The following is a 92978-nucleotide window of genomic DNA, read 5'->3' as shown; positions in this document are numbered from 1 at the left end:
GTGAAGTCGATACGCGCAACCGATATGCCAGTTTTGAAGCCATTTTTGCGCATCAAAACTGGCATAACAGGTATATTAATCGGTTAAGCAGAATGCGTGAGAGTAAGAACTCTTCGAATTTAACGCAGTGTGAAGGTTAATTGTGTCCAGTTACGCACCCGCAAACCTCGAAAACCCCCACTAAGTCAGATGAACCTCTATGGCATTTGTTTGAGCTTGTTTATGTAGATTGTTAGACTAAGTGGCTACAACGCAGGAGATTGTAATGCAGCTGCCATGTGCTTAACGGTTTCACTGGGCAACTAGCACAGGCAACCAGCACAGTCGAGTTCGAAGGCGAAGGAATATATTAAGGAATATTATGGGCGAGAAGAATCAGCATTATGCGCCAGAAATCCATTCAGCATCTACCTCAGCGTCTCCATCAACGCGTGCAGCTACGGATGCACGCAGTGCTGATCAGCCTGCCCAACAGCGCGGTCTCTCTGTTGCTGGTATTAAAACCATCGCTTTGGTATTCACTTTCTTCTCGGTTCTCGCCACCGCGATTTTCCCTACCTTGTTTGGCATAGAAAATATGGTGGGGTTAACCTTGGCTGTCGTCTCAGAAGTGCTGTCTTGGCTGGCTGTGCCTCTTATAGCATGGCTAACCGTTCAAGGCATCAAACACACACGCCATATGAACGGCTATCTTGCCCGCGTTTTTGTGCTTGCTCTGCTCAGCGAAGTGCCATACGATATGGTAACCACCGGTAAAGCATGGGATTTCAGCTCACAAAATCCGGTATGGGCAGTATTTATTATTATTTTCACCTTCGGTATGCGCGGCGAGATTATGAAAAATGTTTCCGCGAAAACAGGCAAAGTATTTTCGAAGCATTCGCGCAATACCCTCGTATTAGATACTGTTATTTTTGTGCTCGCTGCTATGTGGATGCTGATGCTTCGCGTGGGCATTCGTCAGCAGTTAGTTCCGTTGGGACTGATTATGCTCGTTTTCGCTTATATTTATTACTTCCTCGGTCTTAAAGAGAATACGATGATGCTCTTATCGGGAATTTTCGGCGCGATGTGCGTGATTACTCCAGGTATTGGCGCTGTTGTTTTGCATTACCGCAATGACTACAAAATGGGATATAGCCGCGATAATCGCGTAGTGCAATTGGGGTGGTATGGAGCATATTTGCTTATTCTTGTTTTCGGAACGCTGTTCGTCGTTTTCTAAAGTCGTTGCGTTCTTCCTTCGCTCTGTCTGCTGTATGCCGATGTTCGAAAGATGTCGGCATACAGTATTTTGTCCATTTTATGAGATAATAAATAATGTCAAAGGTACTTCTGTAATATTTCTTGAGAACGTTCCCAAATGGCTTAAAATAATATATTTTCTTACGTTCAAAAAGCAAATCCAAAAGCTAAAGTCTTTCTATATAGTACTTTTTCTCATCATTTACTTGTTTTCGGCAAATAAAACTTGCAAACGTATGCAAAACGGATATACTCAGTTCTAGTAACAAAGAAGAAATGGGCGCGGTGCTCGCACTTGTGAACGCAGTTGTTCATTGCTTGAAGTTTGTTACCTCGATAGAGATCCGTTTTTTTGGGGGAGGTCAATGATGACGAAGTTTGCAAAGGTATTAGCTGCTGGTGCAGCTGCTGCCATGCTCTTAGGCGCAGGCGCATGTGGTGCCTCGAATTCAGGTTCTGGTTCGGATTCTAAAACAGCAACCATTACCGTATGGTCTGCTGCGGAAGATCAGGCCAAGAAGGATTCCTGGCTGCAAACTATGGAAGCTGCATTCGAAAAAGAACATCCTGAATACAAGATTACTTGGAAGAACTCGGTGGTCACGTCTGCAGATGCAGCAACCACTGTTAAGCAAGATCCAGCGGCAGCAGCAGACGTATATCAGTTTGCAAGCGATCAGCTGGGTGCTTTGGTAGATGCTCAAGCTATTGGTGAGCTGTCTGACGATGCAACCAAGCAGGTAAAAGAGCAGAACGACGAAACCTTGGTCAATTCGGTTACTGGTACCGATGGCAAGCTTTATGGTGTTCCACTCTCGGGTAACACCTGGTTTATGTACTACAACAAGTCCAAGTTCAGTGCGGACGATATTAAGTCCTTCAATACAATGCTCGAAAAGGGTAAGGTAACCTTTAATATTGCTAACTCATGGTATTTGCCATCCTTCTATGTGGGCGACGGTATGACCATCTTTGGTAAGAAGGGTACAGATGCTAAGGCTGGCATTCAACCTGGTCCACACGCTGCAGAAGTTACTGAATTCCTTACAAGCCTTATGAAGAACCCTAACTTCGTTCTCGATAATAATGCAGACAATGCTGGCTTAGCTGCAATGAAGAACGGCACTGCAGATGTCTACTTCTCTGGAACCTGGAGTGCACAGGACATGAAGGAAGCTTTGGGAGATAACTATGCAGCAGCACAGCTGCCAAGCTTCACTCTTGATTCTGGCACATACCAGATGAAGTCCTTCGCAGGCTCTACTTCTATAGCCTATAATCCTAACGCCAAGAACGCAAAGATTGCGGCTCAGTTTGCAGCATTCCTTGGTTCAACTCAGGCTCAAAAGAAGCACTATGAGATGCGTCAGATTATTCCAGCAGACAAGTCTTTGGAGAGCATGGTTGCCGATGATCCAGCTGCTAAGGCTCAGATTGACACTTTGGCTAATACTTCGATTATTCAGCCAACTCTGACAGAGATGAGCAACTTCTGGGATCCATGCGAAAACTTCGGTACTGCAATTACCACTGGTGATGTTACCGCAGCAAATGCGGCTGAAAAGACGCAGGCATGGTTCGACGCATATAAGAAGTAAATATGCTTAAAACCCCTTACAGTCATTGATGCGTTTCTCCTTCACTTTCTCACGCATCAATGACTGTGGGTGAGTTTTTATAGGCAAGATAATTTTTCTGTTATCTGATTTTCTATTATCTTGCTGGCTGTTTTTCGGAGGATGGATATTACTATGAAAAGCTCGGTTTTTGGGCGCACGTGGGTCAGTGGTGATATTTTTACCAAACTCTCCTACATTATTTTTGGCGTGGGCAATCTGGCGCGCAAGCAGATTGTTAAAGGCTTATTATTTTTAGCTTCTGAGATCGCTATTATCTCGTACTTTGTAACTACTGGCTCTACGTATCTGTCAAAAATTGGTACTTTGGGCACGGTTAAGCAGGGACGAGTAAAGGTTGATGGTTTCTGGGAATATACTGCAGGCGATAATTCTGTCGTTATTTTGCTGTACGGCGTTATGGCTATTTTCGCTGCTATTTTGTTCGTATGGCTTTCCGCTCTGTCTGCACGCAGCTCGCTCAAAGCTGAGCATGACGTTGCTGAGCGCGGACGAGCAACAACAATTCGTGAAGATTGGCATGATATTTTCGACACTCGTGCACAGATTGGTTTAATGTCTTTGCCGGTGTTGGGCGTGGTTGTTTTTACTATTTTGCCATTGGTATTTATGATTTCCATGGCTTTTACCAATTACGATAAAGACCATGCAGTGCTCTTTGATTGGGTAGGATTAAAGAACTTCGGTCTCTTCTTTGGACAGGGCAGCAAAGATGTAACGGCAAGTATGTTCTTTGATGTTTTAGTATGGACCTTGATTTGGGCGTTCTTTGCTACCTTCTTGAACTTCTTCCTCGGCATGTTTATGGCGATGATTATTAACCGCAAAACCACGAAGCTCAAGGGTTTCTGGCGTGCATGCTTCTCCATGTCGATTGCTGTGCCTCAGTTCGTATCTTTGCTGGTTATGCAGACCATGTTGCGTCAGGATGGTGCAATTAACCGCTTACTGCTTGACTCTGGCTTGATTCATCACGCCTTGCCATTCCTCACCGATACTTTGTGGGCGCGCGTTACCGTTATTGTTATTAACCTGTGGGTGGGTATTCCATATACCATTATGCAAATTACTGGTATTCTGCAAAATGTTCCAGCAGAACTTTACGAAGCTGCAGAACTGGATGGTGCAAACTGGTGGCAGCGCTACGTCAACGTGACTTTGCCATATATCTTCTTCGTTATGACGCCTTACCTTATTACCACCTTTACGGGTAATGTGAATAACTTTAATGTGATTTATCTGCTCACCGGCGGTGCTCCAACCCCTGTGGGGGCATCTGCAGGTAAAACAGATTTGCTCATTACCTGGCTGTACAAGCTCACCGTGGATAAGAATAACTACAATCTCGGCGCTGTTATTGGCATTATGACCTTTATTGTGCTTGCAGTGGTATCTCTGATTACCTACCGCAGTTCCGGTTCCTACAAGAATGAGGAGCGTTTCCTGTAATGAATACTCAAACAACGAAGCACGCAAACGATAAGATTCCATTTTGGAAGAACCAAAAGTATCGTCGCATTCTTACGGATACTATTACGCATATTTTCTTGGCGCTGATGGCGGCAATCTGGATTCTGCCTGTGGTGTGGGTGTTCCTTGAAAGCTTTAACAAGAATACGGCGGCATATCAGCCAACCTTCTTCCCAACTGAGTACACCTTCAACAACTATATTCAGTTGTTCACCGAAACAAGCGTGATGAACTTCCCTCGCATGTTTATGAACACGTTGATTATTGCAATCTTCACCTGCTTAATCTCGATGTTCTTTGTGCTGGCTGTGTCTTTCTGCATGTCACGCTTACGTTTCCGCGGGCGTAAAACCTTTATGAATATTGCCTTGATTTTAGGCATGTTCCCATCGATTATGTCGGTTATTGCCATCTACTTCATTTTGAAGGCATTTGGATTGACCAGCGGATCGTTGGTTATTATTTCCCTCATTTTGGTATACTCTGCTGGATCGGGTATGGGATTCTATGTGATGAAGGGGTATATGGATACTATTCCTATGTCGCTCGATGAAGCTGCGTACCTTGATGGCTGCACGCGCTGGCAGGTTTTCGTGAAGATCATTATTCCTATCTGCAAGCCTATGATTGTGTATCAGGCTATTGTAGGCTTCTTGGGGCCGTGGCTTGACTTCGTGCTGGCAAAGGCTATTGCCCGTACGCAAGACAACTATACGGTGGCTTTGGGGCTGTGGCAGATGCTGCAAAAGGAGTACGTGAATGAGTGGTATGCACGCTTTGCAGCTGGAGCTGTGTGCGTATCTATTCCGATTGCGATTTTGTTCATTCTGATGCAGCGCTACTACCAGCAGTCCATGTCTGGCTCTGTTAAGGGATAACCATAAGATTTCTCCTCCAGAGAAAACAGTACGGCGAGATTCTTCTTGGAATCTCGCCGTTTTACTTACAGGTTGGTTATTCTTCACGCGTCTGTGTTGTATTGAGAGTTCTGACTGTTCCGAGAGGTAACGCGTTGCACGGCATCATAACCTACGGCATGCGGATTGATAGAACCACCTTTGTAAGGAGTCTTCGGATTTTGGCGAGTGTTTCGGTTGTAGGGATGTCAGCATTGTTAGCGCTGAGTTCGTGAATCATGGAACGCTAGAGCAAGTCACGCTTCATGAACCATTCCGTCAAGCTATGAGCAAGCATGAAAGCAAACCAAAACCCCACTAAAAATCCAAAGAGGCGGTTTTCTTCGCGCAGTTGGCTATCGCTTATATCAAAAGCGCCCAGTATTTACTCCTTAGAACTGTTCTTCTTACAACGTTCCGGAGCAGGAAATTCAACTGGTTTTTGAACTACAGTCGTCACTCCTGTATCAACAACCTTCTTCTTAGCAGCAGAAGCGCCCTCCATAGCGTTATCTACTAACGGTGTGCGCAAAATCTGAGTAGACACTAAATCAGGCAATTGAATATTATCGAGCGGAACTGTAGAAGCTGTTGGCTCACCGCTATCTGGTAAAGCAGAAGCAAGATATGGCTTACCTGCCAAAGCGCGTGCAGCACTGTCATGAATAACTGAGTAAGCAGTGCGTTCTTTTGCATATAAAACAACGTTTGCTTCAATGCCGTACGCAGTAAAACTGACTAAACGCACAGTAGGAGTTGTGCCCTTGAGCGAGTAATTAAGCGTTGCGGTCTGAACTGTGCGCACAATATCGGCAACGGTGGAACGCACATCAATAGAAGGCTTTAATAAAATACGTAAAGTGGTATACGCCTCGTTTGAGCGCAAAATCTTTTCCAAGCTCGCAGTGTTGAGCACAGAGTTAGGAATCCACATTTCGTTACCGTTGCGCTCAATAACAACTGTGTGTCGCCAGGTAACATCCTTAACTGTGCCGTGAATATTGTTAATAACTACGCGGTCGCCCGGCTTAATGACGCGACCCGCCATAAGGCCGAAACCGCTGATAATGTTGGAGATAGTGTCCTGCATACCCAAGGAAATCGCCACACCACCAACTCCCAGAGCGGTAATTAAGGAATTTGCCTCAATGCCGAAAACGGGTTTAAGCACAATAATAAAAGCAATCACCCACAGGGCAGAACGGGTAACGTTAATAAATAAGCTGGCGCTAGGCAGAGGAGAACGATCAAGCAGAGCGTGCATAGCCTTTGCTACAAAATGCGAAATTAAGACAGTAACTACTATCGTGATGGCAAGAAAGATAAAACGGTCTGTTTGGTTATTTACCCAGTTTGTGAGAAATTTAATGATGCTATTCATGGTCGTCCTTGCAGTAGTGTGCGCTCTAGGGTTTAGGCTCTAGGCACGACTGTATAGCAAAGAGCGAGCAGCACAAGTTGCAGGCTAAGATTTTCACAGTGATTTCAAGACAGACACAGCGGCTGTTAGCTCACAGCGCAGTATGCTTGTCAAGCATGTCCGAGGTTTGCAAAGGTCTGCATCCTTGTGTATTATAGAGAAGTTGTTTGCTCTAGGCGCATTGTGCCTATTGGTTGTGTCTATTGGCATAGTGGTCGCAGAGCACGGAAGATGTGAGTTTTAGACTTATACAAACAGAGGAGTCCAAGATGGCAGCTCGTTGCGCAGTATGCGGTAAGGGTCCACAGACCGGTTATAGCGTATCGCATTCGCATATTCGTAATAAGCGTCGCTTCCTGCCAAACCTCCAGGCTGTGCGTACTACTGTTGATGGCGAGAATGTTCGCCTCCGCGTGTGCACCTCTTGCCTTAAGGCTGGCAAGGTTCAGCGTCGCGTGGCATAGTTAAGCCACGAACTAACCCCGGGAGGAATCCTGGGGTTTTTATTGCCTGCGCGCTTAGCTGGCAATAGGCAATAAGTTTGTGCGAATTGGGTTCTTACAAGCTGTACTCGCTGAATTTTTTGCAACTCATCCCGTTTCATTATCTTTTGTAGCTCGTATTCGTTCGACAAAATGGGACGACCTGCAAAAAATAAATTGGAATTGATCAAAAGTAGTAGATTGAAAATCGACTGTAAGACTGGTATACATATAGCATTGCGATTACAGTAAGATTAAACCAAGTTATGAAATGAAACGTGAACCAGTCCAAAAGATAGCACGAGTACAGGGAGCTACAATGGTTGATATTCATTCAGCAGTATCTTCGGTGCTGACCAATAAGCGCCGCATTGGAGCTCTTAAAAAGCTGGGCGTCGTTACCATTGCTGATGCGATTGGGTATTACCCTTTTCGCGCGACTAAGCGTGTGTCTGTACGCAAGATTGATGATATTAAAATAGGCGAAAATGTAGCTTTCAGTGCGACAGTATTGGACACGCGTGTGACTCCAATGTCTGCTCGAAATGGGCACCGAGTGGAAGTACGTGTGGGTGATGGTTCTCGTCTAGAAGCACGTCTTGTCTATTTTACGTATAAGAAATATTACGTCTCTTATATTACGAATCGTCTTAATGAAGGTGCGCAAATTGCGGTGCAAGGAATGCCGAGTGAGTATGGTGGTTTTATTCAATTTACGCATCCGCAAACGTGCATTGTCCGAGATAATTCGTTAGATGTCCCAGGACCGGGTGAAGTGGACACAATAGAGGAAGCAATCGATCGATTGAGCCGTCCACGGCCTGTTTATCATGCGAATTCAACGATTTCATCCGAACATATTCACGAATCAATTGTGAGTATGCTTAAAGCCCTCGCAGGTGAAATACCAACGATTCAACGAGAAGAGGAAGCGGAGCCTCAATCGCCTGACGAACCAATTATCGATATCGATAAGCTTCGTCATGCTATTCCTGATGTTATACCTGAAGCTGTCCGAATTCAGCGGAATTTGTTGCATAAAGCGGAAGCGATTATCGCTATTCATCTGCCATCTGATGAGCAGAATTTTAATCATGGTATAGAAACATTACGTTATGAGGAAGTACTCATATCGCAAACTGCCATGGTCAAAATGCGTGAGGATAATTCTTCGGCTCGTGCATACAGTTGTGCCGACGAGCGGGGGTTTGTGGAGCGGCTTATTTCCTCTCTCCCATTTACGCTTACGGGCGGGCAGCAGGATGTTATTAAAGAAATCACGCGCGATATGTCGTCCGGAAAGCCTATGAGTCGACTTCTCCAAGGTGAGGTCGGCTCGGGGAAAACCATCGTCGCACTTGCAGCACTACTCCAAGCAGTAGGAGCTGGTAAACAAGCCGTCATCGTCGCACCGACACAAGTTCTTGCGCAGCAACACATCGCAAGTATCTCCAGCATGCTTACGGCAGCCGGGTTAAGCGAGATTCCTATCGTGCTTTTGCACAGTGGTATGAAACTCGCTGAACGTAGGCGCGCATTGGCAATCCCAGCGTCAGGTGTGCCATGCATAGTGGTAGCAACGCATGCCGCTTTTGGAAAAACTTTCCAGGCACCTCATTTGGCAACCGCTGTTATTGATGAGCAACATCGTTTTGGTGTCGAACAACGTGAAGTGTTGCGCTCCGAAATTAACCAAGATGGTGTGGTTCCTCATATGCTTGTGTTGACAGCAACTCCTATACCTCGCTCTGCAGCTATGACATGGTTTGGCAATCTTGATATTTCATGGCTTACCGAACTTCCGGGAGGAAGAAAACCTATCCGCACTGTGCTTGTTCATGAAAATGATGGGGCAACTATGCGCAAGGTCTTTATTCACGCTCGTCAAAGGATTGATGCGGGAGAACGCATTTACGTAGTATGCGCCAGAATTGATGAAGATGAAATCGACGAAACGATGGATTCTTTTGCCGACGAACTTTTTGATCCACAAACTGGTGAACCGATAGAACGTTCTGCAAAGAAGGTACTTCATTCCGTAAGCGAAATTTCGCAACGTTTGAGCTCTCTTCCGCAATTTTCTGGAATTGAAATTCAAACGCTTACAGGGCGTGACGATGATGAGACGAAAAATTCTGTAATGGAGAAATTTGCCCGTGGAGATGCTCCTGTACTTGTAGCTACATCCGTGATTGAAGTGGGAGTGGACGTCCCACAAGCAAGCTGCATTATTATTTTTGATGCGGATAATTTTGGGCTCTCGCAGCTCCATCAGTTGCGTGGTCGAGTAGGTCGCGGTGGCACACAATCGTGGGCATTCTTAGTTCATAATGCACAACCTGAAAGCACTGCTGAGGAGCGCTTAGACGTTATTAAGAATTCTTTGGATGGGGCGGTGATTTCGCAAGCGGATCTTGAACTTCGTGGTGCGGGAGACGTGCTGGGGGATTCTCAATCGGGTCTATCTACATCGTTCAAATTGCTTAGGGTCGTTCAAGATGCGGATATTATTGCGCAAGCACGTGAAGACGCTGAAGAACTTATTCATCACGATAAAAAGCTGAGTGAGGATCCAGAATTATTGGGAGCTGTGCTTGATTTTGAACGTGATACGGCGGAGTATTTGAAGAGTTCATGAGTGCTGTTAGAGTAGCGCTAATATTCAAATAAACCCCCAGTGCTAAGTTATCAGTATGCGCATTATTGCAGGCCGATTTAAAGGGCAAGAGATTAAAACTCCGAAGAATGCTTCAACGACTCGTCCAACGACAGATCGTGCGAAAGAAGCTATTTTTTCACATCTGGAATCACAGGGCGTGCTCGATAATACGCGCGTAGCGGATATTTATGCAGGCACGGGTGCGTTAGGATTCGAAGCGCTAAGTCGGGGAGCAGTTTCGGTTACTTTTGTAGAATCCAATGCTCAGATTGCACGTTTAATTGCTCAAACTGCGCAGGGTTTTAAAGGCTATCATGCATGTGAATTATCTATTAAAATTATTCGTGCGCAGGCGGAAAAATATACGCAAAAAGTAGCAGGAAGCGCGGAACTTTTCGATCTCGTTTTTATGGATCCTCCGTACGCTGTGGAAACAAATGTTCTCAACCATCAGATTGAGTGGATGAGCACGGTACTTTCTGCAGATGGCGTCATTATGGTTGAACGTTCGATTCGTTCAGACGATATCTATGCGCCACAAGGTTTCGAAATTTATCTGCGTAAAGATTATGGAGAAACGACAGTGTTCTATTTACGCCGTTTAGTATAAATGTGAAGAGCTAAGACAATTCCGAAAAGAATAGTAATACCGTTAAATACAATTCCTAGTACCGTGATATTGCTATAGAAATTCGGGATGAGAAGGAAAGCGATACCAAATATCGCATAGAGAGACCTGATAATGGTATCAACACTGCCTAGACGTTGGTGATCATATGAGCTAAAAAGCATTTTGCTGAAATAATTACCAGAGATGCCGATAACAAAGTAACCGATAGCAAAAGTGATAATTTTTGCAGGAATCCATGGCACAACAAAGACAAGTAACAACGCAGTTCCAGAAATAATATAATCCCAGCAGAAGAAATGCGTAGGTCTGATGCGGATAAACGGCGCGCATACCGAGCCGAGTAGATCAGCACCTTGCTGGATAGCGATGACAAGACCTAGCCATGCGATATCGACATGAATAGAGACAAGATAGAGCGGCGCCAATGCAAAAAGAACATCGAGCGCGCCGCTCAGGAAAGCTTCACATACGATAATTGCCGATGGTACACGTTGCTGAGAAAAATAACGAATGGAATCTTGAAAACTGTATTGTGTTATATCGGTGGAATTCTCAGATGGTGAAGTAGTTTCGCGAACAGAAATTTTCATTCTCCAAAAGAAATAAATGCCAGCAATGAAGAATGGAATGCTGAGATTTAAAACAATGAAATAAGTGATAACGCCCAGGAGAACGGATGCAGCGAAATTAGAGGCAATATTTAAAATATTTCCTGTTAGATACTGAATATCGACAGAGCGTTCGATGAGTTTTTCATCGTCATTAAGCGCTTGAGGAACGATACTGGTGTCAAGTGCACCCATGACAGATGTTAAACAATAAAAAAGAAAATTAACAGTACACAGTATCGCTATGGGAACGCGCGTATACATGCATATAATCATCACGATGACAAGAAGGACATACATGCTTTGACATGCGATAAGCCAATTTTTCTTCGCTTTTATTGCATCTATCCGTGCGCCGAACAGAAATCCAAACATTGCTGGAATCATGGCGATAAGCGTGAAAGTAGATAACTGCCCAGCTTCAATATGGTAGACGGATACCAACCCGACGGAAAGTGCTACGGCATAGAAGCTATCAGCGATATTAAGTAGGCTTTTGCCATAGACGAGTTGGCGGAAATTGAAGGGGAAACTTCGCCAACCTGTATGTAATATTTGCATGTTACTCATTTTCTTTAGATTTGGAGCTCAAGCTGATATCGTATTGATGAATATCCCAAGTTAGAACATCAATTTGAATACAGTTGCACATATTGTTTAATCCTGTCAACATCGCGAAAACTTTATAACTGATAAGACCAGCAGCCATAAAAGTAATGGGTGCTATAACGCTGGTTGACACTTTATCAGGAATTAGGTGATCGTCGGTAATTTTATTTTCCGCGTAGAAAGTATGTAAATCAACCGTGATATTAGGAATTATGCATGCGTAATTTATAACGGTTGAAGCGTATGAACCTGCTATAAAAGGAATATTATATTTAGCAGATAAATCGTCAAACCAGAAATCTATATCTTGCGGTGTATCAGCACTACATATTGCAAGATCAAAGATGTTGTCAGTGTAGATTTTTTCTAGATCCGGTTTAGTGCTAATCTTTTGCGTTATGACTTCAATGTGAGTTTCACCTATACTGTGAAGATAATTTCGAGCTGCTTCGATTTTTGAATGTTGAATATTCTCGATATTATAGATACTCTGACGTGTGAGATTAGATTCATCAACAACATCAAAATCGACAAGTATAAGTTTTCCGACTCCCAAGCGAGTTAAAGACTCAGCAATAGTTCCACCTATACCCCCAATACCGACTATAAGCACAGAACTGTTAAGGAGTTTTTCTTGATATGATGCGGGAGAAATATTACTACTTTCATCAATCCATTCAAAGAAGTTGATATTTCTAGAATATCGAGAGTCGTTGTATGGATTATCTGTTACTAAACCCAAATTTTTAAATCTGTCGAGTTCAGATGTAGTTGCCACTTTTTCAAGGTCTGTTGAAAGTAAAAGCGAACGATTACGCGGTGTATCAGGGATTTCGCGGATAAGAGTAGAATTACCAAAGCCAAATTGAATTTTTCCGTTATAAGCATAGGGTTGAAGTGTTCTTTTTATTTTTAGCATGATTATTTTCTTGGATATTTGAAATATATGTGTGAGCTGATAATAATTCATTAGTAGGGAGATTCCTTCACGGATCCTTTGAAGAAATCCCTACCCCCTCATTATTCACGCGCTAGCGTTGTCCTACTCGGTAAGTTGGGAACATCGTAGTCACCTTCTTTCGTATGCAATAGGTAATTACAGGATGCTCTGTAAATTCCTATGTCAATCAATTCTTACGGTGTTGTAAGAATTGATTGACAGCCTAATAATGTACGTAAGTGAATGCTATTTCTGTCCAAATAGTGGATAAATTTTCTTATTCTGTATTATATGAATTGATTTTTATTACAAAATATGCATATCGCTAATAATGTAACTTATGATATATATTATTGAGGGTATAGTTTCTGCAAGAATATTTTCGACAACTTGTTCATACTACTGATAGTAACTACAGAAAGTATAAGAGATGGTGTCAAATTTGAGTAGCTTAAGCTCGCTTTGTGCTTTTCGGGTATATTGCATGCAGATAGTTGCTAAAAAATCATGTTGGTTACTGGTTTAATCTCTTAACAACTACTAGGAGTCGTGATTAACTTAAGTATCGTGGGAAATCACCAGAAACATTCCAACCAAGTTCCATGAGTAGCTTCCGGTCTTTTTTATCAAGATTACGGCAATTGAGTTTTTCAATAATATCTGGACGAAGTTCTGAGGTGCGGCGCAATTCTTCATCACGGCGGAAACGATTAATGTGTGCATGGTGACCAGATAATAAAATTTCAGGGACATCCATACCGCGCCACGATGCTGGCTTAGTGTATTGACGATGCTCCAAAAGTCCTTCTGAACCGGTGTATGATTCGTCTTCGATGGATGCGTGGTTTCCCATAAAACCATCAATGAGACGAGTAGTAGCTTCTACCATCACTGATACTGCTACTTCTCCGCCGTTGAGTACGTAGTCGCCGATAGAGTACTCACGAACGTCAAATCCTTGGGCTTTGTAATATTCTGGCAAACGACCATCATAACCTTCATATCGACCGCATCCAAAGATGAGATGATCTGCGTGAGAAAGTTCTGTAGCATCTTTTTGAGTAAAGGTAGGTGCTGAAGGATTTGGAAAGACAAGGATAGCATTGGAATTTTTCCCGCGCTCAGAATCTGCATCACGTATATCGGTAAGCGGAGGGATGCTCAGTAAATCGTCTAAACAGTTTGCCCAAATTTCTGGCTTCATCACCATGCCGGCTCCACCTCCGACAGGAGTATCATCGACGCTATGATGAACATCGTGTGTCCAATCGCGTAGAATATGTACCTTGAATTCCAATAATCCCTTGTCTTGAGCTTTGCCAAGCAAACTCAAGTTGAGTACATTGAAATATTCTGGGAAAACCGACACGATATCAATGAGCACGAGACACCTTACGAAATTTTAGAAGGGGAAACTTTATGTATGAGAAGTATGAGCAGATAATTACAAATCTAGCAAGCCCGCTGGTGGGTCGATAAGAATATATCCTTCATCAATATCCACGATAGGCACGATTGGCTCTACGAATGGAATCAGAGGTTTTCGACCATCATCTAACCGAAGCTCAAGTAAATCTTGCGCAGCATTATTAATAACAGCAGAAACTCTACCGATAGGATGTGCGTCAACACCATCATAGTCAGCAGAACGTGCAGCTTGCGAGTCATCCACCTGCAAAACTTCTAGACCTACGAGATCGTCTAAATACCATTCATCTGATTCAGAGCTATCAGCCAACTTAGCAACAGGAGCTTCATGAAGTACATCTGGGGTATCGGCATATAACGCATCATCAGAATGTTTGGATTCAGGTGCAGGTGAGGATGCAGATGTACGGTCTTTTTCAACGAATAAATCAGTGCCATTTAATACTTCTGAAACATTACGATCTGTTACACCTTCAAAGAGAACAATCCAACGGCTCTTATAATTACGTGATTTAAGTACAACGAATTCGCGACCATCACGTGTAAGAAGGATAGAACCTGAGGCAAAGCGATGCTCAGGATCATCAGTAAAAAGATGAACATTGACTTCGCCCTTTAGACCCTGAGCTCGCCCAATACGACAAACCCTCAACAACGTGCGCTGTTGAGGGTTTGTGTGCGTAGAATCAGCGGCGCGCATCGATAATATCAATTCGAACGTTGTGGTCCGCAATAGCTTGAACGACGGTTCGGATGGCGGATGCCGTGCGACCTTGACGTCCAATAACGCGACCAATATCTTCGGGATTAACGCGAACGCGAATGTGCTCGCCTCGAGCGCTGTCATGAGACTTTACCGATACATCGTCTGGAAAATCAACGATGTTCTTAATCAAATGCTCTACCGCTTCAGTCAACATTTTACTCAGCCTCTGCTTCTGGCTGTGTTTCTTCAGCTTCAGCAGCAGCTTCTGCCTTAGCCTTTGCAGCAGCTTCAGACTTTGCAGCCTTAAGCTTCTGAGCTTCATTGTCTGCAGCTTCAATACGTGCAGCAGCATCTGGACCAGCTTCAGCGGTGCGCAAAGTACCTTCTGCACCTGGCAGGCCCTTGAACTTCTGCCAGTCACCGGTAATCTTGAGCAGGTTCAAAACAGGTTCGGATGGCTGTGCGCCAACGCCGAGCCAGTACTGTGCGCGCTCAGAGTTAATCTGAATGAGGGAAGGTTGCTTGTTTGGATCGTATACACCGATCTCCTCAATAACCTTACCGTCGCGCTTTACGCGAGAATCTGCTACAACTACGCGATAGAATGCGTAGAACTTCTTACCGAAACGCTTCAAACGAATCTTAGTTGCCAAGATGGCTCTCCTTGTATCATGAGGGTGTTGTTCAGGTCATCCGTGTGGGGCACGCAATCACTGAGCAACGTGTAACCCCGCGCATATTGGAATTGAGGGCGCCAACATACGCAGATAACGCGTTCTAGTTTATCGGAACGGCTCGATTTTTGCTACTTGTGAGCACGCTGAGCTGCCGCAATATCGTCGGCAATAATGCGGTCCACGATGGAGTGCGGAATATACTTGCTATCCGTTTGAATTTCGTACTCGCCGTTGGCTAGCTCTAAACCGTTTGCGCGGCTAAAAGTTACGCGAAAAGTTGCGGTTCCCGACAGCCTGGCCACATGAGCGCGTACTCCCGAAACGTGCGTAAAATCCCACTCGTCGCTAAAAGTTACTGCTTTTTTCTTTGCCATTTCTTCTCCTTTGTCCTGTTAGCGCCAGCTGAGCGTGCAGATAAGCGCTTGATGATCAGTTCGCGGTATAACAGCTGTACGCACGCTGACCGCTTGCATTTCGCGCGTATGGAGCACATGATCGATTTCGATAACGCTCGGTAAGAAAGTCCATGATGATGGGAAAGTAGGGTGCGCTCCGCGATGCACTTCCAAAGACGAGTCTAGCAAGCCTGTATTGATGGTTGCGCGCAAGCTTGGATGGAAAGTGCTTGAATTCATATCGCCCATCACAATCGTCGGCATATCTGCACCACTGGTGAGCTGGGTCAGAGCTGCAATATCGTGCTGCCATTGCTTCGTACTGCGCTGCGGTGAATACGGGTGCGTGGAGACCACGCGCACCGCATTATTATTCACTTGAAGAGTGATCCATGGGGTATTCGAGCCCATATTCTCCAGCAAAGTCGCGCCGGAACTGGTGGCAGGGTAGCGCGACCATACAGCGTTAAAACCGCCGTTATCACTGTCTTTTTTCTCGCCCAACTGTTCATACGCCATAACCGAGCTTATGCCGGCGTCGTGCAAGCGCTGAACAAAATCAGCGCTCACTTCCTGAACAGCTAAAACATCAACATTCATCTGCTCAATGGTGTGCAGAATAACGCTTGTATCTGCGCGGCCATAGCGAGCGTTTACGGTCATGACTGTTAATTGCTGCGTGCTGTTTGCGTGCGCGGAACTGCTCATCGTTTGACGTGGCGAGCCCAAAACAGGCATCATGCCCGCCGGAATAGGAACGAAAAAAGTGAGCGACCAGACCAGGTGCACAACAAGCAGAGCAATACTCGCCCATACTTGCGCGCGGTTATGCGTAAGCGCTGCCAAGCCCAGCGTGCCGACGAGCGGAACGGCCAGCAGAGGAATCAGCGCAATCGCAAAGGGGAACGGACCGAAAGAATCCCATCCGGCAGGCAGATAGCGCAAAGCCATCCACAAGGCAATAACGCCCAGCAAAATCCAAACGAGCATATGACCTCTTTTCGATGTGCGCGAAACAGACGAAGCGCGCCTCCGAGAAGAAGACACGCTTTTCTTTTGTGCTGTGCGGCGAGACTTTTTAGTTGCCACCGAGCAAACTACCTAATCCGCCGAAACCATCGGGAAGCTGAGGGATATCTGGAATCTCCTGCTGCTTCATAAAGGATGCGCCCTGCGGTGCTGCCGGCTTCTTACCAGCTAAACGGTCGCGTAACGCCTGCTCTTCTTGAGCGCGCTTCATAGGGTTACCGCTCTTAGACTTGTTCTTCTTTTTCTGAGCAGCCTTAAGCTTCTTGCCCTTACGCGAGTTCGCGGAAGGAGCGCCCATGCCCATAGCGCCACCCATACCTGGAATGCCTACGGAATTGCCCATACGCTTCATCATCTTGGCAGCCTGCTCGAAGCGCTGCAAGAGACCGTTCACCTGCGTAACGGTTACGCCAGAACCGTAAGCAATGCGGGCGCGGCGAGAACCATTAATAATCGAAGGGTTGCGACGCTCTTCAGGAGTCATCGAACGAATAATAGCCTCGGTGCGGTCGATTTCCTTCTCGTCGAGCTGCTCAAGCTCCTTACGGTGAGCGGCCATGCCAGGAATCATGCCGAGCAAAGACTTCATCGAACCGAGCTTACGCACCTGCTGAAGCTGAGCCAAGAAGTCGTCCAAACCAAAAGTGCCCTCGGACATTTTGGCTGCAGCTTTCTTAGCTTCTTCCTCGTCAAACTGCTTTTGCGCCTGTTCAATCAGAGTGAGAATATCACCCATATCGAGAATGCGCGAAGACATGCGGTCTGGGTGGAAGACCTCAAAATCCTTCAAACCTTCACCGGTAGAAGAGAACAAAATTGGCTTACCAGTGACGCTCGCCACAGACAGGGCAGCACCACCGCGCGCATCGCCATCCACCTTGGAGAGGACTACACCAGTGAAATCAACGCCTTCGTCGAATGCCTTCGCCGTAGCCACAGCATCCTGACCAATCATGGCGTCAATCACAAACAAAATCTCATGAGGATTAACAGCATCGCGAATATTGCGCGCCTGCTGCATGAGTTCTTCATCAACACCCAAACGACCTGCGGTATCAATAATCACCGTATCGTACATTTTCTGCTGAGCGTAGCTAATCGAATCGCGAGCCACCTGCACAGGATCGCCAGCGTCCTGACCTGGAGTGGCAGTTCCTGCAGCTACAGCTTCCGAGGAAACACCGCGCTCAGGCGCGAAAACTTCTACGCCGGCGCGCTCGCCCACAACCTCCAACTGGGTAACAGCATTTGGACGCTGCAAATCAGCAGCCACCAGCAAAGGCGTGTGACCAGTATCTTTAAGCCAATAACCAAGTTTTCCCGCCAAGGTAGTCTTACCAGCACCCTGCAAACCGGTCAGCATAATAATTGTTGGCGGATTCTTAGCGAAGTTGAGTGGACGATCAACGCCTGCACCCAAAACAGCAGTAAGCTCTTCGTGCACAATAGACACCACCTGCTGAGCAGGATTAAGAGCATCGCTTACCTCTGCGCCCAGCGCGCGCTCGCGAATGCGTCCGGTGAAGGAACGCACAACGTCCACGGCTACGTCGGCATCGAGAAGAGCACGACGGATTTCGCGAATAGTGCCGTCAATATCCGCTTCAGACAATTTACCCTTCGAACGCAGGTTCTTAAAAGCGTTCGACAGGCGATCGGTGAGGGAACTGAATGTAGCCATAAGTCCTTAATCTTTCACTTTCCAGGTGGAGCCTTGCGGGCCATCTACAATAGTAATACCTGCTGCGTTCAGAGCGTCGCGAATAGCATCGGCCTGTGCAAAATCTTTGGAAGCGCGAGCTTGTGCGCGGGCTTCGAGCTGAGTTTTGATGAGAACATCGAGAGCTTCGTGTTCTGCGCTGTTCGTGGAGTTCGCGTTGGAAGAGGTCGATGTCGCCCATGTCTGATTCTCGGGGTCGAGACCGAGAACATCTAACATAGCGCGCACAGCGGTTACGGTTTGTGCTACTTCTTGTGCATTGTTGTTCGCTACAGCAGTGTTTCCTTGGCGAACCGTGCTAAAGATAGCGGCCAAAGCGCCAGGAATATTAAAGTCATCTGTCATGGCCGTAACGAAAGCTTTTGGCAGTTCGTCGGCAGTTGTGTGCGTGATGTCTTCCGTGGTTGCTGGCTCAATATTGTTGTTTTCTAATAGCTCGTGAGCACGGTCGAGGAAGCTGGTAATGCGTTCGTATGCAGCGCGTGCTTCTTCCAAAGTTTGGTCGCTCCACTCCAACATGGAACGATACTGCACACCGCCCAAAGCGTAGCGCACAATCCATGGGGTATAACCTTCGAGAACATTGGCCAAGCTTAGGCCGTTGCCCAGCGACTTGCTCATCTTTTCGCCCTTTTGGGTGACCCATGCCGAGTGCATCCACACGTGAGCAAAACCCCAGCCGGCAGCGTGAGACTGTGCTACTTCATTCTCGTGATGAGGGAAGCGCAGGTCCAAACCGCCACCATGAATATCGAAATCATCGCCCAAGTACTTGTGACTCATCGCTGAGCATTCAATATGCCAGCCCGGGCGGCCGGTGCCAAATGGCGTCTCCCAGCGAGCAGTGAGCGGATCGGAGTCCTTAGGGGCCTTCCACAAGGCGAAATCGCGAGGGGAGTGCTTGTCTTCCGATAAGTCTGCGGCGTCTACAGGATTGTACTTATCGTCGCCGGCTTTATCGATGGACGGAGCGGCGGCTTCGACGTCTGAGTTTGCTGCGTTTGCAGCGTTTGTGCTCGCGCTCTGCGTGCCGGCTTCCTGATGCGTCAGCTCGCCGTACTTGCTCCAACTTGGCACGTCAAAATATACGTTGCCCGAAGGAGTGCCGTCCTCGTTCGGCACAACGTACGCGTGACCGCGCTCAATCAAACGCGAAATCAAATCAATCATTTCTGGCACATGACCAGTCGCGCGAGGTTCGTACGTCGGCGGCAGAACGCCAAGTAGATCGTAGGATTGCGTAAACTCGCGCTCGTAAATGTACGCGCGCTGCCACCACTGCTGACCAGCGGCCGCGGACTTGTCGAGAATCTTATCGTCGATATCGGTAACGTTGCGCACGAAAGTAACGTCGTAGCCCAGCTTTGTGAACCAGCGACGGATAATATCGAACGCAACGGCTGCGCGCAAATGCCCGACGTGCGGCGAGCTCTGCACGGTCGCGCCACACACATACATGCCTACGTGTCCAGGACGCAGCGGTTCGAACGGAATGATGCTGTGCGTCGCCGTATTATAGACCTTTTGTGAGGCAGCTACCTTCGATATTTGTGTACTCATATATTAGAGATTATTAGTCTTGCCCGACAGATGGGCGTAATTTCGCCGATTGTGTAGTGGGTGTTTCTGTTTTCCGCGCGGTTTTTTGCTGTAGCTTTCGTAGATGATGGTTAGCGCTACTTGGTAAAGCTTTTACCACCGCTGGTTTAGAGGGGCAGAGAGCTTTAGCGTTCATCGAGGTCATTAACTGATGAAAGTTAAAGCAGCGCGTAAAAGATGGGAAATCAGGTTCTCACAGCGGTACGTTTTACACGAAACGAGATGTGCAAAGGCTGCCACAAAGTGAACGTTCACAAACGGTTGTTTTCCGTGGTAAGTTTTACGCACGCGCTCACGTGTAAAAGATAAAACGCAATCAGCTGAGGTGGCCTTTGCACATGCAATCAAGCGTAAAGGCTACAACAGCAAACCGAGCGTAAAGCAGCCCCGAGCACACACTCAGCAATCAAAACACCTCGTACTACACAAACAAGCCAAAACTTTTGGCTCAAGCTCGTAGTATCAGGTGAATTGTTCTCGTTCACGCACCCCACTCGCGCCCCACTGCCAACCCCGCGTGGCACAATAGCACTATGACTGAAACCTCAAAGCCGTATGTTCTTATCGTGCAGCACGCGCAGTGGGAACGCCCTGGTCATATCCAGGACAGTTTGGAAGAAGCCGGCATTCCTACACGCGTTATCTCGATTCTCAACGAGAAGAAACCCAATCTGCCAGCGTCCGAGGAATACTGCGGCGTGGTGCTTATGGGCGGTCCGATGGGAGCACTCGATTTCGACGAGTATCCAGGGCTCAAGACTGAGCACAAGATTGTGAAGGCTGCCGTGCAAGAGCATAAGCCGGTGCTGGGCGTGTGCTTGGGGCATCAGATTATTGCCGCGGCTTTGGGCGGCAAAGTGAAGAAGGGCAAAGAGCCGGAGATTGGCTTTGGTCATATCGACCGCGTGAACCGTCACGATTTCGCGCCGATGGATTCGGCTGGGCTCGCGGTTTTGCATTGGCATAACGACGTAGTTTCTGCTCCGGAAGGCGCAACAGTTATTGCGAAAAGCGATGTTACGAAGGTTCAGGCCTTTGCTTACGGTTCAGCGCTCGGTTTGCAGTACCATTTAGAGGTTTCGCCAACTATTTTGGAGCAATGGTTGGAGCAGCCAGAAATGATTAAAGGGCTGAAGAAGTCTCAGATAAAGAAGATTCGCGAGGACTTCCGCGAAAATGAAGCCACGCTGCATCGCGTGGCCGATACCGTTTTTTCCTCGTTCGCGGCTCGCTGCGCAAGTTTTTCGCGCGTTCTGCAGGAGAACGCTTAATAATTTTTTAGACTGGAGATTTTGTTCGTGCCTGTTCATGACATTGGCTTAGAAAACGTATCCCTCGATTTTGCGACAAAAACCATTTTCCGCGATGTAACGCTGGGCGTTGTTGAAGGCGACCGCATTGGTATCGTGGGTAAAAATGGTGACGGTAAGTCAACGCTTTTGCGTATTTTAGCGGGACTTCAGCCAGTTGACTCTGGGCGCGTAACTAAGCGCGGCGGTTTAAGTTTAGGCATGCTCGATCAACGCGACAGTTTAGACGATAACGCAACCGTTGCGCAGGCTGCTTTAGAGGGTCGCGAAGAGTATGAGTGGGCAGCGGATGCCTCATCGCGAGCAATAGTAGAAACGCTTTTGCTCGATATTCCTTTAGACACGCTTGTTGGAACTCTTTCGGGTGGTCAGCGTCGTCGCGTTGATTTAGCGCGCTTACTGCTGCATGATTGGGATATTTTAGTGCTCGACGAGCCAACCAATCATCTGGATATGCCGACGATTCACTGGCTTGCAGCACACTTAAAAAGTCGATGGTCTGCCAATGCGGGCGCTCTGCTCGTCGTAACGCACGACCGCTGGTTCCTCGACGAAGTGTGCACGCGCATGTGGGAAGTGCATGACGGAATCATTGATCCTTTCGAAGGCGGATACTCTGCCTACATGATGCAGCGCGTAGAGCGCGAACGTCAGGCAGATGTAGCCGAAACGAAGCGCAGAAACTTAGCGCGTAAAGAGTTAGCATGGCTTACTCGCGGTGCTCGTGCTCGCTCAACAAAGCAGAAGTTCCATGTAAAAACTGCGCAAGAGCTGATTGCCGACGTTCCTGAACCTCGTAATGTTGTGGAGCTGAAAGCTATGGCTACTTCCCGTTTGGGTAAGCAGGTAGTCGATTTAATTGACGTAACGCAAGTCTATGAGCAGAGCGAAGCGGAACAGACACCTCAATCTGTCAGTGTTGACATTACGCAAGACAGCGAAAGCGGAGCGGCAGTAACGCGCACGGTTACCGGAAAGCGCATCCTCGATAACGTTACGTGGCTGATTGGCCCTGGCGATCGTTTCGGCATTGTGGGTGCTAATGGTGTTGGAAAATCAACGCTTCTCAAGATTATTGACGGCAGTTTAGCGCCTACTGCAGGGCACGTAAATATTGGTAAAACCGTTAAGTTTGCTGTGCTATCTCAGCGACTAGACGAGTTAGAAAAGCTCGGAAAGTATCGCGTAAAAGAAGTTTTGAGCCGTTATAAGCCAAGCTATATTGTTGATGGAAAAGAAACAACTCCTGGTCAGCTTATGGAGCGTTTAGGTTTTTCTGCAGCGCAACTGATGACTCCTATAGCAGATTTATCGGGCGGTCAGAAACGTCGAATGCAGTTGCTGTTAATTCTGCTCGATGAACCGAACGTGCTGATTATGGATGAGCCGGGCAACGATTTAGATACCGACATGCTCACAGTTATGGAAGATTTACTCGATACCTGGCCAGGTACTTTGATTGTTGTTTCTCATGATGCGTATCTGCTAGAGCGCGTTACGGATCACCAGTTTGCTATTTTTGACGGTAAAATCCGTCATTTGCCAGGCGGCGTAGACGATTACTTCGCTTTATTAGAGGGCAAAGAGATTGTTGATAATCCTATTTCTGGCGGCATAGTGAGCACAGGTAATGAGTCCGTGCTTACTTCTGCAGGCGTTCAGACGCAATCATCACATACTGCTGACGATAAAGCGGCGCGTATTGCTAAACGTGAAGCTTCCAAGCGTATGAGTGCTATCGAACGGAAAATCGCTAAACTGCAGGACGAGCAAAAGCAGCTTGAAGAGCAAATGGCTGCGCACAATCCAAGCGATTTTGTGGGGCTGAACGAGATAAACATGCAGGTTGAAGCTGTGCGCTCACACATTGACGAGCTGGAAATGGAATGGCTCGAAAAGAGCGAGATTGTAGAGGGATAGGGCAGGCGTTCTGGTTAATAACGAGTTCCGTAGAAGAAATATTTCTCAGCAACTGAATCATAAAAAATAACCAGAAGGCTCTCATCTTTAATCGTTATTTTCTGATAAAGGATATGAGAACTTTCGGGCTGTGCATCAGAGATGTGAAAGGCTGTATTAACGTCTTTAACCAACTGAGAGACACGTGTATCTGAGGTATTTTTCAGCGGAGTAAAATTCACAGTATTTACCAAGCCTGTGGAGCTACCTTTGTGTGCATTCAAGGTGCCATATGATAAACGACCGTCCCAATCTGGTTGTGTGCGAAAAGAATTAATCTTGACGGTCGAAGGTATTTTTACTCCAAAAGTATCGGTGACGTAGTGCAGCGGTGAATTCAATCGCACGATTGCTAGCGTAATAATGCCTGCCAAAGCGATGAGGATTCCAACGAGTGCTAGGGCGAGCCACGATTTTTTCATTGCTGAACCTTAAATTAAAAGCTGAATGGAGTGATTTTTCGAGAGGAAGCAGGAAAGCGCTGTATTCAATTATTTTCTATTAATATTTTAGTCAATTGCGTGCGGAGGACTTGTGAACAGCGTGCACGGCGAGGTGTTAGCATTGGCCTAGCTGAGGCTTGATTGTGTGGAGGCAGAGGAGACACGGTTTTCAGCAAGCTATATGGGCAGACTTGAGCTTATAAACATGCTGTGTATGTCAATCTGTTTTGTAGCGTATGACGTGTTGAATGTGTCTTGTCTCATAACCCGTCTCATAACCCTCCTCGCAACCGTGCCCGTTAAACCGCCCGCCCCGCGCCAACTTGCCCGATATACCTAGCGCACGATACACTAAAACCATTGGGCACGGTGCCCGAAATGTTGCGATTATTAACTTACATGGTAGAAAGACCATAATGGCAACCCTCGCAAAGAATCTCAGGCGTTGCAGTTTAAGCGCGCTCGCCGTGATAATTTCATTTTCTGTCTTGATGGGTTATTCCTCACATACTGCTCATGCAAGCTCTATGGAATACAAAGATCAAGATCTCTCCATTGAACGTGGACATGTTGATGTTTTCTATCCGTTTATTCAAGGTGGAAAACTACTGCAGGGATTAGAATATGGCAATACGCTGTACAATCCCAACCGCTCAACGATTACAGTTCCAGTAACGGCATATAGCGAAAAAGATTTAGGTCATCCTGAACTAAAATACGATACGAGTTATGGCTACTGGTTCTTGGATCAATCTCAAAGCGATATGAATGTTGCTCCTTATCCTGGTTGGGATACAGGAGAAGGTCGCGACGCTGTAGGCGCTCGCACCAGTCATGACGCAACAGCTGACATTGTTGTCACCCGCGTAAGCGCTCCTGAAGATGGAAAAGTTTTAATTTTCGATTCAGGTGAGATGGGTGGAGCTGTTAAATCTTTTGAAAAAGATGACAAAGATGATACGGAAGAAGAAGGCAGTCGCTTTGCTATGCCGGGAATCCTACATCAGGATTCACTGTCTCATCAACACGCTAACTGGATGTTTACTGCTGCCGGTACGTATCATTTAGATGTTAAAACGATTATTACCTCTAAAACAACGGGTAAATCCGTAAGTACTGGAGTGGTGCGCTACACTTTCATCGTCAAAGATAATACGGGCAAAGTGTATTCAGATGAAGACAATATCGTTACTGAACTGAGTAAGGTTCCGTCCTCTCAGCCAGATAATCCGTCCGAGCCGACCCAGCCTACCGATAATCCTTCAAATCCAAGCTCTGAGTTTAAAATCCTCGGTAATCGCGATAAAGGCGCTCACGCTCATTTTCACTCGTATGAATACAGCGGTTTGAGCTTGTACGTTCCGCAAGACAGTATTCCTAAGGGAACACAGAACTTGGAATGGCGTTATGTGCGTGCAGATGAAAAGCCTGACGAAGGAACGACCCTATACGCGCGCAGTTTGGAGCTTCCTGCTGAGCCAGCGATGAACAATATGATGGTATATGTGCGCGCTTTAGACGGTCACGTGAATGAATTGGCATCGGCGAAAGCTCATATTGCTGTTGACGATCATGGTTCAGATATGCGTCCTGTTGTGCGTGCGATTGCTGATGAGCGCGTGTATAAGCCGGGCGAAACCGTTCATTTTACCTCGAAAATTTATAACCCTCGCGTGCCGACTGATGCTGAAGGATTGGGCTTGAGCAATCCTGTTGGTACGATAACGTCAATTGTTCAAAAGCGCGTATGGCTTATTAAGAAGAAGGGCGAAAAGACCTTCACAAAGATTGATATTCCTCGCGATACCGACGCTGGGGATGGGACACTTACCCGTCAGATTGACACGAATTACGATCTTGTTGTTGATGAGTCTATGGACGGCGCAACGGTGAGAGCTTCACTTGAGTTTGAGGATGGCACGCTATATCGCAACGAGAAATTTGATGATTTTGGCGATGTTATTTTGAGCGTAAAGTCTCAGACTCCTTCTAAGCCTGAGACTAAGCCTGAGACTAAGCCAGACAAAAAATCTGACTCCGCAGTTACGGTTCCACCAGCACCAGTTCCTACAGTCGTTCCTGGAGATGCTCCAAAGAACTCTGGCGTGTACGACACATCACACAGCGGTGCGGGTTTGTCGTCCAAAACCAATGCATTTACTGGTAATTCTGCCGCGGTAACACCTGCAACATTGAGTCCTCAGGTCTCAAACTTTGCTGCTCCAGCAAGCATTGGTGCAGGTGCTGGCTCCATTTTGTCAACAGGTGCGAGCGTTGCTGCTCCATCAGCTCAAGACGAGGGTAATAAAGCGGAAGAAGCTGCCGGTCAGTCCACGCTGTTAGACGCGCAGGAGACATCCTACAAACCTCTTAAGGATAAGAAGAAGCAGAAAAATCATACTGTGGCAGCACAGAAGACGAATACTGCATCAATTCCGTGGGTTCTTATGGTGTCTGCAGGCGTATTAACTGTTGCTTTGTGCGCAATGGCAGTGGTTGCCACCATTCTCGTGGTCAAGCGTCGCATAGGGTAGTAAGGCATTATCTTTCACATTTTTCCAAGAATATAGCTCCTTGCGCGTGCAAGGAGCTTGGGGCTGTGTAAGCCCTCATATGCGAACAAATTTCAATTTTCTTAGTGTGAGCAAGGTATGCCTTCTTTTGCTATACCTTGTTTGCGGTAGTGAAGGACTTATTATGACTACTCGTAAGCGCATTGTGCTCTATGTAGCTGTGCTGTGTGCTGTCATCACATGCTTGTGTGCAGGTATAAATCTCAATATTGCTCATGCCGATACGCAGAAAATACTTCTGCAAAAGGGTCATGCTGATTTTGGTCCAACGTTAAGCGAAGGCTCATGGAAGCTCAAAATCCGTGACGATACCGGCGATACTCCTGTATGGCGAAATCCTGATGATGTGGTGGTTGAAGTATCAGATAAAGCTATTATCGCCATGCCGAGCGATGCCGCATACAGCTTTATTGGCGCTCAAACAGGCGAAAAACTGTACGTTATTCCTCAAACTCAAAATCCTGAAGTCATGTGGCTGGGATGGAATACTCAAGAAAGTCAGGTAGTCAACGAACTGGCTGGTGGCGCTAACCTGAGCTTAGATAAGGTAGAAGGGCCAGGAAAGGTTCACGTTTACCTCGAAAATGGTAATCTTCAAGCTCCTCAGCAGCTGTGGAGCTCTGATGCTGCTATGCCTCAGAAAACGTGGATCGAAGCCAATACGCATACTCATGCGAACTGGGTTTTCTCTCAAAAGGGCATTTATCATCTTACTTTTACCATCTCTGGTCAGCTCAAAAACGGTCAGAGCGTTTCTCACACAGCAACGCTGAACTTTGCTGTTGGTTCGGGCGTAAAAGCTCAAGATGCTTTGCCTCAGAGTAACGCTGCGCAAGACGTGGAGCAGTCGGATGCTCAGGAAAGCGCTCAAACTGCTAATAACAGTGCTGCTGAGGTAACTACTCCTGAGAATAATTCCGAACGACTGTTAACAGTTATTGTTGCGTGTGCGGCTGTGATTGCTGTTGTGGCTCTTATCCTCATGATTATTGTGATGCGTTTTTCTGCGTCTGCAAAGAAAAAAGCGCTTGATGATTTCTCCAGTAAGAGCGAGGTAGAGGGAGAAAAGAACTGATGAGGCGAACAACAGTACGAGCATATGCGGGTGTGTGTGCCTGCTTATGTGCAGTGATGATGAGCATGACAGGTTTTGCGCATCCTCAGACAGCTGTTGCCAGTGAGAATGCGCAGGCTAATCTTGCGTTGTGCGATAACGCTCGCCGAGCAAATACGGACTCTGCAACATCGGCACAAGAATCTGCACAGATTCCTGCTTCTGTCAAATGCCGTGTGGGAGCTGTTCATGCAGATGCTTTCGCAGCTTATGTTGATGCTTCGGGCAAGATGGTTTTAGCCTCGCGTGCTGATGAGATTGATTCGCGCGCAGAGAACGGTGTGCGTTATGATCCGAGCCGTCTGATTTTTGTTGTGGACGATACTGCGAAAACAACTGTTGCGGCTACTTTAGATTCGCAATATGATTTTTTGCGCAAAGCTACGGTGAATAATGAGTTTTGGCAGATTCCGTTTTCTCGTCAGCCAGGAATGTTGTGGGCAGGATTCAGCAGTGAAGCGCTAACTGGTCAGGCTCAGGGGTCTTTGTTGCTGAATATGGAATCCATGTCTGGTCCGCAAGATGGTGCTGTGTATATGTGGACATGGGATGGAAGAAATGTTGTTCATCCTAAGATGGCATCTCCTAATGTTGCTGTTGCGGGCGCTCCAGCAGACCAAGGGCAGTGGTCTACTCAGCATCAGTTGGAGATTAGTCAGCATGAACATGTGCAGTGGGCGTTTACTCGTCCAGGAACATATGTGTTGACGATGAAAGCAACTGCGCAGATTAACGGACAGGTGCAAACTGCTGTTCAGGCGTACACTTTTCAGGTAGGTTCAGCTTCGTCGGCAGGGCAGGGCGAACACGGTGGGCAGGGCGAGCAGCCTTCTACTCCTTCTACGCCTTCGACGCCGGAGCAGCCAAGCACACCAAGCGCTCCAACTAACCCAGCTCCATCACAAAATTCTTCTGCCCAACAGAACTCTCCTACCCAACAGAACGCATGCCTCACGCTGGCAGATCTGAGAAATAGGGGACGCCAAGCCATGGTCATAGAGCATGGTCATGTGGATATTGCCGCATACACGCCTGTGGGTGGCGGTTTAGCTATGGCAGTTCAGGAAGATTCTACGGGTTCGCATGTGTTGCGCGATACATCTGGAGTAGTTTTCTGGGTGCACGGTTCGCAAGCGCGTAACGGTTCGGGATATTCTATTCCGCAGTCTGCGGTTGCGGGAGTTCCATGGTTGGGATGGAATAATCAGTCGATGAAACCACATTTGCCAGTATCTATGACCTTATTGCGTGTGCAAGGTCCTGGTTCAGTGCACGTATGGCTTCAAGGAAACTTGGGACAAGCAAATACCACCGTGGTTTCTACATCTGGCCCATACAGCTACACGATGATGCGCAATACGCATACTCATGCGAATTGGGATTTTAGTGCTCCTGGCTATTACACAGTAACTTTGGCTTATGCAGCATTGTCTGGCACAGTAACGCGCAATATTCATTTTGCTGTGGGAGATGTTGACCCGTGGAAGATGCCGATTGCCTGCACAGCTCAAGCTCAGTCTTCTGCTGGGCGAGGGGTGGCTCAGGCTGCAGCTACTAGCTCTGCCCACGGTTCTCGTGGAGGTCTGCCAGCTTTGAATTCAAACCTTGATGGTGATGCAATCGCCAACAATTCCGCCAAATTAGATGAGGAGAAGAAAGACGCTGAAAATGCTGACGGCAAGAACGCTTCAGATGAAAACTCTGCTTCAGCTCAGGCAATCCGCGCAGTCAAAGGAAAACAGAAGATGCCTTTACTCGCCGGAGTCTCTGAAAGCTCGCTGCCTCTTCTTGAGTGGATGATTATTACCTGCGCAGGCGTTATTTTAAGCGTGCTGTGCACATGTGCTGTTCTGCTCGTAAAAAGGAATGCTCATGCGTAAAGTTCTTCGTGCTCGCATTATGGTAGGTATGGCAGTCATTGTATCTCTTGCAATGAGCGCCGGTTTGTGCGCGGGATGCTCGCGCACAGCCGCTGTCTCGTCATCTGTTGCATGTTCAGCCCGTCGTAGCGACAAGATCTGCGTAGTAACGACAACGGGAGTTCTGCGCGACATGATTGCTCATGTTGCTGGAGATGCTGCAACCGTGGCATCAATCATCCCCGATAATGCAGACCCGCACTCCTACGAGCCGAGCCTTGCGTCAATTCGCAATATTGTGTATGCCGATATTGCTTTTAGTAACTATATGCTACTTGAAGAGCACAGCATTATTACTGCTTTGGATTCCAACGTTCGCAAAGGCGTGCCGAACGTTCAGTTAGCTGAGGAAAGCGTTAAAAACGCGGCGGATATTATTCCGATGATTGAAGACGTTTCACTTGACACGATTTGGTTGGGATTAGCCACGGAGCGTGTGGAACGTTCTGTAACAGAAGGAACGCAAACGCAGGGCAGTGGAAATGCTGTGCATGCAGATATTTCGCGTTCTGACCAGATCCGCTTAACTGCTACGAAAGTGCAAGGTCCAGGAGATTTATTTGCCTATTTGACTGGAACTTTTGGCAATGTAGACGTTTACTTTAACTCTGCTGACGGTATTGATGCGCATGATTATGTTGATTTGCCAGCTGACGCTCATACGCATTTAAGTTGGGCGTTCTCCAAGCCGGGCGTATACAGTCTCGATATTCGCGCTGACCATTACAACGCACAAGGCGAAAAACTGCAGTCTTTAGGAAGCACACGCATCACTTTTGCCGTTGGCGTGAACGCTCTGCAGGTCGCGAAAAAACGTGGCGCATCAGTCGTGCTGAATCAAGGACATGCTGACCTTGCTTATAATATCGTGTCCCAAGATTTCTCTGTGCGAGCAGATGACGCGCAATCCTCGCGTAGCGCTACAAGACAGCGTACCTATTACGCGCCAAAAGAGGTTATCGTAGAAGTTCCGGCCCAAGCTATCAAAGAAATACCTGCAGGCGGCGGATACTCTTTCTTAGGGTCAAAAAAATCAAAAATCTATCAGCTCCCGCAAGCCGTACTCGGAAAGCACGTGCATGGCGATATTGACCCGCATTTGTGGCAGTCGGTGAGCAACGGTATTGCATACGTAAAAACTATTGCCGATCGTCTCACTCAAGTAGATCCAAAAAACGAGGCAACATACCGTCGCAACGCGGCGCAATATATTGAGGAGCTGATGGATGTGGACGATTACGTGCGTTCAACAATCGCTTCCATACCTGAGGAACGACGAAATCTCGTAACTACGCACGATGCTTTCGCGTATTTCGGCAAAGCGTATAACGTGAAAATTGCCGGCTTCGTAACGATTAACCCATCGAGTGAGCCGTCGATTCAAGATAGAAAACGTTTAGCGCAAACTTTGAGAGACCTTAAGATACCGGCTGTATTTTTGGAACCGAACCTTATTTCGCGTTCCTCTGTGCTGCAACAGATTGCGCACGATAACAATATACAGATTTGCCCGATTTATGGTGATGCTTTTGACGCGCACGTGCATTCGTATGTACAGATGATGCGTGAAAATGCGCGGTCGCTTAAGAAGTGTTTGGGGTGAGTGGCGGTGTTTTTGGTGATTGATGGTAGCGCGGGAGTTTCGGAAAACGGAAGCTTGGAAGCGTGTAAGTGTTTGCGAGTGAGAAAGCTGAAAGCTTAGGCGTTGAAAGTGTGAGGAGGGTTTTATGAAAAAAGTTGAGAAGGAGCAGATGCTGGAGGAATGTGCTGTGCAGAACGTGGAAGAGCGGAGTATTAGCGCTGTGCAGGTACCAAGCGCGCAGAGCGCGCAGTCGTCAAATGCGCAGAACTCGCAAGAGCGGTCTGTGCACGCACAAGAGCAGCCTGCGCACGTGCCCGGCGTAGAAGTCAAAAATCTGCACGTATCTTTCGGACAAAATCACGTGGTTAATAACGTATCTTTCCGCGTGATGTCCGGCGATTTCGTGGGTCTGCTCGGCCCGAACGGAGCGGGAAAAACGACGCTTTTCCGCACAATTATGGGGCTGCAGAAGTCATGCGCTGGCGAGGTTCTGTTCCATACCGAGCACGACAAGCACTATCGCACGCGCTATGTGGGGTATGTGCCGCAACGTCATGATGTTGCGTGGGATTTTCCGATTTCCGTGCTCGACGTGGTGCTGATGGGTCGCATCCGTCACATCGGTTACGGCAGGCGCGCTCGCATAGAGGACTATCGTGCCGCGCTCACCGCGCTGGAGCGCACGGGAATGCTTGGTTTTAAAGACCGCGTGATTGGTGAACTTTCGGGCGGTCAGCGTCAGCGCGTGCTCGTAGCGCGAGCGTTGGCAGGTCAGCCACATATTTTACTGCTCGATGAGCCGTTCACAGGCTTAGATATGCCGAGCCAAGAGCTGCTGACTGACCTCTTCCACAAGCTAACCGACGAAGGCGAGTCGATTATTATGAGCTCGCACGACATCGTGGGGTCGATTCAGTCCTGCTCACGCATTTTACTGTTTAACGGCTCGATAGTGGGAGACGATGTTCCGAGCGCTTTGACCGCAGCTCAATGGGCGCAAACCTTTAACATTCGCGAAGATTCCTCTCTTATCCGCTTGATTACGAAAGATATGAACCATGCTTAGTCCTCTTGATTTTCTTTTAGACTTAACCAATCCAGACCTGTGGTTTCTTCTTAAAGCGCTTATTGTTGCTTGCATGTCGAGCGTGATTTGCGGCGTAGTAGGATGCTACGTTGTGCTGCGCGGCATGGCTTTTATTGGAGATGCCGTGGCGCATTCCGTTTTCCCCGGTCTTGCCATCGCCTTTATTTTGCAAGGAAACCTTCTGATCGGTGGAGCGCTCGCAGGCATTATTACTGCGATTATTGTGGCGCTTTTTAGCCAAAACAGACGGTTGCGCGAAGACTCCTTTATTGGCATTTTCTTCGTTTCAGCTTTTGCCTTGGGTATCGTTATTATTTCTAAAGCCCAAGGGTACGCTGGATCGTTGGAATCATTCTTATTTGGGTCGATTACTGGTATACCTAATTCGGATATAGCAGTGATTGCTGTGACTGGGGTGCTTATTTTGAGTCTGCTCTTCGTGTTTCACAAAGAGCTTGTGTGCGTGTCGATGGATAGAGAAACGGCGGCGGCAAGCGGATTGCCTGTGCTATGGCTGGACGTAATGCTGTATGTGACGGTTGCTGTGGCTGTGGTGGCGTCGGTGCAGATTATTGGAAATGTGCTTGTGTTGGCGCTGTTGGTGGGGCCGGCGGCGACCGCGCGATTGTTGACCGACAAATTGACTGTGATGATGCTCTTGTCGCCGATTCTGGGATGTGTTGCCTCGGTGCTGGGAATGTACTTCTCGTGGAGTCTGGATTTGGCGACCGGTGGAACAATCGTGCTGGTGATTACAGGATTGTTCGTGATAGCTTGGATGTTTTCGCCGAAGCATGGGGCAGTGAAGAACCTTGTGCAGCGTGTGAGGCAAGGGTAGTGGGCGGTTGGCTAATTGACGTGACGTGATTGCGCGGAGTTGGGCAGTTGTTTGTGAGGGCGTTGTTTTGCTTGACTTTTCGAGCAGGCAACGCCCTTTTGCGTTGTATGGCGGCTCTTGGGACTTAGAACAACATTTGGAAGGGTGTCAGAAATTTTGTGTAAATGGTTGGTTGCACTACGCTGATTTTTATTGTTTGTTTTAGTGCTGGTTGGCTGACTATGCTTGCTGTGAGGGTTCTGCCTGGTGTGAGACAGGATGCGTTCGACGTGTCTTGTCTCACCACATGCCGATTGGCAGAACTGAGATGTGTACACCCGCACTAAGTGCGTACAAGCCTTGTCACCCGTCAACAGCCACCTATCAAGCCCTCGTGTCGCTAAGGCAAATTCGCCAATAAAACCACATACACAAAAAATCTGACACACTCAGGGATATTCATAATATCGGACACAAACGCATTGAGCTGCTCTTGATTTTTAGTCGAGGCAGCTCGTTTTATGCATCTTCAAGAATCCGAAAAGTATTTCTATACTTGTTGTACATAACTTCTATACCTTGCGCCATCGTTCTTTCACGAGTTGGGTAATTATGTACGTCATCAGAGGCAAGAATATTCGCGATGCTAATCACCTTATTACGTGTACCATCATACGTGTTCTTCCAAGCACTCTTCTTTTCCCTATGTGAATACGCTACAAGATCAGAAGCTGTTAAAAAACCCATATTTATCAGCGACCGCATCGACTATCTGGTTCATGTAAGAATCATTTTTTACCTGCATCGCAGGGCTGGTAATTATCAAATTTCTCCACTCATGGAAAGCGTAATACACTTCTGGCACAACAGGTCCGTATTGCTGTGCTTGGATTTCAGAATCGTACAAGGGCTTACCAGTCTGCCGCAAGCTTTCCACCTGTGCAAAATATACGAGCTTATTCAAGGAAAGATTCGAAAGAAACAAGCTTGGGTGACGCGCGATAAAAGTATTCGCAACATCTAACGCTGTTATTGACATTTATCTTCCCTCCTGAGCATAGAACTTTTTTAGAATAAGAACAGAATTACACATGGTTTCTAAAGATGCCCAGGCTTAGCATTGTCAGAAAGACTTTTATAAAGACTGAGTCGTTCAGCTCCGGCTTTTCTTGCAATTTCCGTCATACCTTGTGCTCTCGCTACTGTATTCAAAGTGTGGATAAGGGTAGTGGATCATCCATCTTGATGGCTTCGTTTAGGAAGATGGCAATGTCTTCTGATGTTTCTAAATGCGAACGTGCGTCAAATTTTCTTATGCTCAACATTGTTCGTTCTCTTTCATACCTTGTGGAAGATTTCCTTTCTCAAGTTATTGTTTCTTCAGATTTTAGTAGGGCTGTGTGTTCCGCTTGTAAGGCTGACAGTTGCACTTCGCTATCAGTTATATAGCAGGATTTAATGCTTTCATGATTGGTTTTTGTGATGTTGTATCTTTTACGCACAAGCTCAAGGGCAAAACTTATCACACGATTAACCGAGTAGAACGAGCTATGTCAAACCAAAACCTCGCTCAAATCCGGTGAATCAATAAAAGTCCCCTGAAGCTCCGTGAAAAATCGCCTCGTCCCGAACAGATTTACTCCCCAAATTTACTCCCGCGTCATTGTGCGCTATACTTAATATACTATGAGTGGTACACAGGTGTACCACTCATAAAATCAAGGGATGTGTCGCGACGTTTCCTTAATCAACTATTCAATGGAGCAAGGAGAATAAGGGATGACTAAACAAACGGCCCATACATACGGCCGCCGACTCGTGGGTCTCGCTCTTGCGTGCGCTCTCAGTTTCGCTGGTTTATCTGCGGCAGTTACAGCACATGCTGCGCCAAACGAATCAACAGCAGTTCAAGCAGATATTAATGTTGAAAAAATCGGGGGTCTATCAAATGACTTCATTAAAGGCGCAGATGTTTCGACCGCAGTAGCTTTGGAAGATGCAGGTATTCAGTTCCGCAATGCACAAGGCAAGGTAGACGACATTTTTAACATTCTCAAAGAGGGCGGAACAAATTATGTGCGCGTCCGCGTATGGAATAACCCAGTCGATAAGCAGGGAAATACGTACGGAGCGGGCAAAACAGATGTAGACATGGCTGTGCGCGTGGGTAAACGAGCTACTGCGGTTGGCATGAAAGTTCTAGTTGATTTCCATTACTCTGATTTTTGGGCAGATCCCGGTAAATACAAGGCACCAAAAGCGTGGGACGGCATGAGCTTAGAAGAGAAGTCCGCTGCTTTAAGCGATTTTACGCAGAGTAGTTTACGCAAGTTTGTTGATGCTGGCGTAAATGTGGGCATGGTTCAGGTTGGCAATGAAATTAACGGTGGTACGGCTGGTGAAAAATCTGGTTCAGCTGCATATTTCGCTCTTTTGAAGGCAGGAAGTGCTGCTGTGCGCAAAGTCCTTCCGAATGCTTTGGTAGCAATTCACTACGCAAATCCTGAAAAGGGTTTAGTGAGATGGGCAAAAAACTTAGATGCCAACAAAGTCGATTATGACGTATTTGGTAGCTCATATTACCCAGCATGGCATGGAACAACGCAGAACCTTACTAAAGAGTTGAACGCAATTATTAACACTTATGGCAAGAAAGTTATGGTAGCTGAAACCTCGTGGAGTTATACCTTCGATGACCCTGATGGTGGCAATATGATTAAGAACACTCAAGGTATTGCTACGCCATACGATATTTCCGTGCAAGGTCAGGCGGATGAGATTCGCGATGTTGCTCAGACCGTACACAACCTCGATAAGAATGCGGGTTTGGGATTGTTCTGGTGGGAGCCTGCTTGGTTGCCGGTAACTCCTGACGCTCAGCATACCGAAGGCAATAACTATGTTTGGAACACCACAGGCGGCGGTTGGGCAACTCAATATGCTGCTGAGTATGATCCGGGAGCGCAGAACGAACAGTATGGCGGATCAGGTGTAGATAATCAGGCATGGTTTGACGATAACGGATACGTTCTTCCATCGCTCTATACGTACGCTTATTTGAGCACCGGAGCTGTATCATCGACTGTAACTCCTGAAAAACCTATTGAAGACGAGGCTGTGGAAACTGAGAAGCCATCAGAAGATACCCGAAACCTCGTTAAGAATCCAGACTTTGCGCAGGGTGAGGAGAGCTGGACGGTTAATAGGGAAGTTCCTACGCCAGGAGATGGGCAAACGGGAGTATGGATTGGTAAGACCAATAATGCTCTGCCTGCAGACGGTAATTCAATTAATTTTTGGAACGATACTGCGTTCTCTGGATACGTGACGCAACGCATTGAAGGGCTTCAGCCAGGTTCATACGTACTGTCGGCAGCTCTGTATGGTGGCGATAGTAACGACGGAACTGTCGCTCAGCTGATTGCAAGTACTTCAGTAAAGCCTGATTATGCTCAAAACTTCTCTTTTGAGGGCTGGCAGAAAGCCTCGCAACGTCAACTTACGATTGACGTTGGGCAGGATGGTACCGCAACTGTAGGTTTCCGTATTGATTCGAAGAACGGTAAAGAATGGGGTTCAGTAAATGCTTTCCGTTTAGTTTCGACCGCTGACGCTACACAACCTGAAGAGCCTGCTGAGACTGAGGCGAAGCCAGAACCTGTAGGACCGTGGGCGCATGCAATTGATAAAACTGCGTTGACTGCCGCTCTTGAAAAAGCAAAAACTGTAGATACAAGCCTTTACGAAAAGGCTGGGGTTGATATTCTCAGTCTTGTTCGTGCTCATGCTCAGCGTGTGCTGGATTATAAGGATTCTGCAGGTCGAGACGCTACTCAAGCATCAGTGGACGTTGCAACTCGTCTGCTTATGAACGCTGTGAATGCATTAGTAGCACTACCGAGCGAGGAAGAGCCTAAGCAGGAGACGTCTACTGATAAAGAGAATGCACAGATAGTGAGTTTTGCGACTCCACAGAGCTCTCAAGCAACGAAGGCAAGGTTTGCTGCAACTGGTTCGTCTGTTGTTGCAACCTGGGTTCTTGCGTTTGGTCTTGTTCTTACTTCTGCAGGTGCTTTCTCTTTCCGAAAGATAACTCTTAAGTAAGAATAGTTAAAACTGTGGCAGAGTTTTTCTTCTCAGCCACGGTTTTTCTATACTCCATTAAACAGAAGCAATTTTGACCTAGAGTCCAGAAATTGAGATTTATTTTGCAGAAGAATCAAGCGGTATTCATGGTGAGGATGGGAATCCCATGCAATGTGGGACTCTGGTTTCAGACAGTCCTATAATATGAAATTCGCTGGCTATAGTATCTCGATAAAATCAGATGGAAAGACTACAGAGGTATTCTTCGGCACTCTCGTTGACAACTCAGTAAATGAATCACAAATGAAGTTTGTTCTCGATTCCTTAGATACTCAGGGCATCAAGGTCGATAATGATTACTTCTAAATTATCCTCTCAAAACAGTGGGGGCAGTTCAAAATGAACTGCCCCCACTGTTATATGCAGTCAGTTTTTACCGCTCGTTAATCTCCGAACCTGCTACTTTATCGCTCAAAGCGCGCGGCCCGCGGTTGACGGCTACCGATCCTGAGCGCACTAATTCAAGCACGCCGTAAGGGTAGAGTAAGCCGAGCAGAGCGTCGATTTTACCGGCAGCTCCGGTAGCTTCAATGGTGAGGCTTTGGGGGTGAACATCCACCACGCGCACGCGGAAGAGGTTCACAATCTCTAAGATGTCTGAACGGTTCTGTTCAGTGGCTGCCACTTTAATCAGCACGAGTTCGCGCTCAACTGTGTTGTCTGGGTCGAGTTCCACAATCTTGAGAACGTGCAGCAGCTTATTGAGTTGCTTAATAATTTGCTCAAGAGGAGCTGGCTCCACCATGGCGGTGACGGTAATGCGTGAAATATCTTCGCGTTCGGTAGGAGACACCGATAGTGAGTCGATGTTAAACGAACGGCGTGCGAACAGCGAAGACACGCGAGCGAGCACGCCCGGACGGTTTTCCACCAAAACAGACAAGGTGTGACGGGTAGCTCCTGGCTGTAAAGAAAGATTATTAACCATTACAGATTGGACCTTTCTGCGCGGGCATTCTGCACTGCTTCTTCAGTTTCTGCTTGAATGCGTGCGGTCTGTGCGGCAGCAGCTTCGCGCTGCATTGCCACGTTCTTCAAAGGCTGTTCGCCTTCGCGATAGTTCACGTTGTCGTTGGAGTTTCCAGCTGGAACCATTGGCCACACCATAGCATCCTTCCACACGCGGAAATCAATCAATACCGCGCGGTCGTTAATGCTGTTCGCAGTTTTAATGGCTTCTTCAGCCTCTTCCTGCGTGGTAGCGCGCAATCCCACGCAACCATACGCCTGAGCAAGCTTCACGAAGTCTGGAACGTCAAAGAATTCTTCAGTGCCAGCATTGCCTGCATGTTCATCGCCATCATGCAGCATAGTGGCGGAATAATGTTCATCGAAGAACAGCGTCTGCCATTGGCGTACCATGCCATACACAGAATTGTTCAAAATGGCAATCTTAATAGGCGCATGCTCCTGGAACAGCGTAGCCATTTCCTGAGAAGTCATTTGGAAGGAGCCATCGCCATCGATAAGCCATACAGGCTTCTCACCATTAAAATCACGCTCGGATGCTACACGAGCACCCAAAGCTGCTGGCAGCCCATAGCCCATAGTTCCAGCGCCTGCAGAAGACAGCCACGAGCGAGGCTGAGTAAAATCAACCAACTGGCTTGCCCACATTTGGTGCTGACCTACGCCAGCCACCCAAATAGTGTTCTTGGCTGCTTCATCCGACAGCTTCTTGACCACCCACTGAGGCGAGAGGCTACCATCGGTAGGAATATCTTCCTGACGAGTGTAATCCGTTGGATAATTGTTACGCAACGAGTTGAGCAGATTCCACCAATCGCTCAAATCCACAGCGCCTTCAGCTTCCTGGAGAGCCTGAATTTCTGGAATCAAATCGTCCAAAACCTGCGCCACATCGCCCACAATCGGAACGTCTGGCTCGCGGTTCTTGCCGATCTCAGCCGGATCAATATCGATATGAATCACGCGCGCACGAGGAGCAAACTCAGACAGCTTACCGGTTACGCGGTCTGAGAAGCGCGAACCGATAGCGATGAGCAGATCCGAGTTCTGCACGGCACCCGTGCCGGCGATTGAACCGTGCATACCAATCATGCCGAGGTTATGCGGATCCTCATCCGAAACAATACCGCGCGCGTTCAGAGTTGTAACCACTGGAGCGTTGGTAATGTTCATGAGTTTGTCTACCTGAGCGGACGCGCTCGAACGCATCGCGCCACCGCCCACATACAAAACCGGGCGGAAAGACTGCTGAATCAAGCGAGCAGCCTGAGACAAAACCTTGCCATGCGCTTTCGTTGTTGGCGCATAACCAGGCAAAATCATGCGCTGAGGCCAGGAATAATACATGTCTCCTGTTTGCGCAGAACGGGTTAAATCAATCACTACAGGACCAGGACGACCAGTAGTAGCGATATGGAAAGCTTCAGTAATAACGCGCGGAATATCTTGAGCGTTCGTTACCAGATACGAATGCTTAGCGATTGGGTACGTAATGCCCACAGTATCGGTTTCCTGGAACGCATCCGTACCAATCTGATGCGCACCCACCTGACCAGTAATAACAACCAGTGGCACCGAATCCATCTGCGCGTTCATAATCGAGGTAATGGTGTTCGTCGCACCCGGACCAGACGTAACAATCGCCACGCCCGCCTTGCCCGTTGCCAGCGCGTACCCCTCAGCCGCATGACCTGCGGCCTGCTCATGACGGGTAAGAACGAAGCGGAACTTCGTATCCTCGTTAATAACGTGATATACCGGCAAAATAGCGCCGCCAGGAATACCAAAGACGTCCGTAACGCCAATGTCTTCCAAAGAGCGGACAAGAGCCTGAGCTCCGGTCATTTTCTCGCCTTCAGACACGGTAGAGTCAGCGCTATTCTTAGGAAGAGCGCTAAAAGCTTGTAAAGGTGTTGGCAATGCCATAGAAACCTCTTACGATAGTGTGTTCATTGTGTTCACTGTCCGTAACCGCTTGTGGCGGTATGTTGCTTAATACTATCGTAAGAGGCAGGAAATACGCCCCTTTTTGTCCGCTATGTGTACGGCTATTATTTGTTTGTATTTTTTAATGCGTTTAGTGCTTTCCACGCATGCTCGGCAGCAATCATTTGCGCTTTACGTTTCGTTGACGCCTCGCCCTGCCCCAGCGGCTTGCTCGCATCGATACCAAGCGCTCGGCTGCGTTCGTTTTCTTCCAGTTGAGCGTAAGCCGTAAAGACTTGCGCAAAGTCCGGTCCGCCCACTTCCATGCGGTAGGTGAGTTCATTGATTTTTAGCTCGTGAGCGATTTTCATGAGAGAAGTTTTCCAGTCCAACGAAGGGCCTTCATGACTGACTTTTTCGAGAGATGCGTCGATGAGGCGGTGAACCGTTTCGCGCGCGGCATCGATACCGTGCTCAATAAAGACAGCGCCAATTAAGGACTCAACAATATCGCATAAAATTGAGTCTTTATCTGCACCGCCGTCATCGGCTTCACCGTTACCAAGCAAAATCATCGGTCCGACGTTCAGCTCGTTACGTGCGATTGGCGCTAAAATCTGCTCAGATACTGCTTTTGCGCGGATTTTCGCCATCTGACCTTCAGAATAATCAGGATGCTGAGTGAACAGACTTTCCGTTACAACCAGTTCGAGCACAGCGTCGCCCAGAAACTCTAAACGTTCGTAGCTGACCGTTCCCTCATGCTCGTGCGTAAACGAGCGGTGGGTGAGAGCTTCTACTAAATGCTCAGGAGTGAGCGTATGACCTAGTTTTGCGAAAAGATTTTCCGCAAAACTGCTGACGGGAGCGCTGTGATTGTTATGGTTTCTGTTCTTAGTCATGATGCTTATTGTAGGCATATGCGTGAACGGGTGGGGTGGCTGGGTCGCTACGGCGTCCCTTGTTTTACTGAATTGCTTTCCCTAGTCTCTTTGTTTTCTTGTAGCGATTAAGTTCAGATTGATAACTCTTTTCGCGGGTTAATTGCCAAAGAGCGCGTGACGAGATAGTTTACGTGGTTCTGCGGGCTAGTTTTTTAACTGCGTTTCGGATTTCAGCAGGTTTCGGCTTAGCTCGTTTTTCTGTTGTTTCTTTCATAGCTGTGTTTAGCAGTGAAAGGTAAAGCTTTTACCAGCTACGATTTATGTGGTTAAACAGTTGTAACGAGTAGCACTATTGATAGCGGTGAAAGATACAACACACGAAGCACAATGAAGAGTATCAGATTTTGTGTAAATGGTGGGTTCACTAGGTTACCTAGTATGCTGTGCACACCATAACCTTTCGTCTTTCTCGTGCAGCACACACACAACCATAAGAAGTATTACTCTTCTTTAAGAGTGCTGCATGGCAACACACTGCTCCCAATCAGGCTGCGTTGAACACGTCATGTTTGGGGACATACGAATCCGCTAAAACCCCAAGAATCACTAAAGCAACAAGACCAATGACAAGGGGCGCCATCCCCAGGGGGCACTACTGTTACTAGCCTCCTTACACCCCAACAACAGGTACGTAAACATAAGAAAATCCTCCCTTACCCGTCGATAAAGGAGGATTATGAGCGCTTATAGCGCGCAACAACAGTTTAATTACTGTTATTAATTACTGCTACAACCTGAACTACTGTGCCAAACCTGGCTTGATAGCAGAGCGGTATGTGCGGCCACGGTAAGAACCGCAGGTTGGGCAAGCCATGTGTGGGTATGCAGGTGCACCACAGTTCTGGCAGCTAACAGTTGCTGTTGCGGATGCCTTCCAGTTGGAACGGCGAGAATGCGTGTTTGCACGCGAGGTCTTATACTTTGGCAATGCCATTTTATTATCCTCTGTTCGAATCGAATATTTGCTTAAGCCTTGTAGAGTTTAATATAACCTCTCGTCATTCGCAAATTTTGCCGATAATGAGAGGCGATAACCGCTGAATAAACACTACAATACGCCCCGTTTATTCCTCTTCCTGCGCTTCTAATTGCGCCTTGAATCCTTCCAAAGCCGCCCACTGAATGTTCACCACGTCATGCTTATGATCAGGGTTTTCGTTCAGATTTAATCCGCACTGCGAGCACAAGCCCAAGCAGTCTTCGCGGTCAAGCGGTTGCAGAGGCAGTGCTTGAGCGAGTTGATCGCGAATCAGTGACTCTAAATTCAAGTAGATAGAGTCAGGACTCAACGGATAAGTGTCGTTACTCTCGTCCTGCGAGGCGATAATATCGACCTCCTCCTCGCTTGACGAGCCTGAAGCGCCTGAAGAGCTAGCAGCCGACAAATCCTTCTCATACGTGTAGAACACAACGGAGTTTACTGTAATCGTTTCATGAATTGGCTCTAAACAGCGCATGCATTCGCTATCAAAGTCAGCGCTGATAGTGCCGGTCAGCAAAATACCGTCGGCTAAAGATTCCAAACGAGCGTTTACGGTAACGTCTGAACCTTCAGCAATGCCTACCAGAGAATCGCCAATGCCGGATGGGGCAGGAACGACGAGGTCGCTAATGTCCTGCGAGTTACCTGGCTTGAGTGATAACTGAGAGATAGAGACAGACCATGGTGTGGCGTGTTCGCGTGCCATAAAACCTCCTAAAACCTCGTGAAGCGCGTAAAAAGCGCGTGAAAAAGTGCGTGAGAACTGCGTAAGCAAGTGCCTGCGATAGCCCTAGCAAAGCCTCTAATCCTGCGGATAATCCTCTGGCGTAATATGCGGCAAATCGTGTAACGCCACTTGTTGACGCTCCTGCAAAACCTGCAATCCCGTGCTAATACTGTGTCGCAACTCAACCAACTGATTGTCCAGCGCGCGCATGGAATCAGCAGTGTAATCGTTTGCACCCTTGGTTAGCGCGTTCGCCTTCTCCTGTGCGGAACTCAAAATAGAGCGCGCCTGCTGCGTTGCCAGCGAAACGACGTTTTCCTGCCCAGCTAAGATGCGCGCTCGATCGTTCGCATCGCTAATAATAGACGCTGACTTTGCCTGCGCATTATTTACGATAGCTTCTGCCTGACTTTGCGCGTTTTCCAAGCGACGCTCGGCTTTGCGCATTAAATCGGATGCGCGCTGTAACTGTACTGGCAGAACGTCTTTGAGCTCTTGAAACAGACCATACACCTCGTCATAATCAATTTTTACTTGATTTTTGGAGAAAAACAGGCTTGGCGCGTTGGAAAGCAGACCATCAATTTGATCGATAATGTCGTAGGCAGTGGAGAACTGTTCTTCGGTGCGTGCGTTCAGTGCCTCGGCATCTTCTGCATCAGGAATATAGGCGTTGATTGCTGCTTGAGTTTGCGGGTCAACCATATGCTTTGGTTCGTCCTCGTATGCGCTGTTCTCAGCTGGAACTCCTTCGTACGCCTCGGTTGCGATGTCGTGCGAGTTCGTGTCGTCATCCTCGTAAACCGAAGCAGCGGAAGCGCCCGAAACTCCCGCGTTCTGCGCAATCTTAGCAGAGCCAGTTTCGTCGTCCTCGTAACGTGCGTCTGGATCGTAATCATAAGCGTTCGTCATTAGAACCCTCCTCATGAACTGCGTTGATTAAAGCGTTATACACTGATGATGGAACCATGCCGGTAATATCTCCACCATGACGTGCCACATCTTTAACGATTGAACTAGAAATATGCTCGCGAATAGGATCGGCAGGAATAAACATGGTTTCCACGCCTGCAAGTTGACGGTTCACCAAAGCCATACCAAGCTCGGCCTCGTAATCACCGTTTTGGCGCAAACCTTTAACTATTAACGAAGCGTCGACCTGCGTGCAATATTCAGTAATCAGACCGTTTGTGCTGGCAACAACAACGTTGTTCACGCCGTCAGCCTGCAAAGCCTGCTTAATCATGGTTATGCGTTCCTGTTCGCTGAACATTGGTTTTTTGGCAGCATTTACTGCCACCACCACATGAACTTCCCTGAACAGCTTCGAGCAGCGTTCAATGACGTCAAGATGGCCCGCGGTTACTGGATCGAAAGAGCCGGGACATACTGCAATTGTCATGCTTTAAGAGTAACGCAACGACTAGAATGAGACTATATATAACTTGTTCTTGATAGAATGTGTGCAGGTCAAGGAGGAAAGAAATGTTTGATGCTGATCAGCCAGGTTTCGCTAATCCGAACGAAGAAGGCGGCGCTGGCGTATCGACGCTTGAACGCACAGAAACCGTTACTCAGGAAGACACGCAGCTCAACGATAACAGCGATAACGACCGTTATGCGCATTATGTGTCGAAAGAGAAGATGGAACGAGCCCGCATGACGGGTAGGCCTGTTGTAGCTTTATGTGGCAAGGTATGGGTTCCGAAGCATAAACCAGACGGACATCCTGTGTGCCCTGAGTGCAAAAAGATTTACGAAAATATGATGAAATAATATAATGAAATACGGAAAGCCTGCAGCTGTGGTTGCAGGCTTTTTGATTTTGGCTTTACATGTGCATGACCCTGTTCCGTATATCCCTATTGGTTGCGACAGGTAGGATTTAGGGTTATGCGTAATCAGGCTTCACACTGCGTTAAATTTGAAGAAGTTTTTACTCTCTCGCATTCTGCTTAACCGATTAATACACTGTTATGCCAGTTTTGATGCGGAAAAATTGCTTCACAAGTGGCTATCGGTTGCGCGTATCGACTTCACTCATAAAAGTAAACACATTCATGCTGGAACCTACTGAGCAACATCGTCCCTAAACCCCGCTAAGTTCGAAGAGCAACTTTGGCGTACGAGCGAGTGGGAATTTTAGCTCATATTTGGACGCACGGATTGTAAGCGTGACGCGCTAGCAACCTCTACGCACTGCTTACGCTTTGATTCATAACTGAGATACCACATCATGCTTCGCAACGGATTTGTCTAATTTTTGTGGGCTTAAATAAAACAGCCAGCCATGCTAGGCTCTGCCTAGCATGGCTGGCAATACATTTATCAGATTTTTAGCACTCACAGAGTAGCGCGAGACAGTACGAATAGCCTCCTTAAAAGCCAACTACTCCACAGTAATAACTTCAGTAGGAATAGCTTGCTCGCCGTCACTAAGCGACAAAGCGTTTACTGGCAGTTCGCGCAAGGCTTCGTAATGGTAATTGCGGGCAGCAAAGAGTGCCTCGCGGGTGGTCAAGGACTCGTCAATATCGCCGTGATCAATAGCAACAATGCTCAAGTCCTTCAAATCGCCATACTGATCGCTCGTCCATGATTGCACAGCCTGTTCAGAGCCAGCCAACACCAGCTCACCTTGAGCCAGACCATACTCATAAGCACGCAAACCGCGCTTGCGCCAACCGTCAGTTGTTTTACCAAAGCTCTTCTTCGCCACAGGATGCATAGCACCGTCATTGCCTTCACGCTCAACGAGCTTGTAAACCATAGAACTGGTAGGGTGCCCAGAACCAGTAACCAAACGAGTACCCACACCATAGGAATCAACAGGAGCAGTGGCAAGAGCAGCAATAGCGTATTCGTCTAAATCGTTCGTCACCGTAATCTTGGTAGAAGTAGCGCCCAAAGCATCTAACTGATGACGAGCTTTCTGAGCCATCGAAGCTAAATCGCCAGAATCAATGCGAATACCGCCTAAATCAGTGCCTGCAACTTCAACAGCTGTGCGAATAGCTTCTTCCACATTGTATGTATCAGTGAGCAGCGTTGTGTTCACGCCCAAAGCAGCAACCTGAGATTCAAAAGCCTCGCGCTCGCTGTCATGCACCAAAGTAAAAGCGTGGGCAGCCGTTCCAATACATGGAATGCCATAAAGTTGAGCGGCAGCCAAATTAGCAGTGCTCACAAAACCGCCCACCACAGCGCTACGGCTGGCAGCAATAGCAGCGCTTTCATGTGCGCGGCGACCTCCCATATCGGCACATGGTCGAGAACCCGCGGCAGACGTAATGCGCGAAGCAGCAGATGCAATCGCACAATCATAGTTGAGCACGCTTAAAATAACGGTTTCTAAAAGCGTACACTGCGCAAAAGTTCCCTCAACCTGAACAACAGGAGAGTTAGCAAAAAACATCTCACCTTCGCGATACGCGCGAATAGTTCCCGAAAAATGGAAGTTTTCTAGCCACTCAATAGTTTCTTTGCTCACAATCTTGTTATCGCGTAAGAAAGCAAGCTCCTCTTCGCTAGGACGAAAATCCTTAATATACTCAATAATCCGCCCTAAACCAGCAACCACTCCATAGCGGCGGCCAGCAGGAAGATGACGGGTGAACACCTCGAAAACGCAGGAACGGTGAGCAGTTCCATCACGTAAAGCAGCATCTACCATAGTGTATTCATACATATCGGTAAGCATTGCGGCAGTAGACATAGTGCCCTCTCTTTCGCCTAAATTTGTTTTGAAATTCGTACTCTGTTGCGTTCGTAACCTAACGCCAACAATCGCCACCTAGCGCACCTTCTTCAACCGCGCGGCATTAACCGATGAACCTGTTAAAACAGTGCGCTTTGGCAGTGCTTTATCTATCAGCACAATAATGAGAGCCAAAACGAAGAAAATACCTAAATAAACAGCGCAATTGATAACAAAATGTTGCAGTCCTAGCTTGTCGAGGTTAATAAAACCGTAAGGATATGGGCTACCATCAGCTTCAGGACCGACCGCGTGGAAAACTTTCGCGCGAATAACAACGAAAGCCAGGTACACAGGGAAGTAAATAAGCCAAGTGAGCGAGTCAAGCAAGATGAAACGGCGATGCTCATCGAAAAGCAGAAAATCGACGGTTGCCATAATCGGCACAATAATGTGCACCATAGTGATTGTTGGAATGCCGAAAATATATAGCTGTTTAGACATGTCCGGCGCTGGCAAAACGAGCCACGCAACCAGACCGGTAATAATAACGTTCAGCGTTAACGCACCCTTAACCCATGCAGGGGGCTGCACGCCGCGCAGCAGACTGGCGCATCCTGCCCAGATAAAGATGGCGGCAATGAGCAAGTTTGTTTGATGTGTAAAATACACCAGATTTTGAGTTTCGCCGAAGAACCAGGTTTTAGAAGTGCCTGCTAGTGCGAAGGAAGCTGTAGCAAATCGAAAAAGCGCAACAAATAACGTCATACTATTACTGTATACGGCAGGTGGGGCAAATGTGCTGGGTGAATGCGCTGGCTGAATATGCGAGGCTTCGTTTGGTTAATGCGTTTGGTTACTCTCCGCTTAACTCCGCTTCACTTGACCGATAAACAACAACCCACACGTATATAGCGCATACAGCCCAACAGCCAGCGCTCCCACACCGCGCATGCCGCTTTCCCCCGCCTTGAGATACCTGCACGGTAGGATACAAGATATGACAGAATTACACACTACTGAAAGTGCCGCCCGCTCCGACGGACGCCACACAGATGAATTACGCCCCGTAAAAATTGAACGCAACTGGACGGACGCTCCCGAAGGCTCTGTGCTCATTCAGTGCGGAAACACCCGCGTTTTGTGCACAGCCACGTTCACCGATTCCGTTCCTCGCTGGCGTAAAGACTCCGGTTTAGGCTGGGTAACAGCAGAATACGCCATGCTTCCACGCGCTACAGCATCGCGCACAGACCGTGAATCCACTCGAGGAAAAGTGGGCGGACGCACGCACGAAATTAGTCGTCTGATCGGTCGCGTTTTGCGCGGCATTGTGGACATGAAGGCTCTGGGTGAGAACCAAATTCAAATTGACTGCGACGTTCTCCAAGCCGACGGTGGCACGCGCACCACATCGATTACGGGCGCATATATCGCGCTCGCCGATGCAATTGAATGGGCTAAAAACAACAAACTTATTGCCCGCAACGCCAAGGTTCTCACCGATCAGGTGTCTGCCGTATCTGTGGGCGTGATTGACGGCACTCCCATGCTCGACCTGCCTTATGAGGAGGATTCACGTGCTCAAACAGACATGAATATTGCTATGACGGGTTCAGGTGAGTTCATTGAAATTCAGGGCACAGCAGAGGGAGCGCCTTTTAGTCGCGCAACCTTAAACACTCTGTTAGATTTAGCTGAAAAAGGCAATAAGGAATTGCAGCAGTTTCAGCGCCAGGCTTTGAGCGAGTAACTTGAACACGATTGAGGAGAGAGCATGGTTCAAAAAGTAGTTGTTGCCACTCATAACGCAGGAAAACTTACGGAAATTGCTCGCATTATTGGCGAGACAGTAGAAGGATCGCAGTTTGAATTCGTTACGTCTGGTCAGTTGGATTTGCCTGACCCTGTAGAAGATGGCACGACTTTTGAAGCAAATGCTTTGATTAAAGCCCGCGATGCAGCTTCTCGCACAGGACTTCCTGCTTTAGCTGATGATTCGGGTCTTATTGTTGACGTTATGGGTATGGCTCCGGGAATTTTATCCGCTCGTTGGAGCGGACGACACGGAGACGACGCTGCTAATAACGCTTTGCTACTTGCTCAGTTAAGCGATATTCCTGATGAAGAGCGCACTGCTCGGTTTAGATGTGCAGCAGCTTTTGTTATTCCAGCTCAAGTAAGCACTGATGGTCAGGCACATGAGTTCGTGCAAGTATGCGATATGGAAGGCGTTTTACTGCGTGAAGAGCGCGGAGACAACGGTTTTGGTTACGACCCGTTATTTGTTCCGCGTGACCAAGAAGGCAGTTTGACCAGTGCTGAGATGACCGCTCAAGAAAAGAACGCTATTTCTCACCGAGGAAAGGCTTTGCGGGCTATTGCACAGTATTTTCATGATTTAGTTTGATTTTGTCGCTTACACAGCATGTGCAAATCCCCAAGAAGCGTGATGTTTGAACACCTCTTGGGGATTTTCTTATGCTCAACTTTTCGGCGTGTTGACCGAGCCATAACCTCCTAACTGGGAGAATTTCGGGCGTATGGTTATGGTGAATGAAACTCCTTGAAAACCAAGGATTTCGCTGGGGGTGGCAGGTTAAAATGACCTTTAACTATGTATTTTTATGGTGAGAGAAGAAGGGAATATTATGTCTAGGCATAAGAAGCCTGTGTGAGGTGTGCAAAAGCTTCGTAAACCAATTGGTTTCATAGCTGCTGTAGCACTTGCCACCGCTGGCTTAGTACCTCTGGTGGGTAGCTCTGTGTTTGCACATGCTGACCCTATTACTGCCGAATATAACGGCACTACTTTTACTAACGACACTCAGTCTAAGGATTGCGAGCGGCGTAATGAGTCGAACAACAATGGTCAGTTTGTTAATGGTGATAGTAGCTATTTGCCTGAGTCTAATCCTCTGACCAACACTGCGAACGATACGACGTGTCTCCGAACGCATGATCCTCACACCCCTCCGTATGATCGGATTACATATTGGCAGAAGAACTTCATGCAGAGCGATCCGACGAACGAAGCTGGTTGCCCAACTGGTCCGCAGGCCGCAAACGTTAAAGAACTGGCATATAAGACCTTGAATAAGTTGAGTTCCAATGTGCCTGATTCAGTTGCCGCTGCTGATGCGAAGTTCGGCTGGCGTTCGATTGCTGACAATGGTTACGTATCGGCGATGCGTAATTTCGCCTCGAACTCGCCTGGCAACTACAAGAACGATGTTAACTACTTCGCGTTGGGCAACTTCAATGGACAGTCCAACGGTTTGGTAGATACCCGCAAGGAAAGTTATAAGGGCCTCTATCAGGATAATGCTGTGAAGAATGGCACCGTTGATCTTAGTATTGGGCAGGAGATGCGCTTCAAGGCTACGCCTGCTTCGAATATTACTGAAGTAACTTCGTACCCTATTACGGGTCAGCTGAACTACGCCTTGTGGGTCAAGGGTAATGCAATCGCGGAGGATCCTTACAACGGTCGCACAAACATGTACTGGACGCCGACTACACAAGGAGCGCAGATTGGTATTTCAGGATATAACAACTCCGGTGGTTCTTACGGTATGTTCGAGAATGCTGTGGATAGCTCGTCTAGAGGCACTACAAACCGGCTGGATTCAGGTCTGCTGATTGCTTTACCACAGCCAAAGCCTAAGGCTGAAGCAACAAACGTTGCTAAGGGCGCTTCTTTGGGTCATGCTGAGGACTTCATTACTAACAAGGATAAGGTCACTGCTGACACCACACTGATCAGCCGCTATGGCATAACCACACCCCAGATCAAACAGCGCCAACAATTCCACACACTTACTAGCAAAATCACTACCATACGCACCCATACAAACACTCCCTAAAATAAAAGAACCAACCATACAGTCCAACAAAAACGGAGCAGCATAAAAATGGCTTCACAACTGGCATATCGGTTGCGCGTATTGGCTTCACGTATGAAAACAAAAAATCTCACGACACAGCTCTCCAACTGTAGCGGAACTATGTCGCGAGACATGACACACGTGCGCGAGAAGGGACTTGAACCCTCACTCCAGTGGAACAGGAACCTAAATCCTGCGCGTCTACCAATTCCGCCACTCGCGCAAAGTAATTCAGAGTAAGAATGTGTAAATAGGTAGTCAGAGCCACTTGCCGGAATCGGACCGGCGACCTTCTCATTACGAGTGAGACGCTCTACCAACTGAGCTAAAGTGGCAATACAATCAACATGCTTGCGCATGCGTCGTACAAAAGTAAGAGTGTAGCATAGATGCGCTAGAAAGTGCAAGCCGTCCAGTGTCTTAATAAAGCACAGAGAAACGCGAGCCGCAGAGCCAAAACCAATCCCTCACTGCACACGTTTGCAAGGATTTTGTGTGCATGCCCGCACACAAGACTCAAACAAGAGCAAAAAATCGCGCACGTGTCCTTTTCACCTACTAATCTTTATTGTTTAGGTACGGAGAATCGTACGTTATACAAGGTATGAAAGGACCGGCAATGGCCATCAATCCACCTATTGATGCAACTCAAACACCAGCATGGTCTGCTTTGCAGAATCATTTCAATCAGTTGCAGGCTGAAGGCATTAACCTGCGCGAGTGGTTCGCAGCCGATGCAAACCGCACAGCTAGCTTAAGCTTTGAAGCTGGAGATTTGCACTTCGATTTGTCTAAGAACCTCATCAAGCCAGAGACACTGCAGTTATTTGCAGACTTGGCTAAGGATGTGAAGCTCGAAGAGCGTATTCAGCAGCAGTACACCGGTGTGCATATTAACAATACTGAAGATCGCGCTGTTCTTCACACAGTTTTGCGTCGTCCAGCTTCCGACGAAGGTAAGTTCATTGTAGACGGTCAGGACACCGTAAAGGATGTTCGCGAAGTTCTCGACCGTATTTACGCTTTTGCTAACAAGGTGCGCTCCGGCGAGTGGACTGGCGTAACTGGCAAGAAGATTGATACCGTGGTAAACATTGGTATTGGTGGCTCTGACTTGGGTCCAGTTATGGTCTACGAAGCTTTGAAGGCATACAACGATTCAGGTATCTCTGCTCGTTACGTCTCCAACATTGACCCTAACGATATGGCTGAAAAGCTCAAGGGCATTAATCCAGAAACTACCTTGTTCATTGTTGTGTCTAAGACTTTCACCACTTTGGAAACCTTGACCAACGCTCGCTCTGCACGCACTTGGTTACTTGAAACTTTGAAGGCTCAGGGCGCAATCGACGGTTCGGACGAAAAGAATGCTGAAGCTGTTGTAAAGCACTTCATTGCAGTGTCTACTGCACTCGACAAGGTTGCTGAATTCGGTATTGATCCAAACAATGCTTTCGGTTTCTGGAACTGGGTTGGCGGCCGCTACTCTGTAGATTCCGCTGTTGGTACTTCTATTGCTATTGTTTACGGCCCAGAACGCTTCGAAGACTTCTTGCGCGGTTTCCATGTTATCGATGAGTACTTCGCAAATACTCCAATCGAAAAGAACGTTGTAGCTTTGATGGGCTTGATGAACGTTTGGTATGTGAACTTCTTCGGCGCACATTCCCACGCTGTTTTGCCATACAACCAGTATCTACATCGTTTCGCCGCATACTTGCAGCAGCTCACCATGGAGTCCAATGGTAAGTCTGTGCGCTGGGATGGCACTCCTGTAACCACTCAGACCGGTGAAATCTTCTGGGGTGAGCCAGGAACTAACGGTCAGCACGCTTTCTACCAGCTGATTCACCAGGGCACTCGCCTCATTCCTGCAGACTTTATTGCTTTTGCTAATACTCCAAATGCAACAAAGGATGGCGATCAGGACGTTCACGAGCTCTTCCTCGCTAACTACTTGGCTCAGACCAAGGCTTTGGCATTTGGTAAGACCGCTGAAGAAGTTCGCGCTGAAGGTACTGACGAGGCTATTGTTCCTGCTCGCGTATTCACCGGTAACCGTCCAACCACCTCTATTTTGGGCGACACGTTGTCTCCATTTGCTGTTGGTGAGTTGATTGCTCTGTATGAGCACATTACCTTGGTTGAAGGTACTGTTTGGGGCTTGGATTCCTACGACCAGTGGGGCGTAGAGCTCGGTAAGGTTCTGGCAAAGCAGATTGCTCCTGCTATTTCTCAGGATGACGCTGCTTTGGCTCAGCAGGATCAGTCCACTCAGGCACTGATTAACTTCTACCGCGCACACCGCCACTAAAAGCGCATAACTGCAGGCTCGCTCACTCTCGTTTTTCGAGATAGAGCGGGCCTGTTTTGTATTTAGTCCAGCAAGTACCGTATAGTTTTACTTCAGTTCGTTATTTTTACGAAATTTCAATGTAGATACTTTCCCACACAGTTTATAGTCCTCGGCTATGTGATGACTGATGTAGAGGAATTGTTTTTTACTCACGAAAGGTCACACACGTGGCAAATACTAATCTTGCTGATATGAAGCTCCCTGAGCTGCGCGAACTTGCTAAAGAAATGAAATTGCGCGGCACTTCTACTATGCGTAAGCCTGAACTGATTGAGCGTATTAACGAAGCGCGTCAATCAAGCGCTCCAGCTTCTGAAGCACCTCTTATTGAACTGTCAGAAATTAAAAGCGCTCCTGCACGTTCTCGCGCAGACAAGAAGGCAGATAAAGTTATTGACTTGGGCGTAGAACTTCCTGTTCGTAGCCGCCGTAAGCCAGTCGCTGTCAGCGAAGAAGAGCAGGCTGAGCGTGAAGCAAGCCGTCATCAGGCTAAAGCTGATTTGAATGATATTCTGTCCGCTCTTCCAGACCGTTCAGAGCGCGAACGTGCCGAAAGCATTGCTCAGGCTGCAGCTCAGCGCGAACAGCGCGGTGCAAGCCATGCAGACCGTCGCAACCGTATCTCTCGTGTAGATCGCGCACGCTTGGACGAGGAATCCGAAAAGAACGAGCGCCGTTCACGTCGTTATGATCGTGCAGAAAGCACAGAAGAGTCAAACGAGGACGACAATAACGAGCGTTTCGAGCGCAATAATCGTCGCAATAATAACCGTAATAATCGTAAGAACCGTGCAGAAAATCACGAAGAACAGCAGGTTCACGAAGAGCAGCAGCCAGAAGAAGAACTCATTCGCGTTGCTGGTATCGTAGACATTCTCGATTCTTATGCTTTTGTGCGTACCTCTGGTTACTTGCCAGGTCCAAACGATGTGTATGTATCTATGGGTCAGGTGAAAAAGTACGGTTTGCGCAAGGGTGACGCTGTGCGCGGCTTTATTAAGACAAATCGTGATGGCGACCGTCGCAATCAGCGCCAAAAGTTCGTTCCACTGCAGTCGGTGGAAGCTATTAACGGCTTGAGCCTGGAAGAGGCTGCTCAGCGTCCTCAGTTCTCCAAGCTCACTCCGCTGTATCCACAAGAGCGTTTGAAGATGGAAACAACGCCGGTGAATATGGTGGGTCGCATTATTGATATTGTTTCGCCAATTGGTAAGGGTCAGCGCGGTCTGATTGTGTCTCCACCAAAGGCTGGTAAGACCATTACTTTGCAAAACATTGCAAACTCCATTAAGGCAAATAATCCAGAAGTGCATTTGATGGTGGTTCTCGTTGATGAACGACCTGAAGAAGTTACCGACATGGAGCGCACGGTTCAGGGTGAAATTATTTCTTCCACCTTCGACCGTCCAGCTTCCGACCACACTATTGTTGCTGAGCTTGCTATTGAACGCGCAAAGCGTTTGGTGGAGCTTGGTCAGGATGTTGTGGTGTTGCTTGACTCCATGACTCGTTTGGCTCGCGCCTACAATATTGCTGCTCCAGCTTCCGGACGTATTCTTTCCGGTGGTGTGGATGCTCAGGCACTCTACCCTCCAAAGAAGTTCTTTGGTGCTGCTCGCAACATTGAAAACGGCGGCTCTTTGACTATTATTTCCTCCGCTTTGGTGGAAACTGGTTCGAAGATGGACGAAGTGATTTTCGAAGAATTCAAGGGCACAGGCAATATGGAATTGCGCTTGTCTCGTGAACTTTCGGAGAAGCGACTCTTCCCAGCAATCGACATTAACGCATCTTCCACTCGTCGTGAGGAACTTATTACCGATCCAGGTGAGATGGCGATTATCTACCGCTTGCGTCGTGCTTTGGGCGGATTAGAGCCAGAGTCCTCATACCAGCAGCTGGTAGGGCGTTTGAAGAAGACGCAGACCAACGCTGAGTTCTTGCGCATGATGGCGCAGCAGAGCAATTAGTTTTTCGTTCTGTTTGAGCGTTGCGGGCGGTTTCTCTGATTTTTGGAGGACTGCCCGTTTTGTTAGGGTGAGGATATGAACGTAGACAAGAGCGCAGAGAATACTGAGATTTCGTCCGCAAGTTTGGGCGCGGATGCTTCGGACGCGGTTATTGAGGCCACGCGCGAGATTGAGCACTTGCGCGAGAACATAGATGAGATTGATGATGAGATTGTGCGCTTGCTTGCACGCCGCTTTAGGATTACTGAGAAAGTTGGGCAATTAAAGGCAGCGGCTGGGTTCGCGGCTTTGGACGCTGCTCGGGAGGAGCGTCAGCTGGCACGCATGAGTGGGCTCGCTGTCGATTGTGGGTTAAGCCCAACGATCGCGCATGCTTACCGCGATTTTGTGGTGACCGCGTCGAAAAAGCGTCACGAGGATATTGCGGCTGGGCGCTAAGAAACCCCGCATCGGGCTCGGACGCGATTCAGGAGGTCTGTTTCTTCCAAACGCTGTGTAGGAATTGGACGATACAGAGTTTTGAGGGTCATCGATTTCTTTGCAGAATAGAGAATTAAATACCGTCACATCGCTGCTTAACGTACTTCCAGAAAAACAGGCAAAATCACCCAAAACAGGGCAGTAGCGTATGTATCGTCCCCACGGTACATACGAAAACACGGAAAACAAGAGGGGGGGGGAGGATTCACACGAATCCTCCCCCCCCTTAGGCTAATAATTTACCTCTTCCGTGCTGGAGCTTCTCCCAGCTCAGAAGTGGTAATCGTAATCTCGTCAGCGTTAGCGTTGTCGGCAGTCAAATCTGCGGCAACCCACTCAACTGTGCCCGTTACCTTACCGGCTTCGTAAATGTCGCCAGATACAGACTCAATCAAAGCGATGGCCTTCTCATCAACAGCCAAAGTAGCGCTTAAGATTGGAGTCTTCATCGAAACCTTGGCTTCGGACTTAATCTTGCGCAAAGCAGCCAGAGCGCGACCTGCCCAGAGCAGAACATCGTCATCGGCGTCGCCCGCAGCGGCACGATACAAGCCCGCCTCAGGCCATGCGGCGCGGTGAACCGAGCCAGCGCCGTCATGCATCCAAGAATACACTTCCTCGGTAGCGTAAGGCAGATACGGAGCCAAGAGTCGTGCGAACGCATCCAATCCTAAGCCTAAAGTAGTGCGAGCAGACAAAGTTTCTTCTGCAGTTGGCAACTTGCCAGTCGCATCAGCAGTGCCATATGCGCGGTTCTTAGCCAGCTCAATGTAATCATCGCAGAACTGCCAGAAGAAGCTCTCAATGGTTTCCAATGCCTTCGCATGGTCGTAATCATTCAGCGCAGCAGTAGCCACCTCAACAACAGAAGCCAACTGAGCCATCACAGAACGATCGAGTGGATGAATCACATCAGCAACATTCCATGTAACAGAAGTATGGTCAGCAACCTGATGGTTCTCGTCTTCGCGTCCAATCGCCAAAGCAAACTTCGTAGCGTTCAGCAGTTTAATCGCCAAACGACGACCAATCTTCATTTCGCCAATCTCGTACGCAGCGTCAGTACCCAAACGAGCAGACGCAGCCCAGTAACGCACAGCATCCGCGCCAAACTTCTCAATCGGCTCAGATGGCACAACAACGTTACCCTTAGATTTACTCATCTTCTTATGGTCAGGGTCCAAAATCCAACCAGACAAACCGGCATGAGCCCAAGGAAGCACACCATTTTCTAGATGTGCGCGCACAACAGAACTAAACAGCCATGTGCGAATAATATCCTGACCCTGAGGACGCAAATCCATAGGGAAAGTAGCCTTGAACAGGGCTTCATTCTCTTCGCCTGGCTCCGCCCACTTCGTCACAATCTGAGGAGTTAAGGACGAGGTTGCCCATGTATCCATAATGTCTTTTTCAGCAGTAAAACCGCCAGGAACATCGCGCTGATCGTCGGTGTAGCCTGCTGGAACATCAATAGTTGGATCAATCGGCAAAATATCTTCTGCAGGAGTCAGCGGGTTATCGTAATCGACGGAACCATCAGCATTGATTGGGTACCACAATGGGAATGGCACACCAAAGAAACGCTGACGAGAAATCAGCCAGTCGCCGTTCAAACCATTCACCCAGTTCTCATAGCGCACGCGCATAAAGTCAGGGTGGAAGTCCAGCTCTTTGCCGCGCTCAATCAGTTCAGCATTCAAAGCACGGTCTGTTCCACCGTTCGACAAATACCACTGACGAGAAGTGACGATTTCCAAAGGCTTATCGCCCTTTTCGTAGAAGTTCGTCATACGCTTCGTTGGCGTTGGCTCGCCATCTAAATCGCCGGATTCACGCAAAGCGTCCACAATAATCTTGCGAGCAGAGAACGTGGTCTTGCCAGCAATCTGTTCGAACAAATCCACACCCTCAGCAGAGCTAATCCATTCAGGAGTGGTCATAACAATACGACCGTTACGCTGAATAATAGAACGTGTTGGCAAGTTCAAATCGCGCCACCACTGCACGTCGGTCATATCGCCGAAAGTACAGCACATAGCAATACCCGCGCCCTTATCCATCTCTGCAGCAGCATGAGCGACAACAGGAACTTCTACGCTAAACAGAGGCGAATACACAGACTTTCCGAAGAACTTCTGGTAACGCTCATCGTCAGGGTGAGCAATCAAAGCAACGCAAGCAGGAAGAAGCTCTGGACGAGTGGTTTCAATGTATATAGGTGAACCGTCATCTACCAAGTGGAAAGCAACCTTGTGATAGAAACCATCGTACTCGCGGCTTTCCAACTCAGCCTGCGCAACAGCAGTCTGGAACGTAACATCCCACAGACCAGGAGCCTGCTTCTGATATGCCTGACCGCGCTGCAAATTACGCAAGAAAGCCTTCTGAGCCACACGACGAGGATGCTCGCCAATCGTGTGATACGTGTTCTTCCAGTCAACAGACAGACCCAGCGTGCGCCACAGCTTCTCGAAAAGCTTTTCATCTTCAGTAGTTAAGCGCTCGCACAGCTCAATAAAGTTCTGACGAGATACAGGAACCTGATCTTTTGCCTGAATTTTCTTGCCCTCAGTACCTTCGAAAGGAGGCTTAAAATCAGGATCGTATTTAAGCGACGTATCTACGCGAACACCGAAATAGTTTTGCACACGACGCTCGGTTGGCAAACCGTTATCGTCCCACCCCATTGGATAGAACACGTCGAAACCGTTCATACGCTTAAAACGCGCAATAACATCGGTGTGCGTGTAGGAAAATACGTGACCTACATGCAAACTACCGGAGACGGTTGGAGGAGGAGTATCGATAGAATAGACAGCCTTACGGTCGCGGCTGCCTTGGAATGCGTAGGTTTGCTGTTCTTCCCAAGCGGCACCCCACTTCTCTTCCAAACCCTCAACGCCAACCTTAGCTGGCAAAGGGGTGAGAGAAGCGGAAATGCTTGTCTTATCTGCTTCATTAGTCATGCACACGAGTTTACGTGTGTTGCAAGACACGCCGAAGTGGGGAGCAGAAGGCAGGAACTTGCACAGACAGAGGCTAAGCACAGGTGAGCTACAAGTGAGCTACAGGTGAGTTAAAGGAGCGGGAAGCCGATGCGAGAACCCTACTCCTTCACAATATTTTCCAGCTGCACATATGAATCCGCCAGAGCCTTAGGCATGCCAGTAATTCCAGCGCGCTCAGCAACAATCGGCTGTTCCTCATACGCCCAAATTATTGGCGAGGCATCAGCAATCTGATTGCTTAAGGCTGTCATTGCTGCCGTGTATTCATTATCATTCGCAGCTTTTCGCGCATTATCTAAAGCGGTATTCGTGTCAGGGCTTGTGTACTGAGTTATGTAATCAGGGCTGGCAATATTTAAGAGGTCATGGCTACTGCTTAAATCGATAATCGCCATATCAAACTGTTTGCCCTCTACAATCTGAGACTGCCATTGATTATCTGGAACAGCTTGAGGTGTAACCGTTCCGCCTACTGCAACCAACTGCGAAGCTACGGTCTGAGCAAAAGCGTCACCTATGCTTTGCGGATACGACAAAGTAAAGTTTCGCGCATACCCATAGAAGCTCAAATATTGACGAGCCTGCGCAATATCCACATGATATGTTCCCGTTAAATCCTGGTATCCCGGATCGAGAGAAGGAACAGGGGCAGACAGCGCAACTGCGCTTACTCCCAACGCAGAAATAAGCTCAGACTGGTTAAGCATTGCGCGATAAGCCTGACGAATATGCGTGTCAGAGAACAGCGAATCCGCAGAAGTATTCAAAGCAATAGCCCAACGATGGGTGCTCGCGGTTGTAGCAACAGTTACGTCTTTGAGCTCGGAAAGCTTTTGACGAGCAGCCGCCACGTTAGCGGTTGCAGGGGAATTAGCCAGCGGTAAGATCGCATCCACTTTTTTCGCTTCGAGAGCATCCACAGCTGCATTCGCATCAGGGTATGCAACTAGCTTGATAGTAGAAAAACCCTTGATTTTCTTACCATAGTGAGGATTAACTGTTAAGGTAAGCGATTTGCCGGCTTCGAAGGCTTCAACCTGATACGGGCCAGAACCGACAGCAGTTTTCGCTGCGTCATACGTGGCTTGTGAGTCGTAAATAATTCCAGCTCGCGTGCTCAGCGCCCATAGAAGGTTTGGATCTGCTTGAGATAGCGTTATTTCTACTGTGAGATTATTGCCGTTCACGCTTGTGACGCGCTGCAACCGCGTTGAATCAACCGTTTGCTTTTCGAGCGTCTGCTTCAGCGAGGCGATCACATCGTCCGCATTAGCAGTATGACCGTTCGAAAAGTTCATACCTGAGTACAGCTTAAAAGTGTAGGTTAAACCGTCTGGAGAAATGCTCCAGTTTTTGGCTAAACCAGTGGGCACAGGCTGATTTTTTTCATCGCGACCGACCAAAGTATCGTACACATTATGCAGTAAAGCTTGATCAAGAGCAGAAGACGTATTAGAGGTCATATCAAGAGAGCTGATCGGTTGGGCGGTTGCCACTGTAAGGGTTTGACCGTTTCCTTCCGCCCCACCTAAGACGGCAGGCAGCTCTACCTTATGATTCACAATTGCCCATCCGCCCGTCACTATAAGAGCGAGCACAATAAGCGTAGCAAAGAAAATAAGACCTGAACGTAATGATGACTTCTGACTCATAGGTCGTAGTCTACGTCACAAGGCTAACGAGTATACATGCCGAAGCTCGGGCAGCTTTGTTTGAGCGGACACATATCGCATTCAGGTTTGCGTGCATGACACGTAGAACGCCCGAATAAAATAAGACGATCCGACACGTTTTTCCACTCGGATGGTTCAAAATATTGCGTTATTTCTGACTCAATATGCACGGGATCTGGATGAGATGAACGCCAATCTGTGCGCCAACGCAAACGACGTGTTAACCGAATAACATGCGTATCAACCGGAAAACCGGGTTCATTAAAAGCATGACCGAGCACAACATTTGCAGTTTTACGACCCACTCCCGGAAGAGTTACCAGCTCCTCCATTGTGCTAGGCACTTCGCCATTAAAATCACGGACTAAAGATTGCGCTATCTGCACAGCTCTCTGGGCTTTTACCCGCCAAAAACCGATGGCATGAATAATCTCGCCAATCAGTTCCACATTGCCCTCAGCCATCGTTTCAGCAGTAGGGTAGAGCGCAAAAAGTTCAGGAGTAACCGAGTTAACGCGTACATCCGTGGTCTGAGCGCTCATCATCGTGGCAATCAGCAGTTCAAAAGAGTTACGAAAAACTAAACCTGGCTGAGGATTCGGTATTTCTTCGCATAAAATCGCGTACTCCTCATGAATGCGTTGCGCGCGTTGCTGTTTGGTCTCGCGAGGCATGTTACTCTTCGTCTTGCCCATCTCCATGAGAACGAGCGCCCTGAGGAGGGTCAAAACGATAACCCACGTTACGCACAGTTCCAATCACAGACTCAAACTCAACGCCTAACTTAGCGCGCAGACGACGAACATGCACATCAACCGTGCGCGTACCGCCGTAATAATCGTAGCCCCACACTTCCTGAAGTAAATGTGTGCGCGTAAAAGCGCGGCCTGGGTGCAGTACTAAATACTTGAGAAGCTCAAACTCTTTATACGCCAAATCAAGCGGATGTCCATGCAGCGTAGCGGTGTAGCCAATCGTATCTACTTCCAAAGCGCCGCACGTAATCACGCCGTTTCGAGACGATGCAGACGAGGAATTCTTCTCATCGTCTGAAGTATCTGACGTGTGCATAAGACCAGGATTAACCAAGCCGCCCATAGACAGAACGCGCGCGCGAGTTTCAACTTCTGCAGGGCTGGCAGTGTTGACCACGAAATCTGCAGCCTTCCACTCAGCGTTAAAAGCTAAACAGCCGCCCTCACTTAAAATAACGATAATTGGAAATTGAACGCCCGAGGCAGCTGCCATCGAGCAGAAAGTCTTTGCAGACGCAACATCTTCGCGAGCATCTAAAAACACAATACTTTCATCAGGAATGCGCACAAGCGAGGATGTTTCTGTAGGCAGAACGCGCACACGATGTTGGAGTAAAGCTAAAGCAGGCAACACGGAAGCGGGATCAGTCGATTTTGTTAGCAGTGTGAAATCGCTCATGACTGTCCTTCCGAAAAACGCATACTGCGCGCTTCGATTTGCGATTTGTGTGTTCATATCGATAGCGCATGAAGTAACAAACAACGGCGTGAACAGAATGCCCTGCTAAACCGTTACTATGAATAATAGTAAACGTTATCTACCGCATTCGTCTATTTGCGGTCAAGGAGTGAAAATGTCGAAGGAACAAGCCGCTGGTGTTCAGGGTGGGAATGTGGGTGAGTCGGGCGCTGCTCGGAGTGCGCGTGTAGCTGGTGTTCGTGTGGCTGGTGTACGTGTAGCGGGGGCAAGCGCGGTTGTATGTGCGCTTATGTTTTTCCTGATTGCATCCATGTGGCATGTGGGCGGTGTTCTTTTGTATGCTCTGCCTGTGTTTATTGTGGCGGTGGCAGGTGTTGCGGCTTGGCTTTTCCCTGCTGAACTGTATACGCCTACTCCTCATGCTTCACGTATTGCAGCAGTTGCTATGAGCCTCGCGGGAGTCATTGCCGCTTTAATCGCAGCCGAACAGCATTTTGGTGCGGCTCTGTTTATGCTGATGTCCGCTTTGATTGCTGGCGGTTTCTTATTTGAAATGTTGCGAAAAGAACGCACTCAGTTAATTGAGTCGCTGGCAAACATTATTTTGATGGGAACTTTAGGTTTGGCATCGTCAGGCTGGATGGTTGCGCGTTTTGCGCGTGCGGCTGGTTTGGCAATCAGTACTACTGCTTTCGTTGCTATTATTGCCTTCATCGTTATCGGAATTCTGTGCATTAGCCTGAGTGTGGGAGCTTGGTCACGCGATGCCGTGCGTGCATCTCAAGCGGGTGGTTCTGGAGTGAAAGCCCCTCAAGCGGGTGAGCAGTCAAGCGATGGTAAAGCGAACGAGGCTTCGCAACAGACTGAAGAAGCGCGTAATCTCTCTCCTGTTTGGAGATACGCAGGATTAGCAGCAATGCTCAGCGGTATTTTGCCACTGATGATTTTCCTTATCAGCTTTATTGTTTGAGTGTTCTTAGTGTGCTCTAGGCTGGCGTGGTTCTCGGCTCGCGTGCGAAATTCGTAAAACTGACTTAATGAAACGGTGTAAGTTTTACGTGGTCTGAATGACTTGAACCTCTGCAAGTGTTTTGAGCTATGACGCAGGCAGTATGTCATGTTTGGCAATGTAATTCGTTCCAGTTTTAGGTCTAAAAAGCAGTCAGCCACGGCAGAAGAAACCTGCCATGGCTGACATTTTTATCCGAGCAGTAAAGCAAAACAAGCAAAACCTGTTATGTCAAACGATGTTCGGAACTCATCAAGTCTTAAGAGTTGTTACTCTCACACATGCTGGTTTAACGGATTAATACACCTTTTATACCAGTTTTGATGCGCAAAAATGGCTTCAAAAGTGCCATATCGGTTGCGCGTATCGACCTCAGTCATGAAGTCAAACCAAAATGTGTCAAAACGCCAAAACGATGTCGTGACGCATGCCATCCGGAGGAACGAAGTGGAACTTACTGGGCAACTTACTCCTCGAAACATCGCTAAAATCTGAAGAACTAGCAATCGCAATATCTGCGGAATAAAAAAGTCCTCGGAAGTCCTAAAAGACGTTCCGAGGACTCGCTATATAAGCAGTAAGCGGTCTACTGAAGTTTACTCAGCATCTGCCAAACGCTGACGAGCAGCAACGATTTCTGCCTCAGCCTTGTCAACAGTAGTCCAGTAAGAACCTGGCATAACTTCCTTGCCTGGCTCCAAAGCCTTGTACTGGTTGAAGAAGTGTTCAATTTCCTTCTTGTGGAACTCGTTAACGTCGTCAATATCCTTGATGTCGTCAAAACGAGGGTCTGCAGGAACGCACAAAATCTTGTCGTCTCCACCAGCTTCGTCAACCATGTGATACAAGCCAACAGCGCGGCATTCCACAATGCAGCCAGGGAATACGGAGTTTGGAATCATAACTAAAGCGTCGAGTGGATCGCCGTCTTCGCCCAAAGTACCTTCAATATAGCCGTAGTCATCTGGGTAGCCCATAGAAGTGAACAAAGTGCGGTCGAGCATAATGCGGCCGGTCTCGTGGTCTACTTCGTACTTGTTCTTAGAACCGCGTGGAATTTCCACCAAAACATTAAATGTTTCTGCCATTTTTTCTCCTCAAAGAGATTGTGTGTGGCGCTGATCAATCAGCACTCTCAGCGTCTAGCTTACTTGCTGCGCAGTATAAGCGAGAGGTATGGGTTCGTTATGAGTCGGGGAAGCGAGTGGTATAAGCGAGTGGTATAAGCGAGTGGCATGGTGATGGAGCGGTGGACGTGTTTAGTGTGAAAGATATCGCTTACGTGGCATTAGACATGAGATGTCTCCGCTGAAACTGGGCGAGTTATCCACATTGGTTCACATATTCATTTCAATAGTGGTTTTCGCGCTCGCATCAGTCATGCTGGAAGAACGACACCGTAGTCGTAGAAATAGGGAAGGATCATACGATGAAAAAATTATTCAGGAGAAGGCTTAAGTGCTCGGATAGCGCGCTCGCGAGAGAAGAGCGTCAAGCGGTTTCGAAAGAAAAACGCGCAGAAAATAACGTTGTCAAAAATAGAGTTGAAGAAAATAGCGTGCGGATGCTGCGTTCGTTGAGATCGGAAAGAGCACAAATGCTGCGCACGTCGCGAGTTGCGCGCATTCTATCCCTCTTGTGGGGGATGCTACTGAGCGTTGCGCTGCTCGTGATGCTATGTCTGAACGTTCAACCGCAAATTGCATCAGCGAAACCTGCAGGCGGTCATCTGGCGAGACCGTCAAAAAGCCTGTTCATGCTTTTGCCGAGCTTTAAAGGGTACGTTTTGGGCGTGATTGGCGTCAGTGAGAACGGCGATTATCTGTACTGCCATCAATGGGGCGTGGATTCTACGTGGACGTTTAGCAACAGTCGGCAAATTCCTGACTCGCCGCAAACGCGATCAATGGGGTATCTGTTGGAGAGGTATCATAACTCGTCAAATCCCTTGGATCATGCGGCTTTAGCAACGCTTATTCATGATCATTTTGATTTAGATTCTTCGCGTCCGCAATGGAATGCGAGCCGAGCGCGTGTAATGTCGGATGCTCCTGGGGTTGAGCAGCGTGCGACCGAATTATGGGCGGAGGGCACGTCGCATGCTGTTGCGGGCACGGAGGTTACGATGGCGTATTCGCAGGCAAAGCGGCGTGGTCGGGTGTCGGTGCGTGTAACGAATGCAAGCGGTGAATCTCTCAATAATGTTCCTGTTACTGTGCGATTGCATGGTCCTGCGCATTTTGAGAGTAATAATTCGGATTCTATTACTGTTACGAGTGCTACCGATCCGGTTGATGTGCCATGGGTTGCAACGGGTGAGGGTGAAGTGAGTACCTCGCAGAGCGTCTCTGTGCAGACCTTAGATGATGTGGATAGTGCGCAAAATTTTGTGCGCTTAGGCGATAATCATGAGGCGGTTTTTCAGGGTATTCGCTTCGATGTGCGTAAGGTTTTTCAGCCAGAAATTCGCACTCAAGTTCCTTCGTTGATTGACGAGGCGGGTAATGCGATGAGCGATAGTGTGCAGGTGGGCGTTATGTCAGGCGATGCGTGGGAAAAGGGAGTGACGCTAAAAGCGACCGGTTACGCGTATACGGGTTTGACGCATGAGAAGGTTGCGCAATTGAGCGCAGATGAGAAAATTCAGGTGCGGGATGGAGAAAAAGCCGCTGATTATATTGCTCGTTTACGCGAGTTAGGGCTTGAATCGGTGGGAACAGAGCAGATAGAGTTTACTGATGCGGGCCAAACGCGCGATGTGCACAGCTCTGTGATTACTGATGAGGAGAGTAAATTCACCACCTGGGTGTGGACGATTGCGCGCGATGAGCAAGGTGAAGATGCGGGTGGCAAAGACGCGCGACAGTGGATGGATAAGGATGCGATTTCTGGGTTGTTGGATGTGAAAGAAAGCACATCGACCAGACAGCATGTGTCTGTTGATTCAACAGTTTCGGAGCATTCCGCTGAGTTAGGAGCGCCACTAACCGATCGTATTACGATTGCTGGGTTCCCCGATGATCACGGTGAGTTTACGGGTAATGAGAGGTTTGGCTGGAAGGCAGATGAGCGCTTGGCAACGGTTCGCGTGTATTGGTCGGCAGACAAGCCCGACTCTGTGGTGGCTCCCGCAGATGATGATACGCATCAGCTCGTTGGACAGTTTGAGTATGAAGCGCGCAATGGTGTTCTCGCTGTGGGAGGTGGCAAGCCGGACGCGCATGGTGAGCCCGTGCACATTTATGCTGACAGGCTTGGTTACTACGCTTTCGTGTATAGTTTCGCTGGAGATGACCGCGTGATGCCTGTGACCAGTGCGTGGAACGATGAGTGGGAATGCACTCGAGTGGTGAAGACGCCACACAGTGCCTCGATAGTGACGCATGTTGACAAGTCTGAAGTGATGCCAGGCGAAGATTTTGCTGATATTGCACGTGTGGAAGGTACTGTTTCGGAGGGGTCGACTGTGAGTTTTACTGCTTATGATGCCGCCGATAGTGGAGGGGAGATGGGAGCGACGCCGGTCTTGATCAAAGAGGAAACGGTGGCGATTACTCCGGACATGCGCGCAGATGATGGCAGTTATGAGGTGCGCAGTCCTTCTGTGAGATCGCAGACTCCGGGAATTGTGTATTGGAAAGCAACTTTGCGCGGTGCGGATGGAACGATTTTGGCTTCGCATGGGCTGGGGGTTGCTGGGGAACAAACGGAGATTAAGCCGCCTCCGGATACGCCGAAAACTCCTGAAAAACCAAGCCAACCACTGGCACGCACGGGTATTTCGTTAGTGAGAGTAGCGGCTGCTGCGGCAACTGCAATGTTGGCTTATGGTTTGCTGGTGGCTGCACGAACTTTATGGAGGTTGCGTCATGAATAATGCTTGACAAAACACGTCAAGAACACGCCGTTGAGGAAATGATAGAAAATCCTACAAAATGGCAACATCGTGCGCACAAACGAACATATTAATCTGTGAGTTTATGGTGTTTCGTTTTACCATTTCGAGGAATAGGGATACACTAGGTGGTGTGTTCTTGACGGAGATGTCAAGTTCTCTCGATGATGAGTATTTATGTAGAAAGGATTCTGTCGTGAAGGCAATCGTAGCAACTCAAGATAAGAAAGCCGCTGTTGTAGATAAGGAATTGCGTCCATTACGTTATGGTGAGGCATTGCTCGATATGGAATGCTGCGGTGTATGCCACACTGATATGCATGTGATGCATCAGGATTATGGCGACAAAACTGGCGTAGTTCTTGGACACGAGGGTATTGGCATTGTTAAGGAAGTAGCTGAAGGAGCAGATGCTCTCAAGGTGGGCGACCGCGTATCCGTAGCTTGGTTCTTTAAGGGCTGTGGCCGTTGTGAGTATTGCACGACAGGTCGTGAAACTTTGTGTCGTTCCGTGCTCAACGCTGGCTACACTGCTGACGGTGGTATGGCACACGAGTGCATTGTTCCTGCGGATTATGCAGTTAAAGTTCCAGAAGGTCTTGACTCTTATGCAGCAAGCTCTATTACTTGCGCTGGCGTCACCTGCTACAAGGCTATTAAGGAGTCTGGCGTTCATCCGGGTGAATGGATTGTTATTTCTGGTTTGGGTGGTTTAGGTAACCTCGCTTTGCAGTATGCAAAGAATGTTTTCCAAGCTAAGGTTATTGCTGTTGATATTAACGACGAGCAGCTCGAGTTTGCTAAGAAGTTCGGTGCTGACTTGTGCGTTAACCCATTGAAGGAAGACTTGGGCGAAGTTGTTCAGCGTGAATGCGGTGGTGCTCATGGCGCAGTAGTAACTGCAGTGGGTAAGAGCGCTTTTAATGGCGCTGTTGATGCTTTGCGTGCTGGTGGTACTTTAGCTGCAGTTGGTTTGCCAACTGAGTCTATGGATTTGAGCATTCCTCGTTTGGTGCTTGATGGTATTCGTGTTGTGGGTTCGCTTGTTGGTACTCGTAAGGACTTGGAAGAAGCCTTCCAATTCGGTGCTGAAGGCAAGGTTGTTCCACAATGCCAGTCTCGACCAATGGAAGATATTAACGATATCTTCGATGAGATGGAAGCTGGAAAGATTCGTGGCCGTATGGTTATTGATCTGAAGCACTAAAGTCTTGCACAGTCGTTATGCGCTAAAGGTGTGTGAACTTTTTCTCTCTCTTTCTGCAGTTGCACACCTGTAAGAATATAGCGATGCGCCCCTTCATCATCATGCAGGTGAAGGGGCGTTGTGCTTTTAGTTCTTTTAATTATTTTCGGTAGCATCCTCGCTGGCTGCACGTTCTTTTCCATACATTTCAGGAATAAAACGTTCTTGATCGTGTAACTTATCCCAGATAACTGCTCGACCTTCTTCAAAACTACGTGGCACATCGAGAATACGTTGATTAGAAGAGCCACGGAATTGTAAAAGAGAATCATGCAAACTACTGATATATCGACCATCCACCAAAATATCAATATTATGTAATAGCTCAATCTTATCGGGAGTTTCACCTTCTCGCATAAGCTCTTCCCATGTATATCCAGTCCAAGCCCAGATATCTTTTGATGAACCAAATTCGCGGCGAATACGGTTCGTCAGTTGTATGAGCATAGGAGTGTTGAGCAGTGGTTCTCCGCCTAAAAGAGTAATACCCTGCACGTAATCTAAGCTTAAATCTTCTATAATTTTATCTTCGAGTTCTTGGGTATATTCATGACCTGCTTTGAAATCCCAAATCGAAGAATTATAGCAATCATGGCAGTGGAATGGGCATCCGCTCACATAGAGTGAGCAACGAATTCCCTCACCATCCGTTACAATAAAACGCTTGTAATCTGCCACAATATTGCGTGAGAGTTTGCGTCCATCCCATTGACCGGCACGAGGATTATTGGCAAGAGCAGTAGGAATATAAGGTCCGCGGTTTTTTTCTTCTGGAGCAAAATCGCGGTGAGCGCTACGTCGCACTGAGCCGGTTTTGGTAAACCCATCAGACATGCTGGTTTCTTTCTACGAAAAACTAAGGGTTCGCTCGACCTGACGTGTGCAATCGAGCAAACCCTTGCAAGTGGTTAAAACATATTACTCTGCATCATCCCACCATTGACGCACAGTGCCATCTTTTAACGTAACATGACCGGTTTCACCTGCCATGTGCTTCACACGATGAGAAATTTCTTCATGACGACCGTGAGCCATAGGGCGCTGCACTGGGTTACCTAAATAACCGCAGGTGCGTTTGGTGACGTTGCACTTGTTTGGATCATTATTGCCGCACTCTGGGCACTTAAATCCTGTGTCAGTCGGTTCAAAGTCCCCCTCAAAACCGCATTCGAAGCAGTGATCAATCGGAGTATTCGTTCCCAAATAGCCAATACCAATGTTATGAGCATAATCCCATACAGCTTCCAAAGCCTTTGGATTGGATTGCAAGCTTGGGAACTCGCAGTAGTTAATAAAGCCACCGTTTGCCAAGTATGGGAAGTCGCGCTCATACGAGAGCTTTTCCATAGGAGTTGGGCGCAACCATACTGGGTAGTGGAAGGAGTTGGTGTAGAAATCATGGTCAGTAACGCCATCAATCACACCAAACTGTTCCTTATCTAAGCGAGCGAAACGGTCAGTCAAAGACTCTGCAGGCGTGGAATAAACGGAGTAATGGTATCCCTCAGCGCTATCCCAATCAACACATAAATCATGCATACGCTGCACAATCTCCAAAGCAAACTTCTTACCGTTCTCATCCCAGCTGTGATCTTGCATCCAATCTTTGCCGTAGAACATAGCTACAGTCTCATACAAACCAATATATCCGAGCGAAATAGTAGCGCGAGAACGGTTAAAGAGCTGATCTACGTTATCCCCTGGCTGCAGGCGACCAAAAGCGCCATACTGGAAGAGGGTAGGAGCGTTAATTGGAGTAGCTTCCTTACAGCGCTTAATGCGGAACTGCAAGGCTTCGTGCGCAATTTGCATACGCTGATCAAACAGCTTCCAGAAACGCTTCTTGTCACCGTGAGATTCCAAAGCAATACGAGGAATATTCACGGTAACTACGCCCAAATTCAAGCGAGAATCTTCTACATCTTCACCTGTATCCGGATCAATCCAACCGTTCAGGAAAGAACGGCAACCCATAGGCGCTTTAAAGGAGCCAGTAATCTTCACGATGTTCTCGTAGAAAACAACATCCGGATACATGCGCTTAGTAGCGCACTCCAAAGCCAACTGCTTCAAATCGTAATTTGGCTCGCCTTCCTTAGCATTTACGCCGTTCTTCACAGTAAATACAAGCTTAGGGAAAATAGCAGTGTGACGATCCTTACCCAAACCGCGAATGCGGACGAGCAAAATAGCGCGCTGGATTTCGCGAGCAAACCAATCTTGACCCAAACCAAAACCAACAGTAACAAAAGGAGTCTGACCATTGCTAATACGGTTGGAATTAATCTGATACTCCATGGTTTGCATAGCATCGTAAATATTCTTGCGCGTTAAAATCTTTGCATACACTTCGCGAATCTGCTCAAGCTCATCAACGTCATGATGGAAGGGCTCATCCATAGGCAAAGCATCACGATTTTCAAAGTGCAACCAATCAGCTTCGCGATCCTTAAAAGCAGCAATAGCGCGCTGGGCAACATCAATAGGCTCACCATCAGGGAAAACAGTGCGAGCCATCTCCATATTCTTCGCAAAATCAAGCTGAGCGTAAGTAGCCAACATCTCATCAGCGCGGTTCACCGTCTGACCGCCATACTGAGAGCCAGCAATATCCTTAATAATCTGCGTAATCTGGGTAGCAGCGGTGCCAATAGATTTAGGCGAATCCATCATGGCATTACCCAACACGAAACCATTGGCAAGCATATTGCCAAAATCAGGCAAAGAGCAGTTGGTCATTGGGGTAAATGGGCTGTAATCCGCATCATGAAAATGAATATCGCCCTTAATATGAGCATTAGCAACCTCAGAAGGAAGCATACTCATCGCGCTTGCCTTAGATACAGCACCTGCTAATAAATCGCGCTGAGTAGCGTAGACGTTGGAATCCTTATTAGCATTTTCTCGCATAATCGTTTCATCGCGATTAATGAACTTCTTAATAGCTTCGTTCACATCGCTTGCCTTAGCGCGCGCAATATCTTTATTTAAGCGCCATGACGTATAAGCCTGAGCAATCTCGTACAAATGATTATTAATAAGAGTGTGCTCTACAGCATTTTGAATATCGTCAATGCGAACATTGCCTGTATAACGACCAGCAATAGCGCTTTCTACAGTGGTTGTCATGTCTTCAATAAGACGAGAATTGCGAGAATCTAAATCTTCTCCTACCGCATGAAAGGCCGCTTCGATGGCGTGAATAATATTCATGCGATCGAAAAGAACTACTCGACCGTCGCGCTTTTCTACCTTGATATCGTTGATAGAAATGTTAACGTCTTCGAGCATGGACGCTGTCGGTGCAGTCATCATGAGCCTTCCTTTGTAAGCAGATATACGGTATGTGGTTCGTATTCAGTTGGCTTTGCTCCAGCTGGTTATAGCAAGATGTAAAGCTGCGATATGCTCTTGGCTTTGTGTGTTTCTGATGACAGTGTGCAAAGCTACACAGTGCGCGAAGCGTATGCATGATGTCTATGAACAGAAGCGATAGAGCGAAAGCGTTATCGTTTTGTGCTGAACACTGGAAGGTAATCATATGCCATAAGCAGGACTAAATACAACTAAATAAAGTGTGGATAATTATATACAACCACTATATATAGTGGTTTTTGGTCTTGTGGATAAAAGTGGATAACTTGATATTTTGGCATGATTCCGTGCGAATGTGTGGGGATAATTTTGTGCATAATGTGATGTGGCACACTAAATAACGCGCGTGTAATTTGATGAAGAAAATGTGTGGGCGTGTCGTTTGGGTTTGAGGCTATCGATTTTTTTCACGCCGTGATTGCGTTGCTGTTTTGAAGAGTTGCATTCTGGCTGAGCGCGATTAACTGTATTTGCTTAATTTTGCGCTTTGTGGTGCAAAACTTGATCTAAAATGCTCTTTATTTTTCTTTTGCTCTTTGCGTGGTTTATTGCTTTTTCAGAGTGTTGTCAATAGTTTGACGATGTAAAGGGTGTATTAAAGGAATATTTTGCTACTCCGTCCTTTCTCTCGTCTTCGCGAGAAAGAAACATGTTGATATACATATACAAGTAAACAAGTATAGAAGTTAGATGTATGTTATGAGGAAAAGTTACAACGTAGCAGATTTACATGGAAAACTTGCTGATTAAGCTTTCTGCATGGAGGAACTGTTCAGATGAATGCATGCCAGATATTGTGCATAAAAAGTGGCATAACAGGTGTATGAATCGGTTAAGTGAAATTTATTTATTACTTCTTCAGTTTTTGTGTGGCAAGCTTTACGCTTCGTGAGCAACGTGAAGGCTACAACCCTGAGAGCGCTTCTGCACACAGTATGATTGTTGTGAGTTTTATGCGCAAGCAGATAGGTAAAAGATACGGCCTGCTTGAGCCGTATTGTGAGGTCAAGTCACGTTCTAAGCTTCACGCTTGAACTCGAACGTAAAGAACAAAACAGAAAACAGGTCTTATGGGCATTCATATATGTGGTGACCTTTACGCTAGAGTTCAAATGTAAAGCCTGCCACACAATCAGTATTTTGTCCTGAAGAATATGGCTATAAAGATTAGGATCAAACACACGATACAGCAAAATGAAACGATAGCACTGTGCCATGTGCGAGTAAGTATACCAAAACCTCCGCACGCCATCGTGTACAACTCTTTTAGTACCCTTAAGACTATTGAAATATGGAATTCCAAACGTTAAGTGTATGGGAAGAATGTCTGATTTGATTGAAGAAAACGCTGCACAGAGTGCACAGAGCGTGCAAGCCGAGACCGCCGAGACCGCCGAAACCGCGGAACAAACCCAGCAGAGCCATGAGCTGAGCACTGTCGAGCGCGCAGAATTATTAATGGAACAGGACGAGGTGATTGCCGAGCGTATCAATAACGATGCCTCATTAGACGAAGCTATCGATTCGTCTAATTCTCAGTTTGGTCCCCATGCTCATCCTGAGCAGGTGCAAATGCGTGTGGCTAAGCGCGCGCTCATGCTTAAGAATGGCGCGAATCCTTATCCAGCAGAACTGCCTATTACTCACACCATTGAGGATATTCGTAAGAACTACGATGGCAAATTAGAAGCTGGCGAAGAAACGGATGATGTTGTTGCTTTGGCTGGTCGAGTCATTTTCTTGCGTAACGGCGGTGGCTTGTGCTTCGTTCAGTTGGCAGCCGGCAACGGCACTCCAATCCAAGGTATGCTCTCTAAGAAGGAAGTGGGAGCAGATAGCCTCAAGGAGTTTAAGCAGCTTGTTGATTTGGGCGATCATCTCTTTATTAAAGGTCGTGTTATCGCTTCGAAGACCGGTGAGCTGTCTATTTTCGCCAGCGAATGGCAGATTGCTAGCAAGTCTTTACGTCCTCTTCCAGCTCTGCATAAGGATTTGAACGAGGAACAGCGCACACGTAAGCCATATTTGGGCATGATTGTAGATGATAAGATGCGCACGATGGTACGTAATCGAGCATCAGTTGTTGCATCTTTGCGCCGTAACTTCGATCAGCGCGGATACATGGAGGCTGAAACGCCAATGCTTCAGGCTATCCGTGGTGGTGCAGCAGCTCGTCCATTTACCACGCATATTAACGCTTTCGATATGGATTTGTTCTTGCGTATTGCTCCAGAACTCTTCCTGAAGCGCATGCTGGTAGGCGGCATTGACCGTGTCTTTGAAATTAACCGCGCTTTCCGTAACGAAGGTGCAGACGGAACTCACGCTCCAGAGTTCACCACTTTGGAAGCCTACGAAGCGTACGGCACCTACGACACGATGGCAGAACTGACTCAGTCTCTCGTGCAGCAAGCCGCTATTGATACCTTCGGTTCTACAGTTGTCACTTTGGCTGACGGCAGCGAATATGATTTGGGGGGGCAGTGGCGCCAACTCGATATTTACGAGTCTCTGTCTGAGAAGCTTGGTGAAGAAATTACCCCAGAAACGACTGTAGAAACTCTCGGTGCATTCGCTGATAAGTTGGGTGTTGAGCGTGAAGATGTAGAAAATCACGGTAAGCTTGTGGAAAATCTGTGGGAGCACTTCTACACAGAAGACCCTCATCAGCTGTGGGAACCAACCTTCGTGCGCGATTTCCCTGTAGAAACTTCGCCGCTGACCAAGTCTCATCGTTCGAAGCCAGGTCAAGTGGAGAAGTGGGATTTGTATGTGCGCGGTTTTGAGCTGGGAACTGCATATTCCGAGCTCAACGATCCAGTTGTTCAGCGTGAGCGTTTCGTTGCTCAGGCAAAGATGGCTTTAGCCGGTGATGATGAAGCTATGGATATTGATGAAGACTTCCTTGAAGCACTGGGCTTGGGTATGCCTCCTGCCGGCGGTATGGGTATGGGTATTGACCGTCTGTTGATTGCTATGACGGGCGCAACTATCCGTGAAACCATTACCTTCCCTCTCGTTAAGCCTTTAAATAGCTAGTTCATGATTATATGGTGTGAGTAATTCTCGCACCATATTTTTATGTACACCACGAAGTTTAAGGAGCTCAAGTGTGCGAAAAAGTTCGGATGATTATTGCCGGATCTCGACCGCGCACATGGGCTCTTTCTGTCTGCCCCGTAATTATTGCTGGGTTAAGCGCATACTTAGATCGAGACCATTGCGGGCAGTTACCACGAGTTATCTTTTATGAAGACCTCGTGCTGCTCGGTCTTGCTGTTTTAGTGGCACTGAGTCTGCAAATATGCGCGAACTTTGTTAATGATTATCTTGATGGCGTGCGAGGTGTAGATACATCGCGTGCTGCTGATGCGCCGCAGCGTTTAAATGCACTTCCTTGTGGAGCGCATATCTCGCATTCTTGTGCATGGATCACTGCGATTATTGGCATTATTGCCGGTTGTGCGGCTGTGTGGATAAGTCAGGATTATTGGCTTCTTGGGGTAGGAGCTGTGTGCGTAGCGGCTGCGTGGGGATATTCCAGTTTTTTGAGCGCTCGCGGTTTTGGAGAGCTTCTTGCGTTCGTATTTTTTGGACCAGTACTCGTTTTTTCTGTCAGCGTTATGCTAACCGAGCGTATAGGAGCGTACGGTATTGCCGCAAGTATTCAATGCGGCTTAGTCAGCGCTCTCGTCATGCTTATCAATAATATGCGTGACCGCGTAAGCGATAAAAAAGTTCATAAAAATACTATCGTTGTGCGCTGGGGTATAGATAAAACGGTACAGGGCGCTCATCTATGCGTGTTTATTGTATGGGCGGTAAACCTTATGTATGCGCTTTCTGTATATCATATTATGGGCACGCAATTAATCAGTGATTTAGGAGTTCTGTATCTTCTGACGGCTGCTGCAGTTATTACTGTAAGTTGGAAGGCCTTACGGTGCGTGCGGATTGCAGTATACGAGCAGCACTATTATCGTGGTGCTTTTATCTTTATGAATCAGCTGATGCTTGCTCTGGCAGTAAATTATCTGCTTATGTTTATTCTTTTGATGGCTTCCTAGTCGTCAACGCGCTCTAAACTATAAAGCATGACTTACAAGTTAGTATTGCTCCGTCACGGACAGAGCGCATGGAATAAGACAAACCAGTTCACCGGTTGGGTAGATGTACCTTTGACCGAACAGGGCGTTGAAGAAGCAAAGCGAGGAGGCGAGCTTCTCAAGGAGAAGAACGTACTTCCAGACATCGTTTTCACTTCTCTTCTTCGTCGTGCCATTAACACTGCAAATATTGCTTTGGATTCCGCAGATCGTTTGTGGATTCCAGTAGAGCGCAACTGGCGTTTGAATGAGCGTCACTACGGTGCTTTGCAGGGTAAGAACAAGTCTGAAATTCGTCAGGAATACGGTGACGAAAAGTTCATGATTTGGCGTCGTTCTTACGCAACACCACCACCAGAGATCGATCCAAACGATCAGTACTCTCAGAACGGTGACCCACGCTATACTGGCGCAGACGTTCCAGAAACTGAAGCTTTGGCAAATGTGGTAACTCGCGTAACCCCTTACTGGGAAGAAACAATCAAGCCTCAGCTTGCTGCAGGTAAGACAGTTCTTATCGCAGCACACGGCAACTCTCTGCGCGCAATCGTAAAGATGCTCGACGGCTTGAGCGAGGACGAAATTGCACAGGTTAACATTCCTACTGCAATCCCACTGCTCTACGAATTGGATGAGAACTTTAAGCCAATCAAGCCACGCGGTGAATACCTCGATCCTGAAGCAGCAGCAGCAGGTGCAGCAGCTGTAGCAAACCAGGGTAAGTAAGAGTTAAACTCTTCTTCAATCGCCTCTGAGAAATCAGAGGCGATTTTGTTTTATGGGAGGAAATGTGCAGGGGTATGAGGTGGCGTATTTCTACTAGGCAAGGCGAGTAGTATTGAAGGCACTTTTCGCGCGAAAAGTCAATGAAAACACTTCTGCAACGACGCGCATTACGCATTACAGAGTTGAGGGGATTGTCATGTTCAATAAAAGAATAATAACGAGCATTTTTACTATAATTTGTGCTGTATTTTACTCTTCTGTCTATTGCCGGGGTTACATTGGCTGCGTTTTCAGTTATTCAAGATGAGTTTTCGCAGTTTCCTGAATATGAATGGATTCACGCCCCAATCCTGTGTTTGTGCGCGCTTATCCCTATCCCGATTTGTGTGTGGGTAATCTATACATCTTGGTGTTTTAGTGTCTGGTATAAGAGATTCAACATCAGCCGGCTCAATACTTATCTGCGTGTGAGTTTTTGGCTTGCTATTGCGCAGGCAGTAGTTGGATTTGCTTTACCTTTTACGGTTTCGCATTTTCTTCATGGGGGTAATCCTGCCATGGTTATTGCATGGGTTGCGATGACTGCAGTTCCTTTGTTTATTGCATGTCTTATTGCTCAAACGAGAAGACTTTTACCTATCGCAGATACCTATCGCAGAAAAGTAAAGACATACAGTCATACTGATAGTCTTAGAACTACGAAAGAATGCTCGTAGACTTTACTGAATATCCCACTGAATATCTCAGAATCAGGAACGCTACAGTATAGCGTTCCTTTTTATTGTCCAGAAACACTCCATCAGCAGGCGTAATGCGATATTCGCGTCTGCTCAGAAAGAACATACATGAAATTTGAAGAATTAGGTCTAAGCTCTCACATGCTCCGCGCCGTGAGCGATATGGGTTTTGAAGAAGCTTCACCTATTCAGGAAGCCGCCATTCCGGTTATTTTGCGCGGTCACGATATTATTGGTCAGTCACAAACAGGTTCGGGTAAAACTGCGTCCTTTGGAATCCCGGTTCTTGAAAAAGTCAATGCTTCTGTGCGTAGTGCGCAGGTGCTGGTGCTGTCTCCTACGCGCGAACTGGTCATTCAGTCTGCTCAAGAGTTGCATCATCTCTCGAAATATATGCATGGTGTGCGCATTTTGCCGGTCTACGGTGGGGCAGATATGGCTCGCCAAATTCGTGGTCTTAAGGAAGGCGTGCAGATTATTATTGGCACTCCTGGTCGCGTGATGGATCACTTGCGTCGCGGAACCATTGAAACGCAAGGCATTCATACCGTTGTTTTAGATGAAGCTGATGAAATGCTTAACATGGGTTTCCGCGAAGACATCGAAACGATTTTGGATCAGATGCCTGAAGAGAACCGTCAGGTTATCCTCTTTTCTGCAACTATGCCACAAGCAATTATGGATATTGCGCAGAAATATCAGCATGATGCTCAGCATGTGCAGGTTGCTCAAACAGAGCTGACTGTTCCTCAAATCGATCAGTATTATTACGATGTGCGTCGCAAAGATAAAACCGACGTTTTAACGCGGTTACTTGATTTTTATTCCCCTAAATTATCGCTTGTTTTTTGCAATACGAAAGCAATGGTCGATACTTTAGCTGAGCAGTTACAGGTGCGCGGTTACGTGGCTGAGGGTTTGCATGGTGATATGAAGCAGTCTGCGCGAGACCGTGTGATGAAAAAGTTCCGTACAGGAACAACAGAAATTTTGATTGCCACCGACGTTGCTGCTCGAGGTATTGACGTTGATGATGTAGAAGCTGTTTTTAACTACGATATTCCTCGCGAAGCTGAGTATTACGTGCATCGCATCGGTCGTACGGGTCGCGCGGGACGAGCAGGCCGCGCTTTCAGTTTTGTGCGCGGTAAAGAAGTATATCGTTTGCGAGATATTCAAAAGTACTGCAAAACGAAAATCATATCGCAGCATATCCCAACCATAGCTGATGTTAACGCTATTAAAACTGAAAAAATCATGGATGATATCGCTCGCACTATTGAGAACGATAATCTTCACGACATGATTGATGTTATTGATAATCAAGTTAATACTTCTGATTACACGGCTATGGATATTGCTGCTGCTTTCTTAAAGTTAGCGCTTGATGCAACGGGAGATAACGGAGAGACCGCGCGCGAACAGACAGACGATGAAGTTATGCCGTGGGATGACGATAAACGTTCTGGCAAGAAAAAGCACAAGGAATATAAAGAGCGTAAAAACCGTAAAGACCGTAAACTTCACCTCGTTAATGAAGAGGTTGAAGAAGGTATGGTGCGTTTTAAGATAAGCCTTGGCAAGAAGCATGGTATTCGTCCAAACGATATTGTGCGCATTATTTCGAGCGAAGCGCATATCCCTGGAAAAGTTATTGGCGCTATCGGGCTAAAAGATTCGGTTAGCTACGTAGAGTTACCAACTGATTTATCGTCAACAGTACTGAAATCGCTGAAAAAAGCTAAGTTCAAAGATAAAAAGTTGGGCTTAGAACTCGCGTATAAAAAGAAGTAAAGAAACAAGGGCGCAACACATAATGCTGCGCCCTTGTTTCTTAATCAGTTTTAATCGCCATCAGTATCGACGCCAATATAGTGGGACGGATCCTTTGTTGGATCAAAACCAGAGACCATATAGATCAAGCGGCGGCCAATAGACACCGAGTGATCTCCAATGCGCTCGTAATAGCGGCTGAGCAAAACAGTATCAATCGTCTGCTCAACAGTTGCGTTCCACGCATCCGAGCGAGCAATGGCATACACAGATTCAAAAAGCTTATCCATCTCATCATCGCTCATAATGAGCTTTTGTGTGGCAACTTCATCATGCGTATCCATTAAATCAACCAAAGTCTGTGTGGTGCGCTGGGCAAAAGCCTGCATTTTCACAAAAATATCCATGACTTGAGGAGCCAGAGGAGACTCAGGATACGTGCTTCGCGCCGTTTCGGCAATATGGCGAGCTAAATCGCCCATGCGTTCCAGTAGGGAAGCGATGCTCATAGTAGACACAACCACACGCAAATCAGTGGCAACGGGGCTTTGCTTGGCGAGCAAAATAACGCACTGATTGTTAATCGAAGCCTCCAAAGCGTCAATACGAGCGTCGCCATCAATCACGTCTTGAGCCACTTCAATATTGTTGTTAAACAATGCCTCACCAGCTCGTTCTACCGCCTTATGCACGGCAATAGTCATGGTAGTTAAATCTGTAGCGACTTGATGCAGTTCTTCATTGAAAAGTGCGCGCATGGCAGCTCCCTTACACATGGCTTGTGGTGTGGCGTTTACTGTGTCTTATTTTAGAGTATGCCCGTGTCTTTTGAGGTGTCGCGTGCTGCATTTTCGATGGCGCAAATGTTTCGGCTCAGCATATGCCACAATAGAGATATGAGTTTTGATGTAACGTCCATAGTCGCACTGCTTATTTTTATTGTGATGGCTGTGATTTGCGTGGGATGGCTGTTCTCCCTAGCGTGGAGATGGCTGTCTCCGCTCGTGGCGGATAGTAAGGGCTTCTGGCATACTTTGCGCTCACTGGGATGGCGTGTGAAGTATGTGCGGCGTAGACGTTTGCGCCGTCGCATTAACCATTCCATCGACGATGATGATGACGACGATGACGATGATGACGACGAACTCGATTCCATGACTATTCGCGTGCTTTCAGCCATGGATACAGCCACTATTGTGGTCGATGGTGATGATGAAGTGGAGCGTGCTTCGTCTTCAACATATCGCTGGGGAATCGTTCACAATGATGAAATTGTGAACAAAGAAATTCTGCAAGCTATTCACGATATTCGTGCTGGAGCAGGAACGAAAAAATTCAATGTTGTGACGCATACAGCAGACGATCTTGTGCATGAAGATGAAGCGTCAGTTCCCGTTACGCGACCTCACTGGCTGGCTGTTACTGTCAGCGCTATTAGTGAGCACTATATTGTTGTTTTTATTACGAATAACAGTGAAACAAAACGTTTCGCCCAAACCCGCGATGATTTTATTGAAAACGTTGCACAGCAATTAATCAATTCCACTGACGATATGCTTTCTATCGGCAAGCGATGGGAGTCAATGCCCGATGACACTGTGAATGCAGACGGTAAGGTTGTTTCTGCTCAAGCACGACACTTGCATAAGTTAGTTTCTGATCTTATGCTGCTCATGAAAGCTCAAGAAAGAGTGGAGCCAAGCGAAGAGAACTTGGTGAATTTGGGTGAGATTGTTCAGCACGAGCTTAACGCGATTACTCCAACGCGCGGTATTCAGCTGCATGCACGCATATCTGATTCTATTCGCGTTCATGCTAGCTCCGTACAAATTTGCGCTGCTGTGCGCAAACTCGTAGAAAATGCTATTCATTATTCCAAAGATAATGCTGTGGTCAGTGTTGTGGTAGATGTTGCGCAAGATCCGTCTTTTGCTGTTATTCGCGTTATTGATACCGGAAAGGGCGTTAGTAAGTCCGAGCAAACACGCATTTTTGAGCGTTTTTACCGCGGATCGACTGAGCCGTTTGACGATGATGACGCTGTTGGTTTAGGCTTAGCGATTGTTAAGCATGTTGCTTTGACGCATCACGGTACTGTAACTTTGTGGAGCGCTCCTGGACAGGGAAGTACTTTTAACTTCTTTATTCCGCTGGCTTAAGGGTTTTTACTGCTGCATGAGGGCTAACAGTCGGTAGATATGACGATTATAGGTTTCCCAAATCATTGCAGCTACACCAATTCCTAATCCCCACATGGTCAGAATAAACTCGTGATACAGTACTCCTTTCCATAAGAAAAGCGTGCCACATGCGAGAGCAACACACAGCCACAGAGCAGTACCGACCATAAAAATAATATGGAGATCTACCTGCTCGGCCTGTGGCGTAGCTTTTCGATGTTCAGGATCGAAAATTGGCGTAATTTTCATAGTTCCTACTCTAAAACTGTTCGACGACCTCAGAGTGTGTCTTAACGGTTTGCCCGCATCTGTTCAACCACTGCATCTACGCAATGCGTCAGCGCTTCTACATCATCCGTATCCACAGATGGGAAAACGCCAATGCGCAGTTGGTTGCGCCCCAGCCCGCGATACCCAGACACATCCACGATGCCGTTAGCCCGCAAAGCGCGCGTAATCTCACTCGCCGACAACTCCTCATCAATATCAATGGTGACCACCACAGTTGACCGTGCACCTTCATTCAACACAAATGGGGTAGCGTAATCGCTGGTCTCAGCCCATCGATACAACACGGAAGCAGAATGGGTGCAATGTTCCTGAGCCCAATCGAGACCACCCTGCTTAATTAGCCAATCAATCTGATTGTTCATAAGCAATAAGGTAGCTAAAGCTGGAGTATTCAGTGTTTGATGCTTGCGCGAATTAGCTACTGCCTTAGTGAAAGACAAGAATGGCGGAACCCACCGTCCTTCTTCCGGATGTTCAGCTGCACGCGCTTCAATTTTCTCAGCTCGCTCAATGGCAGCAGGCGACACAATAGCTACCCACAGACCTCCATCAGAGCCGAATCCCTTCTGAGGGGAGAAATAATACACGTCAATCTCACGCGGATCAATCACTGTTCCAGCAGCTGCGGATGTGCCATCTACGAGCATCAGCGCATCCGAGCGTGCCCCAGTAACGCGGTGAACAGGAGCTAGAACACCGGTTGATGTTTCGTTATGTGCCCACGCAAAAACATCAGCATCAGAAGCATCGCCGGTTGCCCTAGGCAGAGCGTACATGCCATAATTAGCCTTAAAAATAACTGGGGCGTCAATAAACGGAGTGTTTGCCACGCTCGCAGCAAACTTTGCGCTAAATGAGCCGAAAGAACCAAACGCAGCTTTTTTCTCAATCAAACATGCGCACGCCATATCCCAAAAAGCAGTAGCCCCACCGTTGCCCATAACTACTTCGTAATCAGCGGGAAGCTTGTAGAGGTTGCGAATACCGTTTTGAATAGACTCAACAACATCCTTAATCGGCTGCTGACGATGTGATGTGCCCATAAGCTGCGCGCCCTCTTGCGTGAGGTACTCAAGCTGAGCCTCGCGGATTTTGCTAGGGCCAGAGCCAAAACGACCGTCTGCAGGAAGCATGGTGATATCGAGAAGTGTTGTGTCAGTCATACTCACAATATACTCATAGCGCGGGGCAATGGGCGGGAGGGGATGTTGGGAAGAGGTTTGGAGGACGGGCTGGGGAGGTGAGGACGGGCTGGGGAGAGGCTGGGGAGGCGCGGCGCTTTGTTAGGCGAGGCGCAAGAAGTTTGTGAAGCGAACCTAAGAGACCAGACCTAAAAGAAGTGAAACGAGCCAACGGATGTAGAAACAGTTTTGTCTTCCCTAGCAAACAAAACTCCAGTTCGCACCACTTTCACTTTTTACGAAAATTTCTATCAGTGTTTTCCCCTAGGGTATGGCTTCTATTAGAATAACCGAGGTTGACCATTTTAAGGAGTGATTTTTATGAAGCATGCAGCGCCTAAAGCGACCGTAAGCCACAAGCGCTCTGCTAAGCACAGTACTGCAAAGCATGCACGTATCAACACTCCTGTTGCAACCGTTTCTTTGGAAGAAGCCGTTGTTCGTGAGGTTAACGCAATGCCTCGCACACGTCGTGAACGTCGTGCATATGCGCAGGCTCGCGCTCGCAAAAATCGCTTTACTGCTTCCAGTGCTGTTACTCTTTTGCTCGGAACTGTGGGAACTGCAGTAGTTTCTTCTGTTTTTGCGACAAATAGTAATCTTTTTGAGCGTACTGTTGCAGTTGCTGCTGAAGCAGATCAAAATAACGGTTCTTCTGCTGTTAATGTTGCCAATACTTCAACAGTTTCTCGTTCTGAGGAACGTGACGCTAAAACACAGTTTTTGTCTGAAACTGCATCGGTTACCACATCTGACTTAACTCCATGGAATGTGGAAGATGGTGCTACCAGCATTGATGTGCAAAGCTTGGTGAAAGCTCCATCTCATGCCACTGGTGATTCTGGTAATGCTTATCCATTCTCCCAGTGCACATGGTGGGCTTATACTCGTCGTCATCAGCTGGGTCTGCCAGTTGGCTCCTACTTCGGTAACGGTGGACAGTGGGCAAACTCTGCTCGTGCTCTGGGTTACTCTGTGGATAATACTCCTCAGGTTGGCGATGTTATGGTATTCCTGCCAGGTCAGGAAGGTGCTGATCCAGTTTATGGTCACGTGGCCATCGTAGAGAAAATTAACGCTGACGGTTCTGTTGTTACTTCTGAAAGCGGTGCGGTGATGAACGGTAAGACGTACACGCGCACAATCTCTAATCCATCGCGCTTCCAGTTTATTCACGAGTAAAACTCGTTGGCATTATTCTGTACAAGATTACTTTATGTAAAACCTCTTAGATTCTTTTGATACAGATAAGCTCGTTTAATTTATAGTTTTTCCGTGACGATATTCGGATTTTGTGCAAGACTTTAGTATTTTGTTGCTCTTCGAACTTAGCGGGGTTTAGAGGCGAGTATTGCCTAGTAGGTTCTAGTTGCTAGTCACGCACCTTCAACCTCAAAACCCCGCTAAGTCCGAGAGCTGATATAGTTTCGGTGCACTACTTGCCATAAAAAGCGTAATAACCGTTCAAACCGCTCAACTGCAGTCGCGCGCAATAAGCATAGCGCATAAACGCGAGACCCATAAACCTCGCGCAATTAGCCCCCGTCCACCAGCCCCTCCCCCCAAAAACAATAAACTCGCCGTCAATTGTTCATAACGCACCTCTTTATGAAACCCCGTAGCGCGCGTAAAAAATTCCGCGTTAGAATGGGTGTAGGAACGAACAAGGAGGTGTTCCCTATGTCGCGCTATGAAAAGGCTATTTTAGTTGGCGTTGATGGATCGGATGCTGCTTATAAAGCGGTATGGTGGGCTGCTAACTATGCGCATCACGCAGGATTAACCTTACACATTGTATCTGCATATACGTTGCCAAGTTATTCCTCGGTATCTTTTGATAATACTTTTACTGCGCCAGGAGATGATGCAGCATCTCGTCGTGACGCTCAAGAAATTTTGAGCCGCGCTAAGGCGATTGCTACTAAGCAGGGCGTAGAAGTAACGACTTTGATTGTTACCGGCGAGCCATCGGCTGTGTTCATTGAACTGTCGCGCAACTATAACTTGGTTGTGATTGGAAACCGCGGCAAGGGTGGACTGGCTGAGCGCCTGCTCGGTACCACATCTTCGAGCTTGCCTGCATATGCTTACTGTCCAATTGTGGTTGTTCCTTATACTGACGATGAGGGCAATAAGGTTCACTTGAACAATCAGATTACGCATGTTGTGGTAAATTCTGATGAATCCAAGTGGGGAGTTAAGGCTCTGGAAATTGCCGCTGAGTTTGCACATTCTTGGGGTGCGCGATTGCAGGTTATTAGCGCTGTTCCTATGCTCGGCAGCCTCAGCGATGAAGACATGCAAAGCGTTAAAGATTCTTATACCGACGATTTGCACGCTCGATTGGCTCCGTTGCGCGCTAAGTATCCGCAGCTTGACATTGAGGAGCAAGTAGCTGTGGGCGCTTCGGTTGATGCATTAGAAGCCGCTTTGTCGGACAACGATATTGTGGTGGTTGGTTCGCGTGGACGCGGCGGATTAACGGGCTTGCTTTTCGGCTCTGTGAGCCAGTCGCTCTTACAGCATTCAGATAAGCCGGTGTATGTTGTTCCTCGCCGATACGTTTTGGCTGAAGAGAACGAGATGCATGACGAGCCGCTTACCGATATTGGCGGCGTTGAGTCTGTTCAGGTAGAGCAGGCTGAGGTGAGCGAGCTTGAAAGCCTCGAACGGACAATTGATCCGCGTCGATAGTTTATTGCTCCTCTTGAGTTTATGCTCGAGAGGAGCTTTTGTATGCGTTGTCTGTTGTCATTTACATAGCTGAGCTTAGCCGTACCTGGTAAAGCTTTTGCCAGGTTTGATTTTGGTGCGGCACAGCATATTTTGTTTGGTTATTCTTGTGACAGACGAGGAGCTTGAGTGGTTCACGAAACATACTGTGGATAGCATTCCATGATTTACAAACGAATACTTCGGTTGCTATAAAAATGGACTCCAGCGTTGTTAGCGTTGCGCGCTCACAACTTCCACGCACCTGCAACCTAAAAACCTCACAGCCACCACTAAAATCCGATGAACCACATTTACTCATCTACACGTCGAGCTACCTACTGAGCTACCCACCACTTACACAAAATCCAGACACCCTCGGATACTTCATAAGCTAAGCCCCACCCGTCGCCCCACGCGCAAACTGCACAACAAAATCCCCCCTGAACCAAGCAAAGCAGTTCGAGGGGGGGGAAAAAATTAGAGCCTAAATGAAGCTTTAGTGGCGAATATCCACATCCATGCGAACAGGAGTTTCAATCTCGTAGGTGTGCTTCACTGTGCAACCCTTATCTACGTGACGGCGGATACGCTCAGCAAGCTTTTCAGCAGCAGCCTGATCCAGTCCTGCCTCCATAGCGTCAACCACAAGCTGTTCGTTGAAGTTTAAGTAACGATCATTTTCTGGATCATAAGTGCCGTCAACAACAATGCGTGCGCCCTTACCTTCACCAAGAGCGGACTCTACAGCAAACTGACTAGACAAAGCAGCACAACCTGCTAAAGCAATTTTTGTTAAATCTCCAGGAGAGAACAAACCTTTATCGCTGCTGCGTCCGAACTTAATGTGTGCACCATCATCACTGAAAGCGTCCCACGAGCCGTCCTTGTTTCGCTCAACCCACAAGCGTGCCATAATATCTCCTTCGAAAATGTGTGTACTAATATATCTACTCTACAATGAATCCTCGGCTCTGTGCACAAAGTATCGCTAACAGATACTAAACGTATGCCAAACTCAGTAAACCTTCCGCAAATAATTAGCAAACGCAATCACAAAACATAATCACCAAACGTAATCATCAAATAAAATCACCAAACATAGCCTTACGTAAGATTTCTCTAAGAACGCAACAACCTGCAAGCGCGGCAAAGCGAAGCGTGCTAATCTCTAATCTATGGCACTAACACAGCAAGAGCTTGACGCAATCCGCGCTCGTATTCCGCAGCGTCCTCAAACAGATATTCCAATGCCGTACGAAGATACGGTGCGTGATATTTTACTCAATGGCGATTTAAAGTCAGACCGCACGGGAACGGGAACAGTGTCTGTTTTTGGTCGTCAAATGCGTTTTGATTTACGTGAGTCTTTCCCGCTGCTCACCACTAAACGTGTGTTTTTCAAGGGAATTGCTTACGAGTTGCTTTGGTTCCTCAAAGGATCAAGCAATATTAATTGGCTGCTTGAGCATAACGTGCATATTTGGGACGAGTGGGCTGACGAGAACGGCGATCTTGGTCCGGTTTATGGCGTGCAGTGGCGTAGTTGGCCAGCTCCAACCCAGGATGATCCGGAACATACCATCGATCAGATTACAAACGTGCTGAACCTACTCAAAACGAACCCTGATTCTCGTCGTATGATTGTTACTGCTTGGAATCCTGCGGAAGTAGAAGATATGGCTTTGCCGCCATGTCATTCGCTGTTCCAGTTCTACGTGTCAGAAGGTCGCTTGTCTTGCCAGCTGTACCAGCGCTCGGCAGACATGTTCTTGGGTGTGCCGTTTAACATCGCTTCATACGCTCTGCTCACGTTGATGATGGCTCAGCAGGCTGGCTTAGAACCTGGAGAATTTGTATGGACAGGCGGTGACTGCCATATTTACGATAATCATATGGAGCAGGTTCTCGAACAGCTTTCTCGCGAACCGTACCCATATCCTCAGCTTCAGCTGAAAAAAGCCGCCAGCTTAGAAGAGTATGATTTCAGCGATTTTGTGATTGAGAACTACCAGTATCATCCGACGATTAAGGCGCCGGTAGCTGTTTAACTGTGGGCAGGGTTTTTGCCTACTTGCTTTGTTACACTGTATCTCGTATCTATTGCGTAGCTAGCTTGAGGCTTGCTTCAGCTAGCCTGCGCAACAGTGCTGCAGTAATTTAAGGAGACAAACGACATGGAGCACGATAGTAGTCGCAGTGGCTACCACCAACCTCAGCCCGCGTCGGCCGGGCATAACTTCCGCAGATTTTTGGAAGAAGCCGACGAGTGGAACGGTGAAAACATTGATGATTCCATGGATTCCGCTCGACCTCATATAAAACTTATTTGGGCGCAAGCCTACAATCTTCAGGGAAAGCCAGGAGCTATTGGTTTCCATGGCACTATGCCGTGGCATTTGCGTGAAGATATGAAGTATTTTAAGGAACGCACTATTTTGCATCCGGTGATTATGGGACGCAAAACATGGGAATCCTTGCCAGAGAACTTCCGTCCGTTGTCGAACCGCGATAATTACGTAGTTTCGAGTAATCCCTCTTTTGTAGCGCCTGGAGCTACGGTAGTGCAAAACTTGGAAACAGCTATAGAATTGGCAACTCAGCCCCCTATTCCTGATGACGGTGTGCGCCGAGACGAAGTATGGATTATCGGTGGCGCTCGCATGTATGAGCAGTCGCTAAATATTGCTGATGAAGTGTATATTACCGATATTGATTTAGCCGTTGAAGCTGATGCATACGCCCCGGATGTAGAAACAGGATGGCGTCATAGTGTGTGGAGCGAAGAGATTATTCAGGACTGGACCGCTCCCGCTGATTCGTCCAGCGCGATTAAAGGTTACCGTTTCCGCGTTCTTAAGCGCACGCAAGATTAAAAGAGCAAGACTACGAAGGAGAAAAACTTTATGTATACCATCATGACGGTGTGCACAGGAAATATTTGCCGTTCCCCTATGGCAGAAATCGTGTTGCGCAAGTACGTAGAAGACGCTGGGCTTGCAGACCGCGTGCAAGTAAAGTCCTCGGGCGTCTCCTCGGAAGAGCATGGCAACCCTATTGATCGTCGTGCTCAGAAAGCTTTACGCGCTCGCGGATACGAGCTGCCTGCACATCATTTTGCGCATCGTATTTCTCGCGATGAAATTGAAGAAACTGACCTCTTTTTGCCTATGACATCTTCTCATAAGCAATCATTGCTGCGTCAGATCCCTCGTTCAGATTATTCTGAGGTACACATGTATCGCAGCTTTGATCCAGATTTGCCACATGTTACAGAATCCGAGGAATATCGTATTGATTTAGCTGATCCTTGGTATGGAGGACCGGAAGACTTCGAGATTGCTTTGGATCAGATTGAGCAAGCAGCTCCTTATATTATTGATTGGGTTAGCCAGCAGCTGGACTAATACGCGCTGAAAATAAATGGGTGCCTGCTGTTCATGAGCAAGGCGCCCGTTCTACGAAGAAGAAGTTGAAAGATTTAATTGACTAATTGGTCATAGCGCTCCTTACTAATAAAGCCCGTCTTGACTACTACATCAAGATTTGATTTTGTTAAGGTAATCGGGTCAAGAAGGCTCGATTCCACATTTTTAGCACCGTTGTTCATTGTGCCGTTAATACTACTTGGCTTCTTGCCTTCAGCAATCTGCACAATCATGGCATAAACCGAATCTGCAAGCTCTGCAACATCCTTGAAAACAGTCATGCTTTGCAAGTCTTTAGCAATATTCGATACCGAAATTTCGTTTGCGTCCTGACCGGTGATAATTGGCCAGTTATCGCTGCCCGGCTTCATGTCTGGACGCTTAACTTGCAGAGCGTTAATCATGCCTTGAGTCAAATCATCGTTAGGGCATAAGACAGCGTCCAGCTTCTCATCGTGTGCATAACTCGAATCCAGAATTGACTCCATATCAATCTGTGTTTGTTCGGTCTTCCATGACATAACTGAGATAGACTGCCATTTATCTACGGTGGAGTTTCCATCGACACCGCCGCCGTGCTTAGATAGACTGCGAAGAACACCGCTCTTGAAGTATGGCTGCAGTAAGTCCCACGCTCCCTTGAAGAAGTACTTAGCATTATTATCATCTGGGGAACCGGTAAAGACCTCCATATTGAATGGACCTTTTGCTCCCTTGTCTAATCCAAGCTTATCGATGATGTATTTCGCTTGCAGCTCACCAACTTTTTCCAGCTGGAAGGTTGCGTAATAGTCCACTGCTTGGGTGTTCATAATTAAGCGATTGTAAGCGATAACTTTTGCGCCTGCTTCGTGAGCTTTTTCTACTGCAGGACCAACAGAAGTTCCATCTTTTGCGCCAACCACAATAATTTTGGCATTGTTGTTGACCATATTTTCAATGTCCGCATTCTGTTGTGCTGGTTTATCATCAGCATACGAAAGAATGACTTTGTATCCTGCTTTTTCGAGTTTATTCTTGAGGTTACGGCCATCTTTATTCCAACGTTCAGCGGATTTTGTTGGCATCGAAATACCTATAGTTGCACCTTTTTCTAATGATTGCGTTGACTGCGCGCCGCCTCGAGCACTAGAACAAGCTCCTAACCCCACAAGCATGGAAGCAGCGGCGATAAAAGCAACAGCTTTCCTCTCAATTGACATATTTCTCCCTAAAGTCATCATTAACTTTATGAAATTAACGTATTCACGATATGTTAGGAATCACAACATCTTCATTGTGATTTCTTGGAGTGAATGACTCAAGTCTAACATTCTTATGTTCAGTTCTTAAAGACAATATTTAGTTCTGTTATGCAAAAAATTTCAAATCCGTTGAAAACTATAGAAAAATCGCACGTAAAAAATGTTCGAGTCTCGGCGTGTCGTAGTTACTTTGTGTGAGTTTGAGCATTGTAAAAAGTACAATGATTTACCAAGAAAATTGGCATAAATACTATAAAATAACGGTGTTTCTCTACAAAATTTATTGAGAATTTTATAGTAAATATCTAAAATATGCTTATGTGAACATTCACATAACTGAACATAGAATACATCCTCTTGCGTTTAAGACATGCATTCTAAAGTTTTGTGCTTCTGTGTGCTCAGTGGCGTACAATCGCACTAGTGACTAAAACGATGGTGTTATGAAAGGAAGTAATGAATCCCTACCTTCCCGCAGGTGAATACATTCCCGATGCTGAACCGTATATTTTCGGCGATCGTGTATATATTTATGGTTCGCACGATAAGTTTGGAGCGCCAATTTTCTGCGTTGGTGATTATGTGTGCTGGTCTGCGCCTGTATCTGATCTTACTGATTGGCGCTATGAAGGTGTTATATACAAGAAAAATCAAGATCCGAAAAATAAACTAGGACTGCGCTTACTTTTTGCTCCAGATGTGTGTCAAGGTGCAGACGGGCGGTTCTATCTGTATTATGCCTTTGATTTTATGGGAATAATGGGTGTTGCTGTTTCGAGCTGCCCAACAGGACCTTTTGAATTCTATGGTCACGTGCATTACGCTGATGGAACCTTATGGGGGCGTAAAACAGGTGATTCTCTTCCTTTTGATCCTGCTGTCTTAGTAGATGACGATAACCGAGTATTTTTATACTCAGGTTTTTATACGCCCGTTCCAGCAGTAATAACCGGTGGACGCAAGCTACGCACAGACGGGGGAGTAGTTCTCGAACTTGAGTCAGATATGCTTACCATCAGAACGCCTGAAAACTTATCTTCCCTAAACAGGGTGAGGGGTCGTTCAATAATCATGAATTTTTTGAAGCAAGTTCAATTCGCAAATATAACGGTCTCTATTATTTTGTGTATTCCTCTCGACATAATCATGAGTTATGTTATGCAGTCAGTACTTCTCCCACGCATGGCTTTAGATTTATGGGGACTTTAGTCAGTATTGGCGATCTTTTCTTGCATAGTAACGACGAAAATCATGCGAATAATTACTTGGGTAATACGCACGGCGGATTGTTACGTTTAGAAGATGATTTTTATATCTTTTATCATCGTCAAACAAACCGCAGTTCATATGCTCGCCAAGCGTGCGTAGAAAAACTGAGCTACGAGCGAGACGAATATGGGGCATATCGTTTTAATCAGGCAGAAATAACCAGCAGCGGTGTATGCGAAAGCCTGAGCCTCTCTCAGCCAATAGAAGCGCGCCTTGCGTGCAATCTGTGGGCTCATGGACATAAAACAGGCCGTTATGACGCGAAAAATCCGCGAAAATTGTTTGCCAGTCATCCGTATTTTACCCAGGATGAGAGAGACGTTGCTCAGGGTCTAGGTGCAACGCAGTACGTTGCGCATATGGGCGATGGGGCAACGGCAGGCTTTAAATATGTGCGTACCGAACAGTTGCGTGCAGTCAGAAGTATATCGGTGAGAGCACGTGCGAATAAGCAGAGTCCGCAGCAGATTTGTGGGCGCATAATTGTATCTGCCGATGAGAGCGGGCGGCAGGTGCTTGCAGATATTCCTGTGCGCAACTGTTCTTCGCAATGGAGTGATTTTTCGGCTTCATGTATTCTGAGAACAGAAAAACTAGCGGAAGCGTATAGTGCTCTCTATATTCGTTTTGAGGGCGAAGGGGCTGTTGATTTGCTCTCTGTGCGTTTTGCATAAAGAAAGCTTGGGCGGGCAACCCAAGCTTTCTATCTACGAAAAAGGAGAGGAAGTTATGTATTAATTCTTCGTAAGTTCATCGAACCTTTCTTGACTAATAAAACCTGCCTTAACTACTTCATCTAAGTTATCTTTAGTGAGTACAACTGGATCGAGAAGATCGGAATTAACATCGCGCACACCGTTGTTCATTGTGCCGTTCGTTTTTACTTCCTTGCCTTCAGCAATCTGAACAATCATTTCGTAAACAGCATCTGCCAGCTTAGCTACGTCCTTGAAAACGGTCATGCTTTGCAAGTCTTTGGCGATATTCGATACAGCGATTTCATTGGCATCTTGACCAGTAATGACTGGCCAGTTTTCAGTTCCAGGCTTCATATCAGGGCGCTTCGTTTCAATAGCGTTAATCACGCCCTGCGCTAAATCGTCGTTTGGCGTAAGTACTGCGTCGAGCTTTTCGTCATGTGCATAGCTGGAATCTAAGATTGATTCCATATCCTTTTGAGTTTGCTCTGTTTTCCAACTCATAACGGAAATAGCCTGCCACTGATCAATAGTGAAATTGCCGTCCACGCCGCCGCCATGCTTGGAGAGAGCCTTGAGCACGCCGCTCTTAAAGTAAGGCTGCAGTAAGTTCCATGCCCCCTTGAAGAAGTACTTGGCATTATTATCATCCGGAGAACCAGTAAAGACCTCTACGTTGAACGGGCCGGTTGCGCCCTTTTCTAGTCCAAGCTTGTCGATGATATATTTTGCCTGCAGTTCGCCAACTTTTTCCAGCTGGAAGGTTGCATAATAATCTACTGCTTGGGTGTTCATAATTAAGCGATCGTAGGCAATAACTTTCGCGCCGGCTTCGTGAGCTTTTTCTACTGCAGGACCAACTGATGTGCCGTCCTTTGCTGCAACTACGATAATTTTGGCATTGTTGTTCACCATGTTTTCAATGTCTGCATTTTGCTGTGCTGGCTTATCGTCGGCATAGGAGAGGATGACTTTGTATCCTGCTTTTTCGAGTTTATCCTTGAGATTGCGACCGTCCTTGTTCCATCTTTCCATTGATTTCGTTGGCATAGAAATACCGATGGTTGCTCCTTTATCTAAGGCTTCGGAGTTGCCTGAACCACTCGCGCCACGAGATGATGAGCAGGCAGCCATTCCTAACACCATTGCTGAAGCAGCTATTGCGGCCAGTATTTTCTTTTTGATATTCATGTGTCTCCCTCAAGTTGTTGCAATTGTTTATTTATCTGGATGCTTTGTTTTGTTGGTAAGTTGCTCGAAGCTTCGCTGCTTCGAGAGGCTGTGTTTAGCTTGTGAATTCAATAATAGCACGGTTAGTTAAATGAATAAACTAACCAGAGGGTTGAATGCGAGAAGAATGGTTGAAAATAGTGTGATGTGGGTTACGAAAATATATCTTGGTTGTGGATGTGTCGGCGTGTCGCATTTTTTGGGGAGGGGGGAGTTTAAGGGTGTGAAAATGGTTGGTTTGTTTTAGTCTTAAGATGTGAAACGAAAAATTAAAAATAAACCGTACGTTATTCATTCTATTGTGATTTTGCGTGGTTTGGTACGTTGAAAATGTTGTTGAGTCTTTGCTTTGATGTGGGCTGGTTTTTGTTCGCATTTTTTGTTGTTAGTTTATTCTTTGTTTTGTGTAGTGTGTAGTGTTCTGGTTTAATTGTGGCAGGGTTTTTGTATTCCAAAGATGTATGAAGGCGATTGGTATTCCATCATGTCACCCCCACATATAGTGGCTTGTTCGAGATCTTTGACACTCATGAGTGTACGTTCTCGTATAAGTTCTGTTTTATACGCACCATTGACACTTTGGGCTAACGCGTTATCATACGAGTGATCAATCGAGCCAGTAGACACAATCATCGCACACTGATCAAGCCTGCCTTGATACCCATCACTCATATAGCGAACCCTGTGATCTAATTGAACC

Annotated in this window: 78 protein-coding genes, 2 tRNA genes and 1 pseudogene; 41 read left to right on the top strand and 40 right to left on the bottom strand. The window is 47.3% G+C overall.

The features are described 5' to 3' along the window. Positions 1 to 361 precede the first annotated feature (361 nt). From G464_RS08955 to G464_RS0104720, 4 genes are all read left to right on the top strand, one after another. Positions 362 to 1225: an ABC transporter permease gene (locus G464_RS08955; protein WP_022856943.1), complete on the top strand. Its 864-nt coding sequence runs from the start codon at positions 362 to 364 to the stop codon at positions 1223 to 1225. A 388-nt stretch (positions 1226 to 1613) separates the two neighbouring features. Next, positions 1614 to 2843 carry an extracellular solute-binding protein gene (locus tag G464_RS0104730; protein WP_022856942.1) on the top strand — a complete coding sequence of 410 codons (1230 nt, stop codon included), beginning with the start codon at positions 1614 to 1616 and terminating at the stop codon, positions 2841 to 2843. Positions 2844 to 2996: 153 nt separating this feature from the next. Next, entirely contained in the window at positions 2997 to 4331 is a 1335-nt protein-coding gene (locus G464_RS0104725) for a carbohydrate ABC transporter permease (protein ID WP_230467071.1), read from the top strand. Continuing rightward, positions 4331 to 5230 (top strand): sugar ABC transporter permease, encoded by a 900-nt coding sequence (locus G464_RS0104720; protein ID WP_022856941.1) that lies wholly within the window; start codon positions 4331 to 4333, stop codon positions 5228 to 5230. The genes G464_RS0104725 and G464_RS0104720 overlap by 1 nt, the downstream gene beginning before the upstream one ends. 403 nt (positions 5231 to 5633) lie before the next feature. Here the strand turns inward: G464_RS0104720 and G464_RS08950 are convergent, their stop codons facing one another. After that, positions 5634 to 6629: a mechanosensitive ion channel family protein gene (locus G464_RS08950; RefSeq protein WP_022856940.1), complete on the bottom strand. Its 996-nt coding sequence runs from the start codon at positions 6627 to 6629 to the stop codon at positions 5634 to 5636. A gap of 308 nt (positions 6630 to 6937) precedes the next feature. Here G464_RS08950 and rpmB point away from each other — a divergent pair, with 308 nt between their 5' ends. The 3 genes from rpmB (at position 6938) to rsmD (ending at position 10419) form a co-directional block, all read left to right on the top strand. Then, positions 6938 to 7132, top strand: a complete 195-nt coding sequence (rpmB, locus tag G464_RS0104710) for a 50S ribosomal protein L28 (protein ID WP_018142574.1) — start codon at positions 6938 to 6940, stop codon at positions 7130 to 7132. Between the two features lie 337 nt (positions 7133 to 7469). Continuing rightward, positions 7470 to 9788, top strand: coding sequence for an ATP-dependent DNA helicase RecG (locus G464_RS0104705; RefSeq protein WP_022856939.1), 2319 nt, complete (start codon positions 7470 to 7472; stop codon positions 9786 to 9788). Positions 9789 to 9843: 55 nt separating this feature from the next. Beyond that, positions 9844 to 10419 (top strand): 16S rRNA (guanine(966)-N(2))-methyltransferase RsmD, encoded by a 576-nt coding sequence (rsmD, locus tag G464_RS0104700; RefSeq protein ID WP_022856938.1) that lies wholly within the window; start codon positions 9844 to 9846, stop codon positions 10417 to 10419. Here rsmD and G464_RS0104695 read toward each other — a convergent pair. From G464_RS0104695 to cysS, 10 genes are all read right to left on the bottom strand, one after another. Then, complete coding sequence (locus tag G464_RS0104695) at positions 10398 to 11609, bottom strand: MFS transporter (RefSeq protein WP_026472617.1); 1212 nt, start codon at positions 11607 to 11609, stop codon at positions 10398 to 10400. The genes rsmD and G464_RS0104695 overlap by 22 nt on opposite strands. A gap of 1 nt (position 11610) precedes the next feature. Further along, a complete protein-coding gene (locus G464_RS0104690; protein WP_022856936.1) occupies positions 11611 to 12627 on the bottom strand; it encodes a HesA/MoeB/ThiF family protein in 1017 nt (338 codons plus the stop codon). Positions 12628 to 13150: 523 nt separating this feature from the next. Next, entirely contained in the window at positions 13151 to 13981 is an 831-nt protein-coding gene (trmD, locus tag G464_RS0104685) for a tRNA (guanosine(37)-N1)-methyltransferase TrmD (RefSeq protein ID WP_022856935.1), read from the bottom strand. 60 nt (positions 13982 to 14041) lie between these two features. Continuing rightward, positions 14042 to 14725: a ribosome maturation factor RimM gene (locus tag G464_RS0104680; protein ID WP_022856934.1), complete on the bottom strand. Its 684-nt coding sequence runs from the start codon at positions 14723 to 14725 to the stop codon at positions 14042 to 14044. After that, positions 14712 to 14945 carry an RNA-binding protein gene (locus G464_RS0104675; RefSeq protein ID WP_021617572.1) on the bottom strand — a complete coding sequence of 78 codons (234 nt, stop codon included), beginning with the start codon at positions 14943 to 14945 and terminating at the stop codon, positions 14712 to 14714. The genes G464_RS0104680 and G464_RS0104675 overlap by 14 nt, the downstream gene beginning before the upstream one ends. 1 nt (position 14946) lies before the next feature. Next, complete coding sequence (gene rpsP, locus G464_RS0104670) at positions 14947 to 15384, bottom strand: 30S ribosomal protein S16 (protein ID WP_021617573.1); 438 nt, start codon at positions 15382 to 15384, stop codon at positions 14947 to 14949. Between the two features lie 152 nt (positions 15385 to 15536). Beyond that, positions 15537 to 15782 carry a hypothetical protein gene (locus G464_RS0104665; RefSeq protein ID WP_022856933.1) on the bottom strand — a complete coding sequence of 82 codons (246 nt, stop codon included), beginning with the start codon at positions 15780 to 15782 and terminating at the stop codon, positions 15537 to 15539. Positions 15783 to 15800: 18 nt separating this feature from the next. Then, positions 15801 to 16793, bottom strand: coding sequence for an endonuclease/exonuclease/phosphatase family protein (locus tag G464_RS0104660; RefSeq protein WP_022856932.1), 993 nt, complete (start codon positions 16791 to 16793; stop codon positions 15801 to 15803). An 88-nt stretch (positions 16794 to 16881) separates the two neighbouring features. Further along, entirely contained in the window at positions 16882 to 18513 is a 1632-nt protein-coding gene (ffh, locus tag G464_RS08945) for a signal recognition particle protein (RefSeq protein WP_022856931.1), read from the bottom strand. Positions 18514 to 18519: 6 nt separating this feature from the next. Further along, positions 18520 to 20112 carry a cysteine--tRNA ligase gene (gene cysS / locus G464_RS0104650; protein ID WP_022856930.1) on the bottom strand — a complete coding sequence of 531 codons (1593 nt, stop codon included), beginning with the start codon at positions 20110 to 20112 and terminating at the stop codon, positions 18520 to 18522. Between the two features lie 572 nt (positions 20113 to 20684). Between cysS and G464_RS0104645 the strand changes: the two genes are divergently transcribed. Next, the gene (locus G464_RS0104645; protein ID WP_022856929.1) at positions 20685 to 21422 is read left to right on the top strand and encodes a type 1 glutamine amidotransferase; all 738 of its coding nucleotides are present in this window, start codon (positions 20685 to 20687) and stop codon (positions 21420 to 21422) included. Between the two features lie 27 nt (positions 21423 to 21449). Then, positions 21450 to 23381, top strand: a complete 1932-nt coding sequence (locus G464_RS0104640; protein WP_026472615.1) for an ABC-F family ATP-binding cassette domain-containing protein — start codon at positions 21450 to 21452, stop codon at positions 23379 to 23381. 14 nt (positions 23382 to 23395) lie between these two features. Here G464_RS0104640 and G464_RS0104635 read toward each other — a convergent pair whose 3' ends face one another. After that, positions 23396 to 23842, bottom strand: coding sequence for a hypothetical protein (locus G464_RS0104635; protein ID WP_021617582.1), 447 nt, complete (start codon positions 23840 to 23842; stop codon positions 23396 to 23398). 512 nt (positions 23843 to 24354) lie between these two features. Between G464_RS0104635 and G464_RS08940 the strand changes: the two genes are divergently transcribed. From G464_RS08940 to G464_RS0104605, 6 genes are all read left to right on the top strand, one after another. Further along, complete coding sequence (locus tag G464_RS08940; RefSeq protein ID WP_160300853.1) at positions 24355 to 26397, top strand: choice-of-anchor M domain-containing protein; 2043 nt, start codon at positions 24355 to 24357, stop codon at positions 26395 to 26397. Positions 26398 to 26560: 163 nt separating this feature from the next. Then, positions 26561 to 27511: a TIGR03773 family transporter-associated surface protein gene (locus G464_RS08935; protein ID WP_022856926.1), complete on the top strand. Its 951-nt coding sequence runs from the start codon at positions 26561 to 26563 to the stop codon at positions 27509 to 27511. Continuing rightward, on the top strand, positions 27511 to 29430 hold the full coding sequence (locus G464_RS0104620; RefSeq protein WP_080651157.1) for a choice-of-anchor M domain-containing protein: 1920 nt from the start codon (positions 27511 to 27513) through the stop codon (positions 29428 to 29430). The genes G464_RS08935 and G464_RS0104620 overlap by 1 nt, the downstream gene beginning before the upstream one ends. After that, positions 29417 to 31072: an anchored repeat ABC transporter, substrate-binding protein gene (locus tag G464_RS0104615; RefSeq protein WP_026472614.1), complete on the top strand. Its 1656-nt coding sequence runs from the start codon at positions 29417 to 29419 to the stop codon at positions 31070 to 31072. The genes G464_RS0104620 and G464_RS0104615 overlap by 14 nt, the downstream gene beginning before the upstream one ends. A gap of 124 nt (positions 31073 to 31196) precedes the next feature. Next, on the top strand, positions 31197 to 32117 hold the full coding sequence (locus G464_RS0104610) for an anchored repeat-type ABC transporter ATP-binding subunit (RefSeq protein ID WP_022856923.1): 921 nt from the start codon (positions 31197 to 31199) through the stop codon (positions 32115 to 32117). Further along, positions 32110 to 32976 (top strand): anchored repeat-type ABC transporter permease subunit, encoded by an 867-nt coding sequence (locus G464_RS0104605; RefSeq protein ID WP_022856922.1) that lies wholly within the window; start codon positions 32110 to 32112, stop codon positions 32974 to 32976. Before G464_RS0104610 ends, G464_RS0104605 begins: the two co-directional genes overlap by 8 nt. 498 nt (positions 32977 to 33474) lie before the next feature. Here the strand turns inward: G464_RS0104605 and G464_RS10335 are convergent, their stop codons facing one another. Genes G464_RS10335 through G464_RS10475 form a run of 3 tightly spaced genes read right to left on the bottom strand, consistent with a single transcriptional unit; the run spans position 33475 to position 34176 of the window. Continuing rightward, positions 33475 to 33702, bottom strand: a complete 228-nt coding sequence (locus tag G464_RS10335; RefSeq protein ID WP_021617589.1) for a hypothetical protein — start codon at positions 33700 to 33702, stop codon at positions 33475 to 33477. Beyond that, positions 33680 to 33994: a Panacea domain-containing protein gene (locus G464_RS10330; protein ID WP_244264119.1), complete on the bottom strand. Its 315-nt coding sequence runs from the start codon at positions 33992 to 33994 to the stop codon at positions 33680 to 33682. Before G464_RS10330 ends, G464_RS10335 begins: the two co-directional genes overlap by 23 nt. A 59-nt stretch (positions 33995 to 34053) precedes the next feature. Then, positions 34054 to 34176, bottom strand: a complete 123-nt coding sequence (locus tag G464_RS10475; protein ID WP_420834444.1) for a helix-turn-helix domain-containing transcriptional regulator — start codon at positions 34174 to 34176, stop codon at positions 34054 to 34056. Positions 34177 to 34734: 558 nt separating this feature from the next. Here G464_RS10475 and G464_RS09940 point away from each other — a divergent pair. Together G464_RS09940 and G464_RS10110 are read left to right on the top strand one after the other, a co-directional pair. Next, positions 34735 to 37059 carry a glycosyl hydrolase 53 family protein gene (locus G464_RS09940; RefSeq protein ID WP_022856920.1) on the top strand — a complete coding sequence of 775 codons (2325 nt, stop codon included), beginning with the start codon at positions 34735 to 34737 and terminating at the stop codon, positions 37057 to 37059. 186 nt (positions 37060 to 37245) lie between these two features. Next, positions 37246 to 37407: a hypothetical protein gene (locus G464_RS10110; protein ID WP_161797295.1), complete on the top strand. Its 162-nt coding sequence runs from the start codon at positions 37246 to 37248 to the stop codon at positions 37405 to 37407. A 67-nt stretch (positions 37408 to 37474) separates the two neighbouring features. Here G464_RS10110 and ilvN read toward each other — a convergent pair whose 3' ends face one another. The 7 genes from ilvN to coaD all read right to left on the bottom strand — a co-directional run bounded on the left by ilvN (position 37475) and on the right by coaD (position 44051). Next, positions 37475 to 38029 carry an acetolactate synthase small subunit gene (gene ilvN / locus G464_RS0104580; RefSeq protein WP_022856918.1) on the bottom strand — a complete coding sequence of 185 codons (555 nt, stop codon included), beginning with the start codon at positions 38027 to 38029 and terminating at the stop codon, positions 37475 to 37477. After that, positions 38029 to 39996 (bottom strand): acetolactate synthase large subunit, encoded by a 1968-nt coding sequence (locus G464_RS08920; protein ID WP_022856917.1) that lies wholly within the window; start codon positions 39994 to 39996, stop codon positions 38029 to 38031. The genes ilvN and G464_RS08920 overlap by 1 nt, the downstream gene beginning before the upstream one ends. A 125-nt stretch (positions 39997 to 40121) precedes the next feature. Next, positions 40122 to 40898 carry a ribonuclease III gene (gene rnc, locus G464_RS08915; RefSeq protein WP_022856916.1) on the bottom strand — a complete coding sequence of 259 codons (777 nt, stop codon included), beginning with the start codon at positions 40896 to 40898 and terminating at the stop codon, positions 40122 to 40124. Between the two features lie 781 nt (positions 40899 to 41679). Further along, positions 41680 to 41874 carry a 50S ribosomal protein L32 gene (gene rpmF / locus G464_RS0104560; protein ID WP_021617596.1) on the bottom strand — a complete coding sequence of 65 codons (195 nt, stop codon included), beginning with the start codon at positions 41872 to 41874 and terminating at the stop codon, positions 41680 to 41682. A gap of 130 nt (positions 41875 to 42004) precedes the next feature. Next, a complete protein-coding gene (locus G464_RS0104555; RefSeq protein ID WP_022856914.1) occupies positions 42005 to 42628 on the bottom strand; it encodes a YceD family protein in 624 nt (207 codons plus the stop codon). A gap of 96 nt (positions 42629 to 42724) precedes the next feature. Further along, entirely contained in the window at positions 42725 to 43561 is an 837-nt protein-coding gene (locus G464_RS0104550; protein WP_026472612.1) for a hypothetical protein, read from the bottom strand. Further along, positions 43545 to 44051: a pantetheine-phosphate adenylyltransferase gene (gene coaD, locus G464_RS0104545; RefSeq protein WP_022856912.1), complete on the bottom strand. Its 507-nt coding sequence runs from the start codon at positions 44049 to 44051 to the stop codon at positions 43545 to 43547. Before coaD ends, G464_RS0104550 begins: the two co-directional genes overlap by 17 nt. An 83-nt stretch (positions 44052 to 44134) precedes the next feature. On the opposite strand from coaD, the gene G464_RS0104540 reads away from it, so the two are divergent. After that, complete coding sequence (locus G464_RS0104540) at positions 44135 to 44425, top strand: DUF3039 domain-containing protein (protein WP_021617600.1); 291 nt, start codon at positions 44135 to 44137, stop codon at positions 44423 to 44425. A gap of 613 nt (positions 44426 to 45038) precedes the next feature. On the opposite strand, the gene G464_RS0104535 is transcribed toward G464_RS0104540, so the two are convergent. Together G464_RS0104535 and G464_RS08910 are read right to left on the bottom strand one after the other, a co-directional pair. Next, on the bottom strand, positions 45039 to 46364 hold the full coding sequence (locus tag G464_RS0104535; protein WP_026472611.1) for a nicotinate phosphoribosyltransferase: 1326 nt from the start codon (positions 46362 to 46364) through the stop codon (positions 45039 to 45041). Between the two features lie 78 nt (positions 46365 to 46442). Further along, a complete protein-coding gene (locus G464_RS08910; protein ID WP_022856910.1) occupies positions 46443 to 47114 on the bottom strand; it encodes a Pr6Pr family membrane protein in 672 nt (223 codons plus the stop codon). A 232-nt stretch (positions 47115 to 47346) separates the two neighbouring features. Here G464_RS08910 and rph point away from each other — a divergent pair, with 232 nt between their 5' ends. From rph to G464_RS0104515, 3 genes are all read left to right on the top strand, one after another. Next, a complete protein-coding gene (gene rph, locus G464_RS0104525; protein ID WP_022856909.1) occupies positions 47347 to 48099 on the top strand; it encodes a ribonuclease PH in 753 nt (250 codons plus the stop codon). Positions 48100 to 48123: 24 nt separating this feature from the next. Then, positions 48124 to 48756 carry an RdgB/HAM1 family non-canonical purine NTP pyrophosphatase gene (rdgB, locus tag G464_RS0104520; RefSeq protein WP_022856908.1) on the top strand — a complete coding sequence of 211 codons (633 nt, stop codon included), beginning with the start codon at positions 48124 to 48126 and terminating at the stop codon, positions 48754 to 48756. Positions 48757 to 49027: 271 nt separating this feature from the next. Further along, positions 49028 to 50212, top strand: coding sequence for a hypothetical protein (locus G464_RS0104515; protein ID WP_022856907.1), 1185 nt, complete (start codon positions 49028 to 49030; stop codon positions 50210 to 50212). Between the two features lie 163 nt (positions 50213 to 50375). Here the strand turns inward: G464_RS0104515 and G464_RS0104510 are convergent. Together G464_RS0104510 and G464_RS0104505 are read right to left on the bottom strand one after the other, a co-directional pair. Continuing rightward, positions 50376 to 50456: transfer RNA gene (locus G464_RS0104510), tRNA-Leu, on the bottom strand. 39 nt (positions 50457 to 50495) lie between these two features. After that, positions 50496 to 50568, bottom strand: a tRNA-Thr gene (locus G464_RS0104505). Positions 50569 to 50852: 284 nt separating this feature from the next. On the opposite strand from G464_RS0104505, the gene pgi reads away from it, so the two are divergent. The 3 genes from pgi (at position 50853) to G464_RS0104490 (ending at position 54997) form a co-directional block, all read left to right on the top strand. Beyond that, positions 50853 to 52547, top strand: coding sequence for a glucose-6-phosphate isomerase (gene pgi, locus G464_RS0104500; RefSeq protein ID WP_022856906.1), 1695 nt, complete (start codon positions 50853 to 50855; stop codon positions 52545 to 52547). A 233-nt stretch (positions 52548 to 52780) separates the two neighbouring features. Beyond that, positions 52781 to 54559 carry a transcription termination factor Rho gene (rho, locus tag G464_RS0104495; RefSeq protein WP_039777624.1) on the top strand — a complete coding sequence of 593 codons (1779 nt, stop codon included), beginning with the start codon at positions 52781 to 52783 and terminating at the stop codon, positions 54557 to 54559. A 75-nt stretch (positions 54560 to 54634) separates the two neighbouring features. Further along, a complete protein-coding gene (locus G464_RS0104490) occupies positions 54635 to 54997 on the top strand; it encodes a chorismate mutase (RefSeq protein WP_022856904.1) in 363 nt (120 codons plus the stop codon). Between the two features lie 281 nt (positions 54998 to 55278). Here G464_RS0104490 and valS read toward each other — a convergent pair whose 3' ends face one another. The 4 genes from valS to G464_RS08905 all read right to left on the bottom strand — a co-directional run bounded on the left by valS (position 55279) and on the right by G464_RS08905 (position 61157). After that, positions 55279 to 58008, bottom strand: a complete 2730-nt coding sequence (gene valS / locus G464_RS0104485; protein WP_022856903.1) for a valine--tRNA ligase — start codon at positions 58006 to 58008, stop codon at positions 55279 to 55281. 140 nt (positions 58009 to 58148) lie between these two features. Then, positions 58149 to 59702 carry an ABC transporter substrate-binding protein gene (locus tag G464_RS0104480; RefSeq protein ID WP_022856902.1) on the bottom strand — a complete coding sequence of 518 codons (1554 nt, stop codon included), beginning with the start codon at positions 59700 to 59702 and terminating at the stop codon, positions 58149 to 58151. A 23-nt stretch (positions 59703 to 59725) separates the two neighbouring features. Next, a complete protein-coding gene (nth, locus tag G464_RS0104475; protein ID WP_022856901.1) occupies positions 59726 to 60397 on the bottom strand; it encodes an endonuclease III in 672 nt (223 codons plus the stop codon). 1 nt (position 60398) lies between these two features. Beyond that, entirely contained in the window at positions 60399 to 61157 is a 759-nt protein-coding gene (locus G464_RS08905) for a response regulator transcription factor (RefSeq protein ID WP_022856900.1), read from the bottom strand. A gap of 175 nt (positions 61158 to 61332) precedes the next feature. Between G464_RS08905 and G464_RS0104465 the strand changes: the two genes are divergently transcribed. Next, positions 61333 to 62148, top strand: coding sequence for a hypothetical protein (locus G464_RS0104465; RefSeq protein WP_022856899.1), 816 nt, complete (start codon positions 61333 to 61335; stop codon positions 62146 to 62148). A 635-nt stretch (positions 62149 to 62783) separates the two neighbouring features. On the opposite strand, the gene G464_RS0104460 is transcribed toward G464_RS0104465, so the two are convergent. Further along, positions 62784 to 63275: an inorganic diphosphatase gene (locus tag G464_RS0104460; protein ID WP_022856898.1), complete on the bottom strand. Its 492-nt coding sequence runs from the start codon at positions 63273 to 63275 to the stop codon at positions 62784 to 62786. Positions 63276 to 63943: 668 nt separating this feature from the next. On the opposite strand from G464_RS0104460, the gene G464_RS0104450 reads away from it, so the two are divergent. Continuing rightward, on the top strand, positions 63944 to 66064 hold the full coding sequence (locus G464_RS0104450) for a hypothetical protein (RefSeq protein ID WP_155237055.1): 2121 nt from the start codon (positions 63944 to 63946) through the stop codon (positions 66062 to 66064). Between the two features lie 214 nt (positions 66065 to 66278). Continuing rightward, positions 66279 to 67289 (top strand): alcohol dehydrogenase AdhP, encoded by a 1011-nt coding sequence (gene adhP, locus G464_RS0104445; RefSeq protein WP_022856895.1) that lies wholly within the window; start codon positions 66279 to 66281, stop codon positions 67287 to 67289. 135 nt (positions 67290 to 67424) lie between these two features. Here adhP and nrdG read toward each other — a convergent pair whose 3' ends face one another. Next, positions 67425 to 68162: an anaerobic ribonucleoside-triphosphate reductase activating protein gene (gene nrdG, locus G464_RS0104440; protein WP_022856894.1), complete on the bottom strand. Its 738-nt coding sequence runs from the start codon at positions 68160 to 68162 to the stop codon at positions 67425 to 67427. An 84-nt stretch (positions 68163 to 68246) separates the two neighbouring features. Further along, complete coding sequence (gene nrdD, locus G464_RS0104435) at positions 68247 to 70640, bottom strand: anaerobic ribonucleoside-triphosphate reductase (RefSeq protein WP_049215573.1); 2394 nt, start codon at positions 70638 to 70640, stop codon at positions 68247 to 68249. Between the two features lie 932 nt (positions 70641 to 71572). On the opposite strand from nrdD, the gene G464_RS10105 reads away from it, so the two are divergent. The 6 genes from G464_RS10105 to G464_RS0104415 all read left to right on the top strand — a co-directional run bounded on the left by G464_RS10105 (position 71573) and on the right by G464_RS0104415 (position 78066). Then, on the top strand, positions 71573 to 71737 hold the full coding sequence (locus G464_RS10105) for a hypothetical protein (RefSeq protein ID WP_155640489.1): 165 nt from the start codon (positions 71573 to 71575) through the stop codon (positions 71735 to 71737). Between the two features lie 298 nt (positions 71738 to 72035). Next, positions 72036 to 73742, top strand: a complete 1707-nt coding sequence (gene lysS / locus G464_RS0104430) for a lysine--tRNA ligase (protein ID WP_420834443.1) — start codon at positions 72036 to 72038, stop codon at positions 73740 to 73742. A 71-nt stretch (positions 73743 to 73813) separates the two neighbouring features. Beyond that, the gene (locus G464_RS09680; protein WP_155237054.1) at positions 73814 to 74770 is read left to right on the top strand and encodes a prenyltransferase; all 957 of its coding nucleotides are present in this window, start codon (positions 73814 to 73816) and stop codon (positions 74768 to 74770) included. A gap of 27 nt (positions 74771 to 74797) precedes the next feature. Continuing rightward, a complete protein-coding gene (locus G464_RS0104420; RefSeq protein ID WP_021617624.1) occupies positions 74798 to 75535 on the top strand; it encodes a phosphoglyceromutase in 738 nt (245 codons plus the stop codon). Positions 75536 to 76002: 467 nt separating this feature from the next. Continuing rightward, a complete protein-coding gene (locus G464_RS10055) occupies positions 76003 to 76251 on the top strand; it encodes a hypothetical protein (RefSeq protein WP_152670860.1) in 249 nt (82 codons plus the stop codon). A 129-nt stretch (positions 76252 to 76380) separates the two neighbouring features. Continuing rightward, the gene (locus G464_RS0104415) at positions 76381 to 78066 is read left to right on the top strand and encodes a DEAD/DEAH box helicase (protein ID WP_022856890.1); all 1686 of its coding nucleotides are present in this window, start codon (positions 76381 to 76383) and stop codon (positions 78064 to 78066) included. Positions 78067 to 78116: 50 nt separating this feature from the next. Here the strand turns inward: G464_RS0104415 and phoU are convergent, their stop codons facing one another. Next, complete coding sequence (gene phoU, locus G464_RS0104410; RefSeq protein ID WP_022856889.1) at positions 78117 to 78803, bottom strand: phosphate signaling complex protein PhoU; 687 nt, start codon at positions 78801 to 78803, stop codon at positions 78117 to 78119. Positions 78804 to 78941: 138 nt separating this feature from the next. Here phoU and G464_RS0104405 point away from each other — a divergent pair, with 138 nt between their 5' ends. Then, positions 78942 to 80204, top strand: a complete 1263-nt coding sequence (locus G464_RS0104405; RefSeq protein ID WP_022856888.1) for a sensor histidine kinase — start codon at positions 78942 to 78944, stop codon at positions 80202 to 80204. Positions 80205 to 80210: 6 nt separating this feature from the next. Here the strand turns inward: G464_RS0104405 and G464_RS0104400 are convergent, their stop codons facing one another. Then, positions 80211 to 80474: a hypothetical protein gene (locus tag G464_RS0104400; protein WP_022856887.1), complete on the bottom strand. Its 264-nt coding sequence runs from the start codon at positions 80472 to 80474 to the stop codon at positions 80211 to 80213. A 41-nt stretch (positions 80475 to 80515) separates the two neighbouring features. Then, positions 80516 to 81679, bottom strand: coding sequence for a phosphoserine transaminase (gene serC, locus G464_RS0104395; protein ID WP_022856886.1), 1164 nt, complete (start codon positions 81677 to 81679; stop codon positions 80516 to 80518). Positions 81680 to 82018: 339 nt separating this feature from the next. On the opposite strand from serC, the gene G464_RS0104390 reads away from it, so the two are divergent. Both G464_RS0104390 and G464_RS0104385 read left to right on the top strand, forming a co-directional pair. Further along, entirely contained in the window at positions 82019 to 82879 is an 861-nt protein-coding gene (locus G464_RS0104390) for a CHAP domain-containing protein (protein ID WP_022856885.1), read from the top strand. 498 nt (positions 82880 to 83377) lie between these two features. After that, positions 83378 to 84391 carry a universal stress protein gene (locus G464_RS0104385; RefSeq protein WP_026472607.1) on the top strand — a complete coding sequence of 338 codons (1014 nt, stop codon included), beginning with the start codon at positions 83378 to 83380 and terminating at the stop codon, positions 84389 to 84391. A gap of 517 nt (positions 84392 to 84908) precedes the next feature. On the opposite strand, the gene G464_RS0104380 is transcribed toward G464_RS0104385, so the two are convergent. Further along, complete coding sequence (locus G464_RS0104380; RefSeq protein ID WP_101541489.1) at positions 84909 to 85328, bottom strand: OsmC family protein; 420 nt, start codon at positions 85326 to 85328, stop codon at positions 84909 to 84911. Between the two features lie 259 nt (positions 85329 to 85587). Between G464_RS0104380 and G464_RS0104375 the strand changes: the two genes are divergently transcribed. From G464_RS0104375 to G464_RS0104365, 3 genes are all read left to right on the top strand, one after another. Further along, entirely contained in the window at positions 85588 to 86460 is an 873-nt protein-coding gene (locus G464_RS0104375) for a thymidylate synthase (protein WP_021617637.1), read from the top strand. A 126-nt stretch (positions 86461 to 86586) separates the two neighbouring features. Next, positions 86587 to 87285, top strand: a complete 699-nt coding sequence (locus tag G464_RS0104370) for a dihydrofolate reductase (protein ID WP_021617638.1) — start codon at positions 86587 to 86589, stop codon at positions 87283 to 87285. A 30-nt stretch (positions 87286 to 87315) separates the two neighbouring features. Further along, positions 87316 to 87816 (top strand): low molecular weight protein-tyrosine-phosphatase, encoded by a 501-nt coding sequence (locus G464_RS0104365; RefSeq protein ID WP_022856883.1) that lies wholly within the window; start codon positions 87316 to 87318, stop codon positions 87814 to 87816. A 74-nt stretch (positions 87817 to 87890) separates the two neighbouring features. Here the strand turns inward: G464_RS0104365 and G464_RS0104360 are convergent, their stop codons facing one another. After that, positions 87891 to 89039: a substrate-binding domain-containing protein gene (locus G464_RS0104360; protein ID WP_022856882.1), complete on the bottom strand. Its 1149-nt coding sequence runs from the start codon at positions 89037 to 89039 to the stop codon at positions 87891 to 87893. Between the two features lie 498 nt (positions 89040 to 89537). Here G464_RS0104360 and G464_RS10325 point away from each other — a divergent pair, with 498 nt between their 5' ends. Both G464_RS10325 and G464_RS10320 read left to right on the top strand, forming a co-directional pair. Beyond that, positions 89538 to 90290, top strand: coding sequence for a family 43 glycosylhydrolase (locus tag G464_RS10325; RefSeq protein ID WP_244264118.1), 753 nt, complete (start codon positions 89538 to 89540; stop codon positions 90288 to 90290). Then, a complete protein-coding gene (locus G464_RS10320; RefSeq protein WP_244264117.1) occupies positions 90278 to 91024 on the top strand; it encodes a hypothetical protein in 747 nt (248 codons plus the stop codon). Before G464_RS10325 ends, G464_RS10320 begins: the two co-directional genes overlap by 13 nt. Before the next feature lie 60 nt (positions 91025 to 91084). Here the strand turns inward: G464_RS10320 and G464_RS0104350 are convergent, their stop codons facing one another. Beyond that, positions 91085 to 92239 carry a substrate-binding domain-containing protein gene (locus G464_RS0104350; RefSeq protein ID WP_022856881.1) on the bottom strand — a complete coding sequence of 385 codons (1155 nt, stop codon included), beginning with the start codon at positions 92237 to 92239 and terminating at the stop codon, positions 91085 to 91087. Between the two features lie 465 nt (positions 92240 to 92704). Then, a pseudogene (locus tag G464_RS10210) lies at positions 92705 to 92978 on the bottom strand (hypothetical protein); the annotation flags it as partial.

Origin of the sequence: Alloscardovia omnicolens DSM 21503 (assembly GCF_000420505.1) — a bacterium.
Lineage (GTDB): Bacteria > Actinomycetota > Actinomycetes > Actinomycetales > Bifidobacteriaceae > Alloscardovia > Alloscardovia omnicolens.
This window is presented reverse-complemented; position numbering and strand designations above follow the sequence as displayed.

Excerpts from the sequence above, each read along its gene's own strand:
- G464_RS08955 (WP_022856943.1), top strand. The coding sequence starts at position 362 with ATGGGCGAGAAGAATCAGCATTATGCGCCAGAAATCCATTCAGCATCT.
- G464_RS0104730 (WP_022856942.1), top strand. The coding sequence starts at position 1,614 with ATGACGAAGTTTGCAAAGGTATTAGCTGCTGGTGCAGCTGCTGCCATG.
- G464_RS0104725 (WP_230467071.1), top strand. The coding sequence starts at position 2,997 with ATGAAAAGCTCGGTTTTTGGGCGCACGTGGGTCAGTGGTGATATTTTT.
- G464_RS0104720 (WP_022856941.1), top strand. The coding sequence starts at position 4,331 with ATGAATACTCAAACAACGAAGCACGCAAACGATAAGATTCCATTTTGG.
- G464_RS08950 (WP_022856940.1), bottom strand. The coding sequence starts at position 6,629 with ATGAATAGCATCATTAAATTTCTCACAAACTGGGTAAATAACCAAACA.
- rpmB (WP_018142574.1), top strand. The coding sequence starts at position 6,938 with ATGGCAGCTCGTTGCGCAGTATGCGGTAAGGGTCCACAGACCGGTTAT.
- G464_RS0104705 (WP_022856939.1), top strand. The coding sequence starts at position 7,470 with ATGGTTGATATTCATTCAGCAGTATCTTCGGTGCTGACCAATAAGCGC.
- rsmD (WP_022856938.1), top strand. The coding sequence starts at position 9,844 with ATGCGCATTATTGCAGGCCGATTTAAAGGGCAAGAGATTAAAACTCCG.
- G464_RS0104695 (WP_026472617.1), bottom strand. The coding sequence starts at position 11,609 with ATGCAAATATTACATACAGGTTGGCGAAGTTTCCCCTTCAATTTCCGC.
- G464_RS0104690 (WP_022856936.1), bottom strand. The coding sequence starts at position 12,627 with ATGAATTATTATCAGCTCACACATATATTTCAAATATCCAAGAAAATA.
- G464_RS0104680 (WP_022856934.1), bottom strand. The coding sequence starts at position 14,725 with ATGCGCGCCGCTGATTCTACGCACACAAACCCTCAACAGCGCACGTTG.
- G464_RS0104675 (WP_021617572.1), bottom strand. The coding sequence starts at position 14,945 with ATGTTGACTGAAGCGGTAGAGCATTTGATTAAGAACATCGTTGATTTT.
- G464_RS0104665 (WP_022856933.1), bottom strand. The coding sequence starts at position 15,782 with ATGGCAAAGAAAAAAGCAGTAACTTTTAGCGACGAGTGGGATTTTACG.
- G464_RS0104660 (WP_022856932.1), bottom strand. The coding sequence starts at position 16,793 with ATGCTCGTTTGGATTTTGCTGGGCGTTATTGCCTTGTGGATGGCTTTG.
- ffh (WP_022856931.1), bottom strand. The coding sequence starts at position 18,513 with ATGGCTACATTCAGTTCCCTCACCGATCGCCTGTCGAACGCTTTTAAG.
- cysS (WP_022856930.1), bottom strand. The coding sequence starts at position 20,112 with ATGAGTACACAAATATCGAAGGTAGCTGCCTCACAAAAGGTCTATAAT.
- G464_RS0104645 (WP_022856929.1), top strand. The coding sequence starts at position 20,685 with ATGACTGAAACCTCAAAGCCGTATGTTCTTATCGTGCAGCACGCGCAG.
- G464_RS0104635 (WP_021617582.1), bottom strand. The coding sequence starts at position 23,842 with ATGAAAAAATCGTGGCTCGCCCTAGCACTCGTTGGAATCCTCATCGCT.
- G464_RS08940 (WP_160300853.1), top strand. The coding sequence starts at position 24,355 with ATGGGTTATTCCTCACATACTGCTCATGCAAGCTCTATGGAATACAAA.
- G464_RS08935 (WP_022856926.1), top strand. The coding sequence starts at position 26,561 with ATGACTACTCGTAAGCGCATTGTGCTCTATGTAGCTGTGCTGTGTGCT.
- G464_RS0104620 (WP_080651157.1), top strand. The coding sequence starts at position 27,511 with ATGAGGCGAACAACAGTACGAGCATATGCGGGTGTGTGTGCCTGCTTA.
- G464_RS0104615 (WP_026472614.1), top strand. The coding sequence starts at position 29,417 with ATGCTCATGCGTAAAGTTCTTCGTGCTCGCATTATGGTAGGTATGGCA.
- G464_RS0104610 (WP_022856923.1), top strand. The coding sequence starts at position 31,197 with ATGAAAAAAGTTGAGAAGGAGCAGATGCTGGAGGAATGTGCTGTGCAG.
- G464_RS0104605 (WP_022856922.1), top strand. The coding sequence starts at position 32,110 with ATGCTTAGTCCTCTTGATTTTCTTTTAGACTTAACCAATCCAGACCTG.
- G464_RS10335 (WP_021617589.1), bottom strand. The coding sequence starts at position 33,702 with ATGGGTTTTTTAACAGCTTCTGATCTTGTAGCGTATTCACATAGGGAA.
- G464_RS10330 (WP_244264119.1), bottom strand. The coding sequence starts at position 33,994 with ATGTCAATAACAGCGTTAGATGTTGCGAATACTTTTATCGCGCGTCAC.
- G464_RS09940 (WP_022856920.1), top strand. The coding sequence starts at position 34,735 with ATGACTAAACAAACGGCCCATACATACGGCCGCCGACTCGTGGGTCTC.
- G464_RS10110 (WP_161797295.1), top strand. The coding sequence starts at position 37,246 with ATGAAATTCGCTGGCTATAGTATCTCGATAAAATCAGATGGAAAGACT.
- ilvN (WP_022856918.1), bottom strand. The coding sequence starts at position 38,029 with ATGGTTAATAATCTTTCTTTACAGCCAGGAGCTACCCGTCACACCTTG.
- G464_RS08920 (WP_022856917.1), bottom strand. The coding sequence starts at position 39,996 with ATGGCATTGCCAACACCTTTACAAGCTTTTAGCGCTCTTCCTAAGAAT.
- rnc (WP_022856916.1), bottom strand. The coding sequence starts at position 40,898 with ATGACTAAGAACAGAAACCATAACAATCACAGCGCTCCCGTCAGCAGT.
- rpmF (WP_021617596.1), bottom strand. The coding sequence starts at position 41,874 with ATGGCATTGCCAAAGTATAAGACCTCGCGTGCAAACACGCATTCTCGC.
- G464_RS0104555 (WP_022856914.1), bottom strand. The coding sequence starts at position 42,628 with ATGGCACGCGAACACGCCACACCATGGTCTGTCTCTATCTCTCAGTTA.
- G464_RS0104550 (WP_026472612.1), bottom strand. The coding sequence starts at position 43,561 with ATGACGAACGCTTATGATTACGATCCAGACGCACGTTACGAGGACGAC.
- coaD (WP_022856912.1), bottom strand. The coding sequence starts at position 44,051 with ATGACAATTGCAGTATGTCCCGGCTCTTTCGATCCAGTAACCGCGGGC.
- G464_RS0104540 (WP_021617600.1), top strand. The coding sequence starts at position 44,135 with ATGTTTGATGCTGATCAGCCAGGTTTCGCTAATCCGAACGAAGAAGGC.
- G464_RS0104535 (WP_026472611.1), bottom strand. The coding sequence starts at position 46,364 with ATGTCTACTGCCGCAATGCTTACCGATATGTATGAATACACTATGGTA.
- G464_RS08910 (WP_022856910.1), bottom strand. The coding sequence starts at position 47,114 with ATGACGTTATTTGTTGCGCTTTTTCGATTTGCTACAGCTTCCTTCGCA.
- rph (WP_022856909.1), top strand. The coding sequence starts at position 47,347 with ATGACAGAATTACACACTACTGAAAGTGCCGCCCGCTCCGACGGACGC.
- rdgB (WP_022856908.1), top strand. The coding sequence starts at position 48,124 with ATGGTTCAAAAAGTAGTTGTTGCCACTCATAACGCAGGAAAACTTACG.
- pgi (WP_022856906.1), top strand. The coding sequence starts at position 50,853 with ATGGCCATCAATCCACCTATTGATGCAACTCAAACACCAGCATGGTCT.
- rho (WP_039777624.1), top strand. The coding sequence starts at position 52,781 with ATGAAGCTCCCTGAGCTGCGCGAACTTGCTAAAGAAATGAAATTGCGC.
- G464_RS0104490 (WP_022856904.1), top strand. The coding sequence starts at position 54,635 with ATGAACGTAGACAAGAGCGCAGAGAATACTGAGATTTCGTCCGCAAGT.
- valS (WP_022856903.1), bottom strand. The coding sequence starts at position 58,008 with ATGACTAATGAAGCAGATAAGACAAGCATTTCCGCTTCTCTCACCCCT.
- G464_RS0104480 (WP_022856902.1), bottom strand. The coding sequence starts at position 59,702 with ATGAGTCAGAAGTCATCATTACGTTCAGGTCTTATTTTCTTTGCTACG.
- nth (WP_022856901.1), bottom strand. The coding sequence starts at position 60,397 with ATGCCTCGCGAGACCAAACAGCAACGCGCGCAACGCATTCATGAGGAG.
- G464_RS08905 (WP_022856900.1), bottom strand. The coding sequence starts at position 61,157 with ATGAGCGATTTCACACTGCTAACAAAATCGACTGATCCCGCTTCCGTG.
- G464_RS0104465 (WP_022856899.1), top strand. The coding sequence starts at position 61,333 with ATGTCGAAGGAACAAGCCGCTGGTGTTCAGGGTGGGAATGTGGGTGAG.
- G464_RS0104460 (WP_022856898.1), bottom strand. The coding sequence starts at position 63,275 with ATGGCAGAAACATTTAATGTTTTGGTGGAAATTCCACGCGGTTCTAAG.
- G464_RS0104450 (WP_155237055.1), top strand. The coding sequence starts at position 63,944 with ATGCTTTTGCCGAGCTTTAAAGGGTACGTTTTGGGCGTGATTGGCGTC.
- nrdG (WP_022856894.1), bottom strand. The coding sequence starts at position 68,162 with ATGTCTGATGGGTTTACCAAAACCGGCTCAGTGCGACGTAGCGCTCAC.
- nrdD (WP_049215573.1), bottom strand. The coding sequence starts at position 70,640 with ATGACTGCACCGACAGCGTCCATGCTCGAAGACGTTAACATTTCTATC.
- G464_RS0104420 (WP_021617624.1), top strand. The coding sequence starts at position 74,798 with ATGACTTACAAGTTAGTATTGCTCCGTCACGGACAGAGCGCATGGAAT.
- G464_RS0104415 (WP_022856890.1), top strand. The coding sequence starts at position 76,381 with ATGAAATTTGAAGAATTAGGTCTAAGCTCTCACATGCTCCGCGCCGTG.
- phoU (WP_022856889.1), bottom strand. The coding sequence starts at position 78,803 with ATGCGCGCACTTTTCAATGAAGAACTGCATCAAGTCGCTACAGATTTA.
- G464_RS0104405 (WP_022856888.1), top strand. The coding sequence starts at position 78,942 with ATGAGTTTTGATGTAACGTCCATAGTCGCACTGCTTATTTTTATTGTG.
- G464_RS0104400 (WP_022856887.1), bottom strand. The coding sequence starts at position 80,474 with ATGAAAATTACGCCAATTTTCGATCCTGAACATCGAAAAGCTACGCCA.
- serC (WP_022856886.1), bottom strand. The coding sequence starts at position 81,679 with ATGACTGACACAACACTTCTCGATATCACCATGCTTCCTGCAGACGGT.
- G464_RS0104390 (WP_022856885.1), top strand. The coding sequence starts at position 82,019 with ATGAAGCATGCAGCGCCTAAAGCGACCGTAAGCCACAAGCGCTCTGCT.
- G464_RS0104385 (WP_026472607.1), top strand. The coding sequence starts at position 83,378 with ATGTCGCGCTATGAAAAGGCTATTTTAGTTGGCGTTGATGGATCGGAT.
- G464_RS0104375 (WP_021617637.1), top strand. The coding sequence starts at position 85,588 with ATGGCACTAACACAGCAAGAGCTTGACGCAATCCGCGCTCGTATTCCG.
- G464_RS0104370 (WP_021617638.1), top strand. The coding sequence starts at position 86,587 with ATGGAGCACGATAGTAGTCGCAGTGGCTACCACCAACCTCAGCCCGCG.
- G464_RS0104365 (WP_022856883.1), top strand. The coding sequence starts at position 87,316 with ATGTATACCATCATGACGGTGTGCACAGGAAATATTTGCCGTTCCCCT.
- G464_RS0104360 (WP_022856882.1), bottom strand. The coding sequence starts at position 89,039 with ATGTCAATTGAGAGGAAAGCTGTTGCTTTTATCGCCGCTGCTTCCATG.
- G464_RS10325 (WP_244264118.1), top strand. The coding sequence starts at position 89,538 with ATGAATCCCTACCTTCCCGCAGGTGAATACATTCCCGATGCTGAACCG.
- G464_RS10320 (WP_244264117.1), top strand. The coding sequence starts at position 90,278 with ATGGGGACTTTAGTCAGTATTGGCGATCTTTTCTTGCATAGTAACGAC.
- G464_RS0104350 (WP_022856881.1), bottom strand. The coding sequence starts at position 92,239 with ATGAATATCAAAAAGAAAATACTGGCCGCAATAGCTGCTTCAGCAATG.